At 71.3% G+C, this 115343-nt stretch carries 95 protein-coding genes (2 of these 95 cut by a window edge); 63 read left to right on the top strand and 32 right to left on the bottom strand.

Annotation, left to right across the window (positions count from 1 at the left end):
* Positions 1–667: the 5' portion of an amidohydrolase family protein gene (locus ACNNMR_RS01525; protein ID WP_420000235.1), read on the bottom strand. It extends 206 nt beyond the left edge of the window; only the first 667 of its 873 coding nucleotides appear in the window; its start codon is at positions 665–667; its stop codon lies off the left edge, out of view.
* Positions 668–675: 8 nt separating this feature from the next.
* Positions 676–1599 (bottom strand): SDR family NAD(P)-dependent oxidoreductase, encoded by a 924-nt coding sequence (locus ACNNMR_RS01520; protein WP_419992640.1) that lies wholly within the window; start codon positions 1597–1599, stop codon positions 676–678.
* An 88-nt stretch (positions 1600–1687) separates the two neighbouring features.
* On the opposite strand from ACNNMR_RS01520, the gene ACNNMR_RS01515 reads away from it, so the two are divergent.
* Positions 1688–2137: a MarR family winged helix-turn-helix transcriptional regulator gene (locus ACNNMR_RS01515; RefSeq protein ID WP_419992639.1), complete on the top strand. Its 450-nt coding sequence runs from the start codon at positions 1688–1690 to the stop codon at positions 2135–2137.
* Positions 2138–2152: 15 nt separating this feature from the next.
* A complete protein-coding gene (locus ACNNMR_RS01510) occupies positions 2153–2950 on the top strand; it encodes an IclR family transcriptional regulator (RefSeq protein ID WP_419992638.1) in 798 nt (265 codons plus the stop codon).
* 2 nt (positions 2951–2952) lie between these two features.
* Here ACNNMR_RS01510 and ACNNMR_RS01505 read toward each other — a convergent pair whose 3' ends face one another.
* Entirely contained in the window at positions 2953–4323 is a 1371-nt protein-coding gene (locus ACNNMR_RS01505) for an alpha/beta hydrolase (protein WP_419992637.1), read from the bottom strand.
* A gap of 154 nt (positions 4324–4477) precedes the next feature.
* Between ACNNMR_RS01505 and ACNNMR_RS01500 the strand changes: the two genes are divergently transcribed.
* Entirely contained in the window at positions 4478–5548 is a 1071-nt protein-coding gene (locus tag ACNNMR_RS01500) for a Rieske 2Fe-2S domain-containing protein (RefSeq protein WP_419992636.1), read from the top strand.
* On the top strand, positions 5545–6486 hold the full coding sequence (locus tag ACNNMR_RS01495) for a PDR/VanB family oxidoreductase (RefSeq protein WP_419992635.1): 942 nt from the start codon (positions 5545–5547) through the stop codon (positions 6484–6486). Before ACNNMR_RS01500 ends, ACNNMR_RS01495 begins: the two co-directional genes overlap by 4 nt.
* Here ACNNMR_RS01495 and ACNNMR_RS01490 read toward each other — a convergent pair.
* Genes ACNNMR_RS01490 through ACNNMR_RS01470 form a run of 5 tightly spaced genes read right to left on the bottom strand, consistent with a single transcriptional unit; the run spans position 6401 to position 10974 of the window.
* The gene (locus ACNNMR_RS01490; RefSeq protein ID WP_419992634.1) at positions 6401–7459 is read right to left on the bottom strand and encodes a branched-chain amino acid ABC transporter permease; all 1059 of its coding nucleotides are present in this window, start codon (positions 7457–7459) and stop codon (positions 6401–6403) included. The two genes, ACNNMR_RS01495 and ACNNMR_RS01490, sit on opposite strands and share 86 nt — an antisense overlap.
* Positions 7456–8319, bottom strand: a complete 864-nt coding sequence (locus ACNNMR_RS01485; protein WP_419992633.1) for a branched-chain amino acid ABC transporter permease — start codon at positions 8317–8319, stop codon at positions 7456–7458. The genes ACNNMR_RS01490 and ACNNMR_RS01485 overlap by 4 nt, the downstream gene beginning before the upstream one ends.
* Positions 8316–9005 (bottom strand): ABC transporter ATP-binding protein, encoded by a 690-nt coding sequence (locus tag ACNNMR_RS01480; RefSeq protein WP_419992632.1) that lies wholly within the window; start codon positions 9003–9005, stop codon positions 8316–8318. Before ACNNMR_RS01480 ends, ACNNMR_RS01485 begins: the two co-directional genes overlap by 4 nt.
* A complete protein-coding gene (locus tag ACNNMR_RS01475; RefSeq protein WP_419992631.1) occupies positions 9002–9790 on the bottom strand; it encodes an ABC transporter ATP-binding protein in 789 nt (262 codons plus the stop codon). Before ACNNMR_RS01475 ends, ACNNMR_RS01480 begins: the two co-directional genes overlap by 4 nt.
* Positions 9787–10974, bottom strand: a complete 1188-nt coding sequence (locus ACNNMR_RS01470; protein ID WP_419992630.1) for an ABC transporter substrate-binding protein — start codon at positions 10972–10974, stop codon at positions 9787–9789. The genes ACNNMR_RS01475 and ACNNMR_RS01470 overlap by 4 nt, the downstream gene beginning before the upstream one ends.
* 163 nt (positions 10975–11137) lie before the next feature.
* On the opposite strand from ACNNMR_RS01470, the gene ACNNMR_RS01465 reads away from it, so the two are divergent.
* Positions 11138–12001 carry a PaaX family transcriptional regulator C-terminal domain-containing protein gene (locus ACNNMR_RS01465; RefSeq protein WP_419992629.1) on the top strand — a complete coding sequence of 288 codons (864 nt, stop codon included), beginning with the start codon at positions 11138–11140 and terminating at the stop codon, positions 11999–12001.
* 19 nt (positions 12002–12020) lie between these two features.
* Here ACNNMR_RS01465 and ACNNMR_RS01460 read toward each other — a convergent pair whose 3' ends face one another.
* Positions 12021–13196 carry a VanW family protein gene (locus ACNNMR_RS01460; protein ID WP_419992628.1) on the bottom strand — a complete coding sequence of 392 codons (1176 nt, stop codon included), beginning with the start codon at positions 13194–13196 and terminating at the stop codon, positions 12021–12023.
* 176 nt (positions 13197–13372) lie between these two features.
* On the opposite strand from ACNNMR_RS01460, the gene hmdC reads away from it, so the two are divergent.
* Together hmdC and ACNNMR_RS01450 are read left to right on the top strand one after the other, a co-directional pair.
* A complete protein-coding gene (hmdC, locus tag ACNNMR_RS01455; RefSeq protein ID WP_419992627.1) occupies positions 13373–13756 on the top strand; it encodes a FeGP cofactor biosynthesis family protein in 384 nt (127 codons plus the stop codon).
* Positions 13757–13839: 83 nt separating this feature from the next.
* On the top strand, positions 13840–14832 hold the full coding sequence (locus ACNNMR_RS01450) for an alpha/beta hydrolase (RefSeq protein WP_419992626.1): 993 nt from the start codon (positions 13840–13842) through the stop codon (positions 14830–14832).
* Here the strand turns inward: ACNNMR_RS01450 and ACNNMR_RS01445 are convergent.
* On the bottom strand, positions 14829–15389 hold the full coding sequence (locus tag ACNNMR_RS01445) for a carboxymuconolactone decarboxylase family protein (RefSeq protein WP_419992625.1): 561 nt from the start codon (positions 15387–15389) through the stop codon (positions 14829–14831). The genes ACNNMR_RS01450 and ACNNMR_RS01445 overlap by 4 nt on opposite strands.
* Positions 15386–16315 (bottom strand): SDR family oxidoreductase, encoded by a 930-nt coding sequence (locus ACNNMR_RS01440; RefSeq protein WP_419992624.1) that lies wholly within the window; start codon positions 16313–16315, stop codon positions 15386–15388. The genes ACNNMR_RS01445 and ACNNMR_RS01440 overlap by 4 nt, the downstream gene beginning before the upstream one ends.
* A 170-nt stretch (positions 16316–16485) precedes the next feature.
* Here ACNNMR_RS01440 and ACNNMR_RS01435 point away from each other — a divergent pair, with 170 nt between their 5' ends.
* Genes ACNNMR_RS01435 through ACNNMR_RS01425 form a run of 3 tightly spaced genes read left to right on the top strand, consistent with a single transcriptional unit; the run spans position 16486 to position 19252 of the window.
* The gene (locus tag ACNNMR_RS01435) at positions 16486–17079 is read left to right on the top strand and encodes a DUF6230 family protein (RefSeq protein ID WP_419992623.1); all 594 of its coding nucleotides are present in this window, start codon (positions 16486–16488) and stop codon (positions 17077–17079) included.
* Positions 17070–18569: a DUF6114 domain-containing protein gene (locus ACNNMR_RS01430; protein ID WP_419992622.1), complete on the top strand. Its 1500-nt coding sequence runs from the start codon at positions 17070–17072 to the stop codon at positions 18567–18569. Before ACNNMR_RS01435 ends, ACNNMR_RS01430 begins: the two co-directional genes overlap by 10 nt.
* Before the next feature lie 56 nt (positions 18570–18625).
* Complete coding sequence (locus ACNNMR_RS01425) at positions 18626–19252, top strand: TetR/AcrR family transcriptional regulator (RefSeq protein WP_419992621.1); 627 nt, start codon at positions 18626–18628, stop codon at positions 19250–19252.
* A 17-nt stretch (positions 19253–19269) separates the two neighbouring features.
* On the opposite strand, the gene ACNNMR_RS01420 is transcribed toward ACNNMR_RS01425, so the two are convergent.
* Positions 19270–22746: a protein kinase domain-containing protein gene (locus ACNNMR_RS01420; protein ID WP_419992620.1), complete on the bottom strand. Its 3477-nt coding sequence runs from the start codon at positions 22744–22746 to the stop codon at positions 19270–19272.
* 81 nt (positions 22747–22827) lie between these two features.
* On the opposite strand from ACNNMR_RS01420, the gene ACNNMR_RS01415 reads away from it, so the two are divergent.
* The 4 genes from ACNNMR_RS01415 to ACNNMR_RS01400 all read left to right on the top strand — a co-directional run bounded on the left by ACNNMR_RS01415 (position 22828) and on the right by ACNNMR_RS01400 (position 28858).
* Positions 22828–23568 (top strand): TetR/AcrR family transcriptional regulator, encoded by a 741-nt coding sequence (locus tag ACNNMR_RS01415; protein ID WP_419992619.1) that lies wholly within the window; start codon positions 22828–22830, stop codon positions 23566–23568.
* Positions 23569–23652: 84 nt separating this feature from the next.
* A complete protein-coding gene (locus tag ACNNMR_RS01410; RefSeq protein ID WP_419992618.1) occupies positions 23653–25974 on the top strand; it encodes an AAA family ATPase in 2322 nt (773 codons plus the stop codon).
* On the top strand, positions 25971–27335 hold the full coding sequence (locus ACNNMR_RS01405) for a protein kinase domain-containing protein (RefSeq protein WP_419992617.1): 1365 nt from the start codon (positions 25971–25973) through the stop codon (positions 27333–27335). The genes ACNNMR_RS01410 and ACNNMR_RS01405 overlap by 4 nt, the downstream gene beginning before the upstream one ends.
* Before the next feature lie 131 nt (positions 27336–27466).
* Positions 27467–28858 (top strand): hypothetical protein, encoded by a 1392-nt coding sequence (locus ACNNMR_RS01400; protein ID WP_419992616.1) that lies wholly within the window; start codon positions 27467–27469, stop codon positions 28856–28858.
* Here ACNNMR_RS01400 and ACNNMR_RS01395 read toward each other — a convergent pair.
* The 3 genes from ACNNMR_RS01395 to ACNNMR_RS01385 form a co-directional block, all read right to left on the bottom strand.
* Positions 28812–29936: a 5-methyltetrahydropteroyltriglutamate--homocysteine S-methyltransferase gene (locus ACNNMR_RS01395; protein WP_419992615.1), complete on the bottom strand. Its 1125-nt coding sequence runs from the start codon at positions 29934–29936 to the stop codon at positions 28812–28814. The genes ACNNMR_RS01400 and ACNNMR_RS01395 overlap by 47 nt on opposite strands.
* A 77-nt stretch (positions 29937–30013) precedes the next feature.
* Entirely contained in the window at positions 30014–31024 is a 1011-nt protein-coding gene (locus ACNNMR_RS01390) for a LacI family DNA-binding transcriptional regulator (RefSeq protein ID WP_419992614.1), read from the bottom strand.
* The gene (locus ACNNMR_RS01385; RefSeq protein WP_419992613.1) at positions 31008–33431 is read right to left on the bottom strand and encodes a glycoside hydrolase family 3 N-terminal domain-containing protein; all 2424 of its coding nucleotides are present in this window, start codon (positions 33429–33431) and stop codon (positions 31008–31010) included. Before ACNNMR_RS01385 ends, ACNNMR_RS01390 begins: the two co-directional genes overlap by 17 nt.
* Before the next feature lie 200 nt (positions 33432–33631).
* On the opposite strand from ACNNMR_RS01385, the gene ACNNMR_RS01380 reads away from it, so the two are divergent.
* From ACNNMR_RS01380 to ACNNMR_RS01370, 3 genes are read left to right on the top strand one after another with little or no spacing between them, the layout of a single operon-like run.
* On the top strand, positions 33632–34954 hold the full coding sequence (locus ACNNMR_RS01380) for an extracellular solute-binding protein (protein WP_420000234.1): 1323 nt from the start codon (positions 33632–33634) through the stop codon (positions 34952–34954).
* Positions 34951–35856, top strand: a complete 906-nt coding sequence (locus ACNNMR_RS01375; RefSeq protein ID WP_419992612.1) for a carbohydrate ABC transporter permease — start codon at positions 34951–34953, stop codon at positions 35854–35856. Before ACNNMR_RS01380 ends, ACNNMR_RS01375 begins: the two co-directional genes overlap by 4 nt.
* Position 35857: 1 nt before the next feature.
* Entirely contained in the window at positions 35858–36748 is an 891-nt protein-coding gene (locus ACNNMR_RS01370; protein ID WP_419992611.1) for a carbohydrate ABC transporter permease, read from the top strand.
* Between the two features lie 13 nt (positions 36749–36761).
* On the opposite strand, the gene ACNNMR_RS01365 is transcribed toward ACNNMR_RS01370, so the two are convergent.
* Genes ACNNMR_RS01365 through ACNNMR_RS01355 form a run of 3 tightly spaced genes read right to left on the bottom strand, consistent with a single transcriptional unit; the run spans position 36762 to position 39830 of the window.
* Positions 36762–37589, bottom strand: a complete 828-nt coding sequence (locus tag ACNNMR_RS01365) for a carbohydrate ABC transporter permease (protein WP_419992610.1) — start codon at positions 37587–37589, stop codon at positions 36762–36764.
* The gene (locus ACNNMR_RS01360) at positions 37586–38482 is read right to left on the bottom strand and encodes a carbohydrate ABC transporter permease (RefSeq protein WP_419992609.1); all 897 of its coding nucleotides are present in this window, start codon (positions 38480–38482) and stop codon (positions 37586–37588) included. The genes ACNNMR_RS01365 and ACNNMR_RS01360 overlap by 4 nt, the downstream gene beginning before the upstream one ends.
* Positions 38483–38498: 16 nt before the next feature.
* Positions 38499–39830: an ABC transporter substrate-binding protein gene (locus ACNNMR_RS01355; protein ID WP_419992608.1), complete on the bottom strand. Its 1332-nt coding sequence runs from the start codon at positions 39828–39830 to the stop codon at positions 38499–38501.
* Between the two features lie 74 nt (positions 39831–39904).
* Between ACNNMR_RS01355 and ACNNMR_RS01350 the strand changes: the two genes are divergently transcribed.
* A complete protein-coding gene (locus ACNNMR_RS01350; RefSeq protein WP_419992607.1) occupies positions 39905–41410 on the top strand; it encodes a DUF4038 domain-containing protein in 1506 nt (501 codons plus the stop codon).
* Here ACNNMR_RS01350 and ACNNMR_RS01345 read toward each other — a convergent pair.
* On the bottom strand, positions 41391–42410 hold the full coding sequence (locus ACNNMR_RS01345; protein WP_419992606.1) for a LacI family DNA-binding transcriptional regulator: 1020 nt from the start codon (positions 42408–42410) through the stop codon (positions 41391–41393). The two genes, ACNNMR_RS01350 and ACNNMR_RS01345, sit on opposite strands and share 20 nt — an antisense overlap.
* 161 nt (positions 42411–42571) lie before the next feature.
* On the opposite strand from ACNNMR_RS01345, the gene ACNNMR_RS01340 reads away from it, so the two are divergent.
* The 6 genes from ACNNMR_RS01340 to ACNNMR_RS01315 are packed head-to-tail and all read left to right on the top strand — an operon-like array spanning position 42572 to position 53412.
* Positions 42572–45565, top strand: coding sequence for a glycoside hydrolase family 2 TIM barrel-domain containing protein (locus ACNNMR_RS01340; protein ID WP_419992605.1), 2994 nt, complete (start codon positions 42572–42574; stop codon positions 45563–45565).
* Between the two features lie 23 nt (positions 45566–45588).
* Positions 45589–48198: a family 78 glycoside hydrolase catalytic domain gene (locus tag ACNNMR_RS01335; RefSeq protein ID WP_419992604.1), complete on the top strand. Its 2610-nt coding sequence runs from the start codon at positions 45589–45591 to the stop codon at positions 48196–48198.
* A gap of 20 nt (positions 48199–48218) precedes the next feature.
* A complete protein-coding gene (locus ACNNMR_RS01330; RefSeq protein WP_419992603.1) occupies positions 48219–49466 on the top strand; it encodes a ribulose-bisphosphate carboxylase large subunit family protein in 1248 nt (415 codons plus the stop codon).
* Positions 49466–50722 (top strand): four-carbon acid sugar kinase family protein, encoded by a 1257-nt coding sequence (locus ACNNMR_RS01325; protein WP_420000233.1) that lies wholly within the window; start codon positions 49466–49468, stop codon positions 50720–50722. Before ACNNMR_RS01330 ends, ACNNMR_RS01325 begins: the two co-directional genes overlap by 1 nt.
* Before the next feature lie 45 nt (positions 50723–50767).
* A complete protein-coding gene (locus tag ACNNMR_RS01320) occupies positions 50768–52723 on the top strand; it encodes a glycoside hydrolase family 127 protein (RefSeq protein ID WP_419992602.1) in 1956 nt (651 codons plus the stop codon).
* A gap of 29 nt (positions 52724–52752) precedes the next feature.
* The gene (locus tag ACNNMR_RS01315; RefSeq protein ID WP_419992601.1) at positions 52753–53412 is read left to right on the top strand and encodes an aspartate/glutamate racemase family protein; all 660 of its coding nucleotides are present in this window, start codon (positions 52753–52755) and stop codon (positions 53410–53412) included.
* Positions 53413–53418: 6 nt separating this feature from the next.
* On the opposite strand, the gene ACNNMR_RS01310 is transcribed toward ACNNMR_RS01315, so the two are convergent.
* The 5 genes from ACNNMR_RS01310 to ACNNMR_RS01290 all read right to left on the bottom strand — a co-directional run bounded on the left by ACNNMR_RS01310 (position 53419) and on the right by ACNNMR_RS01290 (position 58812).
* Positions 53419–54285 carry a Gfo/Idh/MocA family protein gene (locus ACNNMR_RS01310; RefSeq protein ID WP_419992600.1) on the bottom strand — a complete coding sequence of 289 codons (867 nt, stop codon included), beginning with the start codon at positions 54283–54285 and terminating at the stop codon, positions 53419–53421.
* Positions 54282–55478, bottom strand: coding sequence for an ROK family protein (locus ACNNMR_RS01305; RefSeq protein ID WP_419992599.1), 1197 nt, complete (start codon positions 55476–55478; stop codon positions 54282–54284). Before ACNNMR_RS01305 ends, ACNNMR_RS01310 begins: the two co-directional genes overlap by 4 nt.
* A gap of 14 nt (positions 55479–55492) precedes the next feature.
* The gene (locus tag ACNNMR_RS01300; protein WP_419992598.1) at positions 55493–56359 is read right to left on the bottom strand and encodes a carbohydrate ABC transporter permease; all 867 of its coding nucleotides are present in this window, start codon (positions 56357–56359) and stop codon (positions 55493–55495) included.
* Positions 56359–57291, bottom strand: a complete 933-nt coding sequence (locus tag ACNNMR_RS01295; protein ID WP_419992597.1) for a carbohydrate ABC transporter permease — start codon at positions 57289–57291, stop codon at positions 56359–56361. Before ACNNMR_RS01295 ends, ACNNMR_RS01300 begins: the two co-directional genes overlap by 1 nt.
* 117 nt (positions 57292–57408) lie before the next feature.
* The gene (locus tag ACNNMR_RS01290; protein ID WP_419992596.1) at positions 57409–58812 is read right to left on the bottom strand and encodes an ABC transporter substrate-binding protein; all 1404 of its coding nucleotides are present in this window, start codon (positions 58810–58812) and stop codon (positions 57409–57411) included.
* Between the two features lie 131 nt (positions 58813–58943).
* On the opposite strand from ACNNMR_RS01290, the gene ACNNMR_RS01285 reads away from it, so the two are divergent.
* From ACNNMR_RS01285 to ACNNMR_RS01270, 4 genes are read left to right on the top strand one after another with little or no spacing between them, the layout of a single operon-like run.
* Positions 58944–59990, top strand: coding sequence for a zinc-dependent alcohol dehydrogenase (locus ACNNMR_RS01285; RefSeq protein ID WP_419992595.1), 1047 nt, complete (start codon positions 58944–58946; stop codon positions 59988–59990).
* A 39-nt stretch (positions 59991–60029) separates the two neighbouring features.
* Positions 60030–60830, top strand: coding sequence for a sugar phosphate isomerase/epimerase family protein (locus ACNNMR_RS01280; RefSeq protein WP_419992594.1), 801 nt, complete (start codon positions 60030–60032; stop codon positions 60828–60830).
* Entirely contained in the window at positions 60827–62161 is a 1335-nt protein-coding gene (locus ACNNMR_RS01275) for an MGH1-like glycoside hydrolase domain-containing protein (RefSeq protein ID WP_419992593.1), read from the top strand. Before ACNNMR_RS01280 ends, ACNNMR_RS01275 begins: the two co-directional genes overlap by 4 nt.
* The gene (locus ACNNMR_RS01270) at positions 62158–64092 is read left to right on the top strand and encodes a glycogen debranching N-terminal domain-containing protein (RefSeq protein WP_419992592.1); all 1935 of its coding nucleotides are present in this window, start codon (positions 62158–62160) and stop codon (positions 64090–64092) included. Before ACNNMR_RS01275 ends, ACNNMR_RS01270 begins: the two co-directional genes overlap by 4 nt.
* A gap of 47 nt (positions 64093–64139) precedes the next feature.
* On the opposite strand, the gene ACNNMR_RS01265 is transcribed toward ACNNMR_RS01270, so the two are convergent.
* On the bottom strand, positions 64140–66368 hold the full coding sequence (locus tag ACNNMR_RS01265; RefSeq protein WP_419992591.1) for a protein kinase domain-containing protein: 2229 nt from the start codon (positions 66366–66368) through the stop codon (positions 64140–64142).
* 228 nt (positions 66369–66596) lie between these two features.
* On the opposite strand from ACNNMR_RS01265, the gene ACNNMR_RS01260 reads away from it, so the two are divergent.
* The gene (locus ACNNMR_RS01260; RefSeq protein WP_419992590.1) at positions 66597–67247 is read left to right on the top strand and encodes a hypothetical protein; all 651 of its coding nucleotides are present in this window, start codon (positions 66597–66599) and stop codon (positions 67245–67247) included.
* A 31-nt stretch (positions 67248–67278) separates the two neighbouring features.
* Here the strand turns inward: ACNNMR_RS01260 and ACNNMR_RS01255 are convergent, their stop codons facing one another.
* Positions 67279–68286, bottom strand: a complete 1008-nt coding sequence (locus tag ACNNMR_RS01255) for a LacI family DNA-binding transcriptional regulator (protein WP_419992589.1) — start codon at positions 68284–68286, stop codon at positions 67279–67281.
* Between the two features lie 207 nt (positions 68287–68493).
* Here ACNNMR_RS01255 and ACNNMR_RS01250 point away from each other — a divergent pair, with 207 nt between their 5' ends.
* The 7 genes from ACNNMR_RS01250 (at position 68494) to ACNNMR_RS01220 (ending at position 78980) form a co-directional block, all read left to right on the top strand.
* Positions 68494–69975: a sulfatase-like hydrolase/transferase gene (locus ACNNMR_RS01250; protein WP_419992588.1), complete on the top strand. Its 1482-nt coding sequence runs from the start codon at positions 68494–68496 to the stop codon at positions 69973–69975.
* Between the two features lie 22 nt (positions 69976–69997).
* Positions 69998–71338, top strand: coding sequence for an extracellular solute-binding protein (locus ACNNMR_RS01245; protein ID WP_419992587.1), 1341 nt, complete (start codon positions 69998–70000; stop codon positions 71336–71338).
* A gap of 24 nt (positions 71339–71362) precedes the next feature.
* Complete coding sequence (locus ACNNMR_RS01240) at positions 71363–72316, top strand: carbohydrate ABC transporter permease (protein WP_419992586.1); 954 nt, start codon at positions 71363–71365, stop codon at positions 72314–72316.
* Positions 72316–73185 (top strand): carbohydrate ABC transporter permease, encoded by an 870-nt coding sequence (locus ACNNMR_RS01235; RefSeq protein WP_419992585.1) that lies wholly within the window; start codon positions 72316–72318, stop codon positions 73183–73185. Before ACNNMR_RS01240 ends, ACNNMR_RS01235 begins: the two co-directional genes overlap by 1 nt.
* A 61-nt stretch (positions 73186–73246) precedes the next feature.
* Entirely contained in the window at positions 73247–75052 is a 1806-nt protein-coding gene (locus ACNNMR_RS01230) for a sugar-binding domain-containing protein (RefSeq protein ID WP_419992584.1), read from the top strand.
* Positions 75049–76827, top strand: coding sequence for an exo-alpha-sialidase (locus ACNNMR_RS01225; protein WP_419992583.1), 1779 nt, complete (start codon positions 75049–75051; stop codon positions 76825–76827). Before ACNNMR_RS01230 ends, ACNNMR_RS01225 begins: the two co-directional genes overlap by 4 nt.
* A gap of 83 nt (positions 76828–76910) precedes the next feature.
* Positions 76911–78980, top strand: coding sequence for a hypothetical protein (locus tag ACNNMR_RS01220; RefSeq protein WP_419992582.1), 2070 nt, complete (start codon positions 76911–76913; stop codon positions 78978–78980).
* Between the two features lie 4 nt (positions 78981–78984).
* Here ACNNMR_RS01220 and ACNNMR_RS01215 read toward each other — a convergent pair whose 3' ends face one another.
* From ACNNMR_RS01215 to hisD, 3 genes are all read right to left on the bottom strand, one after another.
* Complete coding sequence (locus ACNNMR_RS01215; protein WP_419992581.1) at positions 78985–79959, bottom strand: hypothetical protein; 975 nt, start codon at positions 79957–79959, stop codon at positions 78985–78987.
* A gap of 80 nt (positions 79960–80039) precedes the next feature.
* Positions 80040–80957 (bottom strand): dihydrodipicolinate synthase family protein, encoded by a 918-nt coding sequence (locus ACNNMR_RS01210; protein WP_419992580.1) that lies wholly within the window; start codon positions 80955–80957, stop codon positions 80040–80042.
* Between the two features lie 43 nt (positions 80958–81000).
* On the bottom strand, positions 81001–82302 hold the full coding sequence (hisD, locus tag ACNNMR_RS01205; RefSeq protein ID WP_419992579.1) for a histidinol dehydrogenase: 1302 nt from the start codon (positions 82300–82302) through the stop codon (positions 81001–81003).
* A 74-nt stretch (positions 82303–82376) separates the two neighbouring features.
* On the opposite strand from hisD, the gene ACNNMR_RS01200 reads away from it, so the two are divergent.
* From ACNNMR_RS01200 to ACNNMR_RS01135, 14 genes are all read left to right on the top strand, one after another.
* Positions 82377–83333 carry an amidohydrolase family protein gene (locus tag ACNNMR_RS01200; RefSeq protein WP_419992578.1) on the top strand — a complete coding sequence of 319 codons (957 nt, stop codon included), beginning with the start codon at positions 82377–82379 and terminating at the stop codon, positions 83331–83333.
* A 93-nt stretch (positions 83334–83426) separates the two neighbouring features.
* Positions 83427–84218: an IclR family transcriptional regulator gene (locus ACNNMR_RS01195; RefSeq protein WP_419992577.1), complete on the top strand. Its 792-nt coding sequence runs from the start codon at positions 83427–83429 to the stop codon at positions 84216–84218.
* A gap of 112 nt (positions 84219–84330) precedes the next feature.
* On the top strand, positions 84331–85923 hold the full coding sequence (locus ACNNMR_RS01190; RefSeq protein WP_419992576.1) for an ABC transporter substrate-binding protein: 1593 nt from the start codon (positions 84331–84333) through the stop codon (positions 85921–85923).
* A 25-nt stretch (positions 85924–85948) separates the two neighbouring features.
* Positions 85949–86911, top strand: coding sequence for an ABC transporter permease (locus tag ACNNMR_RS01185; protein ID WP_419992575.1), 963 nt, complete (start codon positions 85949–85951; stop codon positions 86909–86911).
* Entirely contained in the window at positions 86908–87789 is an 882-nt protein-coding gene (locus ACNNMR_RS01180) for an ABC transporter permease (protein ID WP_419992574.1), read from the top strand. The genes ACNNMR_RS01185 and ACNNMR_RS01180 overlap by 4 nt, the downstream gene beginning before the upstream one ends.
* Positions 87786–88772 carry an ABC transporter ATP-binding protein gene (locus tag ACNNMR_RS01175; RefSeq protein ID WP_419992573.1) on the top strand — a complete coding sequence of 329 codons (987 nt, stop codon included), beginning with the start codon at positions 87786–87788 and terminating at the stop codon, positions 88770–88772. Before ACNNMR_RS01180 ends, ACNNMR_RS01175 begins: the two co-directional genes overlap by 4 nt.
* Entirely contained in the window at positions 88769–89587 is an 819-nt protein-coding gene (locus ACNNMR_RS01170; RefSeq protein ID WP_419992572.1) for an ABC transporter ATP-binding protein, read from the top strand. The genes ACNNMR_RS01175 and ACNNMR_RS01170 overlap by 4 nt, the downstream gene beginning before the upstream one ends.
* The gene (locus tag ACNNMR_RS01165) at positions 89584–90555 is read left to right on the top strand and encodes a Gfo/Idh/MocA family protein (RefSeq protein ID WP_419992571.1); all 972 of its coding nucleotides are present in this window, start codon (positions 89584–89586) and stop codon (positions 90553–90555) included. Before ACNNMR_RS01170 ends, ACNNMR_RS01165 begins: the two co-directional genes overlap by 4 nt.
* Positions 90552–91268, top strand: a complete 717-nt coding sequence (locus ACNNMR_RS01160; protein WP_419992570.1) for a creatininase family protein — start codon at positions 90552–90554, stop codon at positions 91266–91268. The genes ACNNMR_RS01165 and ACNNMR_RS01160 overlap by 4 nt, the downstream gene beginning before the upstream one ends.
* Complete coding sequence (locus ACNNMR_RS01155; RefSeq protein ID WP_419992569.1) at positions 91265–92038, top strand: amidohydrolase family protein; 774 nt, start codon at positions 91265–91267, stop codon at positions 92036–92038. The genes ACNNMR_RS01160 and ACNNMR_RS01155 overlap by 4 nt, the downstream gene beginning before the upstream one ends.
* Positions 92035–93144 (top strand): mandelate racemase/muconate lactonizing enzyme family protein, encoded by a 1110-nt coding sequence (locus ACNNMR_RS01150; RefSeq protein ID WP_419992568.1) that lies wholly within the window; start codon positions 92035–92037, stop codon positions 93142–93144. The genes ACNNMR_RS01155 and ACNNMR_RS01150 overlap by 4 nt, the downstream gene beginning before the upstream one ends.
* 26 nt (positions 93145–93170) lie before the next feature.
* Entirely contained in the window at positions 93171–93902 is a 732-nt protein-coding gene (locus ACNNMR_RS01145; RefSeq protein ID WP_419992567.1) for an amidohydrolase family protein, read from the top strand.
* Positions 93903–93906: 4 nt separating this feature from the next.
* Complete coding sequence (locus ACNNMR_RS01140) at positions 93907–94398, top strand: nitroreductase family deazaflavin-dependent oxidoreductase (RefSeq protein ID WP_419992566.1); 492 nt, start codon at positions 93907–93909, stop codon at positions 94396–94398.
* 92 nt (positions 94399–94490) lie between these two features.
* The gene (locus ACNNMR_RS01135) at positions 94491–95138 is read left to right on the top strand and encodes a hypothetical protein (protein ID WP_419992565.1); all 648 of its coding nucleotides are present in this window, start codon (positions 94491–94493) and stop codon (positions 95136–95138) included.
* On the opposite strand, the gene ACNNMR_RS01130 is transcribed toward ACNNMR_RS01135, so the two are convergent.
* Positions 95139–95774, bottom strand: a complete 636-nt coding sequence (locus ACNNMR_RS01130; protein WP_419992564.1) for a twin-arginine translocation signal domain-containing protein — start codon at positions 95772–95774, stop codon at positions 95139–95141.
* A gap of 207 nt (positions 95775–95981) precedes the next feature.
* Between ACNNMR_RS01130 and ACNNMR_RS01125 the strand changes: the two genes are divergently transcribed.
* Positions 95982–97082, top strand: coding sequence for a hypothetical protein (locus ACNNMR_RS01125; RefSeq protein ID WP_419992563.1), 1101 nt, complete (start codon positions 95982–95984; stop codon positions 97080–97082).
* Between the two features lie 59 nt (positions 97083–97141).
* On the top strand, positions 97142–98317 hold the full coding sequence (locus ACNNMR_RS01120) for a serine hydrolase domain-containing protein (RefSeq protein ID WP_419992562.1): 1176 nt from the start codon (positions 97142–97144) through the stop codon (positions 98315–98317).
* On the opposite strand, the gene ACNNMR_RS01115 is transcribed toward ACNNMR_RS01120, so the two are convergent.
* Positions 98302–99228 carry an alpha/beta fold hydrolase gene (locus ACNNMR_RS01115; RefSeq protein ID WP_419992561.1) on the bottom strand — a complete coding sequence of 309 codons (927 nt, stop codon included), beginning with the start codon at positions 99226–99228 and terminating at the stop codon, positions 98302–98304. The two genes, ACNNMR_RS01120 and ACNNMR_RS01115, sit on opposite strands and share 16 nt — an antisense overlap.
* A gap of 54 nt (positions 99229–99282) precedes the next feature.
* On the opposite strand from ACNNMR_RS01115, the gene ACNNMR_RS01110 reads away from it, so the two are divergent.
* Entirely contained in the window at positions 99283–99951 is a 669-nt protein-coding gene (locus tag ACNNMR_RS01110) for a TetR/AcrR family transcriptional regulator (RefSeq protein WP_419992560.1), read from the top strand.
* 148 nt (positions 99952–100099) lie between these two features.
* Positions 100100–100750, top strand: coding sequence for a hypothetical protein (locus ACNNMR_RS01105; protein ID WP_419992559.1), 651 nt, complete (start codon positions 100100–100102; stop codon positions 100748–100750).
* Positions 100751–100760: 10 nt separating this feature from the next.
* Here the strand turns inward: ACNNMR_RS01105 and ACNNMR_RS01100 are convergent, their stop codons facing one another.
* The gene (locus ACNNMR_RS01100; RefSeq protein ID WP_419992558.1) at positions 100761–102122 is read right to left on the bottom strand and encodes an FAD-binding oxidoreductase; all 1362 of its coding nucleotides are present in this window, start codon (positions 102120–102122) and stop codon (positions 100761–100763) included.
* Between the two features lie 138 nt (positions 102123–102260).
* Between ACNNMR_RS01100 and ACNNMR_RS01095 the strand changes: the two genes are divergently transcribed.
* From ACNNMR_RS01095 to ACNNMR_RS01055, 9 genes are all read left to right on the top strand, one after another.
* Positions 102261–103055, top strand: a complete 795-nt coding sequence (locus ACNNMR_RS01095) for an ABC transporter ATP-binding protein (RefSeq protein ID WP_419992557.1) — start codon at positions 102261–102263, stop codon at positions 103053–103055.
* On the top strand, positions 103055–105589 hold the full coding sequence (locus ACNNMR_RS01090; protein WP_419992556.1) for an FtsX-like permease family protein: 2535 nt from the start codon (positions 103055–103057) through the stop codon (positions 105587–105589). Before ACNNMR_RS01095 ends, ACNNMR_RS01090 begins: the two co-directional genes overlap by 1 nt.
* A 115-nt stretch (positions 105590–105704) precedes the next feature.
* Positions 105705–106214, top strand: coding sequence for a DoxX family protein (locus ACNNMR_RS01085; protein ID WP_419992555.1), 510 nt, complete (start codon positions 105705–105707; stop codon positions 106212–106214).
* Between the two features lie 141 nt (positions 106215–106355).
* Positions 106356–107654, top strand: a complete 1299-nt coding sequence (locus ACNNMR_RS01080) for an ABC transporter substrate-binding protein (RefSeq protein WP_419992554.1) — start codon at positions 106356–106358, stop codon at positions 107652–107654.
* Entirely contained in the window at positions 107651–108559 is a 909-nt protein-coding gene (locus ACNNMR_RS01075) for a carbohydrate ABC transporter permease (RefSeq protein WP_419992553.1), read from the top strand. The genes ACNNMR_RS01080 and ACNNMR_RS01075 overlap by 4 nt, the downstream gene beginning before the upstream one ends.
* The gene (locus ACNNMR_RS01070) at positions 108559–109380 is read left to right on the top strand and encodes a carbohydrate ABC transporter permease (protein ID WP_419992552.1); all 822 of its coding nucleotides are present in this window, start codon (positions 108559–108561) and stop codon (positions 109378–109380) included. Before ACNNMR_RS01075 ends, ACNNMR_RS01070 begins: the two co-directional genes overlap by 1 nt.
* 18 nt (positions 109381–109398) lie before the next feature.
* Positions 109399–111678 carry an alpha-xylosidase gene (gene yicI / locus ACNNMR_RS01065; RefSeq protein ID WP_419992551.1) on the top strand — a complete coding sequence of 760 codons (2280 nt, stop codon included), beginning with the start codon at positions 109399–109401 and terminating at the stop codon, positions 111676–111678.
* Positions 111675–114584, top strand: a complete 2910-nt coding sequence (locus tag ACNNMR_RS01060; RefSeq protein WP_419992550.1) for a glycoside hydrolase family 3 C-terminal domain-containing protein — start codon at positions 111675–111677, stop codon at positions 114582–114584. The genes yicI and ACNNMR_RS01060 overlap by 4 nt, the downstream gene beginning before the upstream one ends.
* A gap of 51 nt (positions 114585–114635) precedes the next feature.
* On the top strand, positions 114636–115343 hold the 5' end (the start) of the coding sequence (locus ACNNMR_RS01055; RefSeq protein ID WP_419992549.1) for a cytochrome P450. It continues 720 nt past the right edge of the window; only the first 708 of its 1428 coding nucleotides appear in the window; the start codon lies at positions 114636–114638; its stop codon lies beyond the right edge, outside the window.

Here is a 115343-nt window from a genome sequence, read left to right as displayed (position 1 = left end):
CGGACAGGTCGATATGGACGCCGGGCTTGTGGGTGGCCACGGCCAGCGCCTCGTCCTGCCAGGGGAAGGACGGGTGCGCCAGGATGACCTTCAGGTGGGGGAAGTCGGCCGCCACGTCGTCCACGTACAACGGGTTCGAGTACTTGAGCCGGATGCCGCCCCCGCCGGGGACGCCCGCGCCGATGCCGGTCTGGCCGGTGTGGAAGAGGGCGATGGTGCCGGTCTCCTCGATCACCTCGTACAGGTCGTACGCGAGGCGGTCATTGGGGAAGAAGGCCTGGATGCTGGGATGGAACTTGAAGCCGCGCACCCCGTACTCCTCGACCAGCCGGCGCGCCTGCCGCACTCCCGCGCGGCCGCGGTGCGGGTCGATGCTCGCGAACGGGATCAGCACATCAGGATTGGCCGCGGCCGCCTCGGCGACCTCCTCATTCGGTACGGGCTCGGTGCCCGTCGCGGACTCGGCGTCGACGGTGAAGACCACCGCCGCCATGTTGCGCTCGCGGTAGTACGCGGCCGTCTCCTCCAGGGTTGGCTTTCGGTTGCCCTCGACCTTGAAGTACGCGCTGGAGGCGGCGTGCAGGCTTTCGTCGAGCGAGGCGTGTCCTTTGGACGACACCTCGGCATGGGCGTGGACGTCGATCGCGGCCAGCGCTGCTACGTCCATGGCGCCCGTCACGGCCCCGGCACCTTCGGCGCGGGTATCCCGACCGACTGCGGCTCCCGGCCGACCGACGTATGCCAGGCGTCGGCGATGGACTGCGGGGTCCAGCCGTCCTCGGCGTACGCGACCGCGGTCTCCTGCGGATGCGACCACAACGCGAGCTTGTCGCCGCCGATGCCGATGCACTGGCCGGTGATGTCGCGGGCCGCGTCCGAGGCGAGGAAGGGGATGAGTGCGGCGCAGTCCTCCGGGGTGCCGAAGCCCTCGCCCTTGCGCAGGAAGGCCGGCAGCGGATCGCCGCGGCGCAGCGCCTCGATGTACGGGGCGAACGCCGGGATCGTCTCGGTCATGGCGGTCGCGGCGACCGGGACGATGGCGTTGACCGTGATGTCCGCGCGGGCCAGCTCCATGGACCAGGTCCTGGTCATGGCGGCGATACCGGCTTTAGCGGCGGCGTAGTTGGTCTGGCCGAAGTTGCCGCGCTGGCCCGCGGGCGAGCCGACGAGCACGAGGGTGCCGCCGTCGCCCTGCTCGCGCATCCGCACCGCGGCGGCGCGGGCGCAGGTGAACGTACCCCGGAGGTGGGCGGTGACGACGGCGTCGAAGTCGTCGTCCGTCATTTTCCACAGCACCTTGTCGCGCAGGATGCCGGCGTTCGTGACCATCACGTCGAGCCGCCCGAACTCCGCCACCGCCCGGTCGACCAGCCGCGCCGCGGCCTCCGCCGTGCCCACGGCCACGGTCTCGGCGACGGCGCTCCCGCCCGCTTCGCGCAGCGACTTCGCGGCTTCCTCGGCGACGGCGGCATCGAGGTCGTTGACGACGACGGACGCCCCGGCGGCGGCGAGCGCGGCGGCGTACGCGCGGCCGAGGCCGCGGCCGCTGCCGGTCACGACCGCGACCTTGCCGGTGAGTTGGGTGGTGGCTTCAGGCACGTGGGTGTCCCTTCGTGGCGTTGGCAGGAAGCAAGCTAGGAACAATAGTTGTTGACGTCAATAGTTGTTGTAACCCATGATTTGCGTCATGAGCGACCAAGACCCGCCCTGGATGCGCGGCTTGCACGCGGACACCGGTTATCTGCTGTACCGGCTCGGGCTGCGCTCCGGCCGGCTCTTCAACGCCACGCTCGAGGAGTCCGGGCTGCGGCTGCGGCACTACGCGCTGCTGCGCTTCCTGGCCGCCGAGGACGGCGCCCTGCAGCGGGAGCTGAGCGAGCGCCTCGGCTACGACCCGAGCGCCATCGTCAGCCTCGTCGACGACCTGGAGCGGCTCGGCCTCGCCGTCCGTACAGCCTCGCCCACCGACCGCCGCAGCCGCATCGTCGCCCTCACCGACAAGGGCCGGGACACGCTGCGCGACACCGACAAGGGCAGCCACCGGGTCACCGACGAACTGCTCGCCCCGCTGCACCCCGACGAGCGGGCCACCCTCCAGGCGCTGCTGCTGCGCATCGCGGAACCCGGACAGGACTGACGGGCGGCGGCGCCGATGCCGGAGTCCGCGGGAGGGCGGAAGAGTCGGGCAGCCGGTCCGCCGCGCCGCCGATCCGCGGCGGACCGGCTGCTCGCCGTCCTCGACGCCTTCGACCACGACAACCCGGCTCTGTCCCTCACGGGCATCGCGCGCCGCGCCGCCCTCACCCCGGCCACCGCACACCGACTGACCGGAGTCCTGTGCGCCTGGGGCGCCCTCGAACGCGACGCTCAAGGCAGCTTCCACATCGGCCTGCGCGTCTGGGAGCTCGCGGCGCTGGCGCCCCGCGGTCATGCGTTGCGTGATGCCGCGCTGCCGTTCCTCGAGGACCTCTACGAGGCCACCCACGAGAACGTGCATCTCGCCGTCCGCGACCGCCTGGACGTCGTCTACATCGAGCGGATCTCCGGCCGCACCGCGGTCGGCGTCCGCAGCCGGGTCGGCGCCCGCTGGCCGCTGCACGCGACGGGCGTCGGCCTCGTGCTTCTGGCCCACAGCTCCGCGGCCGTCCAGGAGCAGGCCTGCTCCCGGCCGCTGGAGACCTTCACCCCCCACACCTTGTCCGACCCGGTCCGGCTGCGCCGCGTCCTGGCCGAGGTCCGGCGCACCGGCTGTGCCGTGAGCGACCGGCAGATCACCGAGGACGCCCTGTCGGTGGCCGCGCCCGTCCGCGGCCCGCGCGGCGACGTCGTCGCGGCCGTGTCGCTCGTCGTACCCGCCGCCGGAGCCCAGCCGCCCGCGCTCATCCCCGCCGTGCGGCTGGCCGGGCGCGGCATCTCGCGCGCGCTCGGGTGGCAGCCGGGCGCCGGTTAGCCTCAGCGGTCCGCCTCCCGGCCGCCGCCGACCAGCTCACTCGGCCGGTACGGGACGTACGCGGCACCGTCCAGGCCGAGTTCGAGAGCGGCGCGCTGCAGAGCGCCCGGCCGAGCCCTGCCGTCCCAGCGGCCGGCGTCGATCCGGTACGCGATGGCGTGCACAGCGGCCACGTACTCGGCGGTGGTGAAGGTGCAGTGGCCGGGTCGCGCGACGTACGCCTGCCGCAGCAGCCCGCCGTCCCCGGCGGCCCGCACCCGGTCGGCGAAGATGTTCTCCTGCTGCACCGGGACGAGGTTGTCGGCGACGGTGTGTACGTTGAGGAGAGGCACCTCGAGCCCTTGCCCGGCGGACGAGGAGCGCTCCGCGGCGCGTACCGCCGCCGGGTCCGCGGCGATGCCGGCGTCGCGGGTGAGGGCGGCGAGGTCGGCGTGCAGGTCGAGGCCTGCGGCGCGGTAGAGGGCGCGGACCTGCGGGGCGTGTTCGGAGTCGGCTAGCAGGCGGGCGTAGTTGACGCCCTTGTTCCCGGAGTTGTTGCCGCCGACGGACTGCTCGATCTGGTGGCGGCCGTTCTCGATGAAGCTCAGCAGCCCCTCGGCCAGCCAGGCGTACTGCTGCTCCTGCCGCGCCGCGGCGTCGTGCCGCGGGGGCGGCGCCGCGCCCGAGTGCCAGGCGGGCAGGTTCAGATAGGCGGCGGCGAGCGCGATACGGGCCCGGCCCTGAGGTGTGGCCTGGGCGGCCTTGACCGCGGTGGTGAGCCGGTCGGCGGTGGCCGCGGCCTCGGCGGGGCTCGCGAAGTCCACCATCCGCACGTCCTCGCCGGGGAGCAGCAGCCTCGCGAGGGTGTATTCGGCGTCCAGCTGGTAGTTCTCCAGATCGTTGGCGCCGGCGACCAGACCGCAGAACCCCAGCGCGCCGTCCACCCGGCCATCGGCGTCCCGGGCGAGCTGCGCGTTGACGAGGCCGCCCATGGACATGCCGGTGGAGATGGTGCGCTCCGGCCGGGCGACAGCGCCGCTGAAGGCCTCGATGGTGGCGAACTGGTCGCGTGCCGCGCTGTTCAGCGCCCACCAGGAACCGTTGGGGTCGTACGAGGACCCCGCCAGCGCGTAGCCCTCGGCCAGGAGCCGGTCGCGGACGGCGGCGTTCGGGGCGTTCTGGGCGACGGTGGGGCCGAAGCCGTGGGCGAACAGCAGCAGGGTGCCATTCCAGTCGGCGGGCACGTCGGCGATCCAGGTGGCGCCGTCGGCGAGCGTGCCGGTGAGGTGCCGCGGCGGGGCGGCGGGGGCCGCTTGTGCGGCGGCAGGGGCCGTGGTGGCGAGGAGCGCCGCGACGGCCAGAGCGGTGATCGTACGGGCGAGTCGGGCAGGCATGACGCCGGAATGTAGGGCGGAATTCCGACGGCGGTCAACTATCCGCACAACATTATGGGCAAGTCTTCCATCACGCGGAAGTCCCGTTGCCCGCCGGCGAGTTCCGTCCCGACGCTGGTCGCGTCGCACAGCACGCCCCAGCGAGAGGAGCGCCATGCCCGGCTTCGCGAGGAATCAGTGGTACGTCGCCGCCTACGGATCCGAGGTGGGCCGGGAGTTGCTCGCCCGTACGGTCCTCGGCGAGCCGATCGCCTTCTACCGGACCGACGACGACGCGGGCGAGGTCGTCGCCCTCGCCGACCGCTGCGTGCACCGCCGCTTCCCGCTGTCGGAGGGGCGGCTGGACGGTGACGCGGTGGTGTGCGGCTACCACGGCTTCACGTACAACCGGACCGGCGCCTGCGTCTTCGTGCCCGGGCAGCGGCGGATCCCGCGGACGGCGCGGGTGGCGTCGTATCCCGTGGTGGAGCAGGACTCCTTCGTCTGGGTCTGGATCGGCGACCCCGCGCTCGCCGACCCGCGGGCCGTCCCGCGGGCACGGCACCTGGCCGACCCGGGGTGGGTCTCGGTGTGCGGCATGGAGCCGATCGACTGCGACTACGGGCTGCTGGTCGACAATCTGCTGGACCTCTCGCACGAGACGTATCTGCACGGCGGCTACATCGGCACCCCCGAGGTCGCCGAGACCCCGATCACGACCGAGGTCGATGAGGACGCGAGTGTCGTACGGGTCTCGCGGCACATGGACGACGCGGCCTGCCCGCCGTTCTACGCCCGCTCCACCGGCATCGAGGGCCGCATCACCCGCTGGCAGGACATCGAATACCACGCGCCCTGCCTCTACCTGCTGCACAGCCGCGTCGCCCCCATCGGCGTCGTGCCGAACCCGGACGGCACCGACCCCGACGCCTTCCACACCGAGATCACCTACGCCATCACCCCCTCCACCCCGGGGAAGGTCTACGACTTCTGGGCCGTCTCCCGTGACTTCGCCCAGGACGACGCGGAGGTCACCGCCTTCCTGCGGGACTTCAACCACACCGTCGTCATGCAGGACGTCGACGCGCTCAACATCCTGCAGCGGGCCCTCGACGCCGAGTCCGGCGTCTACCAGGAGCTGAGCATCAACATCGACAGCGGCGGCCTCGCGGCCCGGCGGATCCTCACGCGGCTGGCCGAGGAGGGCGAGAAGGCGACGGCCTCGTGCGTCGGGCAGCCCGTATGACCGAGCTCGACCTGGTCGTCACCGACCGGCGCCGGGTGGCCGATTGGGTGCTGGCCCTGACCCTCCAGCATCCCGCGGGCCGGGAGTTGCCGCCCTGGGAGCCCGGGGCGCATGTGGAGCTGCTGCTGCGGGACGGGCTCGTACGGCAGTACTCGCTCTGCTCCCGCCCCGCGGACCGCGGCAGCTGGCGGATCGCGGTGTTGCGCGAGGAGGCGGGGCGGGGCGGATCCGCCTACGTGCACGACCACCTGCCCGCGGGCGCGCGGGTACGGGTGCGCGGGCCGCGCAACAGCTTCGCGCTGCGCCCGGCCGCGCGCTACCTGTTCATCGCGGGTGGCGTCGGGATCACCCCGATCCTGCCGATGGCCGCCGCCGCGGAGGAGGCAGGCGCCGACTGGTCGCTGCTGTACGGCGGCAGGTCGCGCGCGGCCATGGCCTTCCTCGACGAGCTGGCGGCCTATGTCGACCGGGTCCGCGTCGTCCCGCAGGACGAGTCGGGCCTGCTCGACCTCGCGCCTTACGCCCGGGCGCCACAGCCCGGCACGCTCGTCTACTGCTGCGGGCCCGGGCCGCTGCTGGACGCGGTGGAGGCCCGCTGCGCCTCCTGGCCTCAAGGAACGCTGAACGTAGAGCGGTTCCAGCCGCACACCCCCTCCCGTACCGAAGCGGACAATGCCTTCGAACTCGTCCTGGCCCGCTCCGGCCGCACCCTCACCGTCCCCGCCGACGCCTCCGTACTGGAGACCGTGCGGGCGGCCGGAGTCGAGGTGCTCTTCTCCTGCGCCGAGGGCACCTGCGGCACCTGCGAGACCGACGTGCTCGACGGCACGCCCGACCACCGCGACTCGCTGCTCACTGAGGAGGAGCAGCGGGCCGGGGAGTCGATGATGATCTGCGTTTCGCGCTGCCGCGGAGACCGTCTGGTGCTCGATCTTTGATCATTGAACGGCGCCGCTCCCACCAGTCCTTCGCACTCGGCACCAGGCCCCGCGGCAGGAACAGCACCACCAGGATGAGCAGCACCCCGTACACCGCGTACGACAGCACCGCGGGCGCGCTGGCGGGCATGCCCTCGGCGGTACCCAGCTCGTTCAGCTCCTGCAGCAGCAGCGTGATCGCGGCCGCGCCCACCAGCGCACCCCAGATCGTGCCCAGACCACCGATCACCGCCATCACCACGAACTCGAAGGACAGCAGCACGGGGAAGGAGCCAGGCGCCACATACCCCGTATAGAAGGCATAGATCCCACCCGCCAGCCCGGCGAAGCCGGCCGAGAGGCTGAAGACCGTCAGCTTGTACGCCACCACCGGCACCCCCGCCGACTCGGCCGCCACCTCGCTGGTCGCCAGCGCCCGCAGGCCGCGCCCTGGGCGGGAGGCGATCACATTGCGGGCGATCAGCACGACCAGCGCCAGGGCGGCGAGGGCGAGATAGGCGTACGAGGTGGTGCTGGCGAACTCGTACCCCGCCACCTCCAGCCGCGGCACGCCCTGCAGGCCGATGTCGCCGCCCGTCCACTCCTGCTGGCCCACCACATTGAGCAGGATCAGCTGCATGGCGAGCGTGGCGAACGCCAGCTGATGGCCGCGCAGCCGCAGCAGCGGCACCCCGATCAGGACGGCGGTGCCGGCCGCCACCAGGGGCGCGGCGGCCAGGCCGAGCCAGGTCGGGTTGCCGTGGGTCGAGAGCAGCGCGGCCGTGTAGGCGCCGATGAGGTAGAAGGCCGCATGGCCGAGGGAGATCTGCCCGGCGTAACCCATCAGCATGGAAAGGCCGGTGACCACGATGCCCGACAGCAGCACCGTGACGTAGACGGGGATGTCGGAGCCGGACAGCACCTGGGGAAGCAGGAGGGCGAGCGCGGCTGCCGCCAGGACGGTCCACGTACGAAGGGACGGTCGTGCGGTCATCGGGCTGCCTCCTCGTGCAGAGCCGTGTGCTGGGAGGCCCGCCAGACCATGACCGCGAGCATCAGGGTTAGGGCCACGACGCTCTGGTAGGAGGCGTTGTAGTAGCCGGCGACCATCGACTCCGCGACGCCCAGGGCCAGTCCGCCGGCCAGCGCGGGGCCGAGCTTGACCAGGCCGCCGAGGATCGCGGCCGCGAAGCCGTTCGTGATCAGCAGGACATCGCTGTGGTACGACACGGACTGCAGCGGCGTGACCAGCACCCCTGCCACGCCGCCGAGCATGCCGCCGAGGGTGAAGGCGACGAGGCCCATGCGGGTGACGTCGATGCCGACGGCGCGGGCGGCGTACGGATTGGAGGCGCAGGCGCCCAGCGCCTTGCCCAGGTTCGTACGGGTGAAGAACAGGCCGAGGCCCGCGAAAGCCAGCGCCGCCGCGCCGATCACCAGGAAGTACTGCTTCTGCAGATACGCGCCGCCGAGATGCACCGCCCCGCCGAGCCCGGCGAAGGAGTGCGGGTCCTCGCCCCAGATCATGATCTCGGCCGCGTACGCCAGGAAGCCGATGCCGAGCGTGATGATCAGCGCGGACTGCGGGCTGGTGCCGCGGCGGCCGATGGCGACGATGCCGACCAGCAGCCCGGCCGCGCCCGCGATGAGCACGGCCGCGACCTCGGCGACGCCGTGCGGCAGGCCCGCCGACAGCAGCGATCCGGCGGTCAGGCCCGCGAGGACGGCGAAGGTGCCCTGGGCGAAGTTCACCACCCGCGTCACCCGGTGGATCGTCACCAGGCCGCTGCCGAGCAGCGCGAAGCCGCAGCCGACGGCGAGTCCGGCGATGAGGTACTGCAGGAAGTCGCTCACTCCTCGCCCTCCTCTGCCGCCGCGCCGCCGAGATAGGCGGCGGCGACCTCGGCGCTGTCCGCCAGCTCTGCCGAGGTGCCTTCGATACGGATCCGGCCCGCCTCCAGCACATAGGCGCGGGTGCACAGGTCCAGGGCCAGCCGGGCGTTCTGCTCGATCAGGAGCACGGCCAGGCCGCGGGTGGCGTTGAGGTCGCGGAGGTGGTCGGCGAGCGCCGCGGTGATCAAGGGGGCGAGGCCGAGGGAGAGTTCGTCGACGACGAGGACGTCCGGGTCGGCCATCAGCGCCCGGCCGAAGGCGACCATCTGCTGCTGGCCTCCGGACAGGGTGCCCGCCTTGCGGCGGCGGATCTCCGCGAGGTCGGGCAGCACCTCGTACACCCGGGAGGTGTCGCGCGCGGCCGAGCCGCGGGAGCGTAACGGCCAGGCGCCGAGCCGCAGGTTGTCCTCGACGTCGAGGTCGGGGAACATCTGGCGGCCCTCGGGCACCAGGGCAGGCCGCCCCTGCACCTTTATGCCGCCCGCCGCCGGCCTGACCAGCCCCATGATTGCGTTGACCAGGGAGGACTTCCCAGCGCCGTTGGGTCCGACCAGGGCGACCGCCTCCCCGTCGGCGACGGTCAGGCTGACCCGGTCCACGGCGGTCGCGGTGCCGTAGCGGACGACGAGGTCATCGACCGCGATCATGCGGCGGTCTCCTGTCCGAGGTACGCCGCCAGCACCGACTCGTCTCCGCGGATCTCCTCCGGGGTGCCCTCCGCGATCTGCTGCCCAAGGTCGAGGACGGTGACGCGATCCGCCAGCCGGGCCACGAAGGCGACGTCGTGCTCGATCAGCATCATCGTCAGCCCCTCCGCGCGCAGGCCTTCGATCAGCTGGGCGAGGGCCTCGCGTTCACCGGCGCGCAGCCCCGACGCCGGTTCGTCGAGCAGCAGCAGCCGGGGGCGGGCGCACAGGGCGCGGGCGACCTGGAGTGCGCGCTGCTGCCCGAGCGGGAGCACGTCCGCCGAGCGGTGCGCCCAGTCCTTCAGGCCGACGCGGTCGAGCGCGGCCAGGGCGTCGGCGGTGATGGCGGCCTCCTCGCGGTGGTGGCGGGGGAGTCGCAGCGCGGCGGAGGGGAAGCCGTGGCGGGTGCGGGCGTGCGCGCCGACCATCACGTTCTCCAGGGCGGTCATCCCGTGGAACAGCCGGGCGCCCTGGAAGACGATCGCGATGCCCAGGCGGGCGCGCGAGTGCGCGGACAGCCGGTCGATGCGGCGCGGCTGCCCGCCGGTGGCGTAGTGCACGGTGCCGTGGTCGGCCGTGAGATGGCCGCTGATCAGGTTGAACAGGGTGGACTTGCCGGCGCCGTTGGGCCCGATCACCGCGCGCGTCTCGCCCTCCGCGACGGCCAGATTCACCTCCCGTACGGCATACACGCCGCCGAAATGCCGGCTCAGGTCCGCGACGCGCAGCATCGCCGCGGCCGTCATCCGGCGTCCTGCACTGCCTTGGCCAGCTGCTCGCGGCCCCACTTGGTGGGGACCAGCTTGCCGTCCTTGACCTGGTTCATGGAGATGTTGACGACGTCCAGGCCCGAGTGGTCGTCGGCGCTGTACTTGTAGCGGCCCGTCGGGGTGACGAGATCCATCGACTCCAGAGCGTCGCGCACCTTCGCCTTGTCGGTGCCGCCCGCCTTCTTGAACGCCTCGGCGATCAGCTGCGCGCCCGCGTAGCCGTCCATGGCGAACTGGGGCGGCTCGTAGCCGTACTTCTTCTTGAAGGGGTCGGCCATCTTGTCGATGACCTTCTTGAGCTTGCTGTCCGGCAGCTCGTCGCCGACCACCCCGACGGCGCTCTGTACGTACACGTCCTCGGCCGCGTCGCCGACCGGCTTCAGCCACAGCTTGCTCGCCTGGGAGGCGGTCATCACGAGCGGCATATCGAGGCCCGCCGTGGCGTACTGCTTCGCGATCGTCACCCCGGGCGCGCCGCTCGCCCACACCGCGAGCGCCTGCGCCTTGGAGCCGCGGGCGTGGGTGAAGACGGAGCTGAAGTCGGAGGCGTTGGTCTCGTAGCGCTCGGTCTTGACCAGCTTGACGCCGTACTTGGGCGCCAGCTTCGCCATTGCGCCGTAACCGGCCTTCGCATACGCGGACTTGGTGTCGTACGCGACCGCGATGCTGGTGATCTTCTCCGCCTTGAAGTAGCGCAGCATCGACTCCGCGTACTTCGAGGAGGTCGCCGGCACGACGAAGGTGTGCCGCTGGATCGGGGCCACCTGCTCGTCGGCGGGGGCGAGCGAGATGTACGGGATCTTCTCGCGCTCGGCGAGGGGCTCCACCGCCAGCGCGGAGTTGGAGAAGGTCGAACCGATGATCGCGTCGACGCCCTGCTCCTTGAGCTTGTTGAAGTGGACGACGGCCTGGTCGGGGGCGGTCTTGTCGTCGAGGGTGGTCAGCTTGATCTTGCGGCCGCCGATCCCGCCGGCCTTGTTGATCTGGTCCACCGCCAGCTCGACGGTCTTGGCGGCCTCGGTGCCGAGCGGGGCGTAGTTGCCGGAGAGGGATTCGATGAAGCCGACCTGGATCGGGCCCTTGCCGTCGGAGCCGGCCTCGCCCCCGCAGGCCGTGACGGCCAGCGCGACGACGGCGACCAGGGGCAGGAATCTGCGCATGTGAACCTCCCGAGGGTGCCGCGGAAAGCAGCCGGGTGGGATGGAATGCAGTGCGAAGATAGGCGCAGGCTTGACGGCCGTCAACAATGTGCCCAATATCAATGGGCCGCGGCCGAGCGGCCTGCCGGGCAGGCCCGCCGAGCGGTGTTATTACGCTGACCGCATGGGAGCAGAACCAGTGAACGCTGCAGTGGAAGACGGCCCGCTGGCCGGCCGGGCGGGCTCCGCGGGGCTGCGCCCGCAGACGGTCATGCTCACCTTTCTCGGCAATTACGTCCTCGGCCGGGACGTCGCCGTCTTCTCCGGCAGCTTCATCGACGTCTTCGCCCGCCTCGGCGTGAGCGAGCACGCGCTGCGCTCCACCCTCACCCGCATGGCAGGCCGCGGCCTGCTCGCCCGGCACCGCCGCGGCCGCCGCATGTACTTCGGCCTCACCGAACGCTCCGCGGAAATCCTGCGGGACGGGGAGGCGCGGGTCTGGGGCCGCGGCCCGGTCAACACCGACTGGGACGGCACCTGGACCGTCCTCGCCTTCTCGCTCCCCGAGTCCTGGCAGCGGCAGCGGCACGACCTGCGCGCCCGGCTCGTCTGGGCCGGCTTCGGCGCGCTGGGCAACGGCATGTGGATCGCGCCGTCAGGCGTAGACGTGGACCCGGTGGTCGACGCCCCGGAGCTGGAGGGCCGGGTCAAGGTCTTCACGGGCATCGCCCAACCGCCCACGGACGTCGGCCAGATGGTGCGGGACGCCTTCGACCTCGACGGGCTCGTGGCCGGCTACAGCGACTTCCTGCTGCGCTGGGACCTGCCGGATCCCGCCCCCGACGCGCCCGACGACCTGGCCCGCTATCTGCGGCTGCTCACCGAATGGCTGCAGCTGGTCCGCGTGGACCCGCGGCTGCCCGTACAACACCTGCCCGCGGACTGGCCCGCGTCCCGCGCCGAGGACGTGGTCCACGAGCTGCGCGGCCGGTACGAGGGCCCGGCGCGGGAGATCGTGGATCGTACGTGCGAGATCGTCGAGCTGTGAGCGGTCAGTCGCAGAGCGCTCAGTCGCAGGTGATCTCGTCGCGTGGGATGTAGTGGGTCTTGAAGCTCTCCCGGTCGACCTCCGCGCCGTCATTGCGGAAGATCCGGTCCACCTTGACGTTGAAGCCTTCCAGGGGCGTCTGCGGCTCGCAGTCGTCGGGGTCGCCCTTGCGGGTGCCGGGCTCCTTGATCTTCGTACGCGGGCCCTTCACCGACTCGATCGCGTCGTACTTCTTCGTGCCGAGGAAGGAGATCGTGATGGACTTCTCGGTGGCGGCGGCCTGGATGTAGATGGCGTTGTCCGAGTTGTTCTTGAACCTCAGGTCGATGGTGCCCCAGGCCACCGTCGCCTCCCGGCCCTCCGGGTAGCGCTCGATGTAGAACGCGTGCGCGTGGTGCTCGACCGGGTCCACCCCGGCGAAGAAGATGGCGTTGTAGACGGTGGTGGCCACGGCGGAGACGCCGCCGCCCGTTCCCTTGGCGTACTTGCCGTCGTAGATCATGACGCCCTCTACGAAGCCGTTGGCCTTCGTGCGCTCGCCGACCGTGCGATTGAAGCTCCAGGTGTCGCCGGGCAGGACGACGGAGCGGTTGATCAATTCGGCGGCGCGGCCGACGTTCTTCGTGCGGTACGGGGCGGCCGGGAAGTTCACCGTGAAGGTGGACATCTGCTCGGTGATGCCGAGCTGGGCGACGTTGTCGCGGGTGAGGGTGGGCTGTGCGGGCTCCGTGGCGACGGGGCCGGTGCGGTCGGCGCCCTCCTCGGCGAGCAGGGGCAGCACCGCGTCTTCGAGGGTTGCCGCGGTCACCTCCTGCCCGGCGGTGCCGTCCGCGGCGACCGCGACCCGGCCGTCCACGGCGCGGAGGGCGGCGTTGCGCGCGGGGTTCGTGATGCGCTGCAGGGGGCGGTGCACCGAGGGGTCGTTCAGCAGGCCCTCGGCGTCGAGCTCGGGGGTCTGGTCGTCGCTGTCGTCGTCCTCGTCCACGGTCACGTACTTGCCGAGGACGGCTGGGCTGATCTTGACCTCGCCCTTGTCGGTGGTGAGCGTCACCGGCTCCGATATCTCCTCGGCCTTCGGTGCGTCCATTGGAGTGACTTCCCCGCCTGCGGCCGGCACCCCGGCGCCGTACAGCACGGCGAAGCTGAGGCCCAAGGCGGCCGCCGCGAGGGAAGCCCTGCGTATTCGGCGCTGCACTGTTTCTCCCTCCGGACGGACGCGGATACGTCGATGGTGGCCCGGCGGGTCGTGCCCCGCCTCTTCAGCCCGCGCCCGCGACGGCGGCCCACGCCGTCGATATCGATTTCATCGCCGCCCGCGCCGGACCTGGCAATGAGTGGTGCCCGCCGTCAGGCGCGGCGTACGGTCCGGGGGTGGACACTGCGACCTTGCCGCCTCGCGTGCTGGTGATCGGTTTCGACCCGTACCGGATTCCCGGGCCCTGGGATCCCGGGCCGCTGGTACAGGAGATCGAGAGGGGGATCGCGCGTTTCGCTGAGCATGGTGTCGGCGTGGAGACCTGCCTGTTCGGCCTCGATGGGGACGACGACGTGGACGAGGTGGTCCGGGCTGCGTTGGCCGCTCGGGCCTGGGAGTGTGTCGTGGTCGGTGGCGGGGTGCGGACGGCCGAGGATCAGCTCGAGCTGTTCGAGCGGGTGATCAATCTGATTCGGCGGCATGCGCCCGGCGCGGCGATCGCGTTCAACAGCACCGCCGGGGGCACCTACGAGGCGGCCGCCCGCTGGATTTCGACCTGAGCGAGAGTCTTGCGAACAACTTCGTTCATCACTCATCCTAGGCGTGAAATCGATTCCACCAACGGCGCCAACGGGAGGTCCGGATGAGCGAGGAACGACTCAGCCGCAGACGCGTGCTGAAGACAGCGGGCGGTGTCACCGCCGCGATGGCTCTCGGCGGCGTTGGCGTCGTCGCTGCGGCGGGGCCGGCCGCAGCGGCGCCGGGGAACGGCTACGGGTTAAGCATCGTGGAGCGCAATGAGAGCGACCCGCGCCTGTGGTACTACCGGTTCGCGACCGACGCCGTCGGCTGGAACCCCGGCGTCAACGTCCTGCTCCCCGACGGCTATCACGGGAGCGGCAGCAGGTACCCCGTCCTCTATCTCTTCCACGGCGGCGGTACGGGCTCGGACTTCACCGAGTTCGACCGGCTGGGCATCCGCGAGCTGACCGCCGGCAAGCCGGTCATCGTCGTGATGCCCGACGGCGGGCACGCCGGCTGGTACTCCAACCCGGTCGGCTCCAACACCGGCCCCCGCAACTGGGAGACCTTCCACATCGCCCAGCTGCTCCCGTGGATCGACGCCAGCTTCCGGACGTACGCCGAATACGACGGCCGCGCCGTCGGCGGCTTCTCCATGGGCGGCTTCGGCGCGCTGAAGTACGCCGCCAAGTACTACGGCCACTTCGCCTCGGTGAGCTCCCACTCCGGACCCGCCAGCCTGCGCCGCGACGCCGGGCTCGTCGTGCACTGGGCCAACGTCACCTCCGCGGCCCTGGACCTCGGCGGCGGCACCGTCTACGGCGCGCCGCTGTGGGACGAGGCGCGGGTGAGCGCGGACAACCCCGTCGAGCGGCTCGACAGCTACCGGAACAAGCGGGTCTTCCTGGTCGCCGGCACCAGCCCCGACCCGGTGAACTGGTTCGACACGGCCAACGAGACCCAGGTGCTGGCGGGCCAGCGCGAGTTCCGGGGCCGGCTCGGCGAGGCCGGGATCCCGCACGAGTGGCATGAGGAGCCGGGCGGGCACATGTTCCGGCCCGCCATGTTCACCCGCGACCTCGACGGCATCCTCGACCGGCTGCGAAAGCACTAGCGGCGCGCGCGCCCCCGGCGGCGCGGGCCGTCGGGGGTCAGCCGTAGCGCGATGATCGTCGTGGCCAGCATCTGGTAGTGGCCGACGAGCAGCAGGAACTCGATCGCCTCCGCCTCGCCCAGGTAGTCGCGCAGCTCGTCCCAGGTCGCATCGTCGAGGTCCTGGCGGTCGTTGAGCTCGTCGACCGCGGTCAGCATGGCGCGCTCCCGCGGCGACCAGCCGGCGGCCTTGGGGCCCTCGACGATGCGCTCCAGGTCGGCGGGGCGGACGCCCGCGCGGCGGCCGAGGCGGCGGTGGTGCTCGAACTCGTAGGCGCAGTCCCGTAGATGCGCCACCCGCAGGATCATCAGCTCGCTCTCGCGCCGGGGGAGGGTGCCGCGTGGCATCAGCCGCGCCGCGAAGCGCAGCCAGCCGCGGAAGAGCTTGCGGTGCCGGCCCAGGGTGAGGAAGAGCGCGGGCGGGCGGGTGCCGGCGACGAGGCCTGCGCCGTGGCTGAAGACCCAGGTGCGCAGGCCGACTTCGCGGCGGTCGCCGGGGCGGATGCGGGGGGCGGTCATCGGGTGCCCGCCTGGGTCGGACCGGAGGCGGGAGGACCGGAGGCGGCCGGTTCGGAGGCGGCCGGTTCGGACGGCTGCTTCAGTACGCGCTCCGCCGCGTCGTTCATCACCCGCATCGCCAGCGCGTAAAGCGGCGGCACCACCCGTTCCAGCGCGTATGCGGCCCGTACCCGACCGGAGGTGTGGACGAGATAGGTGTTCCGCCGGATGCCCTTCAGGATTGCCACGGCCACCTCATCCGGGGTCGAGGCCCGTTTACGGAACATCTCCTGGAAGTCGCGGAAGGCGGGCTGGGTCTGGTCCACGCCGACGATCTCCACCGTGTCGGTGAGCGGCGTGTTCACCGCGCCGGGGCAGACCAGGCTGACGCCGATCCCGTGCCGGCGCAGGTCGAAGCGGAGCACCTCCGATACGCCGCGCAGCCCGAACTTCGCCGCGCTGTACGCCGCGTGCCATGGCAGGCCGATCAGGGCGGCGGCCGAGGAGACGTTGACGAGGTGTCCGCCGCGCCCGGCCACGATCATCGGGGGCACGAAGGCCTCGATGACGTGGATGGGGCCCATGAGGTTGACCTCGACCATGGCGCGCCAGTGCCGGTGCTCCAGGTTTTCCACCGTGCCCCAGGTGGAGATGCCGGCCACGTTCATGACCACGTCCATCGCCCCGGACTCGGCGTGGATGTCCGTCGCCAGTTTGAGTACGGCCTCGTAGTCGCTGATGTCGGCGGGGTCGGCGCGGCGGACCTTGCCGCCGCGGGCGCGTATCGCCTCGGCGGTCGTGTCGAGTCCGGCCGCGTTGATGTCGGTGAGGAACAGTTCGGCGCCCTCGGCCGCGGCGCGCAGGGCCACCGCGCGCCCGATGCCGCTCGCCGCGCCGGTGATGAACACCCGCTGTCCGCGCAGGTCCTTGCGTGCTGGTCGTCGCATGGCGGGCACGCTAGCACCGGTGAACACATGTGTACATGAAGGCTCGTCAGGTGAGACTCGGAAGGCCCTACGCGCAGGTGTGGGTGTCTTTCACGTACACCTGCGTTCCCCGTGTACGAGAGTGTTCGTCAATGCTAGGGTGCGCCGCACGCGAGAAACGGGAGGCACAAGTGAGCGAAGGACGCACCGACTTCAGGAGATCGGCCGCGGTCGCGGTGCCGGCACTGCTGGCCGTGACCGCGATGGGCGTGATGATGGCGGAGGGCGCGATGGCCGCGACCTTCGCGGTCTCGGGCACCAACTTCAAGGTCAGCTCGGGAAAGCTGTCCAGCGACGGGCTCGCCTCGTACGTCGACGTGGACCGCTCCGCGGACGGCAAGGGGCATCCCGTCTCGCTGCTGGCCATGAACAACGTGAAGCTGTCCACCATCTGCCAGTCCACCAAGGTCAAGACCCCGGTCGGGACCGTGGTGTTCCGGCTCCAGGCGGGCGGCGACGCGGGCCCGGTCACCGCCGACAAGCTCGTCATCGACGCCGACGACCTCACCGGCGACTCGCAGTTCGGCAGCGCGCAGATCGGCCGCGACGCCGCCTCGCTCAACAACGTCCCCGGCGTGAAAGGCAAGTCGGGCGGCTTCGGCCTGCAGGTCGACGACGTCAACGTCAAGGGCGTACGGAGCCGCGCCTGGACCGCGATGGGCGGCAACTTCAAGCTCAAGGGGATGCGGATCAACCTCGGGCTGGACGGCAAGGAATGCTACTGACGGCGAAGCGCGCCGAGTGGGGCGCCCGGCTCGACGCCCGGCTGCCGCAACCCGAGCTGCGGGCGGCGGTGCGCGGCTGGCGGCGGCGCCGCCCGTTCTGGGGCGGGCTGCTGCTGATCGCGGCGGGGCTTGAGCTGCTGATCGTGCCGCTGTCGCCGCTGGGGGTGCTGATCTCGCTGGGGATCGGGGGGATCGCGGCGGTGGCGATCGGGCTGGCGCTGATCCTCGCGGGCGGCTTCCTGTGGGCGGCGCCGCATGCGCGGACGTATGTGAGCCTCAATGCGCTGCTGCTGTCGGTGCTGTCGTTCGCGGCTACGAACCTGGGTGGGTTCGTGGTGGGGACGCTGCTGGGGGTGGCGGGGAGCGCGCTGGGGTTCGGGTGGAAGCCGGGGGATGCCGAGGGGGAGTCGACGGCCGCGGAGGAGGAGCGACCGCGGCGGAGGGGCCGTAAGCTCCTCGGCCTGCTGCTCCCGGCCGCGCTGCTGGCCGCCGTCGGCGATCCCACCGGGTCCGAGGCGTACGCGGCGACCGGTGCAGCGGCCGCTGAGCCCGCCGCCGGGGCCGGTCGCGTGGCGCTGGCGCCCGCCGCGATCACCACCGACCGCTTCTCGACCGAGGGGTTCGCCTTCGCGGGGACCGAGGAGGTGCAGACCGCCAAGGGGCCGATGAAGGTGATCGTGCTGCGGATGAAGGCGGCGACGCTCACCGACTATCGGCTGGGCACCCGGGACTCGGGCGGCGCCCACCAGGAGCTGACCGCCGACAAGATCGAGATGCGCGGGCATGTGACGCTGTACATGCGGCGCTTCGCGGGCTGCATCCAGGGAAGCCCGCTGTGCCTGAGCTTCTCGCCCGAGACCTTGCCGGCGCCGCCGGTCGTCCCGCCCTTCGTCTATATGACGAAGGTGCGGGCCGAGCAGGCGCTGATCACCACGGACTCCATCAAGGTGGACAAGCTCGGCATTACGACGCGGGCGACTCCGGCGGTGGATCTGGACTACGGGGGTACAAAGCCCGCGGACGAGCAGCGCGCCGGGGACGGCGAGCGGGGGCAAGACAAGGATGAGCGGGGCAAAGGCAAGGATGAGGGCGGGGACCCGCCACGCCTGCCCGGCGGACGCGAGGAGCGGCCCCCGGACAAGCAGCCGGGCGACCTCAAGCTCACCGGCCTGAAGCGCGCCCCCACGGACGTCCCCTGGTGCGAAAAGGTCACCCTCACCGCCCGCAACACCGGCGGCCGCACCGTCTTTGACCCGGACATCACCTTCACCTCGCACATCGTCGGCGCGATCGGCGTCGACTGGGTCACCGAGACATCGCACCGCGACCTGCCCGCGCTGAAGGCGGGCGGCGACGTGACGAAGACCTGGCGGGTGTGCGTGGCGGAGAAGCACGCGCCGATGTTCCTGCTCGGGCGGCACCTGGAGCACGAGGCGGCGGTCGACTACCCGGGCAGTTCGGGCGAGCCGGTGCCCGTCCCGTACCCGTGAGTTGACGGCCGGAGGGCTCGTGTACGCGGCTGTTTCCCGACTGTTAGGGTCCGTCCATGTCCAGCGCGCCACTGCCCAGCGGCAGGCACCATCTCACCCGTGAGCAGGTCGTCGCGTCGCAGCGCGGGCGGATGCTGGCCGCCATGGCGGAAGCAATGATGGAGAAGGGGTACGTCGGCACGCCGGTGGCGGAGATCATCCGGCGGGCCGGCGTCTCCCGGGAGACGTTCTACCAGCAGTTCCGCAGCAAGCAGGACTGCTTCATCCAGGCCCTCGACTCCGGCACGGACGTGCTCGCGCGGCTGCTGGAGCTGGCCCGCGACGACCGCGTCGAGCAAGAGGCGGGCGGCGCGGCGCTCGACGCGTCGGCGCAATTCAGACGGCTGCTGCACATCTACCTGCGCACCCTCTCGGACGAGCCGGCCCTCGCCCGCGTCTTCCTCGTAGAGGTGTACGCGGCCGGCCCCGAAGCCATGGAACGCCGCCGCGAGGTCCAGCGCCGCTTCGCCGACGCCATCGCCGAAATCTTCCACGCCCACTCCCCGGACACCCGCTTCGCCTGCGACGCCCTGGTCGCCGCCACCGCCCAACTGGTCACCACCCACCTGGTAACGGGCGACCTCGGCGCCCTCCGCGCGCTGGAGGAACCGCTGGCGGAACTGGCGGACCGGATGCTCGGCTGATCAGCCTGCCCGAGGCCTCAGCCCAGCTCCCAGTCGAGCTCCCACAGGCGGAGGGTGCCGTCGTCGGCGCCGGTCAGCAGGTAGCGGTCGTCGGCGCTCAGGGCCAGGTCGTACGGCTCGTCCGCATGGGCTTCGAGGGTGTGGATGCGGCGGCCGGTGCTCGTATCCCAGATGTGTACGGTGCCGTCCTCCGCGGCGGTGAGGGCGAAGCGGCCGTCGGAGGTCAGGCGGGCGACCGGGATCTCGCCCGAGCGGTCTTCGCCGTCGTCCGACGCGTCGCCCAGGCCGCGGAGGAAGTCGCCGGTGCGGGCGTCCGCGAGCCACGCCGTGTGGCCGCGGTGGTCGCCGGTCAGGAGCACCGTGTCGCCGTCGGCGCTCAGGCAGGCGGAGTCGACCCAGGAGTCCGGGTGGGGGAGGAGCACGCAGGTGCCGTTGACCACGTCCCAGATGCGTACGTCCCCGTCCATGTCGAAGGAGAGGGCACGGCGCATGTCGGTGCTCGCCTCCACCATCTCCACGAGTGTGGTGTGGCCCGCGAGCGTGCGCAGGCACATTCCCGTCTCCAGGTCCCACAGGCGCAGCGCGTGGTCCCCGCAGATGCCGAGCGCGACGCGGCCGTCGTAGGCGAAGGATGCCGGGCCCTGGAGCGCCGTGCCGTAGCCGGAGCGCGGGTCCGCCGCGCGGCCGTCGGCCTTGCGCGTGTCGAGGCGGTACAGCCACGGGCCACCCGTCGTACGCCACACGCCCATGAGATAGCCGCTGCCCGCCGCCAACTGCTCGCCGTCCGCGCTCAGCCAGAGGGACCGGACGCTGTTGACCTTCTGGCGGCGGAGCAGGCTGCCGTCGGCGGTGTCGTACAGCCGGATCGGGCCCTCGCCGCGCTCGCCCGCGACGGCCGCGATCCGCCCGTCGCCGGAGATCGCGAGCGAGGTGCCCTGGAACGCGCCCGGCCAGCTGCGCGCCGGAGTCACCCCGCGCAGCCCGACGCGGCGCGTCCGCGCGCCGAGCTTGCGCCAGGCGGCGAGGACCTGCGGCGCGCGTTCGTGGCCCGGTACGGCGCGGGCCTGCCGGAGCAGGTCGAGTGCGGTGGCGGTGCCGCCGTCCGCAATCGCCTGCTCGGCCGCGGCGACCAACTCGCGCGCCCGGCGGCCGTGGTCGCCGAGTTCGCGCGGCGCGCGCGGGCGGCTGAGCAGCGGTGCGGCGGTGAAGCCGCCGGGGAGATCCCACTCCCACCGCTGCGCCTCGCCGCCGCCGAAGAAGACTCCGGAGCGGCCGTCGGGGCTGATCAGGACGCGGTCGACGCCGTCGCTGTGGCCGGAGAGGGTGCGCAGGCAGCGGCCGGCCGCGGCATCCCACAGCCAGACGGCGGGGTGGTCGTGGCTGCCTGCCAGGGCGATGCTGCCGTCGCCGCTGAGGGCCAGGGCGGTGAGGGAGTTGAGGTTGCCCTCGGGGCCCAGGAGCGTACGGACGTGGCGGCCGGAGTCCACCTCCCACAGCTGGATCGCGTAGCGCAGGCCCTCGGTGGTCGCGATCGCGGCCAGGCGGCCGTCGGCGCTCAGGCACACGCTTGTCACGTACGTCGTGTCCGGCATGGTCCAGAGGAGCTTCTCGCCGTCCAGGTCCCAGACGCGGATGGTGCGGTCGATCGCGCCCGCCGACGTCACCGCCCGGCGGCCGTCGGCGCTGATCTCGATGCGGGTCACCTTGTCCGTGGCCGCCTCCGTGAAGCGGCGCCGCCGGCCCGTGGGGAAATCCCAGGCCGCGAGCCGGCCGTTGAAGACTCCGGCGGCGATCCGCCCGTCAGCGCTCAGGCGCAGCGACCGCCACCGGTCCCGGCTCGAAGCGCCGCGCGGCAGCATGGTGCCCAGATTGCGGCCGGCCGCGAGATCCCAGCAGCACAGCACGCTGTCCTCGTCGACGGACACGGCGAAGCGGCCGTCGGCGCTGACGTCGAAGGCGGCGACCTTGGCGCGGTGGCGGGTGAGGGTGTCGCGGCAGGCTCCGGCCTGCAGGTCCCAGACCAGGAGCGGCTCTTGCTCGCCGCCGGAGAGCGCGAGCGTTGCGTCGGCGCTGGTGCGGAAGGTCGTACGGGAGGAGGCCGGGCGGGCCGCGGCGCCGCCGGCCCAGGGGAGCGGGCGGGACTCGAGGCGGCGGGCTTCGGCGCCGCGGCCGGACGCGAGGGCGTCTCGGACCGGTTCGGCCGCGTCGTCGGCGGGGCGGTCGCGCTCCATCTCTTTGAGCAGGTGGCGGGCGTGGTCGCGGTCGCCGCGCTCGAGGTGGAGTTGGGCGAGCAGGCTGCGAACTTCCCAGTCGGCGGGTTCGGACTGCAGCGAAGCAACCGCCGCCACAGCCTCCGCATCCGTGATCGCCCCACTTCGCCAGCGATGCAGCGCCCGGTTGTACGTCGTCGGCAGATGCCGCGGATCGGCGGCAAGCGCCGCAGCGAACGCCTCCTCCGCCTCCGCCACGCGCCCGAGGTCGAGCAGCGACAGCGCCCGGTTGCCGTACCCGTCAGCGCGCAGGTCCGCCTCGGCCGGCGCAGGACGCGGATAGGCCGCACCGGTGCTCCGGCCGTAGATCTCCACAAGCTCCCGCGCACACTCCGCCAGCGACCCCGGCCGCTCCCGCGGACCGTCGGCGAGGCACCGCGCGAGCAAGTCCGCCAGCTCGTCCGGCATATCCGGTACGCCCTCGGCGTCGGAGGAGCCGCCGTCCTCCCGATACGCGACGAGCGCCGCCCCGGCCGCGGGCCCCGCCATCCAGGTCACTCCGCGCGTGAACATCTCCAGCACGGACACCCCGTAACTGAACACATCGGTCCGCCGCCCCACCCGCTCACCGGCCAACTGCTCAGGCGAGGCGTACGGCACGGTCATGCCTCCACGGGTCACCAGCACACTGCGCCCGGGCCTCGGGTCCGTACCGGCAACGCCGCCACCGCCACCTCCACCTCCACCCGCACCCCTCGCCAGCCCGAAGTCAGTGACCTTCACCGACCCATCGCCATCGATAAGCGCATTCGCAGGCTTCACATCCTGATGCACCAGCCCGCGGCCATGCGCATGCTCCAGCCCCCAGGCCAACTGGACTGCGACATCCAGCATCCGCGCCAGCGCGGCGCCCGAGCCGCCCGCATACAGCCGCCCGTCCGCGATCCACTCCGCGAGGCTGCCGCCGCCGATGTACTCCGCGAACACCCGCGGCACGCCATCCATCACCCGCACGTAATGACAGCCGCACACATGCGGATGCAGCCCGAGCCCCACCCAGTGCTCCGCCTCCGCCACGAAGCGCTCCAGAAACCCCGGCGACGCGAGCAGCTCCTGCCGCGGCGACTTCACCGCCAGGTGGATGCCCCACTCCCGGTGGCGCACCCGGTGGACGACGCCCATGCCGCCCTGCTCGTGCCGGTGCAGCACCTCGTAGCGGCCGGCGATGACATCGCCCACCTGCCAGCTTCCGGCGGCGGCCTGGTGGCCGTACGGCTCGTGCATGGCTCGGTCTTCCCCCGTTTCCGGTGCTGCTGGAGCTGCCTGCGGATGATCTCAAAGCGGGGTGGCAGGTATAACTGCGCCATGGCACCACGCGCGCAGACCCGGGAGCGGCTCGTCGACGCGGGCCTGCGGCTGCTTGAGGAGGCGGGCCCCGAGAGCCTGTCCGCGCGCAAGGTCTGCGCGGAGATCGGCGCTTCCAGCATGGCGATTTACACCTACTTCGGCGGTATGGCCGGGTTGTACGAGGCGTTGACGCTGGAGGCGTTCGCGCGCTTCGACGAGCGGCTGGCCGAGGCGCCGCGGACGGCCGATCCGGTGCAGGACATCTTCGCCTTCGGCCTGGCGTACCGCGACTATGCGCTCGCCTATCCGCAGCGGTACCGCCTGATGTTCGGCGCCACCGCGCCCGGCGCGGGCCAGCCGCCGGTCCACGACCTGACGGCCGAGCGCACGGCCAGCCCGGTCCCGGTCGCCAACGCCTCGTTCGAGCAGGTCGTCACCCTGGTCCGCCGCACCGTCGCGGCCGGGCGGATACGCGACGACGTGGATCCGAGCGCGGTCGGCGGGCAGCTGTGGACCTTGGTGCACGGCTTTGTGCTGCTGGAGGTCAGCGGCTGGTTCGGCTACGACGGCCGGGGGGTCTTCGACGTCCTTGCCCCGCACTGCGTCAACCTCCTCGTCGGCCTCGGCGACGACCGGGAGGCGACCGAGCGCGCGATGATCGCCGCCGCTCCCGACCCGGCGACCTTCCGGACGCCGGCCCGGCCGGCCCCCGCACCCCGGCGCGTCAGACGCGGGCCGCGCCCCCGTAGGACGGAGTGATCCGATGCCGCCACAACATGACATTGTTATGCCCGCCACCGTACATGGGTTACCGTGCCCGCGGGCGCGGAGAGGGGGAACGCGATGAGCGGGAGCGCCACCTACGCGGCCGGCGTCGCCTTCGTGCTCAGCCGGGCGCGCCTGGAGGCGCAGCAGGGCCGGGCGGGCGCGGTGGAGCCGGACCATCTGTTGGTGGGGCTCGGGTCGCTGTGCCGCCGCGACCTGGACGAGATGCTCGGGCGCCGCGGGCTGCCCGCCGCCGAGCGCGCGTCTGTGGCGGCCGATGCCGCGCGGGTACGGGAGCGCTTCGACGCCGCCGGGGTGACGCCGCGCGAGCTGCGCCGCAGCCTGCGCGAGGCGCTCGCCGCGGGCGGCCCCGGCACGAGCGGGGTGCCACCCCGCAGCCGCGCCGCCCGCCGCGTCTTCACCCGCGCCGCCGAGCGGTCGGGCCCCGAGACGGTGACCGCGGTGGACCTGCTGCGGGCGGCGCTGGAGGGCCTGACGCCCGTCGCGCTCAAGGTGCTTGCGGGGTACGGGATCACCGACCCGCAGGCCGCCTTCTTTCCCGGCAAAGACGGGGATGCGGACAGCGAGACCCCGTACCTCGACCGCTTCGGCCGCGACCTCACCGCCCTCGCCCGCGCCGGCAAGCTCCCGCCGCTCATCGGCCGCGGCCCCGAACTGCGCGCCCTCGCCCGCGTCCTGGTCCGCCAGCGCAAGGCGAACGCGGTCCTCGTCGGCCACGCGGGCACCGGCAAGACCGGCCTGGTCGAGGGCCTCGCCGGGCGGCTGGCCGCCGACGGCGCGCCCGCGGAGCTGGCCCAAGTCCGTATCGTCGAGCTGTCCATGTCCGCGCTGCTGGCGGGCGCGGCGAATCGCGGCGACTTCGAGGAGCGGCTGCAGCAGGTCCTCGCCGAGGCCCGCCGCTCGCCCGAGGTGATCCTCTTCATCGATGAACTGCACACCGTCCTGCATGCCGGCGGCCGCGGCGCCAGCGACGCCGCCAACATCCTCAAGCCCGCCCTCGCCCGCGGCGACCTACGCTGCATCGGCGCCACCACACCCGCCGAGTACCGCCGCGACATCGAGGACGACCCGGCGCTGCAGCGCCGCTTCGAAGTGATCCAGGTGGACGAGCCGACCCGCGCCGAGGCAGTCGACATCCTGGCCGGGCTGCGCGACTCGCTGGCCGCCCACCACGGCGTGGAGATCGCCGCGGAGGCGGCCGCCGCGGCCGTCGACCTGACCGTACGCCACCTGCCCGAGCAGCGGCTGCCCGACAAGGCCATCGACGCCCTCGACCAGGCCTGCGCAGCCGCCCGCATCCGCACCCTCAGCCCCGACCCGCAGCCGCCGGACGCCGATTCCGTACGCATCGGCGCGGACGAGGTCGCCGCCGCCGTCGCCGAGCGGGCCCGGCTGCCGCTGGCGCGGGTGGCGCAGGACGAGGCCGGGCGGCTGCTGGCGATGGAGGAGCACCTGAGCCGCCGGGTGATCGGCCAGAAGGAGGCGGTACGGGCCGTGGCCGAGGCCGTACGCACCGGCCGGTCGGGGCTGGGCGATCCGCGCCGCCCGGTCGGCGTGCTGCTCTTCGCCGGGCCGACCGGCACGGGGAAGACCGAACTGGCCAAGGCGCTGGCGGAGTTCCTCTTCGCGGACGAGCGGCGGCTGGTGCGCATCGACCTGTCCGAGTACAAGGAGCGGCACGCGGTCTCGCGGCTGCTGGGTGCTCCGCCCGGCTATGTCGGCCACGACGGTGAGGGGCAGCTCAGCGGCCCGCTGCGGGATCATCCGCACAGCGTGGTGCTCTTCGACGAGGTGGAGAAGGCGCATCCGGAGGTGCTCGACATCCTGCTGCAGATCTGCGACGAGGGGCAGCTGACGGATGCCCGCGGGCGGCGGGTGCCGTTCAACGAGAGCGTGGTCATCCTCACCACCAACCTCGGGGCGGCGGGCCCCGCGCCCGGCCCGCTCGGTTTCGCGGGCGCCGGTGAGCGCGCCGGGCCCCTCGACCGCGTCGGCAACGGCCGCATCATGGCCGCGCTGCACGAGGCGCTGCGGCCCGAACTCCTCGGCCGGATCCGCTCGATCGTGGTCTTCGACCCGCTGGACGAAGCCGCCCTCGACCAGGTCCTGGACAAGCTCCTCGACCAGGTCGGCGAGCGGCTGTCGGGCCGCCGCGTCGACCTCACCCTCACCGCCGCGGCCCGCCGGCTGCTGCTCCGCCACGGCGCCGGTGCCCGCGGCGGAGCCCGCGCGCTGGAGCAGGCCGTCGAGCGGCTGCTGGTCCAGCCACTCGGCCGGGCGCTGCTGGCGGGGGAGCTCGCCGACGGCGCCGCAGTACGGGCCGATGCCGACGGCACGCGGCTCGATTTCACCAACGCAGCGTCCGGAGGAGACCGATGACATCCCCTGCCACCGTCACCCTCACCCTCGTCAAGGGGCGCCTCGACCCCGGCAGTTACGTGTACGACGAGCGCACCTCATGCGTACTCGGCCGGTCCGCCGACTGCGAGCCCCGGGTGCCGGACGACCAGCACCACAAGACCGTCTCCCGCCACCACTGCCTGCTCGACATCAACCCGCCGGACATCCGCATCCGCGACTTCGGCAGCCTCAATGGCACGTACGTCAACGGCGAGAAGATCGGCCAGCGGCGCGCGGGCCTCACCCCCGAGCAGGCCGCGGCGGACTCGTACCCCGAACACGACCTGGCCGACGGCGACGAGATCCGGCTCGGCGAGACCGTGCTGCGGGTCGGCGTGTCCCGGCAGGCCACCCTCGTGCTCGCCCATTGCGCCAAATGCGGCCGGGAGGTGGGGGAGGCGGCCGGCGGGCGCGCGGGGGAGGTGCTGTGCGCGGCTTGCCAGGCCGAGCCCGCGGCGGTGCTGAAGCTGCTGCTCGAGCTGGCCCAGGACGGGCGGCAGGACCTGGCCTCGATCCGCGGCTATACCGTGATCCGCGAGCTGGGCCGCGGCGGCATGGGCGCCGTCTATCTCGCCCGGCACGAGTCGTCCGGCGCCGAGGTGGCGCTGAAGGTGATGCTGCCGAAGGTGGCGGCCAGCCCGACCGCGCGGGCCCGCTTCCTGCGCGAGGTGGCGCTCACCCGGGCGCTCGGGCATCCGCATGTCGCGTCGCTGCACGACGCCGGATTCGCGGGTGGCACCTTCTATCTGACCACCGAGTTCTGTACGGGCGGCAGCCTCGACCGGCTGCTGGCGAAGCGCGGCGGGCGGCTGCCGGTGGCGGAGGCCGTACGGATCGCGCTGCAGGCGCTCGAAGGGCTGGAACACGCCCACGAGCAAGGCGTGGTGCACCGCGACCTCAGCCCGTCCAACATCCTCCTGCACGAGGAGGCCGATGGCTCCCGCACCGCGAAGATCGCCGACTTCGGCATCGGGAAGGCCTTCGACCAGGCCGGGCTGAGCGGCCTCACCCGCACCGGGGCGACGGCGGGGAAGCCGACGTTCATGGCGCGCCAGCAGGTCATCAACTTCCGCAAGGCGGCGCCCGCCGTGGACGTGTGGGCGCTGGCGGCCTGCCTGTACCACTCGCTGACCGGGGCGCTGCCGCGCGAGTTCCCGCGCGGGAAGGACCCGTGGCATGTGGTCCTTCAGGAGCCCGCGATCCCGATCCGGCGGCGGGATCCGGGGATTCCGGAGGTGCTTGCCGAGGTCATCGACAAGGCGCTTGTCGAGCGTCCGGAGATCGGCTTCCAGACCGCGGGCGAGCTGCGCCGGGCGCTAAAGGGCGCACGTGCGGTATAGACGGGCCGGAGCGCTTTCGTCGGCAGGTGCGTAGCGGGCTTCCCGTACCGTCGCTAGCGTCCCGGGACATGGCATCCTCCCGGTCGGATATGTCCCGGAGATCTCTGCTCGCCGCCGGTGCCGGAGCGGCCGTGGCCGGACTGCTACCCGCGCCGTCCGCCGCCGCGGGCACCCGCCGGATCCCCGTCTCCCTCGCCTGGATGGACGGCTACCAGGACCCGGCCACGCCCGCCGGGCTGAACAAGGTGGGCGTGATGAGGACCGGTTACGCCACCGCCAGGAATGTCCTCGTCCTGAGCCCCGGCACCTCCGTCGGCGCCGCCTACTTCCTGCCCCTCGCCCGCGACATCGTCGCGCGGACCCGGGGCCGCTGGCAGGTCTGGGCGGTGGAGCGCCGCGAGAACCGGCTGGAGGACCACGCGCTGCTCGACGCCCTCAAGCTGGGCAAGGCCACCAACCAACAGGTCTTCGACTACTACCTCGGCTGGCTCACCAACCCCCGCATCACCGAGCACTTCCAGCCGGTGCCGGACGCCCAAGTCCCGTACGCACGCGGCTGGGGCATGAAGGTGACCGTCGAGGACCTGCACCGGGTCGTACGGGCCGCGGGACGACACGGCCGCAGGGTGGTGCTCGGCGGGCACTCCCTCGGCGGGTCGATCACCACCGCGTACGCCACCTGGGACTTCGGCGGCCGGCCGGGGGCGAAGGGCCTGGCCGGGCTGGTCTACATCGACGGCGGGAGCGACCCGCGGCCGGTGAGCGCGGAGCAGGCGCGGCAGTCGCTGGCCAGCCTCCAGGCCGGCACCCCGTGGCTGGCCTTCGGCGGGATCGGGGCGCCGTACCTCGGCCTGTTCTCCGCGACCGGCGCCCTCGGCGCGATCACCGACCCCGACGGCCCCTCGCTCGGCCAGGCCTTCCCGCTGCTGCCGGCGGACCTCAAGCCGCCGGTGCCGGCCACCAACGAGGCGCAGTTCGGCTACGCCGTGGACACTGAGACCTCGCCCGCCGCCCTCGTCGCCGCGCAGGCCCACGTGGGCCGGCTGGCCGCCGCCGGAGCACCGCGCGGCTGGGACCAGGCGGGCGAGCTCACCCCGATCCGGCGGTACGCGGAAATGCTGTCGGGCTACGGCGTCCAGGGCGTGGACGGAACGGCCTGGTACCACCCGCTGCGGCTGACCATCGACTCCGGCGCTGTCGCGGCCGGCAACGCCAACCCCGCCCAGGACGTGCTGGAACTGAAGTCCGTACACGGCCACCGCCTCGGCCGCCACCTGCCGATCTACGCCTTCGGCGCCGCCCTCGGCGGTCAACGGGTGCTCGACGCCGCCACCGTCCTGGCCACACAGTCGGGGATCCCGGACCGCGCCCTCACCCTCATAGAACGGGGAGCCACGTACGCCCACAACGACCCGAGCTCAGCAAGCCCCGGCACCAACGCCTTCCTGCACCACCTGCTGCCCTTCCTGTCCCGGATCAGCTCTCGCCCCAGAGCTCCGCGGCGGTCTCTACCAGCAGCCTGAGCTTGGCGACCTGCTCGTCGTACGTGAGGACATTGCCCTCGACCGTGGAGGAGAAGCCGCACTGCGGTGAGATGCACAGCTGGTCGGCGTCGACGTAGCGAGTGGCCTCTTCGACGCGGCGCTTGAGGGTGTCCTTGTTCTCCAGCGTGCCGCGCTTGGTGGTGACCAGGCCGAGGACGACCGTCTTGCCCTTGGGGACGAAGCGCAGTGGTTCGAAGCCGCCCGAGCGGTCGTCGTCGTACTCGAGGAAGAAGCCGTCCACGTCGAGCTCGGAGAAGAGCGCCTCGGCGACGAAGTCGTAGCCGCCTTCCGCGGCCCAGGAGGAGCGGAAGTTGCCGCGGCACATGTGGGTGGTGACGCTCAGAGAGTCCGGGCGGGCGGCGAGGGCGGCGTTGATCTGCTTGATGTAGCGCTCGTGCTGGTGCTCGGCGTCGCCGCCCTGTTCGGCGATCATCTGCCGCTGCCGCGGGTCGTTGAGGTAGGCGAGGCTGGTGTCGTCGAACTGCAGGTAGGTGCAGCCCAGGTCGGCCAGTCGGCGGACCTGCTCGGCGTACGCGGCGCTCAGGTCGGCCCAGAAGGGCTCCAGGTCCGGATAGACCTCGGGGTCGATGGCGGCCCGGCCGCCGCGGTAGTGGACCATGCTCGGCGACGGGATGGTGAGCTTGGGTACGTTGGCCGTGACCTGGTCCTGCACGTACCGGAAGGCGTCGGCGAAGATCGTCTCGTCCAGCCGGATCCGGTCGTGCACGCGCAGGGCGGCGGACTGGAAGTCCAGCTCGCCGTCCTCGTTGTAGAAGTGCACCGCGATCTTCTCGTCGGTGGGGCGGATGCCGCCGAGCTGGTAGATGAAGTCCATGTGCCAGGCGGTGCGCCGGAACTCGCCGTCGGTCGCGGACCGCAGCCCCACCTCCTCCTGCATGCGGACCACATCGCGGACGGCGTCGTCCTCCACCGCGCGCAGCTGCTCGGTGGAGATGTCGCCGCGGGCGTGCTCGTCCCGTGCCCGTAGGAGGCGCTCGGGGCGCAGCAGGCTGCCCACGTGATCGGCCCGGAACGGCGGTCGGTTGCGGACGGCCACGGGGGCTCCCTTCGACGCGGATGCTCAACAGCCCTACACCCGGCGGGTGCAGGCGGCAAGGGCGCGAGGCCCTCCGGTCACGTCCTGAGCGGTGCGGTCGACGCCCGGGTCACCAGGTCGGTGGCGAGTTCGATGTGGTGGGACTCGATCTTCTCGCCGTTGGCCAGGCGCAGGGCCGTACGCAGGGCGACGCCGCCCATCTCGCGCAGCGGCTGGCGGACGGTGGTGAGCGGCGGCGAGGCCATCCGGGCGAGATGCGTGTCGTCGAAGCCGACCACGCTGAGGTCCTCGGGGACCCGCAGGCCCCGGGTGCGGGCGGTCTCGAAGATGCCGAGGGCGATCTCGTCGTTGCCCGCGAAGATCGCCGTCGGCGGCTCCTCCAGGTCCAGCAGCGCCGCGGCGCCGAGCAGGCCTGTCCGGTACGTGAATTCGCCGTGTCGCACGTACGCGGCGGGGGTCGGCGCGCCTTCCGCCTCCAGTGCGGCGCGGTAGCCGTGCATGCGCGCCTGGTTGCAGACGGCCGCGGCGGGTCCGCCGAGATAGGCGACGCGACGGTGGCCGAGGGCGAGCAGGTGTTGCGTGGCGGCCAGGCCGCCGGCGAAGTTGGTCGCGCCGACGCTGTTGACCTCGCTGTGCGGCAGGTGCAGCGGGTCCAGTACGACCAGCGGCAGCCCGGCCCGGTTCAGCTCGTTCACATGCGCCGCGGTGTACCTGCTGGTGACCGCGATGAGGGCGCGGCGCCCGGCGGAGACCAGATCCCGGGCCCAGTGCGGGGCCGGGGCCGACTTGCTGATCACCACCGTGGCGCCCAGCTCGGCGGCGGCGTCGATGATGCCTTCGAGGGCCTCGGCCGAGTACGTCTTGAGGTCGCCGTTGAACTGCACCTCGATGGTCGGGCTCGCCGCGGGCTCGGTGTGGCGGTACACGGGCGCGAGGTACTGGTGCTGCCGCAGCAGCTCCTGCACCCGGATGCGGGTCCGCGGCGCCACGTCGCTGCGATCGTTGACCACTTTGGACACGGTCGCGATGGAGACGCCCGCCTCTCGGGCGATGGCCGCCAAGGTGGTGCGTCTAGCGTTCGGTGGCATCGGTCTCTTCCAGCTGTACGTCCACCGGTGTGGTGAGCCGTCGGTCGTGGCCGGCCACCCTGGTGGGACCGGTCAAACGTACGGTAACCCGGCAGGGGAGTTCGTCGGAGGACGTACCGACCAGCACCTCTACGTCTCCGGGCTCGACGATCCGCGTGAGGTCCCGGCCGGTGAACGCGGTCCGGTCGGCGTGCACGCTGAACCGCACCCGCGCGCTCGCCCCCGGCTCCAGCCGCACCTGGGCGAAGCCGGCCAGCTGCCGGACCGGCCGGGTCACCTGGGCCAGGACGTCACGCAGATACAGCTGGACGACCTCGCGGCCGGCCCGCGTGCCGGTGTTCCGCACCCGCACCGACACGGTGAACTCGCCGTCGGTCGGCACCTCGGTCGAGCTCACGTCCAGGTCGTCGACCTCGAATGTGGTGTAGGACCTGCCGTATCCGAAGGGGAACAGCGGCGTCGGGTCGACGCTGCTGATGCCATGGGTGTTCGCGCCGAGCGGCGGCTGGAGATACGTGCCGGGCTGACCGCCCGGACGGCGGGGGATCTGCACCGGCAGCTTGCCGGATGGCTGGACCCGGCCGGACAGCACCCCGGCGATCGCCGCCGCGCCCTCCTGGCCCGGCATGAACGCCTGGACCAGGCCGGCGGAGCGGGGCCGCACCTCGCCAAGGGCGTACGGGCGGCCGGAGACCACGATCACGACGACGGGGGTGCCGGTGGCGAAGAGCTCGGCGAGGAGGTCTGCCTGGACGCCCGGCAGCCGCAGGTCCTCGGCGTCGCAGCCTTCGCCGGAGGTGCCGTTGCCGAACAGGCCGGCGCGGTCGCCGACGACCGCGATGCATAGGTCGGACGAGCGGGCCGCCTCGGCTGCCGCGGCGAAGCCGGACCGGCTCGTGTCGCGTACGTCGCACCCCGGCTCGTAAACGATCTCGGTGTCCGGCAGCTCGCCGCGCAGGGCGTCCACGACGGTCGGCGCCGCGACGCCGAGGGGCAGGCCGGGGTGGCGGGGCAGGACGTGGTTGGGGAAGGCGTAACAGCCCATGAGGGTGCGGGAGTCGGCGGCGCACGGCCCCACCACGGCGACCCTGTCCGGAGCCGTGAGCCCGGATCCGAGCAGCGGCAGTGCGCTGCCCTCGTCGAGCAGCACGACGGACCGTTCGGCGAGCTCCCGGGCCAGGTCGCGGTTGTCCGGCGAGTCCAGGTCGGCCTTCTCGGCGTCGGCGACCGAGGCCTCGGGCGTCCAGCCGGGGTCGAGCAGCCCGAGCTCCACCTTCTGGGTCAGCAGGCGGCGCACCGCCCGGTCCACCAGGGATTCGGACAGCTCGCCCCGGTGGACCCGGTCTTCAAGGTGGCTGCCGAAGGCGAGGGTGTCGGGCAACTCCACGTCTATGCCCGCGCCGAGAGCCAGGACCCCCGCCTCGTCCGTGTCGGCCGCCACCCCGTGCATGCCGGCGAGGAAGGCGACCGCGCCGTAGTCGGAGACCACAGTGCCGGTGAAGCCCCAGTCGTCGCGCAGCAGGTCGGTCAGCAGCCAGGGGTCGGCGCCGGCCGGGACGCCGTCCAGGTCGGAGTAGGAGTTCATCACCGAACCGGCGCCGCCCACCGCGATCGCGGTCTCGAACGGCGGCAGGATGACATCCATCAGCTCTCGGCGGCCGATGGGCGCGGGGCCGTGGTTGCGGGCGGCACGGGACGCGGAGTACCCGGCGAAGTGCTTCAGGGTGGCGATGACGCCGGCGCCCTCCATGCCGGAGACATAGGCGGCGCCGAGCATCGAGACCACGTACGGATCCTCGCCCATGGTCTCCTCGACGCGGCCCCAGCGGTAGTCCCGGACCACGTCGAGGACCGGGGCGAGACCCTGGTGGACGCCGACCGACCGCATGTCCTGCCCGATCGCGGCGCCGAGCCGCCGCACCAGGTCCGGGTCGAATGTCGCGCCCCACGCGATGGCCGCGGGGTAGACCGTGGCGCCGTACGTGGTGAACCCGGTGAGGCACTCCTCGTGCACCAGCGCGGGTATGCCGAGGCGGGAGCCCTTGAGGACCGTGTGCTGCTGCTCGACCAGCTGGGCCGCGCCCTCCACCGCGGTCACCGGCCGGCTGCCGTACACCCGGGTCAGGTGGCCGAGACCGTGCCGGGCGGCCACTGCCAGCGGCACGCTTCCGGGCTCGGCGAAGACGTCCTCCAGCGGCGCCACTTGCGGCCGCTCGGCCTGACCTTCGCCGTTCTCGTCCGCCTGTCCCATGAAGTTGCCGAGCCAGCGGCTGCCGAGCTGCGCGACCTTCTCCGCCACCGTCATCTCGGCCAGCAGCGCCTCGACCCGGTCCCGCACGGGCAGCGCCGGATCCTGCCAGCGCGGCGTGACCTGGTCCGTCGTCGGGAGTGATTCAGCCGCAGACATTCACGTCCTCCTTCGAAACAGTTTCGAGAACCGCCCAGGGCTGCTCCCGTCCTCGCGTCGGCTTGATAGTACGTAGATATCCGTTGCACAACAATGCACTTCCGGATGTCTTGACAGCCGTGAACCCGAAACCTAACTTGCACTCACCCGATTCCTGAAGGCCCGATTTCGAAACAGTTTCGCGGAGGGCAATAATGGCGATCCCCCTCTCACGGCGTGCCCTCCTCGGCATGGCCGCCGGCGTCCCGGTCTCCGCGGCGCTCGCGGCCTGCGGCACGTCAGGACCCAGCAAGGGCGGCGGCGGTGGCGGTGGCGAGGCCACGTACTGGTACCTGAGCGGCCAGCCCCAGGAAGGCGTCAGGACCGGCGCCCTGGAGGCCTTCAACAAGGCCCACCCCAAGCAGAAGATCGACGGCACCACCTTCCAGAACGACGCGTACAAGACGAAGATCAAGACCGCCATCGGCGCCGGACAGGCTCCCACTCTGATCTGGGGCTGGGGCGGCGGGACGCTGCGCAGCTACGTGAAGGCGGGGCAGGTCGACGACCTCAGCTCGTGGTTCGACGAGCACCCGGAGGTCAGGAAGCGGCTGTTCCCGTCCTCGTTCGGCCCGGCGACCATCGAGGGCAAGGTCTGCGCGATGCCGTGCGAGACGGTGCAGCCGATCGTCCTCTACTACAACAAGAAGGTCTTCGACAAGGTCGGTGTGAAGCCGCCACAGTCCTGGGGCGACATCATGGACCTGGTGCCGAAGTTCAAGGCGAAGGACATAGCGCCGTTCGCCCTCGGCGGCCAGTCCCGGTGGACGAACATGATGTGGCTGGAGTTCCTCTTCGACCGCATCGGCGGCCCCGAGGTGTTCGCGGCCATCTTCGACGGCCAGAAGAACGCCTGGTCGGACCCGGCCGCCATCGACGCGCTGACCAAGGTGCAGGATCTGGTCAAGGCCGGCGGGTTCATCAAGGGCTTCTCCTCGATCACCGCGGACTCCAACGCCGACCAGGCGCTGCTGTACACCGGCAAGGCCGCGATGATGCTGCACGGCTCCTGGTCGTACGGCATCCAGAAGCACGACGGCGGCGACTTCGTCTCCGACGGCGGGCTCGGCTTCATCAACTTCCCGCCCGTCGACGGCGGGAAGGGCGACCCGAGCGACACCGTCGGCAACCCCGGCCAGTACCTGTCCATCTCCTCCAAGGCCAGCGCCGCGGAGAAGAAGATCGCCAAGGAATACTTCATCAAGGGCGTCCTCCAGCAGGCCGAGGTGAAGGCCTGGATCAAGAACGGGTCTGTCCCGCTCCTGCTGGGCACGGAGAAGCAGTTGGCCGCCTCCGATGACGCCGAGTTCCTGAAATTCACGTACGACATCGCCAGCAAGGCCAAGAACTTCGGCCAGTCCTGGGACCAGGCGCTCAGCCCGACGGCCGCCGAGACGCTGCTGGACAACATCGTCAAGCTCTTCCAGCTGTCCATCTCGCCGAAGAAGTTCGCCTCCAACCTCAATGCGGTCATCGGGAAATGAGCTCACTGACCCACCGTGCGCCCCGTAGCGGCCGGCGCGGCAGCATCCTGCCGTGGCTGGCCGCGCCGGCGCTGCTGTTCTTCATCGGCTTCGCCGTCATCCCGCTCGTCGGCGTCTTCGCGCTGAGCTTCACGACCTGGGACGGGATCGGCACCATCCACCCCTCCGGGTTCGACAGCTGGCGCGCGGTGCTCACCGACCCGGGGCTGCCGCACGCCCTGCTGGTGACGTTCGGGGTGATGGCCGCGTCATGGGCGTTCCAGACGCCGCTGAGCATTCTGTTCGGCACATTCATGGCCGGCCGCCAGCGCTACCGGGCCCTCCTCGGCGTGCTGTACTTCATCCCGCTGCTGCTCAGCTCGGCCGCGATCGCCGTCGCGTACAAGGCGCTGCTGAACCCCACCTTCGGGCTCGGCGCGGGCCTGGGTGTCGACTGGCTCAGCAAGGACTGGCTGGGGCGGCCGGGACTCGCCTTCGGTGTCGTCATCTTCACCGTCTCCTGGCAGTTCATCCCGTTCCACTCGCTGATCTACCAGGGCGGGGTGCAGCAGATTCCGGCGTCCCTGTACGAGGCCGCGCAGCTGGACGGCGCCGGGCGGGTGCGCCAGTTCTTCAGCATCACGCTGCCCGCGCTGAAATACACCATCATCACCTCGTCGACGCTGATGGTGGTCGGCTCGCTGACCTTCTTCGACCTGATCTACGTCCTCACCGAGGGCGGACCCGGGGACGCCACCCGGGTCCTCGCGCTCGACATGTACAAGCGGGGCTTCCAGGCCAACCTGATGGGTCCGGCCAGCGTCATCGCGACCATCCTCGTCCTGGTGGGGCTCGGTCTCGCCCTGCTGCTGCGCCGGCTCGGCGGCAAGGACGCCGCCGCAAGCCAGCTCGAGGGGGCCTGACGTGACCACCACCCTGACCAAGGCGCCGCACCAGGAGAAGATCACTCGCCGCGAGCGGCATTCCCGCTCCGCCACCGGACGCCGCAACTGGCTCGGCGGCCTGGCCGGCTGGCTCTGGCTCGTCGTCGTCGCGGTGCCCCTGTACTGGACCGTGATCACCAGCCTCAAGGACCAGAGCAAGTACTACACGGGCAACGCCCTCGCGCCCTCGGCCGATTCCACGCTGGACAACTACCGGCTGGTCATCGAGTCCGACTTCGGCCAGTACTTCGTGAACAGCGTCGTGGTCGCCGTCGGAGCGGTAGTGCCGGCGATCACGTTCTCCTTCATGGCCGCCTACGCGATCGTGCGCGGCGGCGGCACCCGCTTTCTGCGCGTGGTCAACGGCCTCTTCCTCATGGGCCTCGCCATCCCGCTGCAGGCGACGATCATCCCGATCTACCTGATCGTCATCAGGCTGCACCTGTACGACAGCCTGCTGGCGCTCATCCTCCCGTCGATCGCCTTCGCCATCCCGCTCTCCGTGCTGGTGCTCGCCAACTTCATCCGCGACGTGCCCAAGGAGCTGTTCGACTCGATGCGGGTGGACGGCGCCACCGAGTGGACGACGCTGTGGCGGCTCGCGGCGCCGCTCACGCGACCGGCCCTCGTTACCGTGACCATCTACCAAGCGCTGACGATCTGGAACGGATTCCTGTTGCCGCTGGTCCTCACCCAGAGCCCGGACAAGCGGACCCTGCCGCTCGCCGTGTGGTCCCTGCAGGGCCAGTTCCAGGTCAACGTCCCCGCCATCCTCGCCGCCGTCGTCCTGACCACCCTGCCCATCCTGGTCCTTTACGCCCTCGGGCGCCGCCAGCTGCTCAGCGGCCTGACCGCCGGGTTCAGCCGGTGACGCCGCCGGCCCGTCACCCCTTGACCGCTCCGGCGACCATGCCCTTCATGACGCGCTGGCTCAGCAGAAGGAAGATCACCAGAGTGCCCAGCACGTTCATGGAGATCGCCGCGAAGAGGGGGCCGTAAGCGGTCTGCCCGAACTCGCCGCTGAAGTTCAGCAGCCCGACCTGGACGGTGGCGAGCTTGGGATTCGTGACGAAGGTCAGGGCGATCAGCAGGTCGTTCCAGATGGCGAAGAACTGCACGAGGCCCAGGGTGATGAGGGCGTTCGACGACATCGGCAGCGCGACCTGGACGTAGGCGCGCAGCATGCTCGCGCCGTCCAGGGTCGCCGACTCGAAGACCTCACGCGGCAGACCCCGGAAATAGGCGGCCATCATGAAGACGGTGAGCGGCAGGCCCATGGCCGTATACGTGAGAATGAACGGCCACACGGTCTGGGTCAGCCCCAGCCGGAAGTAGGCGAGGAACAGCGGCACGAGCAGCATCTGCGCCGGCACCATGATTCCCGCGACAAAGTAGAGCAGCGCATTGTTGCGCCCTCGCCACACCATGATTTCCAGGGCGAAGCCGGCGGCGGAGCCGAAAAGCAGCAGGAGGAAGAGTGCCGGGAACGTCACCAGGATGGAGATCCATACGTTGTGCGCGAAGTCCCCGGTGAGCCAGGCCTCGCTGTAGTTGGACCACTCGAGGGAGGACGGCAGGCTGAACACGCCGCCGCTCACGATGGCGTTCTGGGATTTGAGCGAACTGAGCACCATCCACACCATCGGGCCGGCCATGACCAGAACCAGCAGGCCCACGAGCAGGTTTACCGGCAGTCGCCTCACGCTGATCATGCCTTGGCCTCCGGTTCGGTGTTGTCGCGCCGCGACGCCCGGAACACCCCGAGCGTGACGAGGAACGCCATGCAGGTGAGCGCCAGGGCCAGGGTGGCGCCGTAGCCGTACTCGTTGTAGGTGAACGTGGTGCGGAACATGTACAGGGTGAGCGGAGTGGTGTCGAAGCCCGGTCCGCCGTTGGTGAAGGCCACGACGGCGTCGAAGACCTTGATGGTGGAGTTGATCGCGAAGACGACGGCGGAGAGCAGCACGGGCAGCGACAGCGGGACCACGATGTGGCGGACGAGCCGAAAGCCGGTGGCACCGTCCAGGCGCGCCGACTCGATGACCTCGTCCGGGATATCGACGAGCCCTGCGAACAGCAGCACCGCGAAGAAGCCCATCGACCGCCATACGTCCATGACGATCAGCACCCAGAAGGTCTGCTCGCCGCCGGCGAACCAGTCCACGCTCGTCCCGCCGAAGAATTCGATGACCGAATTGACCGGTCCGGGATCCGGATGGATGGCGAAGATCTGCTTGAAGAGCAGCGCCACCGCGACCGTCGGCAGGATGACGGGGAAGAAGCACACCGTGCGGACCAGCAGCGAGGAGCGCTTCAGCGCGAACGTGTACAGCAGCGCCAGCCCGTAACCCGCCACGACCTGCAAGACCGTGGCCACCGCGGCGTACTTCAGGGTGAAGCCGGCCGACTGCCAGAAGAGGTCGTCCTGCAGCATCCGGCTGAAGTTCTTGAACCCCACGGGGTCGATGCCCCGCAGGACGTTTCCGTCGAAGAAGGTGAGGCCGAGCGACCAGGCGATGGGCACGACCTTGATGAGCGTATAGAGGGTGAGGGCGGGAGCCAGGAGAATCGCGATGGTTTTCTTGTCGCCGAGAATGTTGTGCATGGGGTGCGTTTCCTCCTCAGCGGCCGGCGTCGAGTGCGTTCTGGAGTTTCTTCATGTACGCGGCGGGCGACGTGCGCCCGTCCAGCAGCGACGGTGCGTACGCGGTCGCCAGATCGGCGAAGCGCTGGGAGAACGGCGCCTCGAACCAGGGGAAGGAGCCGGTGGTCTGCTCCATGCGGCGCAGGATGTCCTTGACCAGGGGGCGGGACTCCTTGACCGGCTGGTTCCGCTTGAAGCCGGAGATGGCCCCCTGGTTATTCAGCAGGCTGCTGCCGTAGTGCTTCGCGATGCAGGACACCCAGGCGCCGACCTCGTCGTTGAACTGGGTCCTGGAGAGGGCCGTGACCGTGCCGGTGGTGGACGGGTAGTCGGTGATCCGGCCCGCGCCACCGCTGACGGCGGGGAAGGGGAAGAAGCCGATGTCCTTCGCGCCGACCGTATTGGTCTCTTTGTCGTAGACGTCCCCGAGGGACGAGCTGCCCTGGTACATCATGGCGGCCTTGCCGCCGAAGAAGTCCTGCGTCATGGCGTTGTAGTCCCGTGAAATGACGCCGGCGCCGAAGTACTTGGCCTTGCCCAGCGCGGCGAGCTGCTCCGCGGCCTTCGTGTACTCCGGGTCGGTCAGGCGGGCCTTTCCGTCCTTGACCCGCTGCAGGGCGCGGACGCCCATTGCGCGAGCCAGGTAGGTGCTCAAATACCGGGTGATGGTCCAGGGCTGGGCGCCCGAGGCGGTGAGCGGCTGGATTCCGCGGGCCTCGAGCCGGGCGGCGGCGGCGCGGAACGCGGTCCAGGTCTTCGGGACCGTGATCCCGGCCTTGCGGAAGACGGCCTTGTTGTACCAGAAGCCCTCGATGCTGTACTGGAAGGGCAGCGAGATGACGGAGCCGTACGCCGCCTTGCCGACCGATGCCGCCGCCGGCAGGAGGTCGTCGCCGACGCCCAGCCGGTCCAGTTCCTTCGGCAGGTCGACGAGCGCTCCCGCCTCGTTCATGTCGCCGCCCTCTTTCGCCTGATCGGTCGGGGTGATGAACATGACCGGGAGCGCCTTCTGGCTGGCCAGCAGGGTGACCCGGTTGTTCACCTCTACCGTCGGCAGGTTCTGGATCTTGAGCGGCAGCGCGGCGTTCTCCGTTTTGCAGGGGCCGGCCGCCAGCCGTTTGAGCTCATCGGTCACCTGAGCGTTCTCGGTGGCGGCCAGGAACGTGAAGGCCGACGGCGTCTGACTGCCCGCAGCACCGCCGGCGGTGGCAGCACAGCCCGTGGCGGTTAGGGCGAGGACGACGCAGACGGACAGGGCCTGCCGCACCGGGCGCCTGCGACCACGGCGCGCTTGGAACGTGTCAAACATAGGCCTCCTCCAGGTTGAGGCAGGGTCGGCCGGAGTCTGATACGTTTCAAATCGGCTGTCAAGGAGACTGACAAATGCACTGTGAACTCCACCGTCCTGTCGTGCTGTCATTCGAGGGGAACGCTGCGCTGCCCCTCTCTGACGAGCCCCCTCTGACCCTCCGCCTGAGCCATCCCGACGCGGGTGAATCGTTGATCCCCGGCTTCTGGGACGGCGGCACGACCTACCGCGTCCGCTTCTCACCCGGCGAGACCAGCCAGTGGACCTGGTCCGTCGAACCGAACCGGGCCCAAGTCGCGCAGACATCGGGGACCTTCGAGGTGGCCCCCGGCGACGACCACGGCCCGGTCCGGGTGGCGCACCGCTTCCACTTCGCCCACGCCGACGGGACGCCGTTCCGCCCCGTGGGGACCACGGCGTACAACTGGCTTCACCAGGAGGAGCCGCTCTTCTCGGCGACGGTGAAAGCGATCGCCGACGCGGGCTTCAACAAGCTGCGGTTCATGGTGTTTCCGCAGGCGGGCGGCTATGTCGAGCACTTCCCTGAGGTCCTGCCCTTCGAGCGGAAGGGAGACGGCTGGGATGTCACGCGCCCCAACGTCGAGTTCTTCCGGAAGCTGGACGCCGCGGTCGAGCTCCTGGGGGACCGCGGCATCCAGGCCGATGTGCTGCTCTACAACGCCTACGACCGCGGCTACTTCGGGTTCGACGCGTTCACCGAGGAGGAGGACGCCGTATATCTGCGCTACGTCGTGGCCCGGCTCGCGGGATACCCGCAGGTGTGGTGGTCGCTGTGCAACGAGTTCGACCAACTCGAGCGACCCGCCGAGCGCTGGGACCGCACCGGCACCCTGCTGGCGGAGATCGACCCGCATGGCCACCTGCGGTCCATCCACAACTGGAGGGAGCTGCACGACAACAATCAGCCCTGGATCACGCACGCCTCCCTGCAGAACGGATCGGCGACGACGCACTTCGGCCGCGCGAACCTGTATCGCGATGTGTACGGCAAGCCCGTGGTGCTCGATGAGATCAAGTACGAGGGTGACATCCCCTTGCGCTGGGGCCACCTGGATCCGCGTGAACTGGTCCACCAGTTCTGGATCACCACCGTGGCGGGCTGCTACGCGTCGCACGGCGAGAGCTTCAGGACCGCGTCCGGCAGCCTGCACATGGTCGAGGGCGGGGAGTTGCGCGGTGCGTCGCCGGCGCGGCTGCGGTTCCTGCGCGGCATTCTCGACGAGCTCGTCGTGCCGGGGCTCGACCCGATCGACAAGTGGGACGACCCCGCCCATGTCGCGGGCGTCGCGCGCCGCCAGTACGTGCAGTACCTCGGCCGGTCGGCGCCCGCCACCTGGGACTTCCGGCTGCCCATCGGCGTACCCGGCGAGCGGATCGAGCAGGGCGAAACCTACGTGGTGGACGTCATCGACACCTGGAACATGACGGTGACCCCGGCCGAGCGGCTCTTCACCGTCACCGACGTCCAGCGCAACGACGCGTACGACCGCGGCTCCCCGCCGCTCGACCTGCCGGCCGGCGAGGCGGTCGCGCTGCGGATCACGCGCGCGGCGGAGTAGCGCCCGTCGTGCTCGCGCGCGCGACGAGTTCCGGCTGGAACACGGCGCGGCGGGCGGCCGCCGGGTCCTCGATGCTGTCGAGGAGCAGGTCGACCGCCGCCGCGCCGAACTCCTCGTGCGGGGACCGGATCGAGCTGAGCGGGATGAGAGAGGTCTCGCCGAACTCGATGTCGTCGTACCCGATGATGGCGATGTCCTCCGGGATCCGCACGCCCGCCTGGGCCAGTTCGTGCATCAGGCCCAGCGCGATCAGGTCGTTCGCGGCGAAGACGCCGTCGGGGCGGAGGCCCTCGGGGCGTTCGAGGAGCTGCCGGGCGATCGAGCGTCCGCCGCTGATGGTCCGGTCCGTGAGCGTCAGGACCTCCATGACCGCGCCTGGGGTCGCCTGGAGTACGGCCCCGGCGCCGTCCAGGCGGGCGCCGATCTGCTGGACGCCCAGCGGGCCGCCCACGTAGGCGATCCGGCGCCGGCCCACGGAGACCAGGTGTTCGGCGGCGATCCTGCCGCCCATCACGTCGTCGACGGAGACCGACGCCTGCTGCGGGTCGAAGGCTTCCTGCCCTACGAGAACGCTGGGAGTCCCGCGCCGCCGGATGACCGCCAGCCGGTCCTCGATCGGCTCATGCGAGCCGACGAGGAGCCCGCGCACCCGGTGCTGCTGGAAGAGGTCGAGATAGGCGTCCTCACGGGCCCGGCTCCGGTTGGAGTTCGCGAGGAAGACGGAGAAGCCCCGTTCGGCGGCCCGCTGCTCGACGCCCTCGGCGATGCCGGCGAAGTAGGGATTGCTGACATCGGGCGCGATGTAGGCCAGGGCCGTACTGGAGCCGCGGCGGAGCTGGCGGCCGGCGTTGTTCGGGACGAAACCCAGCGTTTCGATGGCCTGCTGGATACGCTGCGCGAGGGTCTCGGACACGCGCTCCGGATGATTGAGGTAGTGCGACACGGTTCCGTGCGAGACCCCCGCCAGGGTGGCGACGTCCCGGATGCCGACTCTTGCCATGACGCTCCTTGCCATCCGCTTCCCGTCTTGACACGAGTCAAGAGTGATGCCGAGTATGCCACGCTCTTTATGGAGAAACGCACTCTGCCGTTGCGACTTGGCTCTTGAAACGTGTCAATCGCCGGTTTAGCATCGCCGGAGCGACTGCTGAGGAGCTGAGTGTGCCGGAACGCGCCGTCATCACCCCCCGCTACTGGGAATCCACCACCGGCGGCTCGGGTCGTATGGAGCCGCGAGCCTGGGCCCGCAGCGACGCGGCCGCCCTGAGCCTGGACGGGCGGTGGCGCTTCCGCCTGTGGCCCACCTCCGAGGGCGGCGGCCAGGCGTCACTGGCCCCCGACTTCGACGACAGCGAGTGGGACGAGATCGATGTGCCCTCCCACTGGGTCCTTCAGGACGTGACCGTGCCATGGGCGGATGAGCCGAAGGTGCCGGCCCCGCGCCTCGACGAGCACGGACCGCTGTACACCAACACCGCGTTCCCGGTCCCCATCGACCCGCCGTACGTACCCGACGACGCGCCGACCGCCGACTACCGGCTCCGGTTCGACCTGCCGGAGACCTGGCCGCTGGACGAGCGCGCGGGCGGAACTCTCCTGCGCTTCCTGGGAGTCGACTCCTGCGGTGCCGTATGGCTGAACGGACAGCCCGTGGGCTGGTCGATGGGCAGCCGCCTCCCCGTGGAGTACGGGGTGGGCGCTCTGCTGAAGCCCGGCGCGAACGTGCTCGTGGTGCGGGTGCACCGCTGGTCCGCGGGGACCTACCTGGAAGACCAGGACATGTGGTGGCTCCCCGGCATCTTCCGCGGCGTCGACCTGCTCCACCGGCCCGCCGGCGGCATCGGCGACCACCGGGTCGTGTCCGGCTACGACCACACCGACGGATCCGGCACCCTCCTCATCGAGGCCGACGTCCCGGCCGAAGTGGAGATCCCCGGCCTCGGCGTGCGCACGCAGACGGGCCGCACCGTCCGCATCGACGGCGTCGAACCCTGGTCGGCCGAGAACCCCCGCCTCTACCACGGCACTTTGCGCACTCCGGCCGAGACGATCGAGCTGCGCGTCGGCTTCCGCACCGTACGGATCGAGGACGGGCGCCTCCTCGTGAACGGCGGCCCCGTCCTCTTCCGCGGGGTCAACCGGCACGAGCACCACCCGGAGCGCGGCAGGGCGCTCGACCTCGAGACCATGCGCGAAGACGTCGTCCTGATGAAGCGCGCCGGGGTGAACGCCGTCCGTACCAGCCATTACCCGCCGCATCCCGCGTTCATCGAGCTCTGCGACGAGTACGGGTTGTGGGTGGTGGAGGAGGCCGACGTCGAGACCCACGGGTTCGTGTACGCCGGCTGGGAGGGCAACCCGGCCGCGGACCCCCGGTGGCGCGGGGCGGTCCTGGACCGGATCCTGCGCACCGTCGAGCGGGACAAGAATTCCCCCAGCGTCGTCATCTGGTCCCTCGGCAATGAGAGCGGCTCCGGCGAGTCCTTCCTTGAGGCCCGGGCACTGCTGCGGGAGCGGGACCCGGGGCGCCCGATCCTGTACGAGCGGGACCCCACGTACGCACCCTCGGACTTCTACGCCGTGATGTACCCGTCGCTGGACGAGCTCGAAGCGATCGGGCGCCGCCAGGAGCCCACTCCGGACGGGGTCGAGCCGGGCTCGGCCGTGGACATCCGGCGCCGGGAAATGCCGTTCCTCCTGGTCGAATACGCCCACGCCATGGGCAACGGCCCCGGGTCGCTGCTCGACTACCGGGACATCCTCGAGTCGCACGAGCGCTTCTGCGGCGGGTTCGTCTGGGAATGGATCGACCACGGCTTCACGGCCGTCGACACCCACGGGCGCCGCATCGTCGCGCACGGCGGGGACGTCGCGTACCGCCCGAACGGCGGCCGCTACTGCCTCGACGGCATCCTGAACAGCGACCGCACGCCCACGCCGGCCTATGCCGAACTCACCGCGGCCTGCGCCGCCGTGACGGTCGGCTTCGACCTGCCGTCGGGCACCGTACGGCTGCGTAACGCGCAGGACTTCATGGATACGTCGGCGTTCTCCTTCTCCTGGACGGTGGAATCGGACGGCGTGCCCGTGCGCTCTGGGCTGCTCGACGTCCCGGCGATCGCGCCCCGCACCGACACGCGCGTCGAGCTGCCCGCGGACGCCATGTCCGGCGAGGGCGCCGCGGGAGCCGAGGAGTGGCTCACCGTCACGGCCGAGCTCAAGGAGGCGACATCCTGGGCACCGGCCGGTCACGTCACAGGCCGTGGCCAGACGCGGATGCGCCGCCAGGAGCACGAGCCCGCCCCGTCATCCACGAGCGCGGACGTGTCCCGGCTCGTGCGGCACGACCGCTCGAGCATCACCGAGCTGCTGGGCATCCCGGTGACAGGTGTCGTTCCCGACGTATGGCGAGCGCCCACCGAGAACGACCGCGGCCAGGGCGCCCGTAACAACACGGCGGCATCCTGGCAGGCGGTCGGCCTCGACCGCTTCGTGCACCGCACGCTAGGCGTGTCCACCGGCGAGAACAGCCTGCGGATACGCATGCGCAGCGGGCCATCGACCCAGACATTCGCCCTGCTGACCGACTTCGCCTGGACGGCGGCCGCCGGGGGAGGGGTCGATCTGGACGCGTCCTTCGCCTTCACCGGGCCCTGGGGCAACACGCCGTACGGACAGCACCGGGTACGACCCCCACGACTGGGTCTCCGGCTGGGGCTGCCGGGCGCGTACGACACCGTCGAGTGGTTCGGCCGGGGGCCGGGACAGTCGTACGCCGACGCCTTCGCGGCCACGCGGGTGGGCCGGTTCCAGGCCGGGATCGACGAGCTGCAGGTCCCGTTCGAGGTGCCGCAGGAGAACGGCAACCACTTGGACACCCGATGGCTGGTGCTCCGCGGTCCCGGCGTCCCGCCGCTCCGGATAGAGGCGGCGCCCGGCACGTACTTCGACTTCACCGCCCGCCCCTGGACCAGCGAGGCCCTGGAGCAGGCGCGCCATCCCGTAGACCTCGTCCCTTCCGGCCACATCTGGCTGAACCTCGACGTCCGGCAGCGCGGCCTCGGTTCCTCGTCCTGCGGACCGGCGCTGCCCGACCGCTACGAGGTGCCGATCGAACCCGCCGCCCTCAAGATCCGCTTTCGCCGCGACTCCTGAACCCGAGAGGACGTACCCGTTTCATGGTGACACCTTCCGCCCCGGCCTTCGAGCATCTCCCTGATGCCCTCGGCATCGGCGTGTCCGCGCCTCGCCTGTCGTGGCAGACCCGAGCCGAGCCGGGCTGGCGCCAGACGGCCTACGAGATCGAGGTGTCCGGCGACCGGGCCACGGCCACCTGGCGCGTCACCTCACCGGAGTCCGTGCTGGTGCCCTGGCCGGCCGCGCCGCTGCGATCCCGCGAGCGCGTGGCCGTCCGCGTCCGCGTCGTCGGAACCGACGGGGCGGCTTCACAGTGGAGCGAACCGGGCGTGGCCGAGGCGGGCCTGCTCGACGCGGCCGACTGGGCCGCCGTGCCAGTCGGCGGGGCGTGGCCGGAAGACCCCGAGGCCGAGCGCCGGCCCGCCCTGGTCCGGCGCGCGTTCCAGGTGCGCGGCCCGGTGGCCAGGGCGCGGCTGTACGCCAGTGCCCACGGCCTGTACGAGGCCGAACTGAACGGCGAGCGGGTCTCCGATGACGCGATGGCGCCCGGCTGGACCGTGTACGGCAGCAGGCTGCGCTACTACACGTACGACGTGACCGGCCTGCTGCGCGAGGGCGAGAACGTCATCGGGGCGTGGCTCGGCGACGGCTGGTACCGCGGGCGGCAAGGCTGGCTCGGCGGCTTCCGCAATCTCTACGGCTCCGACCTCTCGTTCATCGGCCAGCTCGAACTCGTCTACACCGACGGCACCCGCGACCTGATCGCCACCGACGCACACTGGCGCGCCGCCTTCGGGCCCATCCTGCGCAGCGGCAACTACGACGGCGAGGTCTACGACGCCCGCGAGGAGCGCCCCGGATGGTCCGGCCCCGGCTACGACGACGCCGAGTGGACTCCCGTGGCCCTCGGGGAGCGTGACCCGGCGACCCTCGTCGCCCCGGACGGCCCGCCGGTGCGGTGCACGCAGGAGGTCGCCCCGGTCGCGGTCCTGCGCACCCCGAAGGGCGCTGCCGTGCTCGACTTCGGGCAGAACCTGGTCGGCCGGGTCCGCTTCACGGTGCGCGGCGCCGCCGGACAGCGCGTCACCCTGCGTACCGCCGAGGTGCTGCAGGACGGCGAGGTCTACCGGCGCCCGCTGCGCTCGGCCGAGTCCACGGACACGTACGTGCTCAAGGGCGGCGAGGCGGAGGAGTGGGAGCCGCGCTTCACCTTCCACGGATTCCGGTACGCCGAGGTCGAGGGCTGGCCCGACGACCTGGAGGCCGCGGTGGCCCGGGGCGACATCCGGGCCCGGGTGCTGCATACGGACCTGACCCGCACCGGCTGGTTCTCCTGCTCGGACCCGCTGGTCAACCGCCTGCACGAGAACGTCGTGTGGAGCATGCGCGGCAACTTCCTCGACATTCCCACCGACTGCCCGCAGCGCGACGAACGCGTCGGCTGGACCGGCGACATCCAGGTGTTCGCCCCCACCGCCTCGTTCCTCTACGACGTGTCGGGCATGCTCTCCGGCTGGCTGAAGGACGTCGCCGTCGAGCAGCTTCCCGACGGCACCGTGCCCTGGTACGTACCCGTCATCCCGGCGCACGACATGTGGACCCCGATCCGTCCCGGCGCGGTCTGGGGCGACGTCGCCGTGCTCACGCCGTGGGTGCTGTACCAGCGGTTCGGCGACGTCGGACTGCTGCGCCGGCAGTACGCCAGTGCCAATGCGTGGGTCGACCTGATGGACCGGCTGGCCGGCGAGTCCCACCTGTGGGACGACGGCTTCCAGCTCGGCGACTGGCTCGACCCGGCGGCACCCCCGGACGACCCGGCCGATGCCCGCACCGACAAGTACCTGGTCGCCACCGCCTACTTCGCCTGGTCGGCCCGGCACCTGGCGCAGAGCGCGGCGGTCCTCGGCCTGGCGACCGACGCGGCCCGCTATGAACGCCTCGCGGACGAGGTGCGCGAGGCGTTCACGGCCGCGTACGTCCGGGACGACGGGCGGATGACCAGCGACGCCCAGACCGCCTACGCCCTCGCCATCGCCTTCGACCTCCTCACGGATGCAGCCCAGCGCGCGGCGGCCGGCCGCCGCCTCGCCGAGCTCGTCGCCAAGGCGGACCACCGCATCGCCACCGGCTTCGCCGGCACGCCGATCATCTGCGACGCCCTGACCCGGTCCGGCGCGACGTCAACGGCGTACGGCCTGCTGCTCGAACAGGGCTGCCCGTCCTGGCTGTACGCCATCACGCAGGGCGCCACGACGATATGGGAGCGCTGGGACAGCATGCTGCCGGACGGCACGGTCAACCCCGGCACCATGACCTCCTTCAACCACTACGCCCTCGGCGCGGTCGCCGACTGGCTGCACCGCGTGGTGGCCGGCCTGGAGCCGGCCGCGCCCGGCTATCGGTCGATCCGGTTCCGGCCGCGCCCCGGCGGCGGACTGACCTGGGCGAAGGCGGAGCATGAGACGCCGTACGGGCGGGCTGCCATCGCCTGGGAGATCGACGGTGACCGCCTGAGCGTGACCGTGGACGTGCCCACCGGCGCGGACGGAGTGGTCGAACTGCCCGGGATGGACCCGCAGTCCGTGACCAGCGGGCAGCACAGCTTCGTGGCGCCGCTGACCGCCGTTCCGGACGCGCTCGCCGGTCGATGACGATGCATAGGGAGGGGCCCGTGCGCGACATCGTCACGGCCGTATACGAGATCGAGTCGGCGCTGCCGCTGGAGGAAGTGGCCGGCGTGATGGCCGGTGAGCAGTCGTGCGGCACCTTCGTGGCCGTGGCCCGCGAGACCGCCGAGCTGCGCGCCCGGCATGCGGCGACCGTACGGGCCACCGAGGAACTGCCGCCCAGCGGCAGGCCTCCGCTGCCAGGGGCCACCGGCGACCCACAGGCGCTCCGCCGCGGGCGCGTCAGCATCGACTTCCCGCTCGCCAACTTCGGTCCTTCGCTGCCCAATGTGCTCGCGGCCGTCGCGGGCAATCTGTTCGAGCTGCGCGAGGCGGCGGCGCTGCGCCTGGTCGACCTGGACCTTCCGGCGGCGTTCGCCGAGGCGTATCCGGGCCCGCGGTTCGGCGTTGCGGGCACCCGGCAGCTGGCCGGTCGCCCCGAGGGCCCGCTGCTGGGCACCATCGTCAAGCCGAGCATCGGCCTGTCCGAGGACGAGCTGTGCGCACTGGTGGCGGAGCTGGCCGAGGCCGGCATCGACTTCATCAAGGACGACGAACTCCAGGCCAACCCGCCGGGCCTGCCGCTGGCCGAGCGGGTGCCGGCCGTCATGGAGGTGCTGAAGCGGACCGCCGACCGCACCGGCCGGATGCCGATGTACGCGTTCAACATCACCGACGACATCGACCGGCTGGCGTACAACCACGATCTTGTGCGGGACGCGGGCGGGACCTGCGTCATGGTGTGCGTGAACTCGGTGGGGCTAGCCGGAACGGAGTATCTCCGCCGCCGTTGCGAACTGCCCATCCACGGCCACCGCGCGGGATTCGGCGCGTACTCCAGGTCCCCGCAACTGGGCATCGCCTTCGGGGCGTTCCAGAAGCTGGCGCGCCTGGCCGGGGTCGATCACCTGCACACCAACGGCATCGCGAACAAGTTCTACGAGTCGGACGAGGAGGTGCTCGCCTCCATCCGGGCGGTGCGCACACCGCTGCTGGGCGGCTACGGGTGCCTGCCCGTACTGTCCTCGGGCCAGACTCCCGGCCTGGCGCACGCCACGTACGAGGCGGTGGGCACGTCGGACCTGCTGGTGCTGGCGGGCGGGGGCATCCACGGGCATCCGGACGGTTCGGCGGCCGGGGTGCGGGCGTTGCGGGAGGCGTGGTCGGCGGCGCTCGACGGGGAGTCGCTGGACGGCCGGGCGGCAGCGGTTCCGGAGCTCGCCACGGCGCTCGCTAAGTTCGGGCGGCGGTGATGCCCCGTATCGGCTTCTACGGCGATGACTTCACGGGGTCGGTGGACGCGCTGCTGCAGCTCCGGGAGGCCGGTCTGGGCGGCGTGCTGGTTACCTCGCCGGATGTCGAACCGCCGCCGGGTGACCTGCAGGTGGTCGGCATCGCCGGCACCTCCCGATCGCTGCCGACACCGGCCATGGCGGCGGAGGCGGGGCCGGCCCTGTCCCGGCTCCGCGAGCTGGGCGCCGAGGTGGTGCAGTACAAGGCGTGCTCGACGGCCGATTCTTCGCCGGACGTCGGGAGCCTCGGGAGGGCTGTCGAACTCGGCCGTGAGGTGTTTCCGGCAGCCGTACCGGTGCCCGTCGCCTTCGCACAGCCCGGCTTCGGGCGGTACACGTTCTTCGGCCATCACTTCGCCCGTGACGGCGCGCAGGTCCACCGCCTCGACCGGCAGCCGACGATGCGGCGCCATCCGGTCACCCCGGCCACGGAGTCGGACCTGCGCCTGCACCTGTCGGCCCAGACCGACCTGCCCATCGGCTCCCTGCACTGGCCGGCGCTCGCCGATCCGGCCGAAGTGGCCAAGGTCCTGAACGGGGCGGGCGACGCGGCCGTGGTCTGCGACGCATTCACCGACGAACACCTCGATGTCATCGCGGCGGCGCTCATGGCCGGTGCCTCCCGACCGCGCTTCGTCCTGGGGGCAGGCGGTCTGAGCGGCGCGCTGGGCCGAGCCCTGGAGGTGGACGACCGGCTCCGCCCGCTACGTACCGAGGCCACCGCCTCATCCGTGCCGACCCTGGTGCTCAGCGGCAGCCGCTCGGCGCTGACGCAGCGCCAGCTGACGGCGGCGGAGCGGGCCGGCTGGAGCACCGTCGACCCCTTCGGCGCCGAGGCGATACGGCGCATCCGCCGGCATCTCGCCCGCGGCACGAGCGTCACGGTGGACTCGACCCTGGGCGAGGCGCCGCGCGCGAGCTCCGCCATCGAGGAGCGGCTGGCCGAGATCGCCGCCGCCTGCCTGCGGCAGGAGCCGACGACGCGCCTGGTGCTCTGCGGCGGCGACACCTCGGGGAACGTACTGCGGCGCCTCGGGATCCAACGGCTCTCCATCGAGAACCGCCCCTGGGGCAACGTCGCCGTGTGCGTCGCCGTCGGCGCCGCACGCCATCTCCGCGCGGTCGAAGTCGTTCTCAAGGGCGGCCAGATGGGCCACGAGGACCTTCTCGACGACGTACGCCACGGCCGCCCCCTGACCCCGCATTCTCCGATCTGAAAGGCGCCCATGCTCACCGACACCAGTGCCAGCCCGCACGCACAGATGACTTCAGTGGCGGCGGGCGGCAGCGTCATGGCGGGGGAGAGCCCCCTGGCGACGCTCCGCAAGCGCGCGCTCGAACTCACCATCCCGAGCATGGGCGCCATTATGTTCTCCCCGACCGTGGCCCACGCCTACGAGAACTTCCGCGTCGCGGCCGGGGACACCGAGGGCATCCACGACGGCCCGCCCTTCATGGACGGTGACCTCTACAAGTGGCTCGAAGCGGCGACGTTCGCGGCCGCCGACACCCAGGACGGTGAACTCCGTGCCCACCTGGCGAAGGCCGCCACGGCGATCGAGCGGGCGCAGCGCGCGGACGGCTACCTCCACACGAAGACGACCATCGCCCAGCGGTCGGGGTCCGACCTGCAGCCGTTCAGCGAGCGGATGGACTTCGAGACGTACAACTTCGGCCATCTGATGACCCTCGCCTGTCTCCACTACCGGATTACAGGCGACAAGGGCTTCCTCGCGCCGGCAGTGCGCGTCGCCGACTTCCTGATCAAGGTGGCCGACACCACGCCGGAGCTGCTGGCCGACTGCAACATCTGCCCCTCCCACTACATGGGCACCGTCGAGCTGTACCGGGTCACCCGCGAAGCCAAGTACCTCGACCTGGCCGGGCGGCTCCTCGACCTGCACGGCGGCAAGGGCCCCGAGGGTGGCGACGACAACCAGGACGTGCTGCCCGTACGGGAACAGCGCGGCGCCGTCGGTCACGCGGTCCGCGCCAACTACCTCTGCGCGGGCATGGCCGACTACGCGCTGGAGACCGGTGACCCGGAGATCATCGAGGCGCTGACCAGCATCTGGACCGACCTCGAGACCTCGAAGCTCTACATCACCGGCGGCTGCGGCGCCCTCTACGACGGGGCCTCGCCCGACGCCGGCCAGGACTACTGGTCGGTGACCCGTACCCACCAGGCGTACGGCCGCCCGCACCAGCTGCCCAACACCACGGCCTACAACGAGTCCTGCGCGTCTCTGGGCCTGGTCATGTGGGCCTGGCGGATGCTCAGCCTCACCGGTGAGTCGCGGTACGCGGACGCGATCGAGCGCGTCCTCTACAACGCGCTGCCCGCCATGATCGGCGCGGACGCGACGACGTACTTCTACGTCAACCCGCTCCGGCAGGTGCGCGATCTGCCGTACGGCCTGCGCCGTCCCGGCGACCACAAGGACGTGCCACCGCCCCCGTCCCACGAGCGCATGCGCCAGGAGTACATGCGCGCCTGCTTCTGCTGCCCCCCGAACGTCGCACGCGTCATCGCCGAACTGCCCTACTACGTCTACTCGTCGGGCCCCGCCGACCTGTGGGTGCACCAGTTCGTGACGGGCAGCGCGACGACCACCTTCCACGGCGTGCCGGTGACGGTGACGCAGACGACGGACTTCCCCGCGTCCGGCGACATCACGCTGAAGGTGAGCGCCGGCGCCCCGGTCCGCGGTGCGCTGCGCATCCGTGTCCCCAGGTGGGCGGACACGGTGGAGGTCCGCGTCGACGGCGCCCACATCGACCGCGTGGAGAAGGGATACGTCGTCGTCGACCGCGAGTGGAGCGACGACACCACCGTCAACGTACGCATCCCGATGCGCCCGCGCCTGACGGTCGCCCATCACTTCGTGGAGGAGGCCACCAACCAGGTCTGCGTCGTGCGGGGCCCGGTCGTGTACTGCGTCGAGAGCGCCGACCTCCCCGAGGGCACCGGCGTTGAATCGGTCGCCGTGCGCGCGTCCACGCCCTTCACGGAGACGGCCGGAACCGACCTCTTTGCGGGGCATGTGCTGCTCCAAGCGACGGCCGCCCGGCTGCCGGACCAGGTCCCCACGGGACAGCTCTACGGCGAACTCGACACCACACCGCCCACCGCCCTGGACATCACACTCGTGCCCTACGCGCTGTGGGCGAACCGCGGCCCGGGCGAGATGTCCGTCTGGCTCCAGCTGCTGCGCTAATCCATCCACTCCACGAAAAGGATCCCCTCATGAGCCGGATCGCATTTCTGCACACCGGAGCGGTGGTCATTCCCACCTTCACCGCACTCGCCGCCGAATATCTGCCGGACACGGAGGTCCAGCACCTCCTGGACGACCGGATCGTCGCGGATCTGGGCCGCGGGGCCGCCCCCGCCGACATCGCGGCCCGGCTCTCGGCGCTGGGCCGCGCGGCCGAGCGGGCCGGGGCGTCGGCGCTGGTCTTCAGCTGCTCGTCGATCTCCGCCTACGCGACTCCGCTGGCCGCGGAGCTGGGGCTGCCGGTGTTCCGTATCGACGAGGCGATGGCGGACGAGGCGGTGCGCGGCGCGGACAAGGTGAGCGTCGTCGCCACCCTGCAGACCACGCTGGGGCCCACCGCCGCACTGCTGCGGGAACGGGCGGAGCTGCACGGGCGCGAGGTCGAGCTCACCGAGGTCGTCGTCGAGGGCGCCTTCGAAGCCGTCGCCGGCGGCGACCGGGAAAGGCACGACACCTTGGTCGCAGCGGCCGTCGAACGCCAGGCCGCGACCGCCGATGTCATCGTCCTCGCCCAGGCGTCCATGGCGACGGCCGCCCAGCGATCCGCCGTGGCCGTCCCGGTTCTGAGCAGCCCGGAGCTCGGGATGCGGCGCATCGGCCAGAGCTTCGGAAGGGAGGGTGCTCGCTGAGGCGCGTCAGTCCCGCACGGCCTGTGCCAGCAGCTCCTGCAGGCGAAGGCCCCGACCGGCGTCGAGGTCGGTGGAGCGGCCGGTGCGGACGGCCGCCGCGAATTCGCGGCGGAGGACCGGCCAGCACTCGTCGTGATCGATGTCCGCCGTGTCGTAGACCAGGTCCCGCTCCGGGCCGTAGAGCTCGATACGCGTCTTGGACCGGGCGAGCCGGACCGCGCCGGAGAGGGACGCCTGACTCACGGCGCCGCTCTCGTGCTCGCAGGTGAGCTCCACCCAGCGGCGGGGGTCGCCGGTGGCGCGGACCGAGGCGATGGGGCCGACCGCCAGGTCGAGGAGGTCGATCAGGTGCGGGCCGAGATCGAGGAGGGCGCCGTGTTCCAGGCGCCAGGCCGTGGCCTGGTCGCCGCCGAGGAAGGCGCCGTGGAGGTAGCAGGAGCGGGCGCCGGTGACGTCCATGCGGGCGGCGCGGGAGAGGAAGTCCCGGGTCGTGGGGTGATAGCGCTTGGTGAGGACGAGTTGGGAGACCACGCCCTGTTCGGCCACGGCATCCGCCAGCGCGCGGGCCGATGCCAGGTCGGGGCCGAGGGGCTTCTCCAGCAGGAGGGCCTTGCCCGCCTTGGCCGCCGTGATCGCCAGGTCGGCCTGGACCGCGGGTGGTACGGCGAAGGCGACCGCCTCGCAGGTGTCGAGGAGCGCCTCGAAGGAGGCGGCCACCTCGGCGCCGTAAGGGGCGGCGGTCTCTTCGGCGGCCTCGGGGCGGCGGGCCCAGACCGCGGCGAGTTCGGTCTCCGGGCCGGCGGCGAGCATCCGGGCGTGCATCGTACGGGCCCAGGGGCCGGCGCCGACGAGTCCGACGCGTACGGGCTTCACTGCTTCCTCCCGCGCGCGGCCAGCCGCGCGTCCGCTGTGTCAGGGGCGTACAGGTGCTCCACGACCATGGCCGCCGCGCCCGCCAGGCCCGCGTGTTCGCCGAGGCGGGAGGTGACCACCTCCAGGTGGGCGGTCGTGCGCGGCATCGCCCGCTGGTAGAGCACCTCACGGACGCCGGTCAGGAACGGCGTCCCCGCGAGATCCCCGGCGATCATCAGCACCCCGGGGTTGAGGAGCGTGACCACCGTGGCCAGCACCTCACCGACCCGCAGCCCCGCATCGCGCGCCAGCCCCACCGCCTCGGGCTGTCCGGCGGCCAGCTGAGCCCGTACGTCCGAGCCGGAGGTCGTCGGCACGCCCAGCTCGGTCAGCCGGCGGGCCAGGGCGCCGCCGCTCGCGACCGCCGCCAGGCAGCCGTACGAGCCGCAGGCGCAGAGCGCGTCGGCGCCGTCGTGGAGCCGGATGTGGCCGATGTCGCCCGCGCCGCCGTCGATGCCGCGGAAGATCTGGCCGTCCACGACCACGCCCGCGCCGATGCCGGTGGAGACCTTGATCAGGGCGAAGGCGGTGCAGTCCGGATAGCCGGCGCGCTGCTCGCCGAAGGCCATCAGGTTGGCGTCGTTGTCCACCAGCACGGGCACGTCCTCGGCGCCGCCCGCATGCCGGGCGAAGGCCTGCTGCAGGCGATCGCGGATCGGATAGCCGTCCCAGCCGGGCATGATCGGGGGCTGGTTGACCCGGCCCGTCTTCCAGTCGACAGGACCTGGCACGGACAGGCCGATGCCACAGACCTCCGCGGCCGGCCGGCCGGTCTCCTCCAGCAGGGCCGCGAACCAGCGGCCCAGTTCGTCCAGTACGGCCTCGGGCCCCTCGCTGATCCGCAACTCGCCCAGCCGCTCGGCCAGTACGCCGCCCGCGAGATCCAGCGCCGCGGCGCGGGCATGGCGGGTGTCGAGGTCCACGGCGAGCACCAGCGCGTGGCCGGCGTCGAACTCCAGCCGTACCGAAGGGCGGCCGCCGGTGGACGTGCCCGCGGCGTCGCGGATCCAGCCCGCGGCGAACAGCGCGTCCAGGCGGTTGCCCACGGTGGACCGGGACAGGCCGGTGGCCTGCTGCAGCGCGCCGCGTGTGACGGCGCTGCCGGAGCGGATGAGCGCGAGCAGATGTCCCGCGCTCGACTGATTGCCTGCCACCGAGCCTCCCTGGTTCAGCTCTTGTCCGCGCCGCTGGTGAGGCCCTCGGTGAGGAGCCGCTCGGCCGCGAAGAACAGGAGTACCACGGGAATGGTGAGGATCACCGAACCCGCCATCAGAACCGTCTTGGAGACCTCGATGCCGTTGGACAGCTGGGCGAGGCCGAGCGAGACCGTCCACTTCTCGGGGTCGGCGGCCAGGAAGAGCAGGGCGAAGAGGAACTCATTCCACGCGATCATGAAGACGTACAGCCCCGTGGCCATCAGCGACGGCAGCGCCAGCGGGAGCACGACCTTGCGGACCGTCTGCAGGCGGCTGCAGCCGTCCAGGGCCGCCGCCTCCTCGATCGAGTACGGGATGGTGACGAGGTAGTTCTTCAGCATGTAGATCGACACCGGCACCGTCTGGGCCACGTACACGATCGCCAGCCCGACCAGGCTGCTGGACAGGCCCACCTTCGCGAACATCACGAAGAGCGGGACGGCCAGCAGCGTCGCCGGGAAGAGGTAGACCGCCAGGAACATCGCGCTCACCTGGCGGCCGCCGAAGAACTTCAGCCGACTGACGGCGTACGCGCCGGGCACCGCCGCGGCGAGGGTCAGCACGACCGTGCCCAGGGACACCAGAGCCGAGTTGAGCATCAGCTTCAGGAAGCCCTGGCCGCCCTCGGAGGTGGGCTTGAGGACGTCCCGGTACGTCTGGAGGGTGAAGTCCTTGGCCGCCACCCACAGCGAGCCGGGGTCGACCAGCAGGGAGTCGATCGGCTTCAGCGACAGCACGATCATGTAATAGAAGGGCACGAGCGTGATCAGCGCCAGGAAGGCGATCACCACCCAGCGGGCGACCCCGAAGAACCGCTCCTCGAACTGTGCGCGCGTCATCAGGACTCCTCCTGCACCCTCTTGGCGAAGAACTTGAAGTAGATGCCCAGCAGCACCATCAGCACGACGGCCAGCACCAGTGCCTGCGCCGCCGCGGCGCCCACGTCGTAGCGCGAGGTGAGGAAGTCGTAGACGCGCACGGCCGCCACGTCGGTGCCGGAGCCGCCGCCGGTCAGCAGGTAGACGTCGTCGAACTTGTTGAACGTCATGATGAAACGCAGCACGCACAGCAGCGCGATCACCGGCATCAGCTGCGGCAGCAGGATGTGCCGGAAGCGCTGCGAGGGCGTGGCGCCGTCCACCAGCGCGGCCTCCTCCAGGCCGTCGGGCACGGCCTGCAGCCGGGCGAGGAGGAAGAGGAAGGCGAACGGGAAGTAGCGCCAGATCTCGAAGGCGATGACGGTGAAGAGCGCGAGCGGAATGTCGAAGTGCCAGCCGAGCAGGTTCACTTCGTACTCGCGGGTGGAGAGGAAGGCGATGGGGTCGTCCCAGCCGAAGACGCTCTTGCCCCACTCGTTGACGATGCCGTACTGCGGGCTGAGCGCCACCTCCCAGACGAAGGCGACCGCGACGACCGGCGCCACGTACGGCAGCAGCATCGCGCCGCGCATCAGGCCGCGGCCGCGGAACGGCTTGCGCAGCGCGAGCGCCGCGACCAGGCCGAGCAGGACCGAGCCCGCGGTCGCACCGATCGTGTAGATGAGCGTGGTGAGGAGGCTGGACCAGAAGCCGGCCGAGGCGAAGACGTCGGTGAAGTTCTCCAGGGACCAGTTACCGAAGAGGCCCATGCCCTGGATGTCGACGAGCTTGGCGTCCTGGAAGGCCAGCAGCACCGTCCAGAGGATGGGGATCAGCACGACGACCAGCACCACCAGGAAGGTGGGCGTGACGAAGGCGAGTCCGGCGCGGTTCTCGCGGCGGCTGGCGGTCATGGGACGGCTCGTTACGGACCGGCCGCCTGCCGGTCGTCTGGGTCCGGGCGTCGTCGCCCGGCGCTGCGTTGTGGTCATGGGTTACGTACCTCGAGGAAGCGATGCGGGGCCGGCCGGCTATTCAAGGGACTGCTTGAGGGCGGCGACTTCTTCCTGGGCGTCGCTCGCGGCCTGTCGTGGCGGGATCTGGCCGCTGGTCAGGGCGCCGATGGCCTTGGCCACGGGGAGCTCGCCGTTGGTGGCGCCGACGAGGGCGCCCTCGCCCTGGTCGATGCCCCAGCGCTGCATGTTGCTGACGCCGTCGGCGAGCTGGTCGAGCAGCTCGTCGGAGAAGATCTGGTCCAGGGGCTTGCGCTTGTCGACGCCCATGTCGCTGGACCGCCAGGCGTCGAGGTACTTGTCCGGTGCGGCGGCGGTGCCCTCGCGGACCGGGATCTTGCCCTCGGGCGCCATGCCGAACCAGTCCTCGTAGCCGGCGCCCATCATGTACTGGATGAACTGCTTCGAGGCGTCGGACTCGGCGGTCTTGGTCGTCAGCCAGGACGTGATCTCGCCGAACTGGGCGGGCTCCTTGCCGTCAGGACCCTTGAGCGCGGTCACGATCCCCGTGTTGTCGGCGAGGAACTCCGGGTCCTTCTTGCACTCCGGGCAGCTGGGCAGCGCGTCCTTGCGGAGCGAGGCCAGCTCGTCCAGGACGAACGAGGACCAGATCATCATCGAGGAGCGGCCGGAGAAGTAGGTGGCCCGGGTGGTATCCACGGTCTGCGTGCCAGGGGCGCCGTGTTCGCGGGCGAGGGTGTCGTACGTGCTGAAGGTCCGCTCGCAGGCGGGGGAGTCCAGGCTCACCTTCCCGGCGTCGTCGACCAGGTCGCAGCCGTTGGCGAGGGCGAGGTTCTCGAAGGACTGCTGGGTGAAGACGTCGGCCGGGTCGGTGGCGGCGGAGATGCCGTCGCGGCCCTTGGTGTCGAGGCCGTCGGCGGCCTTGAGGAGCTTGCCGAAGGTGTCGGGGACCTCCAGGCCCTGCTTGGCGAGCAGGTCCTTGCGGTAGAGGAGCAGCTGCAGCCAGGCGTCGGAGGGGACGCCGAGCCGGGTGCCGCCGTCGGAGGTGAGCTTCAGGGCGTTGGCGTTGAAGGTGTCCTTGCCGAGGCCGTCGACCACCTCCGCCGGGATCTTCGTGTTCAGCAGGTCGTTGCTGTACATCTGCCAGGCCTGGCCGAGCGGGACCGCGCCCAGGACGTCGGGAAGCTTGCCGGAGGCTGCGGCGGACATGATCAGCTGCGGCAGCTGGTTCTCGTCCACGCCGACCAGCTCGACCTCGATCCCGGTGTCCTTCTCGAACCGGTCGATGATCTTGTTGGTGTGCGCGACGCGGTCCGTCAGGTTCTCCTCGGACCACACCGTGATCTTCTTGTCCGCTTTCGCCGGGCCGGTGTCGGCGCCGCACCCGGCCAGCGCGCCCGCGCCGAGCGTGGCGGCGAGCAGGGCCGCGGTCGTCCTCGACCGCAGGAACCGCATTCGCATGTCGTGATCCTTACCGCACTTAGGCCTTGTCGACCTGCATCTCACCACCACTTTTGCTTGTTGACAAGACATAAGTGTGAGATACCTTCTTCATAAGCGGTTTACCTGCACCCCACCACCGGAGCCACCACGTGGAACGCGTCGTCCAGTTCACCGGCCCCCGCCAGGTCGAAGTCGCCGAGCACGAGAGCGCGCCGCTGCCCGCCGGGCACCTGCGCGTCCGCACCCGCTACTCGGGCATCTCGGCCGGCACCGAGCTCACCGCCTACCGCGGCACGAACCCGTATCTGACCCGCACCTGGGACCAGGACGCCCGGCTGTTCCGCGAGGGCGCGGCCGGCATGGAGTACCCGGTCGCCGGCTGGGGCTACTCCGAGGTCGGCGAGGTCACGGAGGTCTCCCCGGAGCTCGTCGGCACCCCGGGCATGCCCGCCGTCGGCGACCTGGTCTGGGGCATCTGGGGCCACCGCAGCGAGGGCATCGTCCCGGCCGGGCGCATGGTCGGCCACACCCTCCCCGCGGGCCTCGAACCCCTCGCCGGCGCCTTCGCCCGGGTCGGCGCGATCGCGTACAACGCGGTGCTCGCCGCGGGCATCAACCTCGGCGAGGACGTCGCCGTCTTCGGCCAGGGCGTGATCGGCCTGCTCACCACCCGCCTCGCCGAGCTCAGCGGCGCCACCGTCACGGCCGTCGACGCGCTCGACAACCGCCTGGAGTGGGCCGGCAAGTACGGCGCCGCCCGCACCCTCAACGCCCGTACGGACAGCGTCGCCGAGCGGATACGGGAGGCCACCGGCGGCCGCGGCGCCGACACCGCCATCGAGATCAGCGGCGTCTACCCGGCGCTGCACGAGGCGCTGCGCTCGGTCGCCGTCGACGGCAAGGTGGTGGCCTCCGGCTTCTACCAGGGCGACGGCAACGGGCTGCGGCTGGGCGACGAGTTCCACCACAACCGCGTCCAGCTGATCTCCTCCCAGATCGGCGGCGCGCCGCCGCACCTGGCGGGACGCTGGAGCGTCGAGCGCCTGCAGCAGACCTTCCTCGCGCTGGCCGCCGCCGGCCGTGTGGACGTCACGTCCCTGGTCAGTCACGTGCTGCCGGTCGCCGAGGCCACCGACGCCTACGTTCTGCTGGACGAACGCCCCGCGGACGCGCTGCAGATCGTCCTGGAATTCTGACCCTGCCGTCACCGCCACAGAGAGGCGACCCGTACCACCATGCTCAAGACCGCTGCCCAGGAACAGCTGCTGCCCGGCGCGACCCTCCAGGAGAAGTGGGAGTTCGCGCAGGCGGCCGGCTACGACGGGATCGAGCTGCGCGCCAAGGGCGACTTCCACTTCCGCGGCCGGCTGCCGGAGCTGAAGCGGGCCCTCGCCGACGGCGTCGTGATGCCGACGGTGTGCGTGGAGATGCTGCACTTCTTCGCCGCCTTCGACGAGGAGCAGCGCCGCGACGCGATCGAGCAGCTGAAGTCGCAGCTGTCGGTCATCGCCGAGATCGGCGGGCTGGGGGCGCAGACCCCGGCCTCGTACGGGATGTTCTCCCGCCGGCTGCCGCCCTTCGAGCCGCCGCGCTCCGAGGAGGCGGACCGCGACGTGCTGCTGTCGGGCCTCGCCGAGCTCGGCGAGCACGCCAAGGGTGAGGGCGTGACGCTCTACCTGGAGCCGCTCAACCGCTACGAGGACCACATGGTCAACCGCCTCGACCAGGCGGCGGAGTTGATCCGTACAGTCGGCCTCGACTCGGTCCGTATCGGCATCGACAGCTACCACATGAACATCGAGGAGGCCGACCCGGCCGCCGCGATCCTGGCCAACGCCGCCTGGATCGGCCACGCCCAGGTCTCCGACTCCAACCGCTTCCAGCCCGGCGCCGGACACCTCGACTGGCAGTCCTGGATCGGCGCGCTCAAGGCGGCGGGCTACGACGGCTGGCTGGCCGCCGAGTGCCGGCTGACCGGCGATGCGGCCGAGGCCGTCCGCTCGGTGCCCGCCTTCCTGCGAAGGATGGGCGCGTGACGGCGATCCTGCCCGCCCCGCCGACCACTGTCGATGTGGCTCAGTTGCAACGCGACGCCGCCGCCGTACTGCTGCGCAACTGGACCGGCCCGGCCACCGTCCCCTCCCGCACCCTCTACCCGCACCAGTGGAGCTGGGACTCGGCCTTCATCGCCATCGGCCTGCGGCACCTCTCGGTGCGCCGCGCCCAGCGCGAGCTGGAGACGCTGCTCGGCGCCCAGTGGGGCGACGGCCGCATCCCGCACATCGTCTTCAACCCCACCGTGCCGAACGGCGCGTACTTCCCCAGCCCCGACTTCTGGCGCTCCTCGACCGCGGGCGCCGCCGCCGGCGCACCCGCCTTCACCGAGACCTCCGGCATCGTGCAGCCGCCCGTGCACGCGCTCGCCGCATGGCTGGTGCACCAGGCGGACCCGGACGCCTCGGCCCGGCGCGGCTTCCTCGCCCGCGTCTACCCGCGCCTGGCGGCCTGGCACGACTACCTCACCACCAGCCGCGACCTCGGCGGGTCAGGTCTTACGGCGAACGTGCACCCGTGGGAACCCGGCATGGACAACAGCCCCTGCTGGGACGCCCCGCTGTCCCGCATCGAACCCGCCCCGCCCGGCTCCTTCCGCCGCGCCGACCTCGACCACGGCGCCGCCGCCGACCGCCCGACCGACCTCGACTACAGCCGCTACGTGCGCCTCGCCGCCGACTACCGCGACCGTGGCTACGCCGACACCGGCCACGCCTTCGCGGTCGAGGACCCGGGCGCCAACGCGCTGCTGATCGCCTCCGAGTACGCCCTCGCCGAGATCGCCGCCGTGCTCGGCGCCGACCCGGCGGCGCACTGGTCCCGCGCCGAGCGGCTGACGACGGCCCTGGTCGCCCGGCTGTGGGACCCGGAGGCGGAGATCTTCCGCTGCCGCGACCTGGTCGCGGACGCGCTCATCGACGAGCGCAGCGTCTCCGGCCTGCTCCCGCTGATCGTGCCCGGGCTGCCGGGGCACGTCGTGGCCGAGCTCCAGCGGACGCTGTCCGGGGAGCACTTCCGGCTCGGCGAGCTTCCCCTGATCCCTTCGTACGACCTCAAGGGCTGGGCCTTCGACGCGGCGCGCTACTGGCGCGGCCCGGCCTGGTTCAACACCGCCTGGCTCATCGAGCGCGGCCTGCGCCTGCACGGCGCGACCCGGCGGGCGGACGCCCTGCGCCAGGCGGTGCTGGCCGGCGCGGCGGCTTCCGGCTTCGCCGAGTACACCGACCCGTACACGGGGGAGGGGCGCGGCACCCGCGACTTCAGCTGGACGGCGGCGCTGGCACTCGACCTGGCGGCGGAGGCCGGGCGATGAGCGGCGCGGAGCTGGTGCTGCTGGTCCGGGACGGCACCTTCGCGGCGCTTACCGCCGGTGGTGGGATCACCGGACGCGGCGGTACGAGCCCGGACGGGCTGTTCCTGCGCGACGCCCGGCACCTCAGCCGCTGGGAGCTGCGGGTGGACGGGGCGGAGCCGGCGGCGCTGGTCCCGGCGACGGACGGCGCGGCGCCGGCGGCGTGCGTGCTCATGCCGCAGGGCAGCCGGGACGAACCCGCGGGCTACACGGTCTTCCGTGAGCAGGCCGTGGCGTCCGGGGTGCTGCTGGAGCGGCTGCGGCTGGTCAGCAACCGTCCCGTGGCGGTCACGGCGCGGCTGGAGCTGACGGTGGACGCGGATTTTGCGGACCAGTTCGAGCTGCGGGCGGACGGCCGGGCGTACGAGAAGGGGGACGTGCCCCGTACGGCGGAAGTGCTGGCGGACGGGGTGGAGTTCACGTACGAGCGAGGTGCGTGGCGGTCCCGTACGACGGTCACCTCCGTACCGGCGCCGGACGAGGTGGCGACGACGGAGGACGGCGCGCGCCGCCTGACGTGGGGGCTGGCGCTGCCACCGCACGGCACGGCCGAGCTCGCGCTGCGCGCAGAGGCACGCGCGCACGACGGCGCGGCGCCGGCTCAGGCGACGACGCCATCGCAGGCGGCAGCGGAACAGGCGGCGGACAGTGCCGAATTCACGGCATCCGCCCCGGCAATGCCCCAATCCCTGCCCGAGCGCGAAGCACTCGCCCGCGCCTGCGCGCAGGGCCTCGCCGACCTGGCCTCGCTCCGGGTGCACGCCGCAGGTCCGGACGGCGAGTCGCTGCGCGTCCCGGCGGCAGGCATCCCCTGGTTCCTCACCCTCTTCGGCCGCGACTCCCTCCTCACTTCGCTCTTCGCCCTGCCCTACCGGCCCGCCCTGGCTGAGCACACGCTGCTGGCGTTGGCCGCCACCCAGGGCACGGCCTACGACGCCTTCCGCGGCGAGCAGCCCGGGCGCATCGTGCACGAGGTCAGGCACGGCGAGCTGGCCCACTTCCGCCAGGTGCCGTACGGCCGCTACTACGGCTCCGTCGACGCCACCCCGCTCTTCCTGGTCCTGCTGCACGCCCACCGCGAGCTCGCCGCCCGCCTGGAGACGCACGCGCGCGCCGCGGTGGACTGGATGCTGGGCGACGGCGGCCTCACCGAACACGGCTGGCTCGTCTACACACCTGACCCGAACGGCCTGGCCAACCAGAACTGGAAGGACTCCGAGGGCGCGATCTGCTTCGCGGACGGCACCCAGGCCACCGGCCCGATCGCGGTCGCGGAGGCGCAGGGATACGCGTACGACGCCCTGACCCGCACGGCGGAGCTGGCCCGCGAGGTCTGGTACGACCCGGCGTACGCGGACCGGCTGACGGCGGTCGCCGCGGAGCTGCGGGCCCGTTTCGTACGGGACTTCTGGCTGCCGGAAGCGGACTTCCCGGCGCTGGCGCTGGACGGCGACGGCCGCCGGGTCGATGCGCTGGCCTCGGACGCGGGCCACCTGCTGTGGTCCGGCATCCTCGACGCCGAGCCCGGTCAGCGGGTCGGGCGCAGGCTGCTGCGGGACGACTTCTTCTCGGGCTGGGCCATCCGCACCCTGGCGGCGGGCCAGTCCCCGTACCACCCGCTGTCGTATCACCGGGGAAGCTGCTGGCCGCACGACAATGCGGTGATCGCGCTGGGCCTCGCCCGCTACGGGCTCCATGAGGAGACGGCAACGCTGGCCAAGGGCCTGCTCGGCGCCGCGGCGCAGCACGGGTGGCGGCTGCCGGAGGTGCTCGCGGGTTACGGCCGTACGGAATCGGCGAAGCCCGTCCCGTACCCCCACTCCTGCTCCCCACAGGCATGGGCGGCGGCGACGCCCCTGGCGCTGCTGACGGCGCTCACGGGCGGCCACTGAGACTCCGGGGGCGGCGGGGCCTGACACCCGCCGTCCCCGGTCGGGGTTCACTTCAGCGTGCCGAAGTCCACCTCGCGCGCGTCCGTGCCGTCCAGGTCGCCGAGCTCCTCGCCCTCGTCGGCGCCCTTCTCGTACACGTCCGCGAACATCGCCGGGTTGACCAGGAAGCCGTCGCGGCCGTAGCGCATGTCCTTGTTGCACAGGCCCTTGTGCTTGAGCGTGTCGAAGGACTTGGTGACGGTGCGGCGCGCCGCCTCCGTGTCCGCCGCGTCCTTCGTCTTCCGTACGGCCTCGGCCACCACCGCGCCGGAGTCGTACGACTCGATGCCGCCGAGCACCGCCTTGCCCTTGAACTGCCGCTCGTACAGCGGGTCGAAGGAGTCCAGCCAGTCGCAGTACTCGCGGACGACCAGCCAGGGGGCCTTCACCTTGTAGTCGTCGCCGAGGTAGTCGCGGTCGGTGATGCGGATGCCGCTGAAGCGGGAGGCCGCCAGCTGCTTGTCGAGCCGCGCGAACTCTTCGTCGGGGCCGGTGAAATGCACCGCGTCGTAGCCCTCGGAGCGGAGCTGCTGGACGACGTCCCGCAGCTCCGTGTCCGTGTTGAAGGAGAAGGCCCCGGCGTAGTAGCCGGTGCCGGACTCCAGCAGCTCCTGCGCGCGCTCGATGTTGAAGTCCTGTTCGTCCGAGACGAAGGCGATGTCCTGAGGGCCGCCGCGGCGGTCGGAGAGTCGGTTGAGGTAGCGGACCAGCTGGTCGCTGTACGAGCCGGGGTTGCCCATGGTCTGGAAGGTGGACGAGCCGAGGTCGCCGGTGAGCCGCACCCAGGTGCTGAGCAGGAGCAGGTCGTGTTCGGCGTAGAGCTGCGAGGCCTTGGTCATCATGCCCTCGTCGGGGGCGGTGGCCGGGCCGACGACGGCGATCACGTCGTCGTCCTTGACGAGCTTCTCGGCGACCTGGGTGGCGCCGCCCTTTGACCCGAAGTCGTCGACCCGCCGGACCTTCAGCTGGACCGGGAGCTTGTCCTTGCGGTTGATGTCGTCGACCGCCATCTTCACGCTGTTGGCGACCGTGACGGCGTCCTTCTTGCCCTCGCCGTTGAAGTCGCCCTCCACGGCGATCACATACTCGTCGCGGCCGCCGGCCGCCGACTCCTCATCGCCGAACGGGTCGACGATCAGCGCCGCCGTCACCAGCACCGCGGCGGCCACGCCGGCCGCGATCCACGCGCCCACGACGCGCCCCCGCCGGCCGGAGCTCCCGGCGGGCGTGGTGGTCGGCGCGGGGCCGAACGACGGAGGCACAGGCGGCAGCCCTGGGTGGCCGGACTGTGCGGGGTGGCCGGAGTGCGCCTGGTGGTTGGCCTGCGACGGGGGTCCCTGAGCGTCCTGCGGCAGCGGTATTCGGCCCTCCGGCGCGGGCTGTCCGGGCTGCGCGTAACGCACCAGCTGCGTCACCGCCTCGGCCGCGGTCGGCCGCTCCTGCGGGGTCTTGGCGAGCATCCGCAGCACGAGCACGGCGAGCTCCTCCGGCACCCCGGGGCGCAGCTCCCGCGGCGAGGCTGGCGGGTCGTGCTGGTGCTGGTAGATCAGCGCGGGGCCGGAGTCGGAGTGGAACGGCGGGCGGCCGGTGAGCAGTTCGTACAGGACGCAGCCCACCGAGTACATGTCGGTACGGCCCTCGACCGGCTCGCTGCGGAACCGCTCGGGCGCCATGTACAGCGGCGTCCCGAAGGGCGCGGCGCCGGTGGCGGTCACGTAACCCGCCGCGGTCACCTCCTCGATGAACTTCGCGATCCCGAAGTCCATCACCTTCACCGCGTCGTCGGGCCCCACCATGATGTTGGCGGGCTTGATGTCGCGGTGCACCACCATCGCCGCGTGCGAGGCCTGCAGGGCGCGGCAGATCTGCGTGCCGATGCGGGCTGCCCGGTCGACGGGCAGCGGCCCGGTCTCGCGCTGCACCCCGGCCAGCGTGCCGCCGTCGACGAGCTGCATCACCAGGTACGGAACGGGAGCGCCGTCCAGGTCGGTCATGCCGAGGTCGTGCACGGGCACGATGTACGGGCTGTTCAACGCGGCCGCGGCGCGGGCCTCTCTGCGGAAGCGCTCGACGGCCTCAGGCTCGCCGGCCGGGCTGGCGTCCGGGGCGGGCCGCAGCAACTTCACCGCGACGTACCGCGCGAGACGCTCGTCCTTGGCCCGCCATACGGTCCCCATGCCGCCGGAACCGATCCGCTCGAGCAGACGGTAACGCCCGTCGAGAACCCTGTCCCGCATCCCCATATTCGTTCGGCCTCCGACCGGTGTTACGTCGTTCCCCCTGCGCGCCGCAGGTCACTAATACCTGACCAGGGCCCGTCAAAACAACGTCTGCAGGTGGATCTTAGGGGGCGCGAACGCGCTTTCTTCCGCGGGGAGTTGACGGCTAACGCTGTTAGCTGCAGAGTGGTCTGTGTCGGGCTAACGCCGTTAGCCGCAGGCCGAGTAGCTACCGAGGAGCCCACCATGACCGCGAACGTCACCGCCACCACCTCCGCCGCCCCGCGCACCGCCGGCTTCGTCCACGCCGCCGCGTGGATAGCCGGAATCGCCGCCGCCTGGGGCGCCACGCCCGAGGTCGGCGACTCGAACGCCGAGATCGCCACCGCCTACGCGGACCACGCGCCCCAGGCTTTTGCGCAAGCCGTCCTCGTCCACGGCTTGGCTCCCGCCGCGGTCGCCGTCATCGCCGTCGGCCTGCTCGGCCGGGCCCGCCGCGTCGGCGGCCGCGCCGCCCGTATCGCCGCCGGGGCCGGATTCGCCGCCGCCGCGCTCGCCGCCGTGCAACTCGTGCTCGAACTGATCGCGATCCCCGGCGCCGACCCCGCGTCGCCGGACACGACGGCCACGCTCTGGGAGACCGTCCAGCGGGTCGATGGCGTGAAGATGTTCGCCTTCGCCGCCCTCGCCGTGGCCACCTGCCTCGCCGCCAGAGAGCAAAAGTGGCTGCGCCGCTGGGAGTTGGCGGTCGGCTGGGCGCTCGCCGCCGCGATAGTGCTCTCCGGCATCGGTTACGTCCTCCTGTTCGCCGCCCTCGCGCCCCTCGCCTTCCTCTCCCTGCCCCTGCTGCTCGTCTGGATCGTGGTCCTCGGCACCGCCCTCGGCCGCAGGTCCTGACGGCCGTGCTGCCGGCAGTACGAAAGCCGCGTCAGGCGCTGCCGCGCACCGTGAGGGTGTGCGGGATGACGACCTGGCGCGGCTCCCGTGTGCCCTCGGTGATGCGGTCGAAGAGCACGTCGAGTGCGGCCCGGGCGATGGCCTCCTTGTCTGGTGAGACCGTGGTCAGCGTCGGGTGGCTGTACCGGCCCTCGTCGATGTCGTCGTGGCCGACGACGGCCACGTCCTCCGGCACCCGCAGGCCGCGTTCGTGCAGGACGTGGATCGCACCGAGCGCCATCAGGTCCGTGTAGCAGAAGACAGCGTCCGGTCGCTCGCCGCGGTCGAGCAGGGCGGCCATGGCCCGGGCGCCGTCCTGGCGGAGGTACTGCCGGGCGGGGACCACGAGCGCGGGGTCATACGGCACCCCGGCCGCCTCCAGCGCCTGGCGGTAGCCCCCGGTCCGCAGCGGCGCCGTGCCGACGCCGCCCGCCGGTTCCTGGTGGCCGATCGCCGCGATCCGGCGCCGCCCCTGCTTCAGCAGATGCGTGGTGGCGTCCGCGGCGGCGGCGGTGGCGTCGATGCCCACGTGGTCGACGCCGGGGCCGGTGATCTGCTCGCCGAGCAGCACCAGCGGCGTGCCGCCGCGCTCGGCCTCGTACTCGGAACGCTGGATGCCGAGCGGGCTGAAGATGATGCCGTCGACCATGCCGGGGTGCAGGCCGCCGAGGACGAAGCGTTCGGCGTCGAGCTCGCCGCTGGTCTGGTCGATCAGGACGGTGTAGTCGCGCTCGCGGGCGGCCAGCACGACATGGCGGATGAGCTCGGCGAAGTAGGGCCGGTCGATCTCGGGTACGGCCATGGCGATCAGGCCGGAGCGGCGCAGCCGCAGATTGCGGGCGGAGAGGTTGGGGCGGTAACCCAGCCGGTCGATGGCCCAGTTGACCCGCTCCCGGGTGGCGTCGCTGACCGGGCGGTTGCCGGACAGCACATTGGACACCGTCGTGGCCGACACCTGTGCCAGCGCGGCCACCTGGCGGATGCCGATGTTCTCCGGCATGCGGACATCCTTTCCGGGCCAGGGCGCCTCAGGCGCTTGTGCGTAACGTTGTACTGGTCAGCGGGCACTTTGCGCAATGGTGCAGGTAGAAGTCGCCGCACGCCCGATTACAACGTCAAAACCAACCCCTTGTGCGCGGCCGCCGCCGTAGGTACTGTCCGGCCTTGTCGGCTTCCATTACAACGTTGAAAGGCGGCCCGAGCGACCATGGACTCACGGCCGAACATCGTCCTGGTGATGACGGACCAGCAGCGCGCCGGCTTCACGGCGGGCAGCGGGTTCCCCATGGACACCATGCCGTTCACCGACGCGCTCGCCGCCCGTGGCACCCGCTTCACCCAGGGCTATACGCCGAACCCCACCTGCGCCCCGGCCCGCACCAGCCTGCTCACCGGCCGCTTCCCGAAGGTCCACGGCGTACGGCAGAACAGCGCCACCGAGCACGCCCGCTACGACGAGGACCTCCTGGACGTGCTGCGCGCCGCGGGCTACTCGCTGCACCTGGCGGGCAAGACGCACATGTACCGCGGGGAGAAGGACTTCGACTCCTTCAACGCCCCGTACTGGCATGTCTCGGGCCCCGGTGAACGCACCGAAGCCGAGCAGGACTTCGACGCCTGGCTGGACGACCTCGACCACGGCGTCGCGGCCGAGCCGACCCCGCACCCGCTCGAGTCGCAGCTCCCGTACCGGATCGTCTCGGACGCCATCGAGGCGGTGGACGAGCGGCCGGGGCGCGACGACGACCAGCCCTTCTTCATGTGGCTGTCCTTTCCCGAGCCGCACAACCCCTACCAGGTGCCCGAGCCGTACTTCTCCCTCTTCGCCGAGGACGAGCTGCCCGACCGCGTCGCCGGTCCCGAGGCGGCCCGCGCCAAGGGCGGCGACTGGGCCTGGCTGCAGCGGCTGATCGAGGCCAAGCGGCCCGGCTACGACGACCAGTGGCGCCGCTACCGCGCCAACTACTGCGGCATGCTCCGCCTCATCGACGACCAGGTGCGCCGCTTCGCCGAGCACCTGGAGGCCGCCGGGCTCGCCGAGAACACCCTCTTCATCGGCGTCGCCGACCACGGCGACTACGTCGGCGAGTACGGGCTGCAGCGCAAGGGCGCCGGGCTGCCGGAGGTCCTGGTGCGCATTCCGTACTGGATCAGCGGCCCCGGCGTGCGCGCGCAGCACGACGACACCAGCCTCGTCAGCCTGGTCGACCTGCTGCCCACCCTGTGCGAGCTCACCGGGCAGGAAATCCCGCTCGGCGTGCAGGGGCGCAGCCTCGCGCCGCTGCTGGCCGGGGAGGCGTTCCCGGCCGGGGAGTTCGCCGAGATGTACGCCGAGGTCGGCTTCGGCGGGATCCCGTACGGGCCCGAGGATCGGCCCGAGCTGCACTTCCCGTACGGCGGGCCGACCTTCGACGAGCTGAACTCGGTGACCATGAGCGGCCACACGAAGATGCTCCGCCGCGGCCGCCACAAGCTCACCTGCGACAGCGAGGGCCGGATCGAGCTGTACGACCTCGAGGCCGACCCCGCAGAGCTGACCGACCTGGCCGCCGACCCGGACCACGCCGGCGTTCGCGCCGAGCTCGCGGAGGCGCTGCTGCGCTGGACCATCCGCACCGACGACGACCTGCCGCAGGCCGCGTACACGCCGCGGCGCGCCGCCCACAACTGGCGCACGACGACCGCCTGAAGCCCCGTCACGAGGAGCCGCAATGCACCACGAAGACCGGGACCCCGCACCGCCACCACCCCGCCGCACGGTCCTCCGCGCCGCCGCGGCCGGGCTCGGCGCCGTCGCGCTGGGCGGCGCGGCCGCCGGCTGCGGCGCGGTGGCCGGCGCCGCCTCCGAACCCGGCACCCTGCGCTACTGGAACCTCTTCGCCGGTGGCGCCGGTGGCCTGATGAAGCAGATGACCGCCGAGGCGGTGAAGAAGACACCGGGCGCCACCGTCGAGGCGACCGTGCTGGAGTGGGGCCCGCCGTACTACACCAAGCTCAGCATGGCCGCCGCCGGCGGGCGCGGGCCCGAGGTCGCCGCCATGCACCTGAGCCGGCTCGCGGGGTACGCGCCCGGCGGGCTGCTCGAGCCCTGGGACACCGGCCTTCTCGCCGAATACGGGGTCGCCGAGCACGACTTCGACCCATCGATCTGGCGGCGCGGGCACTACAGCGGCAAGCTCTACGCGCTGCCGCTCGACACCCACCCGTCCATCGTCTACTTCGACCGCAAGAAGATGGACCAGGCCGGGCTGCTCGACGCCGACGGCCGCCTGACCGGCTTCGATTCCCCGGATGCATTCCTGGACTCGGCGGCGAAGCTGAAAAAGCGCTTCGGCGTCGGCCCGGTCTACGGCCACACCAACGACGACGCGCAGGCGTGGCGGCTGTTCTGGGCGCTGTACGGGCAGAGCGGAGCCCCCTTCGACCTGAGCGGCAAGAAGGTGGACCTCGACCGGGACACCGCCGTGCGGGTCGTCGACTTCATGGTGAAGCTCGTCCGGCCCGACTCCCGGACCTACGACCCGCCCACCGCGGTCGCGCAGTTCGCCGGGCGGCGGACGCCGATGATCCTCAGCGGCGAGTGGGAGCTGCAGACCTTCGGCACCGTCAAGGGGCTGGCGCTCGACGGCGCGCCCTTCCCCGGCGTGTTCGGCAAGTCCCGCTCGTACGCCGACAGCCACAGCCTCGTGCTGCCGCGCCAGGGCAAGCCCGACGAACGCCGCCGCCGGCTCACCCACCGCTGGGCCGCCGAGCTGCTCAAGGCGAGCCTCACCTGGGCGAAGGCGGGCCACATTCCCGCCTACCGGCCGATCACCGCGACCAAGGCCTACCGCGAGCTGGTACCGCAGGCGCATTACGCGGCGGCGGGGGAGGAGCCGCTGCTGGATCCGGCGGCGTGGTTCACCGGCGCCGGGTCCGAGTTCCAGCGGCAGATGTGCGAGGCGCTGCAGACGGCCATGGTCGACGGCGACAAGCCGGAGCGCGCGGTGGACCGGCTGACGGACCGCCTGAACGCCATGCTCGCCAAGCCCAATCCGATCGCCGGCTCCTGAGACTCCTGAGAGGAGAACAGATCCGTGTCCACCCTTCAGCACAGCGAGCCGGTGAGCCGCGCCGCCGCGCCACCGGACGCGCCGCCCCCGCGGTGGCGCCTGCGGCCGCGCCGCACCGGCGGCTCCGGCTTCCCGTTCGTCGTCCCTTTCCTGGTCTTCTTCGTGCTTTTCCTGCTCGTGCCCATCGGCTACGGGATCTGGATGAGCTTCACCGACGCGGCGCTGACCGGGCAGGGCGACGGCGAGCTCGTCGGCTTCGGCAACTACGCCGAGGCCCTCACCGACCCCGAGGTGTGGCGGACGCTCGGCAACACGGTCGTGTACACCGTGCTCGCGGGCGTACCGATGGTCGTAGTGCCGCTGGCGATGGCGCTGCTGGTGAATACGCACATGCCCGCCCAGTGGCTGTGGCGGCTGTCGTTCTTCGCGCCGTATCTGCTGCCGGTCGCCGTCATGACGCTGATCTGGACCTGGCTGTACCAGCCTGACCTGGGCCTGTTCAACCAGGTCCTGGGCGCCTTCGGCATGGAGAAGGCCGGCTGGCTCACCGACAAGCAGCTGGCCATGGCGTCGATCGCGCTGGCCAGCATGTGGTGGCACGCGGGCTTCAACTTCCTGCTCTACCTGGCCGCCCTGCAGGGCATACCCGACCACCTCCACGAGGCCGCCTCCATCGACGGCGCGGGCGCCTGGCGGCGGCTGTGGTCGGTGACACTGCCGCAGCTGCGGCACGTCACGGGCGTGATCGCGGCGCTCCAGGTGATGAACTCCATGAAGGTCTTCGAGCAGATCTACCTGCTGACCAAGGGCGGCCCCGACGGCTCCACCCGCTCCGTCCTCGGCTACGTCTTCGACACCGGCTTCACCGGCTACCGCCTCGGCTACGCGGCCGCGATCTCCAACCTGTTCTTCGCCCTGATCGTGATCGTCTCGCTGGCGCAGGTGAAGTTCTCCCCGCGCAAGGAGGACCAGGACTGATGGCTGCCACCCGCTTTGCGCCCCGTACGAACATCACCGCCGGCAGCGGCGCCGGCGCCCGCTGGGGGGTGCTCGCCGCGCTCCTCGTGATGACCGCCCTGTGGCTGCTGCCGCTGGCGTGGGCCGTGGACACGTCGTTCAAGTCCGAGGCGGACGCCGCCTCGCCGGACGCGTCCTGGTTCCCGGCGGGCGGCTTCACGCTCGACGCGTACCGGCATGTCCTGGAGCAGGGGAAGATCCCCGTCTGGGCGCTGAACAGCCTGCTGATCTCGGTCGCGGTCACGGCCCTGACGGTGGCGGTCTCCGCGCTTGCGGCGTACGGCTTCTCCCGCACCCTCTTCCGCGGCCGCAAGGCGCTCTACGCGCTGACGATCGCGGCCATCATGGTGCCGGGGCAGATCCTCATCGTGCCGCTCTTCCGGCAGATGATGGCCATGGACCTCATCGACACCTACGCGGCCGTGATCCTGCCGCAGGTGGTGGCGCCGGTGATGGTGTACATCCTCAAGCGGTTCTTCGACGGCATCCCGCAGGAGCTGGAGGACGCCGCCCGCATCGACGGCGCGGGCAGCCTCCGGGTCTTCTGGAACGTCATCCTGCCGCTGTCCCGCCCGATCCTGGCGGCCGTCTCGATCTTCGTCTTCATCGGCGCCTGGAACAACTTCCTGTGGCCGTTCATCATCACCAACGACCCCGACCTGATGACCCTGCCGGTCGGCCTGGCGACGATCAAGGACTCGTACGGCGTGCAGTACGCCCGGCAGATGGCCTCGGCCGTGCTGGGCGCGATCCCGCTGCTCGTGGTCTTCATGATCAGCCAGCGCCAGATCGTGAAGTCGGTGGCCACCACCGGCCTCGGCGGTCAGTGAGCCCGGCGACCACACGCGCTGCCCGTATCCGACACCTTTACGACACCCACGGAGCTCTCGCATGCACCACACCCATCTGGACGCCGCTGGCCACCCCCGGCCGCAGCTCATCCGGGACCCGGATTGGCACGACCTGAGCGGCCCCTGGCAATTCGCCCACGACGATGAGGACATGGGCCGCTCGGGCCGCTGGATGGACCCTGAGGTCACCGAGCCCTTCACCGGCACCATCACCGTGCCGTATCCGCCGGAGTCGAAGGCGTCCGGCGTCCAGGACACCGCCTTCCACCCGGTGCTCTGGTACCGGCGCACCATCGAGGCGGCGAAGCCGGCCGCGGGCCGCCGCCTGCTGCTGCACTTCGGCGCCGTCGACTACCGGGCGGAGGTCTGGCTGAACGGTCGCCTCGTCGGGCAGCACGAGGGCGGCCACACGGGCTTCACCTGCGATCTCACCGATGCCATCGACCGCGACGGCGAGCAGGTCATTGTCGTACGCGCCGAGGACCAGCCGCTCGACCCGGCGCAGCCCCGCGGCAAGCAGGACTGGCGGCGGGAGCCGCACGTCATCTGGTACCACCGCACCTCCGGGATCTGGCAGCCGGTCTGGCTGGAGGAGGTGCCCGAGGACCATGTCGCGGTGCTGCACTTCACGCCCGACGTCGCGCATGCGCAGGTGCGCTGCCGGCTGCGGCTCAGCCGGTGGCCGCGGCGCGCGCTGCACGCGACGGTCCGGCTGACGCGCGGCGACCGGGTGCTGGCCGAGCAGCGGACGCTGGTCTCCGAGGGCCGGGAGACCGTCTTCGAGATCGCCGTGCCCGCGCTGCGGCACGGGCAGGACCTCGACGACCTGCTGTGGAGCCCGGAGCGCCCGAACCTGGTCGACGCCACCGTCGAGCTCACCGACGCCGCCGACGGCACCCCCGTCGACACCGTCGCCTCGTACATCGGCCTGCGCGACATCGACTGGGACAACGGCGTCTTCCTCCTCAACCACAAGCCGTACTTCATGCGGCTCGCGCTGCAGCAGGCGTACTGGCCGTCCTCGCACCTGTCCGCCTCGGCCGACGAGCTGCGCCGCGACGCCGAGCTGGCGAAGGAGATCGGGCTCAACGGGCTGCGCATCCACCAGAAGATCGAGGACCCGCGCTTCCTGTACTGGGCCGACCGGCTCGGGCTGCTTTTGTGGGAGGAGATGCCGTCCGCCTACGCCTTCGGCACCGAGACCGTCGAGCGGGTCGTCGGCGAGTGGAAGGAGGCGATCTCCCGCGACCTCAGCCACCCGTCGATCGTCGCCTGGGTGCCGGTCAACGAGTCGTGGTCGGTGCCGAACCCGGCGCTCGTCCCCGAGCAGCGGCACTTCATCGACAGCCTGTACCACCTGACCAAGGCCCTCGACCCGTCCCGCCCCGCCGTCTCCAACGACGGCTGGGAGATCTCCGCCGCCGACATCTGGGGCGTGCACGACTACACCCAGAGCGCCCGGGTGCTGCGCGAGCGCTACGGCGACGTGTCTCTGCGCCGCGGCGAGCTCGCCGAGCGGTGGCCCGGCGCCAAGCGGCTGCTGCTCGACGGCGTACGGCACGAGGGGCAGCCCGTCGTGCTGAGCGAATTCGGCGGTGCGACCTTTGAGCCCGCCGAGGGCGCCGAGTGGTTCGGCTACGACACCGTCGCCAATCCGCAGGAGTTCACCGAGCGGCTGACCGCCCTGGTGGGGGCCGCCGTCGACTCCGGCCTCGCCGGCTTCTGCTACACGCAGTTCACCGACACCGAGCAGGAGATCAACGGCCTGCTCACGGCGGACCGCGAACCCAAGATCCCCCTGACCGAACTGCGCGCAATCCTCACCCGTAGGAAGGACACGCATTGATTCAGCACGGGAAAGATCACCCCGGCACCGGCAGGACCCGCCTGCTGACCGGCCTCCTCGCCGCAGTGCTGCTGGCCCTGGTGGCCAGCACGCTCCAGCCCTGGAGCGCGGCGGCGAACAGCGAGGGCGACAGCCTCTACACGCGGAAGTCGACGAACGAGTTCGTCGCCGCCGCCCGCGTCATCCGCCTCGAACACAGCGGCGCCGCCAACGGCACCCTGCTCGGCACCTTCGAGCGCGCCTCCACGGACGGCACCCCGTCCGCGTTCGTCCTGCGCACCTCCAAGGACGACGGCAGGACCTGGCGTACGCTCACGACCCTGCCCGACCCGCTCACCGGCGAGAACCACCCGTCGGACCGGATGTGGCAGCCCTTCCTCTTCGAGCTCCCGAAGAAGATGGGCAAGTACCCGGCGGGCACGCTGCTGCTCGCGGGCAACATCGAGCCGGGCGCCAACACCCGCTCCGACTTCGTGCTCTGGCGCAGCACCGACCACGGCGCCAGCTGGGACTTCCAGTCCATCGTCCAGACCGGCGGCGGCACGGACGGCGCCCCGCACGGCGGTTCCGGCGTGTGGGAGCCCTTCCTGACCTTGGACGGCGAGGGCCGGCTGGCCATGTTCTTCGCCGATGAGCGCAGGCAGCCGGAGCGCGCGCAGGTGATCGCGCACATCGTCTCCGAGGACGGCGGCGAAACGTGGAGCGCGAACCCGGACGGCTCGACGAACTTCGAGCCCGGGCTTGTGGTGGATGTGGAGAGCGAGTCGGCGACGGACCGCCCGGGCATGCCGACGACCGCCACGCTGCCGGACGGGCGGATGGTCCTCGCGTACGAGATCTGCGGCGCGGGTCGCAACTGCGAGGCGTACACGAAGACCTCGACGGATGGCGGCTCGACCTTCGGCGAGGGGCCCGCGGACCTCGGCAAGATGGCTGTCACCTCCGACGGCCGGTATCTGGGCAGCAGCCCGTACCTCGTGTGGAGCCCCGCGGGCGGCCCGAACGGGCAGCTGATGATGATGGGGATGCGCACGCGGTACGTCGCGGGGAATGAGTTCACCCCCGAGGACCGGCAGGCCGTCTTCGTCAACGACCCGGATGCGAAGGGCCCGTGGTCCTGGACCCCGGCGCCGTTCAAGCCCGTCGAGGGCCCGGACAAGAACTGCAAGACCAGCTACAGCCCGCACATGCTCCTCGACCACACCGGCAGGTCCGTCCGCCTGACCGCCACCACGGCCCACGGCGGGCCGACCGACTGCAAGGTCGGCACCGATGTGGCGAGCAGCGGCGTGCTGCCGTATGCGAGCGCCACCGCGGGCGGCAGCACGCCGGGCTGGATCGACTACGGCGGGGACAAGTCCATCGCCGGCTCCACCGGCTGGACCGACTACCGCCTGGAGGGCGATGTCCGTATCACCGGCGGCTCCGAGGCGGGCCTCCTGGCGCGGACGTCGGACCCGCGGGACGGGGCCGACGCGCATAACGGCTACTACGTGGGTGTGACGTCGAAGAGCGTCGTGCTGGGCAAGCAGGACGGCAGCTGGCAGCAGCTCAAGGACGTGGCCATCCCCGGTGGGCTGAAGGCCGGGAAGTGGTATCGCCTCACGGTCGACGTCGACGGCTGCGACATCAAGGTCACCGGCCGGCCCTCCGGCTCCACCGGCAAAGCCGTCGGCTTCACGCACACCGACTGCTCCTTCAAGAGCGGCGCGATCGGCGTCAGCGAGCGCGCCGGTACGGGCAGTTGGCGAAACATCAAGGTCCTGAAGTCTTGACGGGTACTGGCCAAATCAGCGCGAGGAAGGGAGCATTGACTACGAGAAGCTGAAGATATCTACGAAATATCGGAGGGTTCGAGATGTTGAGACGCCCGTGGGCCGCCGTCCTGGTGGCCCTGGCGGCGGTGGCCGGCCTGCTGCTCAGCGGGCCGGCTTCGGCCGCTGATCCGGACGCCAGGCGCGCCGCCGCGGACAAGCCGCCGCTGCCCGCGGGCGGCATCAAGGGGCCCATGCAGGGCGGCAATACGGTCGCCGCGCAGCCGCGCGAGAAAGAGCCGCGCGCGGACGGCTACCGGCACATCGACACCCCCGAGCTGATCAAGAAGCTGAAGGGAATGGGGGCGAACAGCTACATCTTCAGCGTCTGGGAGTACCGCTCGGACTGGGACGACCTGCGCAAGGAGTTCGTGCCCGCGGCCGAGAAGGCCGGCATCGACGTGATGCCGTATGTGGTGCCGCCGAGCGAGTGCTTCGTCTACAAGGACCACGACCCGGACCAGGTGCTCCCGCCGCACCAGCAGGGGCGCTGCTCCTGGCCGTATCTGGAGGACTACGTCGGCTGGGCGAAGGCGGTGGCGGAGCTCAGCAAGGAGCACACCAACGTCCCGTACTGGGCGATCGACGACTTCTTCATCGGCAATCAGTGGAAGTTCACCAAGGAGTACATGGCCGAGATGAAGGCCGCGCAGGACGCGATCAATCCTGATCTGCGGCTGTACACGACCGCATACTTCGGGGAGGCGTCGGGCGACGAGTTCTATGAGCTGTACGCCGACTACATCGACGGGATCATCTACCCGTACACCGGGCGCGGCGGCAACACCATGGAGGCGCAGTACGTCGAGCGGAACCTGGACAAGATCCGCGAGAAGACCGAGCCGCTGGGGCTGGAGCTGATCCTGCTCGTCTACACCGGCCGCTTTCTCGCCAGCCCGCAGCCGCCGACCGAGGATTACGTCGAGGACGTGTACCGGCGGGCCGAGCCCTATGCCGCCGACGGCCGCATCGACGGCGTCATCGCGTACGGCGCGGCGATGGACGGCGCCCCGGCGATGAGCAGCGACCACAAGGCGTACCAGGGTGACGGGCGGCTCAACCTCGCCCTGCAGGAGGGCACGCCGACCACCGCGGGCGAGTCGGCGTCGGCCTCGCAGACCATCAAGGTCGACCCGGACGCGGGGACGTACGAGCTGTCCTTCCGGCACTACGACGAGTACGGGCATGTTTCGCTCGCCGACTACCACCACAAACAGGTGCTGGTCGACGGCAAGGTGGTGTGGTCGGCGGATGTCGCCGACGACCCCGAGCAGTCCTGGAAGCAGGCCACCGCCGATCTCACCGAGGCGCTGAAGGGGAAGTCGGAGGCGAAGCTGACGCTGCGGATGTACGAGAACAAGGGCGTCGGCAACTATCCCCTGGAGGAGCTCGCCTTCGACGACCTGAAGGCCACCGGCTTCTCCCTCGCCAACGGCGGCTTCGAGACCAAGGACGGCTGGGACCTCGCCGGCAGCCGCGCCGGCGCCTTCATCCCGCAGATCGACATCTACGCCCTCGACCGCCCGTACCGCATCTACGACGTCATCGCGAAGGCGTGGGGCGGCACCGGCTACGACTGGGGCAACCCGGAGCGGCCGAAGCTCGGCCCGGAGAACCGCGCCATGTATGGCAACGGCCGGCTGCGGATGCAGGTCCCGCCGAACACCGCCACGCCAGCAGGAGCGTGCACCTCGGCGACGCAGAAGGTGCCGGTGCAGGGCGGGCTGCCGCGGTACGAGCTGTCGTTCTGGCAGACCGACGATCACGAGATCACGCCGCAGTTCGAGGGCTATCACTACAAGGAGGTGCTGATCGACGGGAAGCCGGTGTGGAAGAACGACGTCACCGACTGGTTCAAGGGGATGTGGATCAATGGATCCGATCCGCAGGGGCCGATCACGGTGACCGAGTTCGTGCAGGGCAAGGCGGAGGTGGAGCTCACCTTCCGGCTGTGCGAGGCGAAGCCCGTCACCGATCTGACGGCCGATGTGGGCTTTGACAACGTCACCACGGTCGGGCTCGGGGTCAGGAACCCGGGCTTCGAGTCCGCGGAGGACTGGAAGCTGTCCTCCACGGACCCGGGGATGAAGACCACGATCGATATCGCGAAGTGATCCGTTAGTCCTGGATCCGGAAGACGCCGATGTCGTCGGCGAACACTCCCTGGCTGGGTGAGGTCTGGCTGATCGACCCCTCCACGCCCACCCAGCCATGGAAGGCCCCGGTGTCGTCGATGACCTGCAGCATCGGCTTCACATGCGAATTGCCGCTATAGCAGTACTCGCCCCGGTCGATCGCGTGCTGCAGCCGCCAGCCCCACAGGGTGTCGCGACGGTGGCCGATGGGGGAGCGGGCGGGGGCGATGTAGTACTCGGTGGCGCCCGCGCCGCCACCGTTCGTCTCGCCGCCGATGCAGTTGCCCTCGGTGCACTTCTTCCAGGTGCGCAGCCAGAAGGGGCTGCCGTCGCCGTGATCGATGTACGGGTCCGCGCTTGCCTCGCTGGTCTTCCACAGGTAGTAGCGGTGGATCATCGCCTGCCAGTCCGCGGAGGCGAGCGAGGCGACCGGGACGCGCTTGTCCCAGGCCCAGTTGGAGCCGGCGCCGAAGCCGTGCGTGACGCCGTAGCTGCTGCCGGCGAGCTCGACATTCGCCAGAGCGCCGCCCGACCTCGAGGTCAGCGTCCAGTCCTCCCACTTGCCGTCGCTCCAGGTGACGCGGAGCTTGTCGCCGGCGACGGCGTAGGTGCCGGAGAGGGTGGACGAGGCGGCGGTGGACTCCCAGCCGCCCGCGGTCATGACGTTGCAGTCGCGGGCCGTGCAGCCGCTGGCCTTGAAGCCGGTCGAGGTGCGCTTGACCCGCTTGTCGTTCGACCAGTGCCAGTGGCGCTCGGTGACCTTCCCGTCGGTGGTGAAGGTGTACGAACCGAGGCGGACCCAGTTGTGGGTGGAGGTGGCCTTGAGGCCGCCCACGGCGATGGTGAAGTTGGCCTTGCCCAGGGGTAGTTCGGCCGCCTGGGCCATCGATGGCGGCAGGATCGCCGCCATGATCGCCGCGACGGCCAGCAGCGCAAGGGTGGCGATGCGTCGGCGCATGGAGCCCTCCCGGACGGGGTGGGGTATCGGTCCGGACCGAATCTATGGCCCCCACGTTGCGCGCCGGTTGCGCCGACCGGTCAGCCCAATGGCGGAAGGAAGCCCGCGAACTCCGCCAGGAACCGGTCCACCATCCGCACCTCCTCCTCGTCCAGTCGGTGCGCCGGCGCGCGGCAATGGTCGCTCGCGAAGAGGCCACGCCGCGCCGATATGTGCTTCTCCGCCGCCACCATCAGCTCGGTGCCGAGCATCCAGTACGAGATGTACGGGAGCAGCCGCCGGTGCAGCTCAAAGGCCGCGTCGGCATCCCCGGCCTCGTAACGCCGCCAGATCTCCACATACAGCTCGGTGAAAGAGCACCCCGGCTGCACGGCGACCGCCCCGCGCCGCAGCGCGTCGGGCAGCTGCACGCCCGCGTAGCCGACGGCGGAGGTCAGCGGCGGGTCCTGGCGGGCGAGGGCGGCGATCAGCGGCCCTGGCGGTGTCGACTCGACCTTCACCTGGCGGAGGTTGGGCCGCTCGCGGGCGATCGCGGCGATGGTCGCGGCGTCCAGGGCGGTGCCGGTCTGCGCCGGAGCGTACTGGAGCACGACCGGGGTCTCCGCGACCGCCGCCAGCACCGTGAGGACGTGCGCGTGGACGTCCGTGGGGGAGGGGTTCAGCTGGTACGGGGGGAGCAGGTTGATGCCGTCGGCGCCGGCCTCCGCCAGCCGGCGGGCGTGGTCGGCGGCGAGGAGGGTGGCGTGGTCCTGGACGGCGATGACCGCGGCGCGGTCGGTGCCGCGGGTGCGGTCGAGCAGGATCTCGGTCAGCGCCCAGCGCTCCTGCTCGGTGAGCTTCAGGAACTCGGAGGCGTAGCCGGGGAACATCACGCTGCTGACGCCGCAGTCGAGGGTGTACGCGACGACCCGCTCAAAGCCCTCGTAGTCGACCTTGCCGTCGGGGTGGAAGGGCACTTCGAGGACGGGGGAGACGCCTCGGACGAGGGCGTGGGTCATGGGGTGGATCCTCCGGTGTCTCGCTCGGTCGGGTCTGGGTACGTCACTTCGGCGCCCAAGGCAGCTCGTCGCCCGCGTATTTGTGCGCGCGCACATCCCCGGACCGGGCATGCCCCTCGAAGAGCTCGACCCGCGCCGCGCGTCCGCACACCCGGCCGAGCTCGGCGGCGGAGGCGGGGTCGGTGACCTCTTGGTACGTCACTGTCTTCAGGTATTTCCCGACCCACAGCCCGCCGGTGTAGCGGGCGGCGCCGCGGGTCGGCAGCACGTGATTGGTGCCGATGACCTTGTCGCCGTACGACACGCAGGTGCCCTCGCCGAGGAAGATCGCGCCGTAATCCGACATCGCGTCGAGGGCCAGGCGCGGCACCGCGGTCAGGACCTGGACATGCTCGAAGGCGAAGGTGTCGGCGAGCGCGTACGCGTCGTCCATGGTCTCGGTCAGATGCACCTGGCCGTGGTCGCGCCAGGCCGGCTCGGCGAAGTCGCGGGTGGGCATGGTCGGCAGGAGCGCCTCGATGTGCGCCATCGCCGCGCGGGCCACGGCCTCGCTGGTGGTGATGAGGACGGCGGGGGAGTCGGGGCCGTGCTCCGCCTGGCTGAGCAGGTCGACGGCGACGACGAAGGGGTCGGCGGTCTCGTCTGCGACGATGAGGATCTCGGTCGGCCCGGCGAAGAGGTCGATGCCGACCTCGCCGTAGAGCTGCCGCTTGGCCTCGGCCACGTAGGCGTTGCCCGGGCCTGCCAGGAGGTCGGCGCGGGCGATCGACTCGGTGCCGAGGGCCATGGCCGCGACCGCCTGCACGCCGCCGAGGAGGTGGATCTCGTCCGCGCCCGCCAGGTGCATTGCGGCGATGGTGGCGGCCGGGATCTCGCCCCTGATGGGCGGGGTGCAGGCCGTGACGCGTTCGACGCCCGCGACCTTGGCGGTGACGATCGTCATGTGGGCGGAGGCGGTGAGCGGGTAGCGGCCGCCGGGCACGTAGCAGCCGACGGCGGAGACCGGGATGTTGCGCTGGCCGAGGCGGACGCCGGGGAGCGTCTCCACCTCGAAGTCGCGCAGGGCGTCGCGCTGGTGGCGGGCGAAGCCGCGGACCTGGTCCTGGACGTACGCGATGTCGTCCAGGGTCTGGCGGTCGACCTGCGCCGTGATCCGCTCGACGTCCTCGGGCAGGAGCCGGAAGGACGGGGGAGACCAGGAGTCGAAGCGTTCCGAGTGCGACCGCACGGCGGCGTCGCCGCGCTCCCGTACGTCGTCGATGATCTCCGTGACGGTCTGCCTGACCTGGTGCTGCCGCTTGGCGTCCACCTCGGCCGGCCGGGCCTGCTTGAGTGCCGTGCGCATCGTGCCCTCCCGGAGAGCTGCGGAGCAACCGCCCCTGAATCTCTGGCATTTCAGAGATATGTATCGTATATGAGATGGTGGCATTCCCGGGCTGCCGGGCGCAAGATCTGTACGCGGAACGCTGGTCAAAGCCGGCCGAGTTCGGCCGGGAGGGAGAGCACGTGATCGTCGACGTACACGCCCACACCCCGACGCACGAGGGTCCGGTGCCGCCCGCGGAGCTGCGGACGTACCCGAACTGGCGCACCGACCGCCCGGTGGTGACCTCCAACTCCTGGGCCGACTACGACAAGGCGATGGCGGACGCGGACGTCTCCATCGTCTTCAACATCGCGGTCGACAACCCCCTGGAGGCCACCGGCCTCGACTACCGCCCGGAGGACACCAACGAGGCCACGGCCCGCTTCGCCGCGGCGGCGCCCTCGCGCCGTATCGGCTTCATGTCGGTCAACCCCCTCCACGACGGCGTCCTGGACGAGGTCGAGCGCTGGCGCGACCGTGGGCTGCGCGGCATCAAACTCGGCCCGAACTACCAGGACTTCGACCCGCTGTGCGAGCAGGCGCTGGCGCTGTACGCACACGCCGAGCGGGTCGGGCTGCCGATCCTCTTCCATGCCGGCGCCTCGCCGATGCGGCACGCCCCGCTGCGGTACACGTATCCGCTGGTCACCGACGAGGTGGCGCTGCGCTTCCCGGAGCTGCGGATCGTCATGGCGCACATGGGCCACCCGTGGGGCAAGGAGACCGTGGTCACCATCCGCAAGCACCCGCATGTGTACGCGGACGTCTCCTCGATCTATCTGCGGCCGTGGGTCTGCTACGAGTCGCTGCTCTCGGCGGTCGAGTGGGGTGCGGCCGGCAAGCTGCTGCTCGGCTCGGACTTCCCGATCGCCAACACCGGGGAGGCCATGGCGGGGCTGCGGCGGGTGAACGACATCCTGGAGGGGACGAAGCTGCCGCGGATCCCGGAGGAGGCCATCGAGGGCATCATCCACGTGGACGCGCTGGGAGCGCTCGGCTTGTCGCGGTAAGTCCACAACTCCCCGGGATACTCTCCGAGATGCTAGAAATACCCAGAAGATTTCGGGAAAGCGCATCCGCGCATCGAGGATCGTGAGGGCCATATGGACCAGGGCAGCAGCAAGCCGCCGTCACCCGCCGCCGACCGGACGCTCACCATCCTGGAGACGCTGGTACGCGCCGAGGAGCCGCTGATCCTCACCGCCCTGGCCAAGAAGGCGGACATCCCGCTCGCCACCTGCGCGGCCATCGTGCAGACCCTGGAGCAGCGCGGCTATGCGGCCCGCAAGGTCATCGGCCGCAGCCACTACTGGCGCCCGACGCTGGCGTTGTACGGCCTGTCCGCCCAGCTGATCCGCCGCCTCGACCTGCCGACCGTCTCGCAGTCGAGCCTGCGCACCCTCGCCGAGGAGACCGGGCTGCCGGCGCACGTCGGCGTGCTCGACGGCCCGAAGGTCGTATACGTGGCGAAGGCGGCGCCGCCCGGCCGGTTCATCCACTTCAACACCCACCCGGGGAAGGTCGCGTCCTTCAACCTCACCGCGCTCGGCAAGGCCATCGCGGCCTACCTGCCCCCGGACGAACTGGCGCCGCTGCTCGACCACCTGGCCGCCGGCGCGGGCCCCAAGGCACACGGCCTCGACACCCGGCCGCTGCTCGACGAGCTCGCCGAGACCCGGGTGCGCGGCTATGCCATAGAGGACGAGGAGGAAGAGGCCGACATCGCCTGCGTGGCGGCGCCGCTCTTCGACTCCGAGGAGAAGGTGGTCGGCTCGGTCGGCGTCACCGGCTTCGCGCGCGAGCTCAAGGACGACCGGCTCGAGGCGGCCATCGAGGCGCTGAAGCGCGAGGGGCAGTCGATCTCGGAGCGGCTCGGGTACGCGCGCACTCGTTAACCAACCGGAAGCATCGCGGGCCTTGTGTACGGCAGTTGGGCGCCCGTAGCATCCAGATCCTAGAAATGTTTCTGGAATACCAGAAATACCGGCTGGGTTCGCGGAGGCAGAAGTGATCAGCAGGCCAGGGATCAGCAAGCACGCGGCGACGGCACTGATCGTCGGTCTCGCCCTCACGGCGAGCGCCTGCGGCGGCTCGGACGGCGGCGGCTCGGGCGGCGGGGCCAAGGGCAAGGAGGGGACGAAGACCGGCAAGGTCCGCGAGGGCGGCCGGCTCGTCGTCGGCCAGACCCAGCCGATCTCCCAGATCGACCCCAACACCATCAACGCCGCCACCCAGCAGCAGCTGATGACTTTGCTCTGGAACGGCCTGACCAAGTGGGGCCCCGGCGACACCACCGAACCCGACCTCGCCACCTCGTGGAAGTCGGACGCGGACTACAAGAACTGGACCTTCAAGCTGCGCGACGGCGTGAAGTTCCACGACGGCAGCGCCTTCACCGCCGATGACGCCGTCAAGAACATCAACCGCATCCTGGAGCCCAAGACCGGCGCCCAGGTCCGGGCGAAACTCGCGATGATCGACAAGGCCACGGCCGAGGGCAAGGACACCCTCAAGCTGAAGCTCAAGGAGGGCAACCCGAACCTCCCGACGGCCCTCATCGAGCTGAAGATGACGGATGTCGACGACATCAAGACCGTCAACAAGACGGCCAACGGGACGGGGCCCTTCAAGCTGACGAAGTTCGTCCCGGACCAGACCGTCGACCTGGCCCGTAACGACGCCTACTGGGGCACCAAGGCGCACCTGAAGTCCATCCGCTTCGCCCGCTACGCCGACCCCACCGCCGCCGAGACCGCCTTCCGCTCCGGCGAGGTGCACGTGCTCTACGACGTGCCCGCCGACTCCGCCAACACCCTGCAGGGCGCCGGCAACGCCCAGGTCATCGAGCCCAAGGTGGCCTCCAGCGCGGCGGCCTGGGAGCTGGACACGCAGTCGGAGCCGTTCGACGACCCGCGGGCCCGGCAGGCGCTGTCGTACGCGGTGGACCGCAAGGCGATGCTCGACGCCGCGTACGGGGGTCACGGCGTCGCGAACACGACCAACACGATCGTCAACCCGGACAGCCGGTACGCCGCCGACAGCGGACTGAAGACGTACAAGTACGACCTGCAGAAGGCCAAGAAGCTGTTCGCCGCCGCCGGTGTGAAGTCGGGCGACAAGCTCACCTTCTGGACCTCCTCCGGCTACCCGTCCTGGCAGACCATGGGCGAGGTGCTGCAGTCCAGCCTGCAGGAGATCGGCATCAAGCTGGAGATCAAGAAGGCCGAGCTGGCGACCTGGTCGGCGAAGTTCTATCCGGCGCCGAAGAAGTTCCCCGGCATGATCGTGGCGAACTATCTCTCCTTCCCGAACCTCCCGGCCACCTACTCGCTGGTGTGGTTCGGCAAGGACGGCACCTGCGAGTGCAAGTGGAAGGCCCCGGACGCGTACAACAAGGCGGTCACCACCTTCGAGTCGACCGATGACGACAAGGTCCGCGGCCCGGCGTACGACGAGGCCCAGCGCATCCTCAGCAAGGAATCCCCGATCGTGGTGATCGGCAACACGGCGTGGATCTCCGTCGCCCAGCCGCAGATCCGCAACGTGTGGGCGCAGGGAGACGGCGCCGTGCACCTGGAGTCCGCGGGGTTCGCGAAGTGAGCCCGGCCATCCGGAGGGCCGATACGTGAAGCGCTACATACTCCGCCGCGCCGGGATCGGCGTGCTGATGCTCTGGGTGGTGTCCCTGCTGGTCTTCGTGGTGCCGCGGCTGCTGCCCGGCGACCCGACGATCCAGAAGGTGGGCACCTCGCCGAGCATCGACAAGGACACCGTCGACCAGCTGCGGCGGTCGATGGGCCTGGACGACCCGATCCTGGTGCAGTACGCGCACTGGATCGGCGGCATGTTCCGCGGCGACCTCGGCGAGTCGTACTTCAGCCAGTACTCGGTGGTCGACCTCATCGGGCAGCGGGTCGCGCCGACGCTGCTGCTCGCGGTGGGCGGGGTACTGGTGGGCGTCGCGCTCGCGGTGCCCCTCGCCCTGCTGCCGCAGCTGCGCGGGGGGCGGGTGTGGGGGCGGATCGTCGGGGCGTACACGACGCTCGGCATGGCGGCGCCGCCCTTCGTCTTCGGGATCGCGGCGATCGCGCTGTTCAACGTGCAGTTCAAGGTGCTGCCGCTGGAGGGTTACGTATCGCCGCTGGACGATCCGGTGGAGGCGCTGCGGGCGCTGACGATGCCGGCGATGACCCTCGCCATCGCGGTGTCGGCGCCGCTGATCCGCTATCTGCGGTCGTCGCTGACCGACACGCTGACGGCGCCGTACGTGCGCACGGCGCGCGGAAAGGGCGTGCGCGCCCGGGTCGTGCTGACGGGGCACGTGCTGCCGAATGCGCTGCTGCCGGCGCTGACCGCGCTCGGCGTGATCATCGGGTCGGTGCTGGGTGGCGTGGTGATCGTCGAGATGGTCTTCCGGTGGCCGGGGCTCGGCTCGCTGCTCGTGGACTCGGTCTTCAAGCGCGACTACGCGGTGGTGCAGAGCGGGGTGCTGCTGGCCGCGGCGGCGTTTCTGCTGGTGAATCTGGTGGTGGACATTCTGTACGGGGTGCTGGATCCGCGGCTCCGGGGGCGGGGGGCGCGAGCATGACCGCCATCGAAGCCGTCGAGACGACGGCCGCACCGGCCGCGGCCGAGCAGGCCGGGCACGGCATCCTGCGCCGCTATCTGCGGCAGCCGGCCGCGGTGGCGGGGCTCGCGCTCTTCGCGCTGCTGGTGCTGCTCTCGCTGGTGGGCCCGCTGGTGCTGCCGTCCGGCACCCATATCGATCCGGCACATCGCTTCGCCGCGCCGTCCGGGGGCCACTGGTTCGGCACCGACGAGCTGGGGCGCGACGTGCTGGCCCGGGTCGCCGCCGCCGGACGGCTGTCGCTCGGCATCGCCATCGGAGCCACCGCCGTGTCCTTCGTGGCCGGGGCCGCGTGGGGCCTCGCCGCCGCGGCGACCCGCGGCTGGGCCGACGACGTGCTGATGCGGATCGCCGACGCGGCGATGGCGATCCCGATCATCCTCTTCGCGCTGGTCTTCGTCGCCGCGCTCGGCACCACCGTGCCGGTGCTGCTCATCGTGACCGGGCTGCTGATGGCGCCGCTCACCGCGCGGGTGGCGAGATCGGCGGTGCTGGCGGAGCTGGAGAGCGATTACGTGCGGGCGCTGACCGCGGTCGGCGTGCCCAAGCGACGGATCATGGCGCGGGAGGTCCTGCCGAACGCGTCCCCGGCGCTGCTGGCACAGGCCTCGCTGAACCTCGCCACGTCGCTGATGGTCGAGGCGAGCCTCAGCTTCGTCGGGCTCGGCGTGCAGCCGCCGGACGCGTCGTGGGGGACGCTGCTGCAGGCGGGCTACGCGAAGCTCTTCCAGAGCATCTGGTATCCGCTGATGCCGGCGCTCGTCATCCTCGCGGCGATCGCCGCGCTGAACACCATCGGTGATCAACTGCAGCGGGTGCTGTACCGGAGTGGCTCATGACCGACCCAGTGCTGAAGGTGACGGATCTGGAGGTCGGGGCGCGGGGCGTGCCGTTGGTCAGGAAGGTTTCCTTTCAATTGGCGCGCGGTGAACGGCTCGGCCTGGTCGGTGAGTCGGGCTCCGGGAAGTCGCTGACCTCCCTCGCCGTCATGCGGCTCAACACCCCGCCCACCGCGATCACCGGCGGCTCGGTGCTGCTCGGCGACCGCGACCTGGTGCGGGCCGACGAACGCGAGATGGAGCGGGTCCGCGGCGCCCGCGTCGCCATGGTCTACCAGGACCCGATGAGCAGCCTCAACCCGGTCCGTACGATCGGCGCCCAGGTCGCCGAGGCGATACGGGCCCACGAGGACGTCCCGGCCAAGGCCGCCCACGCCCGCGCCGTCGACCTCCTCGGCGAGGTCGGCGTCCCGGACCCGGCCGCCCGCGCCCGGGACTATCCGCACCAGTTCTCCGGCGGCATGCGCCAACGGGTCGTCATCGCGATGGCCATCGCCGCATCCCCCGAGGTGCTGATCGCCGACGAGCCGACCACCGCCCTCGACGTGACGACTCAAGCCCGCATCCTGGAGCTGCTCGACCGGCTCATCGGCGAGCTCGGCATGTCGGTGCTCTTCATCACCCACGACCTGGCGGTGGCGGCCGGGTTCTGCGACCGGCTCAACGTCATGTACGCGGGCCGGGTGGTCGAATCGGGGCCGGTGGCGGACGTCTTCGCGGCGCCGGAGCACCCGTACACGCGTGCTCTGATCGACTCCAACTGCACCTTCGCGCTCGATCCGGACCAGGACATCCCCGCCATCGGCGGCCAGCCCCCGGTCGCGGGCGCACTGCCGGCGGGTTGCGCCTTCCATCCGCGCTGTCCGCTGGCGGAGGACGCGTGCCGGGTTGACGATCCGCTGCCGCTGGTCCCGGGTCCCGGGCGGCTGATCGAGTGTCATGTGGCGGCCCGCCGGTACGAGAAGGGGGTGGCCGCGCTGTGAGCGCTGATGTGCTGGTCGAGGCGCGTGACCTGACCAAGGTGTTCCGTACGGACAGCGGGCCGGTGCGGGCGGTCGACGGGGTGTCCTTCGCCATTGGGCGCGGGGAGACCTTTGGGCTGGTCGGCGAGTCGGGGTCCGGGAAGTCGACGACGGCGGCCCTGCTGCTCGCTCTCGACCGGCCGACCAGCGGGTCGGTCACCTTCGAGGGCCGGGACATTTTCCGGCTGTCGGCGGGCGATCTGCGGCGGCAGCGGCGGCAGATGCAAATGGTCTTCCAGGATCCGGTCGCCGCGCTGAACCGCCGCAAGACCGTGGGGCAGATCGTCGGCCTTCCGCTGGAGATCCACGAGGGCGCTTCGGGGGCGGAGAAGCGGGCGCGGGTGGCGGAGCTGCTGGACTTGGTCGGGCTGCCGGAGTCGTTCGCCGGCCGCTATCCGCATGAGCTGTCCGGAGGCCAGTGCCAGCGGGTCGGGATCGCGCGGGCGATTGCCCTCAACCCGAGCTTTGTGATCCTGGATGAGGCGGTGTCGGCGATCGATGTGGCGATTCAGGCGCAGATCCTCAACCTCTTCCGCAGCCTGCAGAAGCGGCTGGGGCTGACGTATCTCTTCGTCTCGCATGACCTGGCCGTGGTGCGTTACATGGCGCCGACGGTGGCGGTCATGCATCAGGGGAAGATCGTGGAACAGGGGAGCCGGGAGCAGATCTTCAGTGATCCGCGGCACGAGTACACCCGTAGTCTGATTGCCGCTGTGCCGCAGCCGGACCCGGCTGATCAGCGGTGGCGTAAGGCGCAGAAGGAGGCCGTCGCGTGACCGCCATCGCCTTGATCGGCCTCGGCGACATCGGTCTGCGCGCCCACCTGCCCGCCCTCCTCCGCAACCCGGACGTGCAGCTCACCGCCCTCGTCGACCCGGACCCGGCGCGCCGCAAGCTCGCCGCCGAAGCCGCGCCCGGCGTGCCCGTACACGAGTCGGCGGACGCGCTACGGGCGGCCGACGCCGCCGTCCTCGCCACCCCGCCGTGGATCACCGCCACTCTCATCCGCGAGCAACTCGCCGCCGGCCGCCACGTCCTGGCCGAAAAGCCCATCGCCACCGACCTGCACACGGCCGAATCCCTCCGCGGCAGCCCGCACACCGACCGCCTCCAGGTCGGCTTCACCTACCGCCACGACCCGGCCATGGAGCGGCTGCGCGACTGGATCGCCGCCGGCCGCCTGGGCGCGCCCCCGTACCTGGTCCGCGCGCACATCTACGACGAGCTCCGCGACCCGGCGGACCCGGCCCACGCGGACCGTATCCGCGCCACCCTCGGCCACGGCCTGCCGGTGGTGCACGACGGCGCGCACCTCTTCGACTGGCTGTGGTTCCTGCTCGGCGAGCGACCCGCCGTCGCGGACGCCTGGGCCGTACGGACCGCCCCCGACGCGCCCGCCGCCAACCTCACCGGGGCCCGGCTGACGTACCCCTCCGGCACCACGGCGCTGGTGGAGGTCGGCTGGTGGGCGGACCGGCTGCCGCCTTGCGAGCTGCAGTTGCTGGGGGATCGCGGGCATGCGGTGCTCGACTGCGCGACCTTCCGGCTCACGCTGGATACGGCGGCAGGCCGCGAGGTCTACGATCCGCCCGGCGAGCGCACCGAGCGCTGTTTCGACCGGCAGTTGGAGCGCTTTGTCGATCTGACGACAGGGCGACTGCCACGGGCCGTACCCGGCCTGGAGGAGGGCCTGGCCAGCCTCGCCCTCAGCGAGCGCATAGCCGAGGAGGCGGTACGCGCATGACGGCCTCGCACTGGACCGACCTCAACCGGCAGCAGCTCACCGAACTCCTGCCGGACGCCCTCGTCCTGCTCCCGGTAGGAGCGACGGAACAGCACGGCCCGCACCTCCAGACGGGCACCGACACCCTGCTGGCCACGACGGTGGTGCAGCGGGCCGCCCAACTGGCCGCGACCACCAGGCCCCTGGTGCTGGCCCCGCCCCTCCCGTACGGCTGCTCCGACCACCACCTCCCCTTCGGCGGCACCCTCTCGCTCTCACCTGAGACGATGCTCGCCACCCTTCTCGACATAGCGAGAAGTCTCCAAATAGACGGCGCCCGACGCCTCTTCATCATCAACGGCCACGGCGGCAACATCGGTCCCTGCCACTCCGCCGCCGCAGCCGCCTCCACCCGCCACGGCCTGGCGGTCGCGTACGCCAACTACTGGGACCTCTCCGGTACGGGCGACAGCCCCGGCCACGCCGGCGCCTTCGAGACCTCGGCCGTCGCCTCGCTGCACCCCCTGGCCGCACCCGCCCCCGACCGGCCCACCCAGCCGGAGGTGCCCGCGGCCGCCGGCGTCACCGTCCACACCCAGGCCCTCTGGCAGGCCATCGACGGCTACAGCGACACCCCTTCGGCCCGTACCCCCGAGCAGGGCGCGGCCTGGCTGGACGCCTGCGCCAAGGGCCTGGCGGAGCGGATCGACCACCTCGCGGAGGCACTCGCATGATCGACTTCCACATGCACATCCCGGCGGGCGAGCAGGCGGGCTTCCTCGCGGGCGCGCAGTTCGGACCCGCCGACTTCCTCACCTTCATGGACAAGGCGGGGATCGACATCAGCGTCGTCCTCACCCACGACGGCCTCTTCCACCCCAGCCCCGCCGAGAACGACAAGCTCGCCGCCTTCACCGCCGCCGACCCGGCCCGGATGCGCGCGCTCGGCACAGTCGACCCGCGCGCCGACTGGGCGGTGGCCGAGACCGAGCGTTGCGTGCACGAGCTGGGCATGCACGGCCTGAAGCTGCACCCGTGGCTGCAGGGCTTCTGCCCGCACGAGCCGTTCATGGACCCCATCTGCGAGGTGCTGGCCCCGACGTCCGGCGTGCTCATCTTCCACGACGGCACCCCGCCGTACTCCTCCCCACTGCAGATCGCGGCGCTCGCCCGCCGCCACCCGCGGGTGCGGTTCGTGCTCTCGCACGGCGGCCTGCACGACTGCTGGCGCGAGGCGCGTACGGCGGTCACCACGACCCCGAACCTGCACATCTGCCTGTGCGGCACGCCCCCGTACGCGGTCCGCCGCATTGCCGCCGAAGTCCCGCCGGACCAGCTGCTGTTCGGCACCGACTCCGGCCTGTCGGCCGAGGTGGAGCAGCCGTACGCCGTCACCCGCGTCCAGGAGCTGCACGCCCTCGGCCTGCCGGACCACGTGCTGACCGCAATGACGGAGACCAACCCGCGCCGCCTCCTCGGCCTCCCGGCGAGGGCGGCGGCATGACCCGTATCGCAGCCATGGAGACCGCCCAGGTCTCCCTCCCCGTCCGCCGCGACCTCGTCGTCCGCGGCGCCCGCGGTGCGCACGACCGCTCCGACTTTCTCCTGGTCCGGGTCCGGACCGACGACGGCATCGACGGCTACGGCGAGGTCAGCGCCACCCCGATCTGGAGCGGCGAGGACGGCGCCAGCGCCGAGCACTTCATCCGTACGGCGCTGGCGCCGGTGCTGCTCGGGGAGCCGCTGGTCCCGGCGGTGCTGGAGGCGGCGATGGACCGCGCCCTGGCGGGCAACCCCTTCACGAAGGCGGGCGTCTCGATCGCGCTCTGGGACGCGCTGGCGAAGCGGCACGCGGTGCCGCTGGCGGTGCTGCTGGGCGGTGGCGGCCCGGTGCGGCGGGAGGTCCCGGTCAAGCTGTCGCTTTCGGGCGATGGCGATGAGCTGGTACGGGCCCATGCCGCGGCCGCGGCGGCGGGCTTCGGGGCGTTCAAGGTGAAGGTGGGTCTTGGCGTCGCCGGGGATGCCGCCCGGGTGCGCCTGGCCCGCGAACTGACCGGCCCCGACGCCTTCCTCGGCACCGACGCCAACGGCGGCTGGACCCGGGCGGAGGCGGCCGCGGCGATGCGCCGGCTGGAGGCGTACGCCCCCGACTTCGTCGAGCAGCCGCTCGCGCCCGGCGACCTGGCGGGTCTGCGGGAGCTGCGCGCGCTCGGCTTTCCGCTGATCGCGGACGAGTCGGTGTTCGGGCGCGACGACCTGGTGCGGCTGATTCGCGCGGACGCGGCCGACGTGGTGTCGGTGTACGTCGGCAAGGCGGGCGGTCCGGCGCGGGCGGTGGAGCTGGGCCGTATCGCCGCCGCCTTCGGCCTGGGCACGGTCATCGGGTCGAACGGGGAACTGGGTCTGGGCGCGGCGGCGCAGCTGCATGTCGCGTGCGCGCTGCCGGAGCTGACGACGGCGTTCCCGTCGGACATCATCGGCGCGCATTACTACGACGAGGATGTGCTGGCCGCGCCGCTCGCCGGCGACGGCAGGCAGGTCCGCCTCACCGAGGCGCCAGGGCTGGGCGTGACGATCCGCGACGACATCCTGAAACTGTTCGGCCAGTAAGGCTCCGAGTCGGGAGGGAACCCCGCATGCTCATCGACGCCCACGTCCGCATCGGCGACGGCCGCGAGGTCGCGCTGTCCACCGAGTCCCTGCTGGCCGACATGGATGACCTGGGCATTGACCGCACGCTGATCGCGCCGTCGGAGCGCTGCATCGCGTACGACAATCGCGAGGGCAATGCACGGACGGTGGCTGCGGCGCGGGCTTCGGGCGGGCGGCTGCTGGCGTACGCGGTCGCCAACCCCTGGCGCGGCGAGGAGGCGACGGCCGAGCTGGAACGGGCCCGGGACGAGGGCGCGGTGGCGCTCGCGGTCGACCCGGTGCTGCAGGGCTTCGACCTGCTCGACGGCCTGCTCGACCCGCTGCTGCGGCGGGCGGGGGAGTGGGGCTGGCCGGTGTACGTCCGTACCGGCACCCCGCCGTCCTCGATCCCGCTTCCGCTGGCGGAGCTGGCGCTGCTCCATCCTGACGTGGCGTTCATCATGGGCAAGAGCGGCGGCACGGACTTCTGGATCGACGCCAACCAGGCCCTGCTGCGGGCCCCGAATCTGTACGCGGACACGGCCTACGCGCCGTGGGACTCGGTCCTCACGGGCTTCGCGCGGACGGACGGCATCGGCACCGGCAGGGTGATCTTCTCGACGGACAGCCCGTACACGCTGCCGTCCATCGAACTCGGCCGGGTCCGCGAATGGCCGATCCCGGCGGGGGAGAAGGCGGCGGTGCTGGGCGGGACGATGGCGGGGCTGCTGCAATAGAAGCGTGCCCACCAAGACCCGGCAAACCCCTTCCCCCACCGGGCTGCGCCGGCTGCTGCTGCGGGCGCCGATCCGCCTCTTCCGGCTGCGCCTCGGCTGGATCTTCGGCGGCCGCCTGCTCCTGCTCACCCACACCGGCCGCACCAGCGGCAAGCCGCGTCAGGTCGTGCTCGAAGTGACGGGCCGCGACCGGGAGACGGGCGCGTACCACATCGTCTCCGGCTTCGGCCCGACGTCGCAGTGGTACCGCAACGTCCAGCAGACCCCCGAGGTGACCATCCAGGTCGGCATGCGCCGCAAGCCGGCCGTCGCCGAGCCGCTCGCCCCCGAGGAGTCGGGCCGCCTGATGGCCCGCTACGCGCTCCGCCATCCGCGCACGGCAGCGAAGCTGATGCGCTTCTGCGGCATCGAGACCGACGGCAGCCAGGAGGACTACTACCTCGTCGGCCGTGACTACATCCCTTTCGTGGCGGTGCACGTACACCCACGGGAGTAGTGCCCGACTCCTCCTCAAGGCAGATGATCTCCTATACCCCGAGGGGGCATGGTGTCGGTATATAGCCACAGGCCACCAGAGGGGAGTACGGAATGCTGCTGATCGAGGTCTTCGTGCCGAAGGGGACGCTGAGCGCCGCCGAGCAGGAGGCACTCGGGCGGCGGATCGTCGACGCGCTCATGGTCGAGGACGACAGCCACGCCATCGAACTCCTCGACGCCCAGCGCGCCATCACGCAGGTCCTCGTGCACGAGCCCACCGCCTGGGTGCTGGGGCAGCGGCCGGCGGCCGACGCCGCGGCTCCGCCGCGCTATCTCGTGCGGGTCACCGTGCCCGCGGCGTGGCGTAAGGACATGAGCGGCTATGCCGTGGAGACCATCACCGAGGCCTTGGCGGCGACCGAGCGGGCGGCGGGCCGGGACCCCGATCGCGTACGGCGGGAACCCCACGCGACCGTCCTGGTCGACGGCGTCTCGGAGGGCGGGGTCGGGCTCATGGGCCGGGTCATGAGCACCATGGATCTTACGGAGTTCGTCTCCCGCCCGTACCGCGACGCCACCGCCGCCGATCCGGCGCCTTCCGCCCCGGAGGGTTCGCTGATCGACCCGATCTGCGGCATGCGCGTCGCCCTCGACGACTCCGCGCTCACTCTCGTCCACGACGGTGTGCTGTACGGCTTCTGCCACGGCCTGTGCCGCCGCGCCTTCGCGGACGAGCACGGCGTGCCGCTCAACCAGTAGTCACCCCGGTGGTTCGAGGCTGCCGTCCTGGACCATCGCGTAGAGCTTCTCGCCGGGACACTCCGTCGCCAAGTGGTCGCGGTGGCCGTTGAGCCCGGTTGCCGCGCCGCCCTGCTCGCGGAGGCGGCGGATGGCGTGGTGGAAGCCGTCGATGAGTTCGGCCGTGATGGTGTCGTAGTCGTCCGTCGTGCCGCCCACCAGGCCGCAGACCGCGTACCAGTTCTGGTTGCCGGGGTCGGTCCCGTTGGCCGCGGTGCGGCGGCCCTCGCCGCGGCCCTCGAAGACGTAGCCGTGGACGCAGGTGAGATGGCTGTAGGCGATGTCCGCCCAGCCGTTGCTGTCCATGTGGTCGTTCTGTACGGCACGGACCTGGCCCGCGCAGTCCGCGTGGTCCTCGGCGGCCCACTTCGTGCCGCTGTAGTGGTGGATCGTCACGCCGCCGTTCTCCGGCGTGATGTTGCCGCTGGTGCTGGTCGGCGGGCGGGCGCCCCATTCGGCGCGGGTGACGAAGGCGGCCAGCGGCCGGGCGCCTTCGGCGGCGTACGAGGGGCCGGAGCCTATGACGGGAAGGGCGGCGGCGGTGCCGAGTGTGGCCGCGGCGCCGAGGAAGCCCCGTCGGCTGGGACGAGCGGGCACGTCATCCTCCTGGCAACGGTGGGGGGGCGATGCCGGTTCCGCGATTGACGGTACAGCGTCAATCGGCCCGGTCAAGGTGGCCTGTGGCGCGGGTGGTTCGGCGTCGCGGGCACACCCGGGAACGCCGAGGCCCTAGGGGACAGGTGCGGGTATTCACCGGGTCGTTCCCGATCGTGCCCGGTGGTGGTGGCGGGTCACGATCGCGGGATGGGCCCTTCTCTGCTGTCACGCGTCCGCCGCCCCGCCGTCCTACGTGCGTCCGACGCCGCCGCGTACGCCCGTCTCTTCGCGCTGACCGGCATCGGCACCGTGCTGGTCACCCGCGCCTTCCTGGCGCAGGCCGGCTATCCCAAGATCGGTGGCGGGGCGAGCAATCTGCATATCGCGCACATGTTGTGGGGCGGGCTGCTGATGATGGCGGCCTTGCTGATCCTGCTCTGCTGCGTCGGGCAGGCGGCGCGGCGGGGTGCGGCGGTGGCCGGTGGGGCGGGGTTCGGGCTGTTCATCGATGAGGTCGGGAAGCAGGTCACCGATGAGCCCGGATACTTCTATCAGCCCGCCGCCGGGATCATTTACGGCAGCTTCGCGCTGCTCCTGCTGCTCGCCGAGGTGGTGCGCAGGCGGTCCGCGGACCCTGCCGCGCTGTCGGCCGAACAACGTACCGCCCAGGCCGCGGACTTGGTGCTCGGCGGCGTCGGTCGCGGGCTGACCGACGCGCAGCGGCGGAGTGCGCGCACGCTCCTGGATGGCTCCGGGCGCGAGGCCGACCAGGCGCTCGTACGGCTCATGGACACCCTCCCGGAGCGGTCGCCGGGGCCGGATCGGCGGTGGGCGGCTGCCGCCGCCAAGGCGCTGCGGCGCGCGGCCGGGTCCCGTACCGCCGCCGTCCTGGCCATCGGCTGCGCGATCACCGAGGCGGCGCTGCTCGCGGTCTGGATCCCGATGGACGCGCTCAGCGGCGAGCTCGAGCACGATCCGCAGGCCGGTGCCGCCGTCGGCATTCTGGTCGCCGCCGCCGCTTCTGTCGTGCTCGCGACCGCGGGGGTGGTGCGGCTGGCGTGGGACCGGGTTGCCGCGTTCCGGCTGATCCGGCTGGGGCTCTTGGCGGATGTGCTCGTGGGACAGGTGTTCAAGTTCACCGTGAATCAATTCGCCGCCGTCACCGAGCTCGCCTTCGATCTCGGGGTGTTGTGGGTGGTGTCGGTGCAGCTCGCGGAGGCGTCGCGGCGGGGGGTTAACCCCACCGTCAGTCCGGATGATCGCCCCATCGCTCCGGCCGGTGCGCGCGGGCATCGTGGGGTGGCATAAGCAGGCGGTGCACATCGGCTGTGCCGTACCTGATGGCCGCGACGAATGAGGATGACCACGTGATCAAGCACAAGCGCACCCTGGGCAGCGTACTCACCTTGGCCGTGGCACTGGGCGTCGCGGGCGGCACGCTGCAGGGCACCGCCGCGGCCACCACCGGATCGATCGCCGCCGACTCGGCCAGGCACGACGACGACGCCCGGCTGCGCGCCCTGCTGCACCGGCTGACCACCGTCGACGGGGCGCCGGGCGCTCTCGCCGAAGTGCGGGACCGGCGCGGCAGTACGGTGCTCACCAGCGGCGTCGCGAACATCAAAAGCAACGCGCCCCTGCACCGTGACAGCAGATTCCGGATCGGCAGCATGACCAAGACGTTCACCGCGACGGCCATGCTGCAACTGGTCGGTGAGCACCGCGTCGACCTCGACGCGCCCGTGGAGCGCTACCTGCCCGGCGTCGTCCGCGGCCACGGCAATGACGGGCGCAAGATCACCGTCCGCCAGCTGCTCCAGCACACCAGCGGCCTGCCCGACTTCCTCGACTACCTCAAGCCGCAGGACGTCGTCGCGGACCCGCTGGCCGAGCACGACCCCCGCGACCTGGTGAAGCTCGCCCTCGAACACCCTCCGGTCTTCAAGCCGGGCACGGACTGGGACTACTCCAACACCGGCTACCTGCTCGCCGGAATGATCATCGAGCGGGTGACGGGCAACTCGTACGCCCACGAGATCCAGCAGCGCATCATCAAGCCGCTCGGCCTGCGCGAGACGTCCGTCCCGGTCGACTCCCCGGAGATCCCGGGACCACACCCGCGCGGATACGCGCAGCCGGGCCCCGACGCGCCGCTCCTGGACGTCACCGCGGTCAGCCCCACGGTCGGCGGCACGGCCGGCGGGATCATCTCCAGCGGCACCGACCTCAACCGCTTCTTCGGCGCCCTCGTCGGCGGCAAGCTGCTGCGCCCCGCCGAGCTGCGGGAGATGATGACCACCCGGCCGACGGGCGGCTCGGACGGCCGGGAGTACGGCCTCGGCCTGGAGCGCAAGCCGCTGCCGTGCGGTGGCCACTACTGGGGGCACACCGGGGACTTCCTCGGCTTCGAGACGATGGCCGGTGCCACCACCGAGGGCCGGCAGGCGACGGTCATGGTGAACCTCGGGCCGGGCAGCTCCGACGCGCAGAGCGACGACATGGAGTCCGCGGTGCACACCGCTCTCTGTCAGACCTGCGGCTGACGCGCGTATCCCTCGGCCAACTCGCGGATGGCGTCGGCGATGTCCTGCCATGCCCGGTCGGGCAGATCGTGGCCGACGCCGGCGAGGACGTTCAGGCGGGCGCCTGGGATACGGGCCGCGGTGCGCTTGCCGCCGGCGGGCTTGATCAGGGGGTCGTCCGCCCCGTGCAGCACCAGCGTCGGGACCGTGATCTCGGTGATCTTCGGGCCGCTCCACTGGGCGCCGATCTGGCGGCTCTGCGCCTCGGCGTCGTACACACCGGCGTCGGCGACGCGCTCGGCCACCTCGCGGGCGGCCGCCTCGTCGAAGGGGCGGTTACGGGAAGCGAGCAGCCGGGCGACGGCGACGTTGGCCTCGACGGCGCCCTCCCGGGTGTCGGGGAACTTCAGGCGGGCGAACTTCGACAGCGTGCCGGTGCGGATGTATTTGAGCGTGCCGATGCCCGCCGCGTCGCCGGGGATCGCGGACATCGACGTCAGCGTGCGCACTCTGCTGGGGTGCCGCAGCGCGATCCGCTGGGCGACGGCGCCGCCGAGTGACTGGCCGAAGAGGTGCGCTGACTCCCAGCCCAGCTCGTCCAGGACGGCGATCGCGTCGTCCGCCATGTCCTCGGCGGTGTAGGCCTCGCCGCGCTTGCGGAAGAGCGAGGTGATCGGGTTCTTGGTGGCGGTGGGCGGCAGGTGCGTGGACTCGCCGGCGTCCCGGTTGTCGTAGCGGGCCACGGCGAAGCCGTGCGCGGCCAGCGCCTCGCACAGCCCGTCCGGGATCAGCCGGCGGGAGGCTCCCAGGCCCGTGACGATCAGGAGCGGCTCGCCGCCGGCTTCGGGGCGCCACTGGTCGTACGCGAGCTGCACCTGCCCGTTCTGCGCCCAGCGGACCTGGGTCCACTGCGATGTCGACGACGTGCTCATGGTGATCCCTTTCCAGATACTGCGAATAGCGTTCGCAGTAATAGAGTGTACGCCATGGACACCGTCTGGACGCGCCCTGAGCGGGGTGCCCGGGGCCCCGCCCCCGAACACAGCCGCGCCCAGCTCACCGCGGTCGCCATCGAGCTGGCCGACGCCGACGGGCTCGCGGCCGTCTCGATGCGCCGGGTCGCCGGGCAGCTGGGCACGGGCCCGGCGTCCCTCTATCGGTACGTCGCCGGGCGCGACGACCTCATCGACCTGATGAGCGATGCCGTCGCGGGGGAGATCGACCTCGGCGTCCCGCTGACCGGCGACCCGGTGGATGACCTGGTGGCCCTGGCCGTACGCACCAAGGACGTGCAGCTGCGCCACCCCTGGGTCCTCGACGTACCCCCGGAGCCGCTGCGCCTCGGCCCGCGCGGCCTCGACTACCTCGAGCACACCCTGCGCGCGCTGGCGCCGTCGCCGCTGTCGGGCCAGGCCAAGCTGGAGGCCATCGGCCTGCTGAGCGCCCAGGTGACGATCTTCGCCCGTACCGAGCTGCAGGGGCGTCAGGCCGCCTCCGGCCGCCGCGCCGCCCAGGCCGCCTACCTGGCCCAGGCCGCCGCCGCGGGCCACCATCCGACCCTCGCGGCGACCATGGCGGACGCGGCCGAGGCGCCGCCCGTCGAGGACCTCTTCGAGCGGCTGGTACGGCGGGTGCTCACCGGTCTCCTCGGCTGACGGGTCAGCTTTCCGGCTTACGTGGGCCCGGCTGCTGTCAAACCAGAAGTTGACCTGGTGCGACTTGTGGGCTGACGCGGCATGGGGCGGGGCGGCGGCAACGTGGGGGCCGTAACGGATCGTTGGCCGATCGCCGAAGGAGAATCACATGACCGAGACCTCAAGCCCTCCGCCCCGCTGGCTGCGCGTGCTGGCGCACACCGCCGCGCTCACGCCGGTGCCGTCGGGGGTGTGGCGGCTGGCGATGGCGGCCGGGGTGCCGACCGGGTTCGCGGTCGGGTCCGGGCTGCATCCGAGTGAGATCTCGGGCGAGTTCGCCGCGTACATGGTCGTGCTGAGCCTGCTCGCGGAGGCGCTCGCGCTGCTGACGCTCGGACTGGTGCAGCGCTGGGGCGAGGCCGTGCCCGCGTGGGTGCCCCGGCTGGGCGGCCGGCGGATACCGCCGCTTGCGGCCTTTCTGCCGGCGATCGCGGCGGCGACCGTCCTCACCGCAGCGGGCATCCTCGGCGTCGTCGGCTGGACCTCCGCGGAGAACATGGGCGCCGCCACCTCGCCCCACGGCGCCGCGTTCTGGGTGATGACGTTGGCGTACGCGCCCTTGGTGCTGTGGGGGCCGCTGCTCGGGGTGGTCGCGATCGCCTCGTACCGCATCCGCCGCCAGGGCGGCTCGGCGGCCGGCGCTCGCGTGGCTCAGGCCGAGGCGTCCACGACGCGGAGGCCGGTGCCGCCGCGGACGCGGAGCCGGTGGTCGAGGACGTCGTCGCTACGCACCCCGGGGCCGGCGCCGACGATGACCTAGTCGAACTCCGTCACAGAGGGGGTTCCTTGAGGGATTCCTTGGACGGCCGGATGTTGTGGTTGAGGTGGAAGACGTTGTCAGGGTCCCAGGTGTCCTTCAAGGCCGTCAGCCGGGAGAGCTGCTCCGTGCGGTACGCGCTCGTGACGCCCGCGGCTCCCTCGTCCGTGAGTGCGTTGACGTACGCGCCGCTGGCGAAGGGGGCCAGGGTCTTGCCGTAGCGGCGGGCGGCGGCCATGCGGGGCTCGTCCTCTGCCGGGTTGTCCCAGCGGGCGGCTGCCACGAACTCGAAGAGCGCGTCGCGCTGGCTGAACGCGGTGTCCTGCAGGGGGACGTCGGCGATGGCGCCGCCGTACGCCTGCAGGCTCGCCGAAGGCAGCCCCTCGCCGCGGCCGTCGGGGGTGCCGCGCAGCAGGAAGGCCTCGATCGCGGCGTCGGGCAGCTCGGTGAAGTACTGGCCCTTCCAGTACCGGCGCAGGGTGTGGCCCTCGATGCTGTCGTCCATCCGCTGGAGGTCGAGGTATGTCAGCTCCCTGACCTGCTCGGAGGCCGGGCGGCCCAGTGCGCGCAGGGGCGGTAGCTGCTTGCGTCCCTCGTCCGGATCGCCCACCCAGACCAGGCCGACGCTCGCCTGGGGGCGGCCGTCCTTGTCGCCGACCCAGGCGGTGAAGGTGGCCGCGCGTGGGGCGGTGGCGTTGAGGTCGCGCCAGCCCTGGAAGGCCGCCGGGGCCTCGTCGAGCTCGAAGAAGAAGTCCGCCAGCAGTGCCTCGCCCGCCACCGGGTGCAGCGCGAACTCGAACTCGGTCACCACCCCGAAGTTCCCGCCGCCGCCGCGCAACCCCCAGAACAGTTCGGGGTTCTCCTGCGCGCTCGCCCGTACGGTCTGCCCCGTCGCCGTCACCATCTCGAAGGAGACGACGTTGTCGCAGGAGAGCCCGTACTGCCGGGCCAGCCAGCCCATGCCGCCGCCGAGGGTGAGGCCGCCGACGCCGGTGTGCGAGACGTTGCCCGCCGTGGTGGCCAGGCCGTGCTCCTGCGCGGCCAGGTCGAGGGCGCCGAGGAGGGCGCCGCCCTGCACGCGGGCGCGACGGGTCCGCGGGTCGACCTGGACGCCGCCCATCGGCGTGAGGTCGATCATCAGGCCGTCCTCGGGAACGGCGGGGCCGAGGATGCCGTGGCCGCCGCAGCGGACGGCGACTTCCAGGCCGTGGTCCCGGCCGTAGCGGATCGCCGCCGCCACGTCGTCGGCGCTGACGCAGCGCGCGATCAGGCGCGGTCTGCGGTCGACCATGGCGTTCCAGACCGCCCGCGCCCGGTCGTAGCCCTCATCCCCGGCACGGAGCAGCTGACCTGCGATTTCGATCTTGCCTGGCATGGCGCCCCCCTTTGACGTCAACGGAAGGCTGGCGGCAATTCGGCGGGTTGTCCACCGTATTGAAGGTAGGGGCAGCTCCATGTTCCGGGGCGGTACTGATCCTTAGTGTCGATTTACCCGACACCCCAGGAGAGCCGCATGCGCGCCAATCCAGAGCGCCCGCCCACGGACGAGCTGCTGCGTTTGGAGGACGTCCGCAAGGTGTACGGGCGTTCGCGGGCGCGTGTGGCGGCCCTCGACGGGGTGTCGCTCGCCTTCCGGCGGCACACCTTCACCGCGGTGATGGGGCCCTCCGGGTCCGGCAAGAGCACCTTCCTGCACTGCGCGGCGCTGCTCGACCGGCCGACCTCCGGGCGGGTCTTCCTGGACGGCCAGGATCTGACGGAGATGAAGGAACGCGCGCTGACGAAGCTGCGCAGGAACCGGATCGGGTTCGTCTTCCAGAGCTTCAATCTGCTGCCCGCGCTGAATGTGGTGGACAATGTGACGCTCCCGCTGCGGCTGGCGGGTCAACGGCCCAACCGCAGGCTGGTTGACGACGTCATCGAGCGCACCGGGCTCACCGCCCGCCGCAAGCACCGGCCGGGCGAGCTCTCCGGCGGGCAGCAGCAGCGGGTCGCGATCGCCCGCGCGCTCGTCACCCGCCCTGTGCTGCTGTTCGGGGACGAGCCGACCGGCGCCCTGGACACCGAGACCGCACTGGAGATCCTCGGGCTGCTGCGCGCGGCGGTGGACACCGGCGACCAGACCGCGGTGATCGTGACGCACGATCCGGTGGCCGCCGCGCACGCCGACCGCGTCGTGTTCCTCGTCGACGGCAGGGTGAGCGCCGAGCTCGAACAGCCCACCGTGCAGCAGGTGGCCGCCCGTATGACCCAACTCGGCGCCTGGGCCCGCAGACAGCAGCCCGTCGGCGCGGATCGGGTGAGCTGATGCTGCGGCTTGCGCTGAAGACCCTGCGGTTCCGGAAGGGCGGGTTTCTCGCCTCGCTGGTCGCCCTCTTCGTCGGCGCCGTCGTCGTCCAGGGCTGCGGCGGGCTGCTGGAGACCGGGATCCGGGCGGACGTACGGGCCGAGCGGCTGGCCGCGGCGCCGGTCGTGGTGACCGGGAGCCAGGATTACCCCGGCACGGCGATCGGCAACGCGACCGATCCGATGACGGAGCGGGTGCTGCTGGACGAGGAGTTGGTGGACGCCGTCGAGAGGGTGCCGGGCGTGGCGAAGGCCGTGCCGGATGTCACGGTCCCGATCACCGCGTTGGGCGGGCGGCCGGTCGAGGCGTTCGGGCATGGGTGGGCGAGTGCGTCGCTCGCGCCGTACAAGATGGTCGCGGGCGCCAAGCCGACTGCCGCGGGTGACGTGGTCGTGGACAGCGAGACCGCACGGGAGTTGGGGGTACGGCCGGGGGAGCGGCTCAGGGCGTCGGTGCGCGGCGTCCCGCACGCCTTCCGGGTCAGCGGCATCGCAGAGAGCGCGAGCGCCGACGAATCCGCGCTGCTGTTCACCGACGCGGAGGCCGCCCGGCTGTACGACCGGCCCGGGAAGATCGACGACATCGGAGAGCTCGCCGCTCCGGGCGCTGAAACGGCGAAGCTCGCCGACGCGATCGATGAGGCCGTCGGCGACCGGGGCGCCCGGGTGCTGCACGGCGACGACCGGGGGACCGCCGAGTTCCCCGACGCGATCACCGGCAGGCAGAACCTGATCCCGCTCGCCGGCGCCTTCGGCGGCCTCGCCACCCTGGTCGCGGTCTTCGTCGTGGGCAGCACCGTGGCCATGCTGGTGCAGCAGCGGCGCCGCGAGATGGCGCTGATGCGTACGACCGGGGTCACGCCCGGGCAGCTGCGCCGCCTGGTGATGGCGGAGACCGCGGTGGCCGCGCTGCTCGCGGCCGTGCTGTCGCTGGTGCCGGGGCGGGCGTTCGGGCGCTTCATGCACGACGTGCTGGTCGGGCAGGACCTGATTCCCGGCGAGATGGTCTTCAGCATGGGCCGCATTCCGCAGCTCGCCGGGTTCGGCGCGACGCTGGTCGCGGGGCTGGTCGCCGCGTTCGTCGCCTCGCGCCGGGTGTCGAGGGTCCGGCCGACCGAGGCGATGGCCGAGGCGACGCTGCAGAGCCGGTGGGTCAGCCCGATCCGCGTGATCCTGGCCATCCTGGCGCTGGGCGGGGCGACCGCGCTGGCGATCGTGACCGCGACGGTGATGTCCGGGCCGGTCGCGGCGAGCACGGCCGCGCCCTCGGCAATGCTGTGGGCGGTCGGGATCGCCCTGGTGGCGCCGGGACTGTGCCGCTGGCTGGCGGCCCTGCTGCGGTGGCCGGTCGGCTGGGTGACCGGGCTTTCCGGGCAGCTGGCGATGCTCAATGCGTCCGTACGGAAGGTGCGGCTGGCCTCGGCGGTCATCCCGATCATGCTGGCGACCGGGCTGGCCACGGCGCTCATCTATCTGCAGACGACTCAGGACGACGCGAGCAACCGGATGTTCGCGGAGGGGCTCAAGGCCGATGCCGTCGTCAGCGCCCAGAGCGGCGCCCTCCCGCCGTCGCTCGTCGACCGGCTCTCCCGCCTGCCGGAGGTCGCCGGAGCGTCCGCCTCGGTGCCCAGCGCCGCGCGCCTGGAGACGCAGCTGGACGGGGGCCGCGTCGAGCCGACCGAACTCGACCTGCAGGGAGTCACGGGATCGGGCGCGCGGCAGACGATCGCGCACCCGGCGGTGCGCGGCGACTACGGGCGGCTCACCGGCAACAGCATCGTGCTGCCCGAGGGCATGCTCCGCGACCGCGGCAAGCAGGTCGGCGACGAGGTGCGGCTGCGCTGGGGCAACGGCGAGGCGTCGACAATGAAGGTCGTCGGGTCCTTCAACCCGCCGCGCGGCTTCGGATACGCGATGGTCCCCGCGAGCGCCCTGCTGCCGCGTACGACCGACGGCGTGCTGCCGCAGATCCTGGTGAAGGCCAAGCCCGGAGTGCCGGCCGCCGAGCTGACGGCGGCCGTGCGGAAGGCGGCCGGCGGGGTGCCGGGAGTCGTCGTCGCGGACCGTACGGAAGCGAAGGTGGCGCATGCGGAGGGCGAGGAGACCGGGCGGGTGGCGAGTTATCTGATCGCCGCGGTCGTGGTCGGCTACGCGGTGATTGCCCTGGTCAACTCGCTGATCGTGGCCACCGCCGAGCGGCGGAACGAGTTCGCGCTGCAGCGGCTGATCGGGTCCACCCGCGCGCAGGTGCTGTGGATGATGTCGGTGGAGGCGCTGGTGACGGCGGTGGCCGGGATCGTGCTCGGGAGTGGGGTGGCCGCCGGGGCGCTGATCCCGTTCGGCATGGCGCTGGACGGGTCGGTGCTGCCCAGCGGGCCCGGGTGGATCTACCTGGCGATCGTGGGGTCCGCGGTGGCGCTGACGTTCGTGACCATCCTGCTCCCGGCGTCGGTCGCGCTGCGGGCGCGGCCGGTGGAGGCGACCGTGGCCCCGTAGCTGATGCTCCGTCAGATTCGGCGGTCCCGGCCCCTTGATGATTGCGGGCGAGTGTGGGGCAATGGCCCCGCGCGATGGGCGCGGCGGGCGCCCGCCCGCGGAGAAAGGGGACGGAGTGGCTGACGCGGAGACCTGGGCGCTGCTGCTGGTGCGAGTGGGCCTGGGCGCGGTGATGCTGGTGCACGGCTGGAATCACTGGCGGGGCAAGGGCGGCATCGAGGGCACGGCCGGGTGGTTCGCCGGGCTCGGGCTCAGCAAGCCGCGGCTGCAGGCGTGGTTCAGCGTGCTCACCGAGATCGGCGCGGGCGCCCTGCTCGTGGTCGGCCTCGGCACCCCCCTGGCGTGTGCGGCCGTCGTCGGCGTGATGCTGGTGGCTGGACTGCTCGCGCATCGCCGCAACGGCTTCTTCGTCTTCAAGGACGGCTATGAGTACGTCCTGGTGCTGACGCTGGTGGCGGTGGCGCTCGCCGCCTTCGGGCCGGGCGAGGCCTCCCTGGATGAGGCGGCCGGCATCGCGGTCACCGACTGGGCGGGTGCCGGGATCGCGCTCGGCGCGGGCGTCGCGGGCACGGCGGCGCTGCTCGCGGTGTTCTACCGGCCGAAGCCGGCTGCCTCCGAGAGCTGAGCCGACAGCACCGATAGCTGAGCCGACGGCACCGATCCGTCGGCACGCGTTTTGTTAACGACATTGACTTACTGCCGGTGCATCCCTAACTTTCGTCGAAGCGCTTCGACGCAGGATGCTCAACACTCCCGGAGGCAGGCAATGTTGATGGCACGGAGAAGGGTCCGCCTTCTGGCGGCGGCCCTGGCGGGGACCCTCTGGGCGGGCACACTCGCCGCATGTGGTGACTCCGATGACGCGGGGTCGGCGGACACGCTGCGGCTCTGGCACTACGAGACGCCGGACAGCGCCATGGGCAAGGCCTGGACCCAGGCCATCGCCGAGTTCAAGAAAAAGCACCCCGGCGTCAAGGTGGAGTTCGAGTCGAAGGGCTTCGAGCAGATCCAGAAGACCGCGCCCCAGGTGCTCAACTCCAACGAGGCACCCGACCTCCTCGAGTACAACAAGGGCAACGCCACCACCGGACAGCTCTCCAAGCGGCGCCTGCTGACCGACCTGACCGGCGAGGCGAAGAAGCGCGGCTGGGACAAGGCGATACCGCCGACGGTCGCCGTCACCAGCCGCTACGACAAGAACGGCGTCATGGGCTCCGGCAACTGGTACGGGGTGCCCAACTACGCCGAATACACGATGGTCTACTACAACAAGGACCTCTTCAAGAAGCACGGCGTCAAGGTCCCGACCACCGTCGCCGAGCTGGAGAAGGCCCTCGCCGCCTTCAAGAAGGCCGGCCTCACCCCGTTCGCCAACGGCGGCGCCGAGTACGTCGCCCAGCAGTACGTCTACCAGCTGGCCCTGTCCCAGGCCGACCAGTCCTGGGTCGAGTCGTTCCAGATGAAGGGCAAGACCGACTTCTCCGACAAGGCCTGGACGTACGCCGCGGAGACCTTCGCCGACTGGGTCGACAAGGGCTACATCGCCAAGAACTCCAGCGGCCGCAAGGCCGAGGACACCGGCGTCTCCTTCATGCAGGGCAAGCACCCGATGTTCTTCTCCGGCAGCTGGTGGTTCGGCCGCTTCGACGCCGAGATCAAGAAGTTCGACTGGGACACCTTCATGTGGCCGGAGAGCAAGCAGACGCTCGGCTCCGGCGGCAACCTGTGGGTCGTACCCGAGGGCGCCGACAACAAGGAGCTGGCGTACGACTTCATCGACATCACGATGAAGAAGAAGATCCAGAACACCCTCGGCAACGCCGGCGGCGTCCCGGTCGCCGCCGACGCCTCCGCCATCACCCAGCCGCGCGCCAAGAAGCTCATCGAGCGCTACGACGAGCTGGCGGGCAGCGACGGCCTCGCCTTCTACCCCGACTGGCCCGCCAACGGCTTCTACGACACCCTCGCCTCCGAGGTCCAGAAGCTCATCACGCAGAGCGCGAAGCCGGCCGCCGTGCTGAAGTCGCTGCAGGCCGAGTACGACGAGAATGTGCTGCAGGAGTGAGGGGTAACAACAGTCGCCCCCGCGCCGAGGGTTCGTACGCGCTCTATCTGATCCCCGGCGGACTCGCGTTCCTCGTCGTCATCGTGGTGCCGTTCGTCATGAACACCGGGATCAGCTTCACCGACTGGTCCGGCGTCGGCACCCCGGAGTTCACGGGCCTGGAGAACTACGACAAGCTCCTCGGCGACGAGGACTTCTGGGAGTCCTTCCGGCACAGCCTGGCGATGGTCGTGGCGATGGCGGCGGTGCCCACCGCCGTCGGCCTCGTCCTTGCCTCCGCGCTCTTCGACGTCGTCGCCAAGCATGCGGGCGCCCGCTGGGCGTCGGTGCTGCGGGCCTGCTTCTACCTGCCGCAGGTGCTGCCGATCGCGGTCGCCGGCATCGTCTGGAGCTGGATCCTCGCCCCCGAGAACGGCTCGCTGAACGAGCTCCTCGGCGCCATCGGCCTGGACAGCCTGCAGCAGGACTGGCTCGGCGACCCGGACTGGGCGCTGTACAGCGTCATGGCCGTGATGGTCTGGGTGCAGATCGGCTTCCCGCTGGTCATCTTCATGTCCGGGCTGCAGCGCCTGGACCCGGCTCTGGGAGAGGCGGCGGAGCTGGACGGGGCCGGCTGGTGGCGGCGGTTCTGGCACGTGACGCTGCCGCAGCTGCGCCCGGAGATCGCGGTGGTGCTGCTGTGGTGCACGATCGCCGCGCTGAAGGCCTTCGGCATGGTGTACGTACTCACCGGCGGCGGACCCGGCGGGGCCACGAACGTGCCGTCGTACTTCGCGTACCAGAACTTCTTCGAGAACTTCCAGGTGTCATACGGGGCCGCGGTCTCCACCGTCCTCACCGTGCTGATCATGGTGCTGGCCGTCCTCGCGCTCCGCCTGCAGACCCGAGCGGAGGACGAGGCCTGATGACCGCCGTCAGGAAGTATCCCGTGCTCGCGGCAATGGTGCTCGGCGCGCTCTTTATGGTGCTGCCGTTCCTTGTCGTCACCATGAATGCGATCAAGTCGCCGGACGAATACTCCTCGGATGGCCCGCTCAGTCTCCCCGACGGCGTCTATCTGGACGGCCTCACCGACTTCTGGGAGCGCGTCAACTTCGGCGAGAAGTTGTGGAATTCCGTGCTGATCTCCGGCTCAGTGGCGGTGCTCGCCGTCGTCCTGTCCGTCCTCAGCGCGTACGCCATCGGCATCGGCCGGATCAAGGGGCGGCCGTGGGTGCTCGCCTTCTTCGTGCTGGCGAACATGCTGCCGCAGGAGTCCCTGGTCTATCCGATCTACTACCTGTCCAAGGAGGCCGGGCTCTACGACACTCGGCTCAGCGTCATCATCGTCTTCACCGTCGTCCAGTCCGCCTTCGGCACCTACCTGCTCTCCTCCGTGCTCTCCGGCTTCCCGCGGGAGATCATCGAGGCCGCCCGGATCGACGGTGCCGGCAAGTGGCAGGTGCTGTGGCGGGTCGTGGTGCCGGTCAGCCGGCCCACCATCGGCGTGCTCATGGTGCTGTTCTTCATCTGGACCTGGAACGAGTTCCTGCTGCCGCTGGTCATGCTCGTCTCCAACGACGTCCAGACCGTGTCCGTCGCCCTCGGCGTACTGCAGGGACAGCGGGACATGGACGCCACCATGACCAACGCCGCTTCGCTGCTCGGCATTCTGCCCAGCATCGCCTTCTTCCTCATCTTCCAGCGGACGCTGACCCGCGGCATCGCCGCGGGCGCGGTCAAATAACCGAAAGGCCAGCCGCACATGAAGTTCACCGACGGCTACTGGATGCTGCGCAAGGGCGTCCGTGCCGCCTACCCGGTCGAGGTCCTCGACGTGAACGCCACCGACGGCGGCACGCTCGAGATCCACGCCCCGACCCAGCCGATCCGGCACCGCGGCGACCTACTCAAGGGCCCGGTCATGACGGTCCGGTGCCACGCACCGATGCCCGACGTGATCGGCGTGACCCTCACCCACTTCGACGGCGACGTCGACCGTGGCCCGGACTTCGGCCTCGCCGCGAGCGAGGGGCACGCGGAGGTGTCGTACGACGACGAGCACGCGACGCTCACCGCCGGCAGCCTCGCGGTGCGGGTGGCGCGCGGCGGGCCGTGGCAGCTCGACTTCCGTACGACGGACGGCAGGCCGCTGACGTCGTCGGGTCCGAAGGCCATGGGCATCATGCAGCAGGACAGCGGCGAGCACTATCTGCGCGAGCAGCTGAACCTCGCCGTCGGCACCCATGTCTACGGCCTCGGCGAGCGCTTCGGCCCGCTGGTCAAGAACGGCCAGGTGGTGGACATCTGGAACGCCGACGGCGGCACGGCCACCGAGCAGGCGTACAAGAACGTGCCCTTCTTCCTGACGGACGCGGGCTACGGCGTGTTCATCGACCATCCGGGCCGGGTGTCGCTGGAGGCCGGCTCGGAGGCGGTCTCGCGGGTGCAGTTCAGCGTCGAGGACCAGGAGATGACCTATTACGTCATCCACGGGCCGACGCCGAAGGAGATCCTGCGCAAGTACACGGCGCTGACCGGGCGGCCCGCGCTGCCGCCGGCCTGGTCGTTCGGGCTGTGGCTGTCGACGTCCTTCACCACCTCGTACGACGAGGAGACGGTGACGTCCTTCATCGACGGGATGGCGGAGCGCGATCTGCCGCTGTCGGTCTTCCACTTCGACTGCTTCTGGATGCGCGAGTTCAACTGGTGCGACTTCACGTGGGACCCGCGGGTTTTCCCCGATCCGGCCGGGATGCTGGCGCGGCTGAAGGAGAAGGGGCTGCGGATCTGCGTGTGGATCAATCCGTACATCGCGCAGCGGTCGCCGCTCTTCGCCGAGGGGCGCAGATACGGCTATCTGCTGAAGAAGCCGGACGGCGGGGTGTGGCAGTGGGACCTGTGGCAGCCGGGCATGGCGCTGGTGGACTTCACCAACCCGGAGGCGCGGTCCTGGTACGCGGGCAAGCTGGAGGCGCTGCTGGAGATGGGCGTCGACTGCTTCAAGACCGACTTCGGCGAGCGGGTGCCGGTGGACGTGGCGTACCACGACGGCGCGGATCCGGAGCGGATGCACAACTACTACACGTACCTCTATAACCGGACCGTCTTCGACGTGCTGAAGAAGCACCGGGGGGAAGGCGAGGCGGTGGTCTTCGCCCGGTCGGCGACCGCCGGCAGCCAGCAGTTCCCGGTGCACTGGGGCGGTGACTGCGAGGCGACGTACGAGTCGATGGCCGAGTCGCTGCGCGGCGGGCTGTCGCTCGGGCTGTCCGGCTTCGGCTACTGGAGCCATGACATCGGCGGCTTCGAGGGGACGCCTTCGCCGGCGCTGTTCAAGCGGTGGATCGCCTTCGGGATGCTGTCGTCGCACTCGCGGCTGCACGGCTCGGCGTCGTACCGGGTGCCGTGGCTCTTCGATGACGAGGCCGTGGATGTGCTGCGGAGCTTTACGAAGCTGAAGCTGCGGCTGATGCCTTATCTGGACGCGGTGTCGCGGCAGGCGCATGCCGAGGGCGTGCCGATGATGCGGGCGATGGTGCTGGAGTTCCCGGACGATCCGGCGTGCACGCATCTGGAGCGGCAGTACATGCTCGGGCCGGATCTGCTGGTGGCGCCGGTGTTCACGGATGGCGGCGAGGTCTCGTATTACGTGCCCGAGGGGACCTGGACGCACTTGCTCACGGGCGAGGAGGTGCAGGGGCCGCGATGGGTCAAGGAGCGGCATGGCTTCGACAGCGCGCCGGTGCTGGTGCGGCCGGGTGCGGTGCTGCCGGTGGGCGGCGTCGATGACCGGCCGGATTACGACTACGCGGATGGCGTGACGCTGCGGGCGTACGGGGTGGGGCCTGGTGAGCGCGTCGAACTGGCGGTGGGGGGCGTGGACTTCACCGTCGTGGGTGAGGACGGCGCAGTACGGGCCATGGCGGGCGACGCGAGCCGGCCGTGGGCGCTGGAGGTGGCCGGCGGGCCGACGGTGCGGGCGGAGGCCGGCATCACGCGCATTGAAGCGGTTCGACCCGATCGGAAGGAGTCGCTTACATGAAGCGAAGAACAGTCCTGACCGTCCCCCTGGTCGCCGCGCTGGTGGGCGCGGTCGGAGTACGGCCCGCGTCTGCGGCTGCGGCGCCTGCTGCCGCGTCGGCGGCCCCGGGAGTCGAGGAGCTCCTGGGTAAACTTACGCTCGACGAAAAAATATCCCTGTTGCATCAATGGCAGCCGGCGATTCCTCGCCTCGGCGTAAGATCCTTCCGCACCGGCACCGAGGCCCTGCACGGCCTCGCCTGGCTGGGCAAGGCCACCGTCTTCCCGCAGGCCATCGGCCTCGCCTCCACCTGGAATCCGGCCCTGATCGAGCAGGTCGGGTCGGCCGTCGGCGACGAGGTGCGCGGCCTGCAGCACGAGCGGCCGAAGGGCTGGGGCCTCAACGTCTGGTCCCCGACCGTCCAGCTGCTCCGCGACCCGCGCTGGGGCCGTAACGAGGAGGGCTACTCCGAGGACCCGCACCTGACCGGCGTCATGTCGACCGCGTACGCGAAGGGCCTCAGCGGCGGCGACCCCGACCACCTCAAGACGGCCCCGCTGGTCAAGCACTACCTCGCCAACAACAACGAGGTCAGGCGCGACCGCACCTCCTCGGACCTGCGGCCCCGCGTGCTGAAGGAATACGAGGAACCGGCCTACAACGCGGCCATCTCCGCCGACGCCGCCTGCGGCGTGATGACCGCGTACAACCTGGTCAACGGACGCCCCTGCACCGTCACCGACCTCAACGCCTCGGTCCGCACCTGGACCGACCGGGCCCTCCTGAACGTCACCGACGCCTGGGCGCCCAACAACCTCCCGGCCACCGGCTCACAGAAGTACTTCGACACCCTCGCCGAAGCCGACGCCGCGATCATCAAGGCGGGCCTCGACAGCTTCACCACGGACGACACGGACCCTTCCAAGACCATCGCCGCGATCAACGAGGCGCTGGACAAGGGCCTGCTGGAGGAGCCGGACATCGACACCGCCGTCCGGCACATCCTCGACATCCGCAGCCGCCTCGGCGACTTCGACGAGGACGGCGGCCCGTACGGACACATCGACAAGTCGGTCATCGACAGCCCCGCGCACCGCAAGCTCGCCCGCCGCGCCGCCACCGAGGCGATCGTGCTGCTGAAGAACGACGGCGGCGCCCTGCCACTCGACGCCCGCAAGCTGCGCAAGGTCGCCGTCGTCGGCCCGCTCGCCGACACCCTCTACACCGACTGGTACTCAGGCGAGCTGCCGTACGAGGTGACGCCGCGGGCAGGCATCGCCAAGCGGCTCGGCGCGGGCGCGACCGTCACCGCGCGCGAAGGCGTCGACCGGATCGCGCTCAAGAACGCCGCCACCGGCGCGTACATCACGGCCGGCGGAGCCGAGACCGCACTGAAGGAGCGCGCCGGCGAGCCCGGCGAGGCGCAGCACTTCGACGTCTTCGGCTGGGGCCAGGGCGTGGTCACGCTGCGGGCCGCCGCGAACGGCAAGGTCGTCGGCATGCGCGACCCGGACGGCAGTGGGTCCGAGGGGAATCAGTTCTTCAATGACCAGGACCAGCCCAATGGCTGGTTCGTCTCCCAGCTGTTCAAGCTGGAGGCCCAGGACGACGACACGGTCCTGCTGAAGTACTCGGGCTACGAGGACTGGCTCGGCGACAGCGTCTACCTCCACGCCCGCGAGGACGACGGCACCCTCGTCCTCGGCCCCGCCGCCGACGCGAGCCGCTACACCCGCGAGGTCGTACGGGACGGCATCGAGGAGGCGGTCGCCGCGGCAAAGGGCGCGGACGCGGCGATCGTCGTCGTCGGCTCCATGCCCTTCATCAACTCCCGCGAGACCGACGACCGCGAGGACATGGGCCTCGCGGAGACCCAGGCGGCGCTGGTCAAGGCCGTGCTGGCGGCCAATCCGAAGACGGTGGTCGTGGTGGAGAACAGCTACCCGACGACCCTGACCTGGGAGCAAGAGCACGCCCCCGCCCTCCTCTGGACCACCCACGCGGGCCAGGAGACCGGCAACGCGCTGGCCGACGTCCTCTTCGGCGACGCGAACCCGGCCGGCCGGCTCACCCAGACCTGGTACCGGTCCGCGGACGCCCTGCCCTCCATCCTCGAATACGACAACATCAAGCACGACCGCACCTACCAGTACTTCACCGGCGACGTGCTCTACCCCTTCGGCCACGGCCTCTCGTACACCACCTTCCGCTACGGAAAGCCGCGCGCCGTGCGCGACGGCATCGAGGTCACGGTCACCAACACCGGCCGCCGCCAAGGCGCCGAGGTCGTGCAGCTCTATACCCGGCAGCAGAAGTCCCGGGTCAAGCAGCCGCGGAAGAAGCTGCAGGCCTTCCGCAAGGTGGAGCTGAAGCCCGGCCAGTCGCGCACGGTCACGCTGCCGCTGGCGCGCGAGGACCTGGCGCACTGGGACGTGACCCGCTCCCGCTGGGTGGTGGAGCGGAGCGCGTACGAGGTCATGGTCGGCTCGTCCTCCGGGGACATCCGCGGCCGCACCACGCTCGACGTACGCGGCGAGACCATCCCGGCGCGGGACCTGTCGCACGCCACGCGCGCGGAGAACTTCGACGACTACAACGGCGTGCGCCTCGTCGACGAGTCCAAGCCGCGCGGCACCGCGGTCGGCGCGGAAGCCGGGGCCTGGCTGCTCTTCGCCGATACGGACCTAGGCGGCGGCGCACGGCGGCTGCGCGCACAGCTCGCCAAGGAGTCGTCGGGGGAGGGGACCGTCGAGGTCCGCCTGGGCGCCCCCGACGGCCGATTGGCCGGTCGCGCGACAGCGGCGAGCACCGGCTCCCGCTACACCTACAAGGAAGTCACAGCCTCGCTCAAGGGCGCGTCCGGGCGCCAGGACGTCTACCTGATCCTCTCCGAAGGGCTGCGGCTCTCCACCTTTTCACTGCGCTGACCTACGGTGGCGGCGGAGGGAGCACACCGCCCCAGTGAAGGGACCCCGGTCATGACCGCTCCGCTCGCCTACCGTGCCGTCCGCGCCGCCTCCGCCGTCACTTCCCGGCTGCCCGTCCGCAGCCGCCCGCTGGCGTTACCGCCGCCCGGCTCCGGCCTCAAGCCGGTGCCGGGCGACCACGGGCCGCCGCTCGTGGGCCACACCTTCAGCCTGCAGGTCGACTCGCTGCGCTTCAGCAGGCAGCGGTACGAGCGTTACGGGCCTGTCGCCTGGTCGGGGGTGCTCGGCACCAGGATGGTCGGCGTCGTCGGCCCCGAGGGCATGCAGGTCGTCGCCGCCAATCGCGACCGCGCCTTCGGCAACGCCGGCTTCTACGGCTATCTCATCGGCGCGTTCTTCGACCGCGGGCTGCTGCTGCTGGACTTCGCCGAGCATCTGCACCACCGGCGGATCATGCAGCACGCCTTCACCCTGCCCCGCCTCGACGGCTATCTGGCGGCGATGAACCCGCGCATCGAGCAGGGCCTGTCCCGCTGGCGGCCCGGCCGGCGCTTTCCGGTGTACACCGCCGCCAAGGCGATGACCCTCGACATCGCGAACGCCGTGTTCGCCGGCGAGTCCGCCCCGGCACAGTCGGCCGAGGCCAAGCGCCTCACCAGAGCCTTCATCGACGCCGTACACGGCGGGCAGGCGATCGTGCGGGCCAATATGCCGGGCGGCGTATGGGCGCGCGGGCTGCGCGGCCGGCAGTACCTGGAG

The sequence above is a fragment of the Streptomyces boninensis genome (genome assembly GCF_048572725.1).
GTDB lineage: Bacteria > Actinomycetota > Actinomycetes > Streptomycetales > Streptomycetaceae > Streptomyces > Streptomyces boninensis.
The sequence above is the reverse complement of the archived record's forward strand: the minus strand, read 5'-3'. Positions and strand labels throughout refer to the sequence as shown.

Bases quoted from the DNA above. Each gene is read 5' to 3' on its own strand.
- ACNNMR_RS01410 (WP_419992618.1), top strand. From the start codon at position 23,653: ATGAGCGGGAGCGCCACCTACGCGGCCGGCGTCGCCTTCGTGCTCAGC.
- ACNNMR_RS01325 (WP_420000233.1), top strand. From the start codon at position 49,466: ATGCCCCGTATCGGCTTCTACGGCGATGACTTCACGGGGTCGGTGGAC.
- ACNNMR_RS01385 (WP_419992613.1), bottom strand. From the start codon at position 33,431: ATGTCTGCGGCTGAATCACTCCCGACGACGGACCAGGTCACGCCGCGC.
- ACNNMR_RS01115 (WP_419992561.1), bottom strand. From the start codon at position 99,228: ATGAGCACGTCGTCGACATCGCAGTGGACCCAGGTCCGCTGGGCGCAG.
- ACNNMR_RS01415 (WP_419992619.1), top strand. From the start codon at position 22,828: ATGGCACCACGCGCGCAGACCCGGGAGCGGCTCGTCGACGCGGGCCTG.
- ACNNMR_RS01125 (WP_419992563.1), top strand. From the start codon at position 95,982: ATGGGCCCTTCTCTGCTGTCACGCGTCCGCCGCCCCGCCGTCCTACGT.
- ACNNMR_RS01345 (WP_419992606.1), bottom strand. From the start codon at position 42,410: ATGGCAAGAGTCGGCATCCGGGACGTCGCCACCCTGGCGGGGGTCTCG.
- ACNNMR_RS01150 (WP_419992568.1), top strand. From the start codon at position 92,035: ATGACCCGTATCGCAGCCATGGAGACCGCCCAGGTCTCCCTCCCCGTC.
- ACNNMR_RS01135 (WP_419992565.1), top strand. From the start codon at position 94,491: ATGCTGCTGATCGAGGTCTTCGTGCCGAAGGGGACGCTGAGCGCCGCC.
- ACNNMR_RS01110 (WP_419992560.1), top strand. From the start codon at position 99,283: ATGGACACCGTCTGGACGCGCCCTGAGCGGGGTGCCCGGGGCCCCGCC.
- ACNNMR_RS01440 (WP_419992624.1), bottom strand. From the start codon at position 16,315: ATGCGACGACCAGCACGCAAGGACCTGCGCGGACAGCGGGTGTTCATC.
- ACNNMR_RS01245 (WP_419992587.1), top strand. From the start codon at position 69,998: ATGCACCACGAAGACCGGGACCCCGCACCGCCACCACCCCGCCGCACG.
- ACNNMR_RS01500 (WP_419992636.1), top strand. From the start codon at position 4,478: ATGCCCGGCTTCGCGAGGAATCAGTGGTACGTCGCCGCCTACGGATCC.
- ACNNMR_RS01160 (WP_419992570.1), top strand. From the start codon at position 90,552: ATGACGGCCTCGCACTGGACCGACCTCAACCGGCAGCAGCTCACCGAA.
- ACNNMR_RS01270 (WP_419992592.1), top strand. From the start codon at position 62,158: ATGAGCGGCGCGGAGCTGGTGCTGCTGGTCCGGGACGGCACCTTCGCG.
- ACNNMR_RS01220 (WP_419992582.1), top strand. From the start codon at position 76,911: ATGTTGAGACGCCCGTGGGCCGCCGTCCTGGTGGCCCTGGCGGCGGTG.
- ACNNMR_RS01390 (WP_419992614.1), bottom strand. From the start codon at position 31,024: ATGCCACCGAACGCTAGACGCACCACCTTGGCGGCCATCGCCCGAGAG.
- ACNNMR_RS01250 (WP_419992588.1), top strand. From the start codon at position 68,494: ATGGACTCACGGCCGAACATCGTCCTGGTGATGACGGACCAGCAGCGC.
- ACNNMR_RS01515 (WP_419992639.1), top strand. From the start codon at position 1,688: ATGAGCGACCAAGACCCGCCCTGGATGCGCGGCTTGCACGCGGACACC.
- ACNNMR_RS01180 (WP_419992574.1), top strand. From the start codon at position 86,908: ATGACCGCCATCGAAGCCGTCGAGACGACGGCCGCACCGGCCGCGGCC.
- ACNNMR_RS01060 (WP_419992550.1), top strand. From the start codon at position 111,675: ATGAAGCGAAGAACAGTCCTGACCGTCCCCCTGGTCGCCGCGCTGGTG.
- ACNNMR_RS01445 (WP_419992625.1), bottom strand. From the start codon at position 15,389: ATGACCGCCCCCCGCATCCGCCCCGGCGACCGCCGCGAAGTCGGCCTG.
- ACNNMR_RS01315 (WP_419992601.1), top strand. From the start codon at position 52,753: ATGAGCCGGATCGCATTTCTGCACACCGGAGCGGTGGTCATTCCCACC.
- ACNNMR_RS01420 (WP_419992620.1), bottom strand. From the start codon at position 22,746: ATGCACGAGCCGTACGGCCACCAGGCCGCCGCCGGAAGCTGGCAGGTG.
- ACNNMR_RS01280 (WP_419992594.1), top strand. From the start codon at position 60,030: ATGCTCAAGACCGCTGCCCAGGAACAGCTGCTGCCCGGCGCGACCCTC.
- ACNNMR_RS01210 (WP_419992580.1), bottom strand. From the start codon at position 80,957: ATGACCCACGCCCTCGTCCGAGGCGTCTCCCCCGTCCTCGAAGTGCCC.
- ACNNMR_RS01230 (WP_419992584.1), top strand. From the start codon at position 73,247: ATGCACCACACCCATCTGGACGCCGCTGGCCACCCCCGGCCGCAGCTC.
- ACNNMR_RS01070 (WP_419992552.1), top strand. From the start codon at position 108,559: ATGACCGCCGTCAGGAAGTATCCCGTGCTCGCGGCAATGGTGCTCGGC.
- ACNNMR_RS01425 (WP_419992621.1), top strand. From the start codon at position 18,626: ATGTCCAGCGCGCCACTGCCCAGCGGCAGGCACCATCTCACCCGTGAG.
- ACNNMR_RS01430 (WP_419992622.1), top strand. From the start codon at position 17,070: ATGCTACTGACGGCGAAGCGCGCCGAGTGGGGCGCCCGGCTCGACGCC.
- ACNNMR_RS01200 (WP_419992578.1), top strand. From the start codon at position 82,377: ATGGTGGCATTCCCGGGCTGCCGGGCGCAAGATCTGTACGCGGAACGC.
- yicI (WP_419992551.1), top strand. From the start codon at position 109,399: ATGAAGTTCACCGACGGCTACTGGATGCTGCGCAAGGGCGTCCGTGCC.
- ACNNMR_RS01355 (WP_419992608.1), bottom strand. From the start codon at position 39,830: ATGTTTGACACGTTCCAAGCGCGCCGTGGTCGCAGGCGCCCGGTGCGG.
- ACNNMR_RS01265 (WP_419992591.1), bottom strand. From the start codon at position 66,368: ATGCGGGACAGGGTTCTCGACGGGCGTTACCGTCTGCTCGAGCGGATC.
- ACNNMR_RS01100 (WP_419992558.1), bottom strand. From the start codon at position 102,122: ATGCCAGGCAAGATCGAAATCGCAGGTCAGCTGCTCCGTGCCGGGGAT.
- ACNNMR_RS01255 (WP_419992589.1), bottom strand. From the start codon at position 68,286: ATGCCGGAGAACATCGGCATCCGCCAGGTGGCCGCGCTGGCACAGGTG.
- ACNNMR_RS01465 (WP_419992629.1), top strand. From the start codon at position 11,138: ATGGGAGCAGAACCAGTGAACGCTGCAGTGGAAGACGGCCCGCTGGCC.
- ACNNMR_RS01510 (WP_419992638.1), top strand. From the start codon at position 2,153: ATGCCGGAGTCCGCGGGAGGGCGGAAGAGTCGGGCAGCCGGTCCGCCG.
- ACNNMR_RS01335 (WP_419992604.1), top strand. From the start codon at position 45,589: ATGGTGACACCTTCCGCCCCGGCCTTCGAGCATCTCCCTGATGCCCTC.
- ACNNMR_RS01505 (WP_419992637.1), bottom strand. From the start codon at position 4,323: ATGCCTGCCCGACTCGCCCGTACGATCACCGCTCTGGCCGTCGCGGCG.
- ACNNMR_RS01360 (WP_419992609.1), bottom strand. From the start codon at position 38,482: ATGCACAACATTCTCGGCGACAAGAAAACCATCGCGATTCTCCTGGCT.
- ACNNMR_RS01290 (WP_419992596.1), bottom strand. From the start codon at position 58,812: ATGCGAATGCGGTTCCTGCGGTCGAGGACGACCGCGGCCCTGCTCGCC.
- ACNNMR_RS01300 (WP_419992598.1), bottom strand. From the start codon at position 56,359: ATGACGCGCGCACAGTTCGAGGAGCGGTTCTTCGGGGTCGCCCGCTGG.
- ACNNMR_RS01155 (WP_419992569.1), top strand. From the start codon at position 91,265: ATGATCGACTTCCACATGCACATCCCGGCGGGCGAGCAGGCGGGCTTC.
- ACNNMR_RS01105 (WP_419992559.1), top strand. From the start codon at position 100,100: ATGACCGAGACCTCAAGCCCTCCGCCCCGCTGGCTGCGCGTGCTGGCG.
- ACNNMR_RS01095 (WP_419992557.1), top strand. From the start codon at position 102,261: ATGCGCGCCAATCCAGAGCGCCCGCCCACGGACGAGCTGCTGCGTTTG.
- ACNNMR_RS01405 (WP_419992617.1), top strand. From the start codon at position 25,971: ATGACATCCCCTGCCACCGTCACCCTCACCCTCGTCAAGGGGCGCCTC.
- ACNNMR_RS01215 (WP_419992581.1), bottom strand. From the start codon at position 79,959: ATGCGCCGACGCATCGCCACCCTTGCGCTGCTGGCCGTCGCGGCGATC.
- ACNNMR_RS01450 (WP_419992626.1), top strand. From the start codon at position 13,840: ATGAGCGAGGAACGACTCAGCCGCAGACGCGTGCTGAAGACAGCGGGC.
- ACNNMR_RS01475 (WP_419992631.1), bottom strand. From the start codon at position 9,790: ATGACGGCCGCGGCGATGCTGCGCGTCGCGGACCTGAGCCGGCATTTC.
- hisD (WP_419992579.1), bottom strand. From the start codon at position 82,302: ATGCGCACGGCACTCAAGCAGGCCCGGCCGGCCGAGGTGGACGCCAAG.
- ACNNMR_RS01195 (WP_419992577.1), top strand. From the start codon at position 83,427: ATGGACCAGGGCAGCAGCAAGCCGCCGTCACCCGCCGCCGACCGGACG.
- ACNNMR_RS01480 (WP_419992632.1), bottom strand. From the start codon at position 9,005: ATGATCGCGGTCGATGACCTCGTCGTCCGCTACGGCACCGCGACCGCC.
- ACNNMR_RS01490 (WP_419992634.1), bottom strand. From the start codon at position 7,459: ATGACCGCACGACCGTCCCTTCGTACGTGGACCGTCCTGGCGGCAGCC.
- ACNNMR_RS01350 (WP_419992607.1), top strand. From the start codon at position 39,905: ATGCACTGTGAACTCCACCGTCCTGTCGTGCTGTCATTCGAGGGGAAC.
- ACNNMR_RS01375 (WP_419992612.1), top strand. From the start codon at position 34,951: ATGAGCTCACTGACCCACCGTGCGCCCCGTAGCGGCCGGCGCGGCAGC.
- ACNNMR_RS01495 (WP_419992635.1), top strand. From the start codon at position 5,545: ATGACCGAGCTCGACCTGGTCGTCACCGACCGGCGCCGGGTGGCCGAT.
- ACNNMR_RS01090 (WP_419992556.1), top strand. From the start codon at position 103,055: ATGCTGCGGCTTGCGCTGAAGACCCTGCGGTTCCGGAAGGGCGGGTTT.
- ACNNMR_RS01320 (WP_419992602.1), top strand. From the start codon at position 50,768: ATGACTTCAGTGGCGGCGGGCGGCAGCGTCATGGCGGGGGAGAGCCCC.
- ACNNMR_RS01175 (WP_419992573.1), top strand. From the start codon at position 87,786: ATGACCGACCCAGTGCTGAAGGTGACGGATCTGGAGGTCGGGGCGCGG.
- ACNNMR_RS01260 (WP_419992590.1), top strand. From the start codon at position 66,597: ATGACCGCGAACGTCACCGCCACCACCTCCGCCGCCCCGCGCACCGCC.
- ACNNMR_RS01365 (WP_419992610.1), bottom strand. From the start codon at position 37,589: ATGATCAGCGTGAGGCGACTGCCGGTAAACCTGCTCGTGGGCCTGCTG.
- ACNNMR_RS01235 (WP_419992585.1), top strand. From the start codon at position 72,316: ATGGCTGCCACCCGCTTTGCGCCCCGTACGAACATCACCGCCGGCAGC.
- ACNNMR_RS01080 (WP_419992554.1), top strand. From the start codon at position 106,356: ATGTTGATGGCACGGAGAAGGGTCCGCCTTCTGGCGGCGGCCCTGGCG.
- ACNNMR_RS01145 (WP_419992567.1), top strand. From the start codon at position 93,171: ATGCTCATCGACGCCCACGTCCGCATCGGCGACGGCCGCGAGGTCGCG.
- ACNNMR_RS01470 (WP_419992630.1), bottom strand. From the start codon at position 10,974: ATGCGCAGATTCCTGCCCCTGGTCGCCGTCGTCGCGCTGGCCGTCACG.
- ACNNMR_RS01295 (WP_419992597.1), bottom strand. From the start codon at position 57,291: ATGACCGCCAGCCGCCGCGAGAACCGCGCCGGACTCGCCTTCGTCACG.